The 115,343-nt window shown below is 62.0% G+C and carries 100 protein-coding genes (1 of these 100 running past the window's edge); 54 read left to right on the top strand and 46 right to left on the bottom strand.

The window, feature by feature from the left end; genetic code table 11:
- Together AC1Q80_RS25980 and AC1Q80_RS25975 are read left to right on the top strand one after the other, a co-directional pair.
- On the top strand, positions 1–259 hold the 3' end of the coding sequence (locus AC1Q80_RS25980) for a cytochrome P450 (RefSeq protein ID WP_492362285.1). Its footprint begins 995 nt before the window's first position; only the last 259 of its 1,254 coding nucleotides appear in the window; the start codon falls outside the window, past its left edge; its stop codon occupies positions 257–259.
- A 68-nt stretch (positions 260–327) separates the two neighbouring features.
- A complete protein-coding gene (locus AC1Q80_RS25975; protein ID WP_209790020.1) occupies positions 328–648 on the top strand; it encodes a 2Fe-2S iron-sulfur cluster-binding protein in 321 nt (106 codons plus the stop codon).
- Positions 649–772: 124 nt separating this feature from the next.
- Here the strand turns inward: AC1Q80_RS25975 and AC1Q80_RS25970 are convergent, their stop codons facing one another.
- Positions 773–2,065, bottom strand: a complete 1,293-nt coding sequence (locus tag AC1Q80_RS25970) for an NCS2 family permease (RefSeq protein WP_173423067.1) — start codon at positions 2,063–2,065, stop codon at positions 773–775.
- Positions 2,066–2,498: 433 nt separating this feature from the next.
- Here AC1Q80_RS25970 and AC1Q80_RS25965 point away from each other — a divergent pair, with 433 nt between their 5' ends.
- From AC1Q80_RS25965 to AC1Q80_RS25920, 10 genes are all read left to right on the top strand, one after another.
- Positions 2,499–2,696 (top strand): heavy-metal-associated domain-containing protein, encoded by a 198-nt coding sequence (locus AC1Q80_RS25965; protein WP_173423068.1) that lies wholly within the window; start codon positions 2,499–2,501, stop codon positions 2,694–2,696.
- 198 nt (positions 2,697–2,894) lie between these two features.
- Positions 2,895–5,417, top strand: coding sequence for a heavy metal translocating P-type ATPase (locus AC1Q80_RS25960; RefSeq protein ID WP_492362284.1), 2,523 nt, complete (start codon positions 2,895–2,897; stop codon positions 5,415–5,417).
- Between the two features lie 105 nt (positions 5,418–5,522).
- Positions 5,523–5,993: a Cu(I)-responsive transcriptional regulator gene (gene cueR / locus AC1Q80_RS25955; RefSeq protein WP_173423070.1), complete on the top strand. Its 471-nt coding sequence runs from the start codon at positions 5,523–5,525 to the stop codon at positions 5,991–5,993.
- Between the two features lie 86 nt (positions 5,994–6,079).
- The gene (locus tag AC1Q80_RS25950; protein ID WP_173423071.1) at positions 6,080–6,484 is read left to right on the top strand and encodes a hypothetical protein; all 405 of its coding nucleotides are present in this window, start codon (positions 6,080–6,082) and stop codon (positions 6,482–6,484) included.
- 98 nt (positions 6,485–6,582) lie between these two features.
- Positions 6,583–6,813: a hypothetical protein gene (locus tag AC1Q80_RS25945; RefSeq protein ID WP_492362283.1), complete on the top strand. Its 231-nt coding sequence runs from the start codon at positions 6,583–6,585 to the stop codon at positions 6,811–6,813.
- Positions 6,810–8,234, top strand: coding sequence for a TolC family protein (locus AC1Q80_RS25940; protein ID WP_492362282.1), 1,425 nt, complete (start codon positions 6,810–6,812; stop codon positions 8,232–8,234). Before AC1Q80_RS25945 ends, AC1Q80_RS25940 begins: the two co-directional genes overlap by 4 nt.
- A 14-nt stretch (positions 8,235–8,248) precedes the next feature.
- Positions 8,249–9,598, top strand: coding sequence for a multicopper oxidase family protein (locus AC1Q80_RS25935; protein WP_492362281.1), 1,350 nt, complete (start codon positions 8,249–8,251; stop codon positions 9,596–9,598).
- A 38-nt stretch (positions 9,599–9,636) separates the two neighbouring features.
- Complete coding sequence (locus AC1Q80_RS25930) at positions 9,637–10,122, top strand: cupredoxin domain-containing protein (protein ID WP_209790027.1); 486 nt, start codon at positions 9,637–9,639, stop codon at positions 10,120–10,122.
- Positions 10,123–10,148: 26 nt separating this feature from the next.
- Entirely contained in the window at positions 10,149–10,421 is a 273-nt protein-coding gene (locus AC1Q80_RS25925) for a copper-binding protein (RefSeq protein WP_173423076.1), read from the top strand.
- A 76-nt stretch (positions 10,422–10,497) separates the two neighbouring features.
- Entirely contained in the window at positions 10,498–10,965 is a 468-nt protein-coding gene (locus AC1Q80_RS25920) for a DUF411 domain-containing protein (protein WP_173423077.1), read from the top strand.
- A gap of 28 nt (positions 10,966–10,993) precedes the next feature.
- Here the strand turns inward: AC1Q80_RS25920 and AC1Q80_RS25915 are convergent, their stop codons facing one another.
- The gene (locus AC1Q80_RS25915; protein WP_492362280.1) at positions 10,994–11,674 is read right to left on the bottom strand and encodes a phosphoribosyltransferase; all 681 of its coding nucleotides are present in this window, start codon (positions 11,672–11,674) and stop codon (positions 10,994–10,996) included.
- A gap of 193 nt (positions 11,675–11,867) precedes the next feature.
- Between AC1Q80_RS25915 and AC1Q80_RS25910 the strand changes: the two genes are divergently transcribed.
- A complete protein-coding gene (locus AC1Q80_RS25910) occupies positions 11,868–13,049 on the top strand; it encodes a M20 aminoacylase family protein (RefSeq protein ID WP_492362279.1) in 1,182 nt (393 codons plus the stop codon).
- A 255-nt stretch (positions 13,050–13,304) separates the two neighbouring features.
- On the opposite strand, the gene AC1Q80_RS25905 is transcribed toward AC1Q80_RS25910, so the two are convergent.
- The 7 genes from AC1Q80_RS25905 to AC1Q80_RS25875 all read right to left on the bottom strand — a co-directional run bounded on the left by AC1Q80_RS25905 (position 13,305) and on the right by AC1Q80_RS25875 (position 20,865).
- The gene (locus AC1Q80_RS25905) at positions 13,305–15,065 is read right to left on the bottom strand and encodes an adenine deaminase (protein WP_492362369.1); all 1,761 of its coding nucleotides are present in this window, start codon (positions 15,063–15,065) and stop codon (positions 13,305–13,307) included.
- Between the two features lie 17 nt (positions 15,066–15,082).
- Positions 15,083–16,006 carry a nucleoside hydrolase gene (locus AC1Q80_RS25900; protein WP_492362278.1) on the bottom strand — a complete coding sequence of 308 codons (924 nt, stop codon included), beginning with the start codon at positions 16,004–16,006 and terminating at the stop codon, positions 15,083–15,085.
- 6 nt (positions 16,007–16,012) lie between these two features.
- Positions 16,013–17,041 carry an ABC transporter ATP-binding protein gene (locus tag AC1Q80_RS25895; protein ID WP_492362277.1) on the bottom strand — a complete coding sequence of 343 codons (1,029 nt, stop codon included), beginning with the start codon at positions 17,039–17,041 and terminating at the stop codon, positions 16,013–16,015.
- A complete protein-coding gene (locus tag AC1Q80_RS25890) occupies positions 17,034–17,813 on the bottom strand; it encodes an ABC transporter permease (RefSeq protein ID WP_209790034.1) in 780 nt (259 codons plus the stop codon). Before AC1Q80_RS25890 ends, AC1Q80_RS25895 begins: the two co-directional genes overlap by 8 nt.
- Complete coding sequence (locus AC1Q80_RS25885) at positions 17,810–18,637, bottom strand: ABC transporter permease (RefSeq protein WP_492362276.1); 828 nt, start codon at positions 18,635–18,637, stop codon at positions 17,810–17,812. Before AC1Q80_RS25885 ends, AC1Q80_RS25890 begins: the two co-directional genes overlap by 4 nt.
- A gap of 108 nt (positions 18,638–18,745) precedes the next feature.
- Entirely contained in the window at positions 18,746–19,768 is a 1,023-nt protein-coding gene (locus AC1Q80_RS25880) for an ABC transporter substrate-binding protein (protein WP_492362275.1), read from the bottom strand.
- Positions 19,765–20,865, bottom strand: coding sequence for a LacI family DNA-binding transcriptional regulator (locus AC1Q80_RS25875; protein WP_492362274.1), 1,101 nt, complete (start codon positions 20,863–20,865; stop codon positions 19,765–19,767). The genes AC1Q80_RS25880 and AC1Q80_RS25875 overlap by 4 nt, the downstream gene beginning before the upstream one ends.
- Positions 20,866–21,085: 220 nt before the next feature.
- On the opposite strand from AC1Q80_RS25875, the gene AC1Q80_RS25870 reads away from it, so the two are divergent.
- The 7 genes from AC1Q80_RS25870 (at position 21,086) to AC1Q80_RS25840 (ending at position 28,198) form a co-directional block, all read left to right on the top strand.
- Complete coding sequence (locus tag AC1Q80_RS25870) at positions 21,086–21,766, top strand: YoaK family protein (RefSeq protein WP_492362273.1); 681 nt, start codon at positions 21,086–21,088, stop codon at positions 21,764–21,766.
- 294 nt (positions 21,767–22,060) lie between these two features.
- Positions 22,061–23,518 (top strand): ABC transporter substrate-binding protein, encoded by a 1,458-nt coding sequence (locus tag AC1Q80_RS25865; RefSeq protein WP_492362368.1) that lies wholly within the window; start codon positions 22,061–22,063, stop codon positions 23,516–23,518.
- Between the two features lie 433 nt (positions 23,519–23,951).
- Positions 23,952–24,905, top strand: coding sequence for an ABC transporter permease (locus AC1Q80_RS25860; protein WP_345791092.1), 954 nt, complete (start codon positions 23,952–23,954; stop codon positions 24,903–24,905).
- Positions 24,902–25,753, top strand: coding sequence for an ABC transporter permease (locus AC1Q80_RS25855; RefSeq protein WP_492362272.1), 852 nt, complete (start codon positions 24,902–24,904; stop codon positions 25,751–25,753). The genes AC1Q80_RS25860 and AC1Q80_RS25855 overlap by 4 nt, the downstream gene beginning before the upstream one ends.
- Entirely contained in the window at positions 25,750–26,562 is an 813-nt protein-coding gene (locus AC1Q80_RS25850) for an ATP-binding cassette domain-containing protein (protein ID WP_173423090.1), read from the top strand. The genes AC1Q80_RS25855 and AC1Q80_RS25850 overlap by 4 nt, the downstream gene beginning before the upstream one ends.
- The gene (locus AC1Q80_RS25845) at positions 26,556–27,302 is read left to right on the top strand and encodes an ABC transporter ATP-binding protein (protein ID WP_492362367.1); all 747 of its coding nucleotides are present in this window, start codon (positions 26,556–26,558) and stop codon (positions 27,300–27,302) included. Before AC1Q80_RS25850 ends, AC1Q80_RS25845 begins: the two co-directional genes overlap by 7 nt.
- A gap of 191 nt (positions 27,303–27,493) precedes the next feature.
- Positions 27,494–28,198: an OmpW/AlkL family protein gene (locus AC1Q80_RS25840; RefSeq protein ID WP_492362271.1), complete on the top strand. Its 705-nt coding sequence runs from the start codon at positions 27,494–27,496 to the stop codon at positions 28,196–28,198.
- A 110-nt stretch (positions 28,199–28,308) separates the two neighbouring features.
- Here the strand turns inward: AC1Q80_RS25840 and AC1Q80_RS25835 are convergent, their stop codons facing one another.
- The 4 genes from AC1Q80_RS25835 to AC1Q80_RS25820 all read right to left on the bottom strand — a co-directional run bounded on the left by AC1Q80_RS25835 (position 28,309) and on the right by AC1Q80_RS25820 (position 33,038).
- Entirely contained in the window at positions 28,309–28,728 is a 420-nt protein-coding gene (locus AC1Q80_RS25835; RefSeq protein ID WP_492362270.1) for a CBS domain-containing protein, read from the bottom strand.
- Positions 28,729–28,917: 189 nt separating this feature from the next.
- Positions 28,918–29,679 (bottom strand): FkbM family methyltransferase, encoded by a 762-nt coding sequence (locus tag AC1Q80_RS25830; RefSeq protein WP_492362269.1) that lies wholly within the window; start codon positions 29,677–29,679, stop codon positions 28,918–28,920.
- Positions 29,680–29,778: 99 nt separating this feature from the next.
- Positions 29,779–30,243, bottom strand: a complete 465-nt coding sequence (locus AC1Q80_RS25825) for a cyclic nucleotide-binding domain-containing protein (RefSeq protein ID WP_077501973.1) — start codon at positions 30,241–30,243, stop codon at positions 29,779–29,781.
- A 92-nt stretch (positions 30,244–30,335) separates the two neighbouring features.
- Entirely contained in the window at positions 30,336–33,038 is a 2,703-nt protein-coding gene (locus tag AC1Q80_RS25820; RefSeq protein WP_492362268.1) for an ABC transporter transmembrane domain-containing protein, read from the bottom strand.
- A gap of 318 nt (positions 33,039–33,356) precedes the next feature.
- Between AC1Q80_RS25820 and AC1Q80_RS25815 the strand changes: the two genes are divergently transcribed.
- Positions 33,357–34,031, top strand: a complete 675-nt coding sequence (locus AC1Q80_RS25815; RefSeq protein ID WP_173423434.1) for a class I SAM-dependent methyltransferase — start codon at positions 33,357–33,359, stop codon at positions 34,029–34,031.
- Here AC1Q80_RS25815 and AC1Q80_RS25810 read toward each other — a convergent pair.
- From AC1Q80_RS25810 to AC1Q80_RS25770, 9 genes are all read right to left on the bottom strand, one after another.
- Positions 34,009–35,175 carry a glycosyltransferase family protein gene (locus tag AC1Q80_RS25810; protein ID WP_492362267.1) on the bottom strand — a complete coding sequence of 389 codons (1,167 nt, stop codon included), beginning with the start codon at positions 35,173–35,175 and terminating at the stop codon, positions 34,009–34,011. The genes AC1Q80_RS25815 and AC1Q80_RS25810 overlap by 23 nt on opposite strands.
- A complete protein-coding gene (locus AC1Q80_RS25805) occupies positions 35,172–36,416 on the bottom strand; it encodes a glycosyltransferase (protein WP_492362266.1) in 1,245 nt (414 codons plus the stop codon). The genes AC1Q80_RS25810 and AC1Q80_RS25805 overlap by 4 nt, the downstream gene beginning before the upstream one ends.
- 4 nt (positions 36,417–36,420) lie before the next feature.
- Entirely contained in the window at positions 36,421–37,638 is a 1,218-nt protein-coding gene (locus tag AC1Q80_RS25800) for a glycosyltransferase family protein (protein WP_173423097.1), read from the bottom strand.
- 75 nt (positions 37,639–37,713) lie between these two features.
- A complete protein-coding gene (locus AC1Q80_RS25795) occupies positions 37,714–38,889 on the bottom strand; it encodes an ABC transporter permease subunit (protein WP_173423098.1) in 1,176 nt (391 codons plus the stop codon).
- Entirely contained in the window at positions 38,886–39,884 is a 999-nt protein-coding gene (locus AC1Q80_RS25790) for an ABC transporter permease (RefSeq protein WP_492362265.1), read from the bottom strand. The genes AC1Q80_RS25795 and AC1Q80_RS25790 overlap by 4 nt, the downstream gene beginning before the upstream one ends.
- A gap of 1 nt (position 39,885) precedes the next feature.
- Entirely contained in the window at positions 39,886–41,787 is a 1,902-nt protein-coding gene (locus AC1Q80_RS25785; RefSeq protein ID WP_492362264.1) for an ABC transporter substrate-binding protein, read from the bottom strand.
- Positions 41,784–43,676 (bottom strand): ABC transporter ATP-binding protein, encoded by a 1,893-nt coding sequence (locus tag AC1Q80_RS25780; RefSeq protein WP_492362263.1) that lies wholly within the window; start codon positions 43,674–43,676, stop codon positions 41,784–41,786. The genes AC1Q80_RS25785 and AC1Q80_RS25780 overlap by 4 nt, the downstream gene beginning before the upstream one ends.
- A gap of 122 nt (positions 43,677–43,798) precedes the next feature.
- Positions 43,799–44,749: a polysaccharide lyase family 20 protein gene (locus AC1Q80_RS25775; protein ID WP_492362262.1), complete on the bottom strand. Its 951-nt coding sequence runs from the start codon at positions 44,747–44,749 to the stop codon at positions 43,799–43,801.
- Between the two features lie 8 nt (positions 44,750–44,757).
- A complete protein-coding gene (locus tag AC1Q80_RS25770; protein ID WP_173423103.1) occupies positions 44,758–46,107 on the bottom strand; it encodes an adenylate/guanylate cyclase domain-containing protein in 1,350 nt (449 codons plus the stop codon).
- A gap of 386 nt (positions 46,108–46,493) precedes the next feature.
- On the opposite strand from AC1Q80_RS25770, the gene AC1Q80_RS25765 reads away from it, so the two are divergent.
- A complete protein-coding gene (locus AC1Q80_RS25765) occupies positions 46,494–47,831 on the top strand; it encodes a nucleotide sugar dehydrogenase (RefSeq protein ID WP_492362261.1) in 1,338 nt (445 codons plus the stop codon).
- Here the strand turns inward: AC1Q80_RS25765 and AC1Q80_RS25760 are convergent.
- Positions 47,821–48,981 carry a DUF3095 domain-containing protein gene (locus tag AC1Q80_RS25760; RefSeq protein WP_173423435.1) on the bottom strand — a complete coding sequence of 387 codons (1,161 nt, stop codon included), beginning with the start codon at positions 48,979–48,981 and terminating at the stop codon, positions 47,821–47,823. The two genes, AC1Q80_RS25765 and AC1Q80_RS25760, sit on opposite strands and share 11 nt — an antisense overlap.
- Positions 48,982–49,310: 329 nt before the next feature.
- On the opposite strand from AC1Q80_RS25760, the gene AC1Q80_RS25755 reads away from it, so the two are divergent.
- Positions 49,311–50,141 (top strand): MBL fold metallo-hydrolase, encoded by an 831-nt coding sequence (locus AC1Q80_RS25755; RefSeq protein ID WP_173423105.1) that lies wholly within the window; start codon positions 49,311–49,313, stop codon positions 50,139–50,141.
- Here the strand turns inward: AC1Q80_RS25755 and AC1Q80_RS25750 are convergent.
- From AC1Q80_RS25750 to AC1Q80_RS25725, 6 genes are all read right to left on the bottom strand, one after another.
- Positions 50,128–50,898: a polysaccharide deacetylase family protein gene (locus tag AC1Q80_RS25750; protein WP_492362260.1), complete on the bottom strand. Its 771-nt coding sequence runs from the start codon at positions 50,896–50,898 to the stop codon at positions 50,128–50,130. The two genes, AC1Q80_RS25755 and AC1Q80_RS25750, sit on opposite strands and share 14 nt — an antisense overlap.
- Entirely contained in the window at positions 50,895–51,992 is a 1,098-nt protein-coding gene (locus AC1Q80_RS25745) for a glycosyltransferase family 4 protein (RefSeq protein WP_492362259.1), read from the bottom strand. The genes AC1Q80_RS25750 and AC1Q80_RS25745 overlap by 4 nt, the downstream gene beginning before the upstream one ends.
- 74 nt (positions 51,993–52,066) lie before the next feature.
- Positions 52,067–52,351: a hypothetical protein gene (locus AC1Q80_RS25740; protein WP_492362366.1), complete on the bottom strand. Its 285-nt coding sequence runs from the start codon at positions 52,349–52,351 to the stop codon at positions 52,067–52,069.
- A gap of 335 nt (positions 52,352–52,686) precedes the next feature.
- Positions 52,687–54,141 (bottom strand): MltF family protein, encoded by a 1,455-nt coding sequence (locus AC1Q80_RS25735; RefSeq protein WP_492362258.1) that lies wholly within the window; start codon positions 54,139–54,141, stop codon positions 52,687–52,689.
- Positions 54,142–54,166: 25 nt separating this feature from the next.
- Complete coding sequence (locus AC1Q80_RS25730; protein WP_492362257.1) at positions 54,167–56,311, bottom strand: mechanosensitive ion channel family protein; 2,145 nt, start codon at positions 56,309–56,311, stop codon at positions 54,167–54,169.
- A gap of 118 nt (positions 56,312–56,429) precedes the next feature.
- Positions 56,430–59,027 carry an SH3 domain-containing protein gene (locus AC1Q80_RS25725; RefSeq protein ID WP_492362256.1) on the bottom strand — a complete coding sequence of 866 codons (2,598 nt, stop codon included), beginning with the start codon at positions 59,025–59,027 and terminating at the stop codon, positions 56,430–56,432.
- A 266-nt stretch (positions 59,028–59,293) separates the two neighbouring features.
- On the opposite strand from AC1Q80_RS25725, the gene AC1Q80_RS25720 reads away from it, so the two are divergent.
- The 6 genes from AC1Q80_RS25720 to AC1Q80_RS25695 all read left to right on the top strand — a co-directional run bounded on the left by AC1Q80_RS25720 (position 59,294) and on the right by AC1Q80_RS25695 (position 64,368).
- Positions 59,294–59,752, top strand: a complete 459-nt coding sequence (locus AC1Q80_RS25720) for a helix-turn-helix domain-containing protein (RefSeq protein ID WP_173423110.1) — start codon at positions 59,294–59,296, stop codon at positions 59,750–59,752.
- A 29-nt stretch (positions 59,753–59,781) separates the two neighbouring features.
- Positions 59,782–61,653 (top strand): AfsR/SARP family transcriptional regulator, encoded by a 1,872-nt coding sequence (locus tag AC1Q80_RS25715; RefSeq protein WP_492362255.1) that lies wholly within the window; start codon positions 59,782–59,784, stop codon positions 61,651–61,653.
- A gap of 136 nt (positions 61,654–61,789) precedes the next feature.
- Positions 61,790–62,020: a hypothetical protein gene (locus tag AC1Q80_RS25710; RefSeq protein WP_492362254.1), complete on the top strand. Its 231-nt coding sequence runs from the start codon at positions 61,790–61,792 to the stop codon at positions 62,018–62,020.
- Positions 62,021–62,038: 18 nt separating this feature from the next.
- Positions 62,039–63,289, top strand: a complete 1,251-nt coding sequence (locus AC1Q80_RS25705) for a YcaO-like family protein (RefSeq protein ID WP_492362253.1) — start codon at positions 62,039–62,041, stop codon at positions 63,287–63,289.
- Positions 63,286–64,011: a TfuA-like protein gene (locus AC1Q80_RS25700; RefSeq protein WP_209790059.1), complete on the top strand. Its 726-nt coding sequence runs from the start codon at positions 63,286–63,288 to the stop codon at positions 64,009–64,011. Before AC1Q80_RS25705 ends, AC1Q80_RS25700 begins: the two co-directional genes overlap by 4 nt.
- A gap of 120 nt (positions 64,012–64,131) precedes the next feature.
- Positions 64,132–64,368: a hypothetical protein gene (locus AC1Q80_RS25695; RefSeq protein ID WP_025428511.1), complete on the top strand. Its 237-nt coding sequence runs from the start codon at positions 64,132–64,134 to the stop codon at positions 64,366–64,368.
- Positions 64,369–64,553: 185 nt separating this feature from the next.
- On the opposite strand, the gene AC1Q80_RS25690 is transcribed toward AC1Q80_RS25695, so the two are convergent.
- The 9 genes from AC1Q80_RS25690 to AC1Q80_RS25650 form a co-directional block, all read right to left on the bottom strand.
- Positions 64,554–66,131: an ABC transporter substrate-binding protein gene (locus tag AC1Q80_RS25690; protein ID WP_492362252.1), complete on the bottom strand. Its 1,578-nt coding sequence runs from the start codon at positions 66,129–66,131 to the stop codon at positions 64,554–64,556.
- 48 nt (positions 66,132–66,179) lie between these two features.
- Entirely contained in the window at positions 66,180–67,274 is a 1,095-nt protein-coding gene (locus tag AC1Q80_RS25685; protein WP_209790060.1) for an S-methyl thiohydantoin desulfurase family protein, read from the bottom strand.
- Positions 67,271–68,401: an S-methyl thiohydantoin desulfurase family protein gene (locus tag AC1Q80_RS25680; RefSeq protein ID WP_173423116.1), complete on the bottom strand. Its 1,131-nt coding sequence runs from the start codon at positions 68,399–68,401 to the stop codon at positions 67,271–67,273. The genes AC1Q80_RS25685 and AC1Q80_RS25680 overlap by 4 nt, the downstream gene beginning before the upstream one ends.
- Entirely contained in the window at positions 68,394–69,953 is a 1,560-nt protein-coding gene (locus tag AC1Q80_RS25675) for a hydantoinase/oxoprolinase N-terminal domain-containing protein (RefSeq protein WP_492362251.1), read from the bottom strand. The genes AC1Q80_RS25680 and AC1Q80_RS25675 overlap by 8 nt, the downstream gene beginning before the upstream one ends.
- A gap of 50 nt (positions 69,954–70,003) precedes the next feature.
- Complete coding sequence (locus AC1Q80_RS25670; RefSeq protein WP_492362250.1) at positions 70,004–71,671, bottom strand: ATP-binding cassette domain-containing protein; 1,668 nt, start codon at positions 71,669–71,671, stop codon at positions 70,004–70,006.
- A 4-nt stretch (positions 71,672–71,675) separates the two neighbouring features.
- Positions 71,676–72,536, bottom strand: coding sequence for an ABC transporter permease (locus AC1Q80_RS25665; RefSeq protein WP_173423119.1), 861 nt, complete (start codon positions 72,534–72,536; stop codon positions 71,676–71,678).
- Positions 72,536–73,564: an ABC transporter permease gene (locus tag AC1Q80_RS25660; protein ID WP_176355876.1), complete on the bottom strand. Its 1,029-nt coding sequence runs from the start codon at positions 73,562–73,564 to the stop codon at positions 72,536–72,538. Before AC1Q80_RS25660 ends, AC1Q80_RS25665 begins: the two co-directional genes overlap by 1 nt.
- A gap of 186 nt (positions 73,565–73,750) precedes the next feature.
- Positions 73,751–76,117 (bottom strand): helix-turn-helix transcriptional regulator, encoded by a 2,367-nt coding sequence (locus AC1Q80_RS25655; protein ID WP_492362249.1) that lies wholly within the window; start codon positions 76,115–76,117, stop codon positions 73,751–73,753.
- 119 nt (positions 76,118–76,236) lie between these two features.
- On the bottom strand, positions 76,237–77,136 hold the full coding sequence (locus AC1Q80_RS25650) for a LysR family transcriptional regulator (protein ID WP_492362248.1): 900 nt from the start codon (positions 77,134–77,136) through the stop codon (positions 76,237–76,239).
- Between the two features lie 109 nt (positions 77,137–77,245).
- On the opposite strand from AC1Q80_RS25650, the gene AC1Q80_RS25645 reads away from it, so the two are divergent.
- The 4 genes from AC1Q80_RS25645 to curA all read left to right on the top strand — a co-directional run bounded on the left by AC1Q80_RS25645 (position 77,246) and on the right by curA (position 82,077).
- Positions 77,246–77,956 carry an SDR family oxidoreductase gene (locus AC1Q80_RS25645; RefSeq protein WP_492362247.1) on the top strand — a complete coding sequence of 237 codons (711 nt, stop codon included), beginning with the start codon at positions 77,246–77,248 and terminating at the stop codon, positions 77,954–77,956.
- Positions 77,957–78,381: 425 nt separating this feature from the next.
- Positions 78,382–79,419, top strand: coding sequence for an isopenicillin N synthase family dioxygenase (locus tag AC1Q80_RS25640; protein WP_492362246.1), 1,038 nt, complete (start codon positions 78,382–78,384; stop codon positions 79,417–79,419).
- 42 nt (positions 79,420–79,461) lie between these two features.
- Positions 79,462–80,823, top strand: a complete 1,362-nt coding sequence (locus AC1Q80_RS25635) for an O-acetylhomoserine aminocarboxypropyltransferase/cysteine synthase family protein (protein ID WP_492362245.1) — start codon at positions 79,462–79,464, stop codon at positions 80,821–80,823.
- 225 nt (positions 80,824–81,048) lie between these two features.
- Complete coding sequence (gene curA, locus AC1Q80_RS25630; RefSeq protein ID WP_492362244.1) at positions 81,049–82,077, top strand: NADPH-dependent curcumin/dihydrocurcumin reductase; 1,029 nt, start codon at positions 81,049–81,051, stop codon at positions 82,075–82,077.
- A 38-nt stretch (positions 82,078–82,115) separates the two neighbouring features.
- Here curA and AC1Q80_RS25625 read toward each other — a convergent pair whose 3' ends face one another.
- Positions 82,116–83,888 carry a tetratricopeptide repeat protein gene (locus AC1Q80_RS25625; protein WP_492362243.1) on the bottom strand — a complete coding sequence of 591 codons (1,773 nt, stop codon included), beginning with the start codon at positions 83,886–83,888 and terminating at the stop codon, positions 82,116–82,118.
- 219 nt (positions 83,889–84,107) lie between these two features.
- On the bottom strand, positions 84,108–84,383 hold the full coding sequence (locus AC1Q80_RS25620) for a hypothetical protein (protein ID WP_173423127.1): 276 nt from the start codon (positions 84,381–84,383) through the stop codon (positions 84,108–84,110).
- Between the two features lie 669 nt (positions 84,384–85,052).
- On the opposite strand from AC1Q80_RS25620, the gene AC1Q80_RS25615 reads away from it, so the two are divergent.
- Positions 85,053–85,658 (top strand): PQ-loop repeat-containing protein, encoded by a 606-nt coding sequence (locus tag AC1Q80_RS25615; protein ID WP_492362242.1) that lies wholly within the window; start codon positions 85,053–85,055, stop codon positions 85,656–85,658.
- A 60-nt stretch (positions 85,659–85,718) separates the two neighbouring features.
- On the opposite strand, the gene AC1Q80_RS25610 is transcribed toward AC1Q80_RS25615, so the two are convergent.
- Positions 85,719–86,681, bottom strand: a complete 963-nt coding sequence (locus tag AC1Q80_RS25610) for an HAD family hydrolase (protein WP_492362365.1) — start codon at positions 86,679–86,681, stop codon at positions 85,719–85,721.
- A 147-nt stretch (positions 86,682–86,828) separates the two neighbouring features.
- The gene (locus AC1Q80_RS25605; RefSeq protein WP_492362241.1) at positions 86,829–87,758 is read right to left on the bottom strand and encodes a formylglycine-generating enzyme family protein; all 930 of its coding nucleotides are present in this window, start codon (positions 87,756–87,758) and stop codon (positions 86,829–86,831) included.
- A gap of 295 nt (positions 87,759–88,053) precedes the next feature.
- Between AC1Q80_RS25605 and AC1Q80_RS25600 the strand changes: the two genes are divergently transcribed.
- The 10 genes from AC1Q80_RS25600 to AC1Q80_RS25555 all read left to right on the top strand — a co-directional run bounded on the left by AC1Q80_RS25600 (position 88,054) and on the right by AC1Q80_RS25555 (position 100,947).
- Positions 88,054–89,025: an AAA family ATPase gene (locus AC1Q80_RS25600; protein ID WP_173423130.1), complete on the top strand. Its 972-nt coding sequence runs from the start codon at positions 88,054–88,056 to the stop codon at positions 89,023–89,025.
- A gap of 17 nt (positions 89,026–89,042) precedes the next feature.
- Complete coding sequence (locus tag AC1Q80_RS25595; RefSeq protein ID WP_492362240.1) at positions 89,043–90,038, top strand: DUF58 domain-containing protein; 996 nt, start codon at positions 89,043–89,045, stop codon at positions 90,036–90,038.
- 2 nt (positions 90,039–90,040) lie between these two features.
- Positions 90,041–90,568 carry a DUF4381 domain-containing protein gene (locus AC1Q80_RS25590; RefSeq protein WP_173423132.1) on the top strand — a complete coding sequence of 176 codons (528 nt, stop codon included), beginning with the start codon at positions 90,041–90,043 and terminating at the stop codon, positions 90,566–90,568.
- A complete protein-coding gene (locus AC1Q80_RS25585; RefSeq protein ID WP_209790074.1) occupies positions 90,555–91,559 on the top strand; it encodes a vWA domain-containing protein in 1,005 nt (334 codons plus the stop codon). Before AC1Q80_RS25590 ends, AC1Q80_RS25585 begins: the two co-directional genes overlap by 14 nt.
- Entirely contained in the window at positions 91,556–93,127 is a 1,572-nt protein-coding gene (locus tag AC1Q80_RS25580; protein WP_492362239.1) for a VWA domain-containing protein, read from the top strand. Before AC1Q80_RS25585 ends, AC1Q80_RS25580 begins: the two co-directional genes overlap by 4 nt.
- The gene (locus AC1Q80_RS25575; RefSeq protein ID WP_492362238.1) at positions 93,124–94,485 is read left to right on the top strand and encodes a BatD family protein; all 1,362 of its coding nucleotides are present in this window, start codon (positions 93,124–93,126) and stop codon (positions 94,483–94,485) included. Before AC1Q80_RS25580 ends, AC1Q80_RS25575 begins: the two co-directional genes overlap by 4 nt.
- Positions 94,486–94,739: 254 nt before the next feature.
- A complete protein-coding gene (locus AC1Q80_RS25570; RefSeq protein WP_234903128.1) occupies positions 94,740–96,287 on the top strand; it encodes an arylsulfatase in 1,548 nt (515 codons plus the stop codon).
- 138 nt (positions 96,288–96,425) lie between these two features.
- Entirely contained in the window at positions 96,426–98,921 is a 2,496-nt protein-coding gene (locus AC1Q80_RS25565) for a spermidine synthase (protein WP_492362237.1), read from the top strand.
- Positions 98,922–99,154: 233 nt separating this feature from the next.
- A complete protein-coding gene (locus tag AC1Q80_RS25560; RefSeq protein ID WP_492362236.1) occupies positions 99,155–99,691 on the top strand; it encodes an L-2-amino-thiazoline-4-carboxylic acid hydrolase in 537 nt (178 codons plus the stop codon).
- Positions 99,688–100,947: a M20 family metallo-hydrolase gene (locus tag AC1Q80_RS25555; RefSeq protein ID WP_492362235.1), complete on the top strand. Its 1,260-nt coding sequence runs from the start codon at positions 99,688–99,690 to the stop codon at positions 100,945–100,947. The genes AC1Q80_RS25560 and AC1Q80_RS25555 overlap by 4 nt, the downstream gene beginning before the upstream one ends.
- Positions 100,948–101,176: 229 nt before the next feature.
- Here the strand turns inward: AC1Q80_RS25555 and AC1Q80_RS25550 are convergent, their stop codons facing one another.
- The 3 genes from AC1Q80_RS25550 to AC1Q80_RS25540 form a co-directional block, all read right to left on the bottom strand.
- On the bottom strand, positions 101,177–101,857 hold the full coding sequence (locus tag AC1Q80_RS25550; RefSeq protein WP_492362234.1) for an isochorismatase family protein: 681 nt from the start codon (positions 101,855–101,857) through the stop codon (positions 101,177–101,179).
- A 27-nt stretch (positions 101,858–101,884) separates the two neighbouring features.
- On the bottom strand, positions 101,885–102,511 hold the full coding sequence (gene ycaC / locus AC1Q80_RS25545; protein WP_492362233.1) for an isochorismate family cysteine hydrolase YcaC: 627 nt from the start codon (positions 102,509–102,511) through the stop codon (positions 101,885–101,887).
- A gap of 93 nt (positions 102,512–102,604) precedes the next feature.
- Positions 102,605–103,480: a pirin family protein gene (locus AC1Q80_RS25540; RefSeq protein WP_492362232.1), complete on the bottom strand. Its 876-nt coding sequence runs from the start codon at positions 103,478–103,480 to the stop codon at positions 102,605–102,607.
- A 125-nt stretch (positions 103,481–103,605) separates the two neighbouring features.
- Between AC1Q80_RS25540 and AC1Q80_RS25535 the strand changes: the two genes are divergently transcribed.
- Positions 103,606–104,526: a LysR family transcriptional regulator gene (locus AC1Q80_RS25535; RefSeq protein ID WP_173423143.1), complete on the top strand. Its 921-nt coding sequence runs from the start codon at positions 103,606–103,608 to the stop codon at positions 104,524–104,526.
- Positions 104,527–104,544: 18 nt separating this feature from the next.
- Here the strand turns inward: AC1Q80_RS25535 and AC1Q80_RS25530 are convergent, their stop codons facing one another.
- On the bottom strand, positions 104,545–105,774 hold the full coding sequence (locus AC1Q80_RS25530; protein ID WP_492362231.1) for an ROK family protein: 1,230 nt from the start codon (positions 105,772–105,774) through the stop codon (positions 104,545–104,547).
- 231 nt (positions 105,775–106,005) lie between these two features.
- Between AC1Q80_RS25530 and AC1Q80_RS25525 the strand changes: the two genes are divergently transcribed.
- From AC1Q80_RS25525 to AC1Q80_RS25485, 9 genes are all read left to right on the top strand, one after another.
- Positions 106,006–107,244, top strand: coding sequence for an extracellular solute-binding protein (locus tag AC1Q80_RS25525; protein ID WP_492362230.1), 1,239 nt, complete (start codon positions 106,006–106,008; stop codon positions 107,242–107,244).
- Between the two features lie 107 nt (positions 107,245–107,351).
- On the top strand, positions 107,352–108,233 hold the full coding sequence (locus AC1Q80_RS25520; protein WP_492362229.1) for a carbohydrate ABC transporter permease: 882 nt from the start codon (positions 107,352–107,354) through the stop codon (positions 108,231–108,233).
- Complete coding sequence (locus AC1Q80_RS25515; RefSeq protein ID WP_492362228.1) at positions 108,233–109,078, top strand: carbohydrate ABC transporter permease; 846 nt, start codon at positions 108,233–108,235, stop codon at positions 109,076–109,078. The genes AC1Q80_RS25520 and AC1Q80_RS25515 overlap by 1 nt, the downstream gene beginning before the upstream one ends.
- Positions 109,075–110,100: an SIS domain-containing protein gene (locus AC1Q80_RS25510; protein WP_173423148.1), complete on the top strand. Its 1,026-nt coding sequence runs from the start codon at positions 109,075–109,077 to the stop codon at positions 110,098–110,100. The genes AC1Q80_RS25515 and AC1Q80_RS25510 overlap by 4 nt, the downstream gene beginning before the upstream one ends.
- 3 nt (positions 110,101–110,103) lie before the next feature.
- Positions 110,104–111,039 (top strand): PfkB family carbohydrate kinase, encoded by a 936-nt coding sequence (locus AC1Q80_RS25505; RefSeq protein WP_492362227.1) that lies wholly within the window; start codon positions 110,104–110,106, stop codon positions 111,037–111,039.
- Positions 111,036–112,121, top strand: a complete 1,086-nt coding sequence (locus AC1Q80_RS25500) for an ABC transporter ATP-binding protein (RefSeq protein ID WP_492362226.1) — start codon at positions 111,036–111,038, stop codon at positions 112,119–112,121. Before AC1Q80_RS25505 ends, AC1Q80_RS25500 begins: the two co-directional genes overlap by 4 nt.
- Positions 112,122–112,197: 76 nt before the next feature.
- Entirely contained in the window at positions 112,198–112,557 is a 360-nt protein-coding gene (locus AC1Q80_RS25495) for an antibiotic biosynthesis monooxygenase (RefSeq protein ID WP_492362225.1), read from the top strand.
- A 296-nt stretch (positions 112,558–112,853) separates the two neighbouring features.
- On the top strand, positions 112,854–113,912 hold the full coding sequence (locus AC1Q80_RS25490) for a D-TA family PLP-dependent enzyme (protein ID WP_492362224.1): 1,059 nt from the start codon (positions 112,854–112,856) through the stop codon (positions 113,910–113,912).
- A gap of 307 nt (positions 113,913–114,219) precedes the next feature.
- Positions 114,220–115,257, top strand: a complete 1,038-nt coding sequence (locus tag AC1Q80_RS25485) for a sulfate ABC transporter substrate-binding protein (RefSeq protein WP_412728350.1) — start codon at positions 114,220–114,222, stop codon at positions 115,255–115,257.
- Positions 115,258–115,343: the final 86 nt, after the last annotated feature.

The following is a 115,343-nucleotide window of genomic DNA, read 5'->3' as shown; positions in this document are numbered from 1 at the left end:
AGCCAACCGCGACCCCAGACAGTTCGACAATGCCGACAGCTTCGACATCGGCCGCAGCCCCAACAGGCATCTCGCCTTCGGAGGCGGCGTGCACTTCTGTCTCGGCAACCATCTCGCCCGGCTGGATATGGACATCATCTTCAGCACACTGCTGCGACGCTTTCCGCAGATCGAGCTTGTCGACGAGAGGCCCGAATACAAGCGCGGCCTCTCGGTGCGCGGCCCGAAGCGGCTGCAGATCGCCATCAAACCGGCTTGAACGCCAGCGATCGCGCCTTGTCGCACAAGATACGTCGAACGAATTCAGATTTGAGTGGAGACTATGGAATGCCAAGGATTGTTTTTGTGGATGCCGAGGGGAAGTCGACCGAGGTTGAGGCCGAAATCGGCCAGTCGGTGATGTCCGCGGCCGTTCAAAACGGCATCGACGCCATTGCGGCCGAATGCGGCGGATCCTGCGCGTGCGGTACATGCCACTGTTACATCGACGCGGGATGGAGCGAAAAGCTGCCCGCGCCCGACTACCAGGAGCAGGACATGATCGAGTGCGTCGTCAATCCGGATGAACGCAGCCGGCTCAGCTGTCAGATCACTGTTTCCGCCGCGCTCGACGGGCTCGTCGTGCATCTGCCGGCCGGGCAATACTGACCGGGGCTAACGCTCCGTCGTATGTAAAAAGACCGGAGCCGCAAGAGGTCTGCGGTCCGGCCAGCCTTCTCGGGGGAAGTTCTGAGATTACGGTACCGGGGCATTGTCTGCCCCGGTCTTTGTCTTATTCGGCGAAGAAGGCAAAGCGCACGATGAAGAGCGCCGCAACCAACTGCGTTGCCGGGTGGATGACGCTCCACTTGCCGGTGAACACCTTGAGCACGACATAGCTCACGAAGCCGAAGGCAAGGCCGTTGGCGATCGAATAGGTGAAGGGCATGGCGAGTGCTGTGAGTGCTGCCGGTGCCGCTTCCGTCAGGTCGTCCCAGTCGACTTCCGTCAGTTCGCGCATCATAAGGCCCGCGACATAGAGCAGGGCCGGAGCCGTCGCATAGGATGGGACGGCGGCCGCCAGCGGCGAGAAGAACAGCGCCGCCAGGAAGAGCACGCAGACGGTGAGCGCGGTCAGGCCCGTGCGCCCGCCAGCCTGGACGCCGGAGGCGCTTTCGACATAGGCCGTGGTGCTGCTGGTACCGATCAGCGAACCGGCAACGATGGCGGTGCTGTCGGCGAGAAGCGCCCGGCCGAGACGGCTTGGCTTTCCTTCTTCCACCAGCTTGGCGCGCTTGGCCACCCCGATCAGCGTTCCCGTGGCATCGAAGACTTCGACGAGCACGAAGACGAGGATCACGTGGACCAGACCGCCATGGAGCGCGCCCATGATATCGAGCTGCATGAAGGTCGGTGCGATACTCGGCGGCGCAGAGACGATACCCTTGAATTCGCTGACACCCAGCAGCATCGACAGAATGGTGACGACGAGGATGCCGATCAGGATCGAGCCGCGCACTTTAAGCGAATCGAGCACCGCAATGACGAAGAAGCCGAGGATCGCCAGCAGCGGACCGGTCTGCTTCAGGTCGCCGAGGCCGACCAGCGTTGCCGGATTGTCGACGACGATGCCGGCATTCTTCAGCGCGATGATGCCGAGGAACAGGCCGATACCGGTGGCAATCGCACTTCTGAGTGAATGCGGGATGCCGGCGATCAGCCAGCTTCGCACCCCGGTTACAGTCAGGATCAGAAAGATCACGCCGGAGATGAACACGGCGCCCAGCGCCTGCTGCCAGGTGAAGCCGAGAGCTGCAACCACGGTAAAGGCGAAGAAGGCGTTGAGGCCCATGCCCGGCGCCATGCCGATCGGCCAGTTGGCGACGAGCGCCATGACGGCCGAGCCGAGTGCGGCGGCAATACAGGTCGCGACGAAGACGGCATCCCTATCCATGCCCGTGGTCGACAGAATGTCGGGATTGACGAAGATGATGTAGGACATCGTCAGGAATGTCGTGACGCCGGCAATCACCTCGGTGCGCACGGACGTCCCATGCTCATTTAACTTGAATAGTCGTTCAAACATATTTCCTCCCTTGGCGGCGTCGCCACGACGCAGCCGAACGACAGAGATCGGGACACAGTCTCCTCCAGTCCCCGACCAGTGCATTTCGATCGTCGCCGAATGACCCGGCGCAACCGCATAACGGACCGCTTGCGGCCCGTACCGGGCGGGCGATCGTCCGCCCTCCTTGAGACGACGCGAATGCCCTTGTGCACAGCCTTCGGATTGTGCGTCTTCCCGCGGCCGACCGCTAGCCGTCCATTCCAGGGTTCGGCGATGAAAGACTTTCAAATTTTTCGGAGCAGTTGCGGCCGATATGACGGCCATTTCTCGGCTTTTTGCCGGCGGATTCGGCGGCCGAAGCACGCGGGGAAAATATCTCCGACCGGCCTCTTGACCTTCCAACGATGGGAAGCCCCATCTTTGTCTCACATCGAAAACAAGGAGACAAGCGATGCAGAACTACAAGATCGACAACATGACCTGCGGACACTGTGCCGGCAACGTTCAGAAGGCGATCCTGAGCGTCGATCCGCAGGCATCGGTCAAGGTCGATCTCGGCGCGCGTGAGATCAGCGTGGAGACCGTCGCCGCAGCCGTCTCGATTACGGAAGCGCTGAAGGCGGCAGGCTACGACAGTCGCCAACTCTGAACTGGAAGCTCGACGGTGCCTCCCGGTCACCGGTTGACGCCTCGGCTCCGCGCCGGGGCGTTTGCCGTTTGACGGCGGCGGACCGAAGCAGAAGATCGTGGTGCGCATTGTGAGAAAAAATCTTTGAAACCGCCCTTGACCTTCCCATCGTTGGAAGCCCCATCTTCCGATAAAAGAACAGGATAAAGGAGCACGATCATGGGATCTGTGACCACCATCGAAGCCAAGTACGCGACGGCAATTCGCGGTGCTGCGCTCACCGCCAGCATACCGGTCGAAGGCATGACCTGCGCATCCTGCGTGGCGCGCGTCGAAAAAGCCATCCGCGCGGTCCCAGGTGTGACATCCGCCTCCGTCAACCTTGCAACGGAACGAGCCGACGTCCGGTTCGATGGTACGACCAAGACCGCCGACATCGTCAAGGCGATCGAAAACAGCGGTTATGGCGCCGCTGAAGAATCGATTGAGCTGGCAATCGAAGGCATGACGTGCGCCTCCTGCGTCGCTCGCATCGAGAAGGCGCTGAAGGCGGTGCCCGGTGTGACACAAGCCAGCGTCAACCTTGCGACCGAGCGCGCCTCCGTGCGGCTCACCAAGGGCATTGCGACGTCTGCCAGCCTCGAACAGGCCGTGCGCGCGGCCGGCTACGACGCCAGGCGCATCACCGGCGACGAGAGCACCGACGAGGAAGCAGAAAAGCGCGAGCGCGAAGCGAGGCGCCTCAGCCGATCACTGCTGATCGCCGCGGCTCTGACGCTGCCGATCTTCGTCCTGGAGATGGGGTCGCATTTCATCCCGGCCGTGCACGACTTTGTCATGATCAACATCGGCATGCAGGAGAGCTGGTACCTGCAATTTGTGCTGACGACGCTGGTACTCTTCGGTCCGGGCCTGCGCTTCTACCAGAAGGGCATCCCGGCGCTCCTGCGTCTCGCGCCGGACATGAATTCGCTGGTCGCCATCGGCACCGCTGCCGCCTGGGGTTATTCGGTCGTCGCCACCTTTGCATCCGGGCTGCTGCCAGAGGGTACTGCCAACGTCTATTATGAAGCCGCCGCCGTCATCGTCACGCTGATCCTGCTCGGCCGGGTGCTGGAAGCCCGCGCCAAGGGCCGCACCTCCGAGGCGATCAAGCATTTGATGGGCCTGCAGGCAAAGACGGCCCGTGTCGTTCGCGACGGCGAGACGATCGAGATCGCGCTTGCCGACGTTCATGCCGGCGACACCGTGCTGGTGCGACCCGGCGACCGCGTGCCGGTCGACGGTACCGTCGTCGAGGGCAATTCCTATGTCGACGAATCGATGATCACCGGCGAGCCGGTTCCCGTCGAGAAAATCGCCGGTGCCGACGTGGTCGGCGGCACGATCAACAAGACCGGCTCCTTCACCTTCCGCGCCACCAAGGTCGGTGCCGACACGGTGCTGGCGCAGATCATCCGCATGGTCGAACAGGCCCAGGGCGCCAAGCTGCCGATCCAGTCGCTGGTCGACAAGGTGACAGCCTGGTTCGTTCCGGCCGTCATCGCCATCGCCGCCATTACCTTCGCGATCTGGCTGATCTTCGGTCCGGATCCGGCGCTGAGCTTTGCGCTCGTCAACGGCGTCGCCGTGCTGATCATTGCCTGCCCCTGCGCCATGGGTCTTGCGACCCCCACCTCGATCATGGTCGGGACCGGCAGGGCGGCCGAAATGGGCGTGCTGTTCCGCAAGGGCGAAGCCTTGCAGACCCTGCGCAACGCCCAGATCATTGCTGTCGACAAGACCGGCACGCTCACCAAGGGCCGGCCGGAGCTGACCGACCTCGACACCGCCCCCGGATTTGAACGTGGCGACGTGCTAGCATTCGTGGCTGCCGTCGAAACCCGGTCGGAACATCCGATCGCCGAGGCGATTGTCGAGGCCGCGAAGGCGGAAGGCATCGCTATTGCAGCGCCTGCCAACTTCGAAGCCGTGCCCGGCTTCGGCGCCAGCGCCACCGTCAACGGACGCAGCGTCCATGTCGGCGCCGACCGGCTGATGGCCAAGCTCGATCTCGACGTCTCGATGTTTGCCGACCAGGCAGCCCGCCTCGGCGCGGAAGGCAAGAGCCCGCTCTATGCCGCAATCGACGGCAGGCTTGCGGCCATCATCGCCGTTGCCGACCCGATCAAGGAAACGACGCCGCAGGCGATCCGCATGCTGCACGATCTCGGCCTCAAGGTGGCGATGATCACCGGCGACAACCGTCGAACCGCAGAAGCGATCGCCGCCAAGCTCGGCATCGACGAAGTCATCGCCGAGGTGCTGCCCGACGGCAAGGTTGCCGCCCTGAAGCGGCTGAAAGCCGGCGGCCGTGCCGTCGCCTTCGTCGGTGACGGCATCAACGATGCGCCAGCGCTTGCCGAGGCCGATGTCGGGTTGGCAATCGGTACCGGCACGGATGTCGCGATCGAAAGCGCCGATGTGGTGCTGATGTCCGGAGATCTCCTGGGCGTGCCGAACGCGATCGCCCTGTCGAAGGCAACGATCCGCAACATCAAGGAAAACCTGTTCTGGGCCTTCGCCTACAACGCGGTCCTCATCCCGGTTGCTGCGGGCGCTCTCTACCCCGCCTATGGCCTGTTGCTGTCACCGATCTTCGCCGCCGGTGCGATGGCGCTGTCGAGCGTCTTCGTGCTCGGCAATGCGCTTCGCCTGAGGAGTTTCCGCGGCGTCGTCGCGCAAACGCCCGCGACGCGATAACAGCACACCTCTCCCCGGCGGCTCGCCCACATGGTGCCTGCCGGGGAGAGTTCCTATATTCGATACGAATACAAGCGCTCCGCGCACCGCTCGAAAGGTGAAGTCATGAACATCGGCGAAGTCGCACGCGCCTCCGGCGTTTCGACGAAGATGATCCGCTACTACGAAACGATCGGCCTCATTCCGCCGGCCGACCGCAGCGAGGCCGGCTATCGCAACTACGGTGACAACGACGTCCACACCCTGCGCTTCATCCGCCGATCCCGCGATCTCGGTTTCACCGTCGAGCAGATGGCCGATCTGTTGACGCTGTGGCGCGACCGCTCGCGCGCCAGCAGCGAGGTCAAGAAGATCGCGCTCGAGCACGTCGAAATCCTCGAGCGCAAAGCCGAGGAATTGAAGGCGATGAGCCGTACGCTGAAGCACCTGGCCGCCAATTGCCACGGCGACGGCCGGCCGGATTGCCCGATCCTCGACGATCTCGCCGCCATGGCGACCGAACCGGGCAAAGCTCCCGAGCCGGCACGCTTCGGTCCGGCCGGCCTCGAGCCGGTCCGCAACCGCCGACGGGCCTAAGAACTTGGGCCAAGGCTCACGCATTCGTGAGCCTGAGCTACGCCGGTAGCATTGACAGGAATCGAGAGCGTTTCTACGGATTGATGATGGAAAAGGCACGACATGCATATCAGCGTCTGCTGACGATGCTCAAGTTGGTGACGATGCTGTCGCTGGCCGTGTTGCCCTTTTCCACGGCTGCCGGCATGACCCACGTTGCCTCGCATGCGGCGATGCAAATGCACGCAGCAACGCAGCCGGATGCCTCGGTCGATACAGCGACCCTAAGCGAGCATTGCCCGAGCGCCGACAGCAACAAGACGAAACCGATCAGCGACAGCGGCAAGGCCGACAAGAAGGACTGCTGCAAGACGTTCTGTGCGTCCGTCGCCGTTCTTGCCGATGCCGGCGAAACCCGCTTCGGCCTGCCACGCTCCACATTGAACGCCGGGCTGCAGTCGCATCTGAGCCCCGGCGACCGTGCCGGTCTGCACCGCCCTCCAAGAACCTGATTTCGTGAACAGCTGACCGCATCTGCGGTCAAGGTCTTGGCCTGCCCGGCTTTGCCGGTCGGACGCCGATATCCGTCATTCACATTTCAGGTCGTACCATGAAACGTCTGTTTCCCATGGCGCTCCTGCCCATTCTTCTGGGCGGATGCGCAACCACGATGCCTGCCGAGGTCACAAGCCTCGCCGATCCCGCGGAAAGCTCCGCGAATATTAATAACCAGACCTACAGAAGCCCTGTCGCCGGTTACGTCCACCGTGAGCCGGTCGGCCCGAAGCGCTGGGTTCCGCTCAACGACGCGCAATCTCCCGTCAAGGGAGACGCCTCATGACCATGCGGAAGTTCAAGCTTGCAGCGACCATCGGCCTGCCGCTGGTCCTTGCCGGCTGCGCCACAAACGCCGAATATTCGGCTGGGGATGCCGGGTTCACGGCCGTCGAGGCCAAGGTCGGCGCCGGAACGGCGAAGCGCAGCGTCTGGATTCAGAACCGCGAACAGGCCGCAATGGCCGAAGCGCAGGTGAAGGCACTGCTTGCGCGCAAATCGGTGGATGCCGATACCGCTATCCAGATCGCACTGCTCAACAACAAGGGCCTGCAGGCGGCCTATGCGGATCTCGGCGAAGCCTCGGCAGATGCCTGGCAGGCAACCATGCTGCTCAACCCGACGATCTCGATCGGCACCACCGGGATCGGAGCGCCGGAGCTTCAAGCTTACCGCGCCATCGAAGGGCTGATCACGACCAATATCCTGGCGCTGATGACGCGGGAGAAGACCATCGCTGTTGCCGACGCCCGCTTTCGCCAGGCACAGCTCGCCTCAGCCCTGCAGACGCTTGCGCTTGCCGGCGAAACCCGGCGCGCCTGGGTTGAGACGGTCTCGGCGTGGGAAACTGTGGCACAGCTCAACCGGGCGCAGGCAGCCGCCGACGCAGCTTCCGAACTCGCAGCCAAGCTCGGCGAGACCGGCGCCATGGGCAAGGCCGACCAGGCCCGCGAGCATGTGTTCAATGCGGAACTCGCCGGCCAGGTGGCAGAGGCGCGTCTCGCCGCCCGCCTTGCGAAGGAAAACCTCACTCGGAAGATGGGACTTTGGGGAGCGAATGCCGACTACCAGGTACCCAACCGGCTGCCCGACCTGCCGAAGGCGCTTTCCCGCCGGGACAGCATCGAGGCTGAAGCGCTCAAGCGCCGTGTCGATTTGCAGATGGCGCGCCTGGATCTCGAGGCGGTAGCAAAGTCCTATCGGCTGACCGAGGCGACACGCTTCGTCAGCGATCTGACGCTCGTTGCCGGTGCGGAAGCCGAACGCGAGCGCGAAGACGGCGACACAAAGTTCGAGACAACAGGCCAGGTGGAGCTGGAGTTCACCATCCCGATCTTCGACACAGGCAAGGCCAGTCTGCGCAAGGCGGAGCTGGCGCACATGCGCGCAGCAAACCAACTTGCCGAGAAGGCGGTCAACATCCGGTCTGAAGCGCGGTCTGCCTACCAGGCCTATCGATCGCGCTACGACATCGCCCGACACTATCGCAACACCGTCGTACCGTTGCGCACGAAGATCGAGGAGGAAGCCACTCTCAGCTACAACGGTATGATCACCAGCACCTTCGAACTGCTCGCCGACAACAGGTCTAAGGTGGACTCAGTGATCCTCACCATCAATGCCAAACGCGATTTCTGGCTCGCCGACGCCGATCTGATGACGGCCATTCATGGCGGCGGCGCAGCGGCCGACGCAGGCGCGGATTGAAAGGGACGATGACCATGTTCAACAGACGACAAATCCTTGGCGCAGGCGCGGCACTCGTTTCCACCACAGCCTGGGCACAGACCTCGAACTCCGGATTGCCGGAAGCGGAAGGCATGGACAATGCCGCCACGCAGAAGCCGCTCGTGCCGACGAGTGGGCCGGACTACAATCCGGTCGTCACGCTCAACAGCTGGACCTTACCGCACCGGATGAACAATGGTGTCAAGGAATTCCACCTCGTCGCCGAACCGGTGGAACGCGAGATGGCCGAAGGCATGACCGCCTATCTCTGGGGCTACAACGGCCAGTCCCCCGGCCCGACCATCGAGGCGGTCGAGGGTGACCGGGTGCGCATCTTCGTCACCAACAAGCTGCCGGAGCACACCACGATCCATTGGCACGGCATGATCCTGCCGTCCGGCATGGATGGCGTCGGCGGGCTGTCGCAACCGCATATCCCGGCAGGCAAGACGTTCGTCTACGAGTTCGATCTCGTGAAATCCGGAACCTTCATGTACCACCCGCATGCCGACGAGATGGTGCAGATGGCCATGGGCATGATGGGCTTCTTCGTCATCCATCCGAAGGACCCGGCCTTCATGCGGGTCGACCGCGACTTCGTCTTCCTGCTCAACGCCTATGACATCGACCCCGGCACCTATGTCCCGCGCATCATGGAGATGACGGACTTCAACATGTGGTGCTGGAACAGCCGCATCTTTCCGGACATCGATCCGCTGGTCGTTGCCAAGAACGACCGGGTGCGGGTGCGCGTCGGCAACCTGACGATGACCAACCATCCGGTCCACATGCATGGATACGATTTCGAGGTGACCTGCACCGATGGCGGCTGGGTTCGACCCGAGGCCCGCTGGCCGGAGGTCTCGATCGACATTCCGGTCGGTGCCATGCGCGCCTACGAGTTCGACGCCAAGTATGAGGGCGACTGGGCGATCCATTGCCACAAGTCGCACCACACGATGAATGCGATGGGCCACGATGTCCCGACCTTCATCGGCGCCGACAAGACTGCGGTCGCGGCGAAAATCCGCAAGATCAAGCCCGACTACATGCCCATGGGGACGGCTGGCATGGCCGACATGGGCGAAATGGAAATGCCGCTTCCCGACAACACGATCCCGATGATGACCGGATGGGGTCCGCACGGCGCGTTGGAGATGGGCGGCATGTTCTCGGTGGTGAAGGTACGCGAAGGCATCTCCGCCGGGGATTACAGCGACCCCGGCTGGTACGAAAACCCACCGGGAACACAGGCCTGGGAATGGACCGGCGCGCTGCCGGAAACAACCCGCGCCACCGATGCCAAGACCGTGATCACGCCGCCTCCCGCAAAGAAGGGCTGACCGCAATGACCTCTTCCAATGCAAACAAGGAAACCAAGATGAAGACGACACTTTTCGCACTGGCGTTCATCGCCGCTTCCTCGCTCGCCTCGCCGATGCTGGCCAGCGGTTCGCACGCCGGCGGACATGACGCCATGTCGATCGGAGAGCCCGGCGACGCCAAGAAGGCGACCCAGACCGTGCGCGTGACGATGAAGGAAACTGACGACGGCAAGATGATCTTCACACCGGCAACCATCAAGGTCCGCCAGGGGCAGACCGTGCGTTTCGCGATCAAGAATGTCGGCGAACTCGAACATGAATTCGTCCTCGACGACAAGGCGCAGATCCAGGAGCACAAGGTGGCGATGGAGAAGTTCCCGGACATGGAACACGCCGATGCGAATGCCATTCGGCTTGAGCCGGGCAAATCCGGCGAGATCGTCTGGACCTTCACCAACACCGGCACCTTCGAATTCGCCTGCCTGGTGCCCGGCCACTATGACGCCGGCATGCACGGGCCGCTCGAAGTCGTGAAGAAGTGACTGTAACCAGTTGAAAGGATGATACTATGAAAACGCTTATCACATTGTTTGCAGTCCTCGCGCTCGCCGCGTCTGCCCAGGCAGCCGAGTTCACCAAGGGAACTGTCAAGAAACTGGATGCCTCCGCCAAGAAGGTGACGATCGCCCACGAGGACCTGAAGAACCTCGACATGCCGGCCATGACCATGGTGTTTCGTGTCAAGGATGAGGCCATCCTGGCAAAGCTCAAGGAAGGGGCCGCAATCGAATTCGTCGCCGACCGCGTCGATGGCAAGCTGACAGTGACCGAGATCAAGTAATCAGACGCCCAAGGCCCGGTATAAGGAATTCCGGGCCTTGGGCGACCAGGCAGAACAGACAGGAAAGGAGCGTTCGATGTTGAACCTCAAACGCAGACATTTCATCGCCGGTACGATCATGAGCATGTCGATGCTGATATCAGGCATGGCGATCGCAGCCGGACCGATGACGGTCTACAAGGATCCGCAATGCGGCTGCTGCGAACAATGGGCCGAAGCGATGGAAGCGGCCGGCTTCAAGGTCGACATCCGCGACGAAGCCGACATGACGCCGATCAAGACCCGGTTTGGCGTTCCGGCCGACATGGAGGGCTGCCACACTGCCGTCATCGACGGTTATGTCGTCGAAGGGCATGTGCCGCTGGAGGCCGTGCAGAAGCTTCTGACCGAAAAGCCGGATGTGGCAGGCATTGCCGTGCCGGGCATGCCGGCAGGCTCGCTCGGCATGGGCGACGACCCCAAAGCGTCCTATGACGTCTACACTATCGCCAAGACCTCGGGCGCAGCCGCGACCGTCTATTACAAGGTGCGACCGGCGCAATAGCGCCGGTTTGACTGGGCAGATTGAACCGTCAGGCGGCGCGCCAGGCGCCGTCTTCCTCTTTGGTCAGCAACGGCGTGCGGAACACACCGACGACGCGGTCCGGCCAATGCGGCGCGAGGTCGGCCAGGGGCTGTCGCCACCGCTCGGTCTGCAGCATGGCGGCGCCGATCGCGACCGGCTCGACGCCACAGGCCTGCATTAGAGTCAAACCCGCCACGATCGACGTGCCGCTGGAGATGACGTCGTCGACGAGCACGACGCGCTTACCCTCCAGTAGCGGCAGCATGCGCGGATCAACATAGAGCCGCTTCTTCTGGTCGGGCGTGGTGATCGACGACAGCGACACGGAGAGATCGTCGACGTACCAGAATTTGCGCGACGTGCCGAGCGGCACGTAGCGGGCATGGCCGAGCTTGCGGGCGACGGCAGCCGCGAGCGTCAGCCCCAGCGTCGGCAGGCCGGCTATCACATCCGGATTGAACGGCGCCAGCCTTAGAGCAAGTTCCGTTGCCAGCGTCTCCTCGACGGCAAAACTCGCCTGGTTGACGATCAGCGAAGCCAGCGCGTGCCTGCCATCGGAGAGCTGCCGGATCGGCAACTGGATCTGGCGACCGTCATCAAGCGTTGCCGGGAAGAAATCCCGATAACCGCTTCCAGTCTCGAAACTTTTCGGCGGAAACACATCCTGCCAAAATTCATGCGGCTGCATCGATACGGTCCTCTTCTGCGCCACAAAGGCATCGAACGAAAGGCGATGAAAACGCCGGCGCACTGTTCTGGTTCCGGCGGTTTTCGTCTATACCGTTTACCACTTCGATCAAACCGAAAGGGCGCCCCGGCCGACGCAAATCTGGGGAATTCGACGGCCCTTCTCCGACAGACATGCAAGGAACTGCCTGACAATGCGCGTGCCAGATGGGATCATCAACGACCTGCCCTTCCTCACCGAATTCCGCCGTGATCTGCACGCCCATCCCGAACTTGGCTTCGAGGAAGTCCGCACCAGCGATCTGGTGGCCAAAATACTTGAAGAGGCAGGACTTAAAGTCCACCGTGGGCTCGGAAAAACCGGCGTCGTCGGCACGCTGCAGATCGGCAACGGCACGCGCTCGATCGGCCTGCGCGCCGATATGGATGCACTGGCCATGCCGGAGATAGCCGACCGGCCCTACAAATCCAAGGAAGCCGGCAAGATGCATGCCTGCGGCCATGACGGTCACACGGCCATGCTTCTGGGTGCCGCCCGCCATCTCGCCAAGACGCGCAGTTTTTCCGGCACGGTCCATTTCATCTTCCAGCCGGCCGAGGAAGGGCGTGGCGGTGCCAGGCGCATGGTCGAGGACGGCCTCTTCCAGCTTTTCCCCTGTGATGCCGTTTACGGCCTTCACAACATGCCCGGTCTCGACCCGGACGAAATGGCCGTCGTGGCAGGACCGCAGCTCGCCTCGTCCGACAGCTGGCGGCTGACCTTCCGCGGTGTCGGTACCCATGGCGCCAAGCCGCATCTGGGCCGCGACCCGGTAACGGCGGCCGGCACCTTCCTCGCCTCGCTGCAATCGATTGTCGGTCGCGTCGTCGATCCGCTGCAGCCGGCCGTTGTCAGCGCCTGCTCGGTGCGCGCCGGCGACCCGAAGGCGCTAAACGTCATTCCCGATACGGTCGAGATCGGTGGCACCGCGCGCGCCTATGCCTCTCACGTTCGCGATCAGCTCGAGGAGGAGATCGGTCGTCTGGCCCGCGGCACTGCCGAGATGTATGGCATCAAGGTCGACTACGCATTCGAGCGTCGTATCCCGCCGGTCGTCAACGATGCAGATGCGAGCGAACGGGCGCTGTCGGCAGCCCGCGCCGTCTTCGGAGAAAAGACGCGGACACAGTTTCCGCCATCAACCGCCGGCGACGATTTTGCCTTCTTCGGCCTGGAAGCCCCCGGCTGCTACGTCTGGCTTGGCAACGGCCCAGCCGTCGACGGCGCGCTTCACCACAACACCGCCTATGATTTCAACGACGACGCGATCGGTCCCGGTGTCACCTTCTGGACGACATTGGTGGAACAGGAATTGAGCGCTTCGGCGGATCTCTAAACTTCGAACGCAACCCGCTCAGCGCGTATCCGCACGCGTGATTGCTCTGAGCGGATTGCGCCCCGGGAAAAGGCTATGCCAGAAACGGTGGCTGCCGGCCTGCCGCACCGCCGAAAGGTTTTGGCCGCCGGCACTGACAAAGACTGTCGGACTGTTGGACTGGGCACACGGGATTTCGCCAATGCGGCGAACGGATAAATTGCCGTGATCAATTGTGTGCGTGGCAGGGCGACAAACGTCGCCCCGCTTGATGCCTCAAAGAACTTCGAGAACCGGGCTTTCGAGAAGCTTTCCCGTCAGTACATCGGCTATGCCGCGATCGGTCTGGTGCGGGCCGGCGTTGCAGGCAAGCGTCGCTCCGAAACAGGCCTTGAAGACGAGATAGGGCGGCTGCCAATCGACGATCCGCCCGACAGCGTCGCGCAGGCGCGCAAAGCCGGACGATACTTCGGCCAGCGGCGCATCGGAAACCAGGCCGCACAGCGGCAGCGGCAGGATCGCATCGACCTTGCCGGCAGATGCCACGGCCATGCCGCCGCCGGCGGCAATGACGGCATTGGCAGCCACCATCATGTCGTGGGCGTTGCCGCCGAAGACCGTCAGGTTGTGGCTGTCGTGGGAGACAGTCGTTGCAAAGGCGCCGCGCCATTCTCCCCAGCCGGTGAGCAACCCGACACGCGGCCTGCTGTCGCCGCGGCCGTGGCGGTGGGCAACGGCAATCAGCGTCGCGCCTTGCGGCGGAACGACGAAGCCGCTCTCGACATCGGCCACGACCTCGCCCCATTGGGTAAAGCGCGGGCGATCGATCGTGGCGACACGGACCTTCTCGCCCGTTGCCGGAATAGCGAAGTCGGCCTCGCACAACGGCTCGATCTTCATCGTATCGGCAAGCGCCTGAACATCTGCCTTCGGCGCAGCGTCGATCATCCGCCCTTCAACGGCAACCTGCTTGCCGCCGGCAATCACCGCGCGGGCGCGTAACTCCTGTAGATCGTCGAAGATCGCGATATCCGCCCGCCGTCCCGGCGCAACGAGACCTAGGTCATTACGCCCGAGGCGCTGAGCGGCGTTCAGTGTGGCGGCGCGCAACGCCCATTCCGGCTTGAGCCCGTAGCGCACCAGCCGCCGCACCACATCGTCAAGACCGCCGAAACGATCGAGATCATCGGGGAAGACATCGTCGGTGCAAAGCGTCACGGTCTGCGGCAGGTGGCCGAGCGCGTTCAGCGCCTCGACGAATTCTGGCAGAAGATGATCGTGAGAGCCGCGCAATTCGATCGTGAGTCCGGCGCGGAGCTTCGCCGTCAGATCGTCGGCGGAAACCAGTTCGTGGTCCGAACTGACGCCCGCGGTCACGAAGGCCTGCAGGTCGGAGCCGGCAAGGCCGCGCGCATGGCCGTTGACCGGCTTGGCCGCTACCAGTCCCGCCTGGACGATCGCGCGCATGCGGGGATCGCCTTCGATCACGCCGCGCATGTTCATCATCTCGGCGATGCCGCCGATCTCGGGCCAGGCGAGCATGGTGGCGATGGCATCGGCGTCGAAATCTGCGCCTGCCAGTTCAAGGCCAGGCGCGGACGGCACGCTCGACGGTGCGAGCAGCACACAGCGCAGCGGCAGGTCAGCGATCGCATCCGCAGCCCAGCGGACGCCAGCGATGCCGCTGACATTGCCGAACTCGTGCGGATCCCAGACAACAGTCGTGACACCGCGCGGCAGCACCGCGTCAGCGTAAGTGGCGGGAGTCACCATCGAGCTTTCGACATGCATGTGCGTGTCGATGAGTCCCGGCGACAGGAAGGCGCCTGAGGCATCGACGATATCTGCAGCATCGCTGCGGCTACCCGGCGCATGCACGCTGGCAATCACCGAACCGACAATGCCGACGTCAGCTGCGCGCCGCTCGCCGGTGACCATGTCGACCACGACGCCACCGGTGATGAGCAGGTCAAATGCGGCTGCCCCTCGCGCGGCGGCAACGGCGCGCGCGCGCAACGTCGCATCCATCAGGTCCATCGGCTCCTGCGGGCGCGTCACTTCGCGGCTTCCTTCATCAGGGCGCCAAGGATCTGCGCACGCGCCGTTTCCGCATGTACGTCGGTTGCGTACTCGGCATTGAAGGCAGCGTGGCTCTCACGGGTCTCGACCACGGTGCGCCCGCGGGTGAGCGCGCCGGCAAGCTCCGCGTCTATGCGCGCCTTGCGGAAGGAAATCGCGCCCGGATTAACGAATGCGACGGCGGCGCAAGGGTCGTAGATCGCCATGCCCGGCCGCCCGCGGCTGGTGCCGATCGACACGTAGCCAGACAGGAGATCGGCGATCAGCGCGGCGTTGACGCCACCGGCGGCACGAATGGGCGCGATATCATCGGGATAGGCGAAGACCTTGCGGCATAGGTCGAGGTCGACCATGCGCAGCGGCAGGTCGTGCGCCAGCACGATCGCCAGTGCTTCCGGGTCGGCAAAAGCGTTGAATTCAGCGGATGCCGTGTGGTTGCCACTGGTGACGCCACCGCCCATCCAGGTCAGATCGGTGATCTTCGCGGCCAGATCCGGGCGGGCGAGACACAATGCGGCAAGGTTGGTCAGCGGACCGAGCGCCAGGATCCGGCGGGGTCCGTTGCCCTCCTCCAGCCAGCGGCAAAGCGCGTCAAAGGCATCGCTCGCGGGAAGCGGCTCGGCCGTCGGCAACGACAGGCCGGCGGTCGGCATGCCGCTCTCGCCCAGAATCCGTTCCGCCGTTTCGAGCTTGCCGAGAACCGGCAAGGCGCGGCCCTCATGAATGGGAAACGTCCAGCCGAATGCCATCGCCGCACTGGCAGCGTTGCGTCGCACCTGCTCCATCGGCGTATTGCCGAAGACGAGCGAGATGCCGTCAATCACCTCATTGGCGTGGAGAACGACGAGCACCGCAGCGATGTCGTCGAAACCCATGTCGGTATCGATCCAGATTCCCATTGCCGGTTACCCGAACCGCTCAAGCCGCGCCGCCCTGGCAACCGGCAGGTCGAAGGTGAGCTCGGTGCCCGGCTGATGCGCGGCAAGGCCCGCATCCTCCTCGGCCTTGATCGCGCCGAGCGGCGTGTCGAGCAGATATTCGCGGGTGCTTCCGGAGAAAGAAGCTCCGCGCACAGTGCCTTGGAAAGGACCTGAACCAAGGGTCACCATGCGCGGACGCCACGCAAGCCCTGCCGTGTCAGGCGGCAGGGATTCGGAAAGGGAAATCGCGCCATTTGCGGCTTTGAGCTTGCCGCCTTCGACGGCAAAGATGTTCTCGAAGCCGACGAAATCGGCAACGAAGCGGGAAACCGGCCGATTGTAGATGTCTTCCGGCGTGCCGATCTGCTCGATCGCGCCGTTCAGCATCACCACGATCCGGTCAGCAAGCGACAGCGCCTCGCCCTGATCGTGGGTGACGAAGATCATCGTCACGCCGGTTTCCTTCTGCACGCGCTGCAGCTCGGTGCGCATCTCCAGTCGAAGGCGGGCATCGAGGTTCGACAGCGGCTCGTCGAGCAGCAGGACCTTCGGCTCCATCACCATCGAGCGGGCAAGAGCCACGCGCTGTTGCTGGCCACCCGAAAGCTCGGCCGGCTTACGCGAAGCGAACTTGGACAGGCCAACGGATTTGAGGCCGGCGGTGACGCGCGCCTCGATGTCGCTTGCCGGCAGCTTCTTCAGGCGCAGGCCAAACGCAACGTTTTCGAACACCGTGAGATGCGGAAACAGTGCGTAGGACTGGAAGACCAGGCCGACCGACCGCTTGTTGGCAGAGACACGGGTGATGTCGACGCCGTCGAGGCTGATGCGGCCAGATGCCGGCGTCAGCAGCCCGGCGATCGAGCGCATCGTCGTCGTCTTGCCGCAGCCGGACGGACCGAGGAATGCCATCAGTTCGCCCTTGCGGATCGACAGGTCGAGGTCCTTCACCGCAACGGTATCGCCATAGGCAAGCGTCAGTTTTTCGAGGCTGAGGAAGGAAGCGTCAGACATAGCGGGAAAATCCTAGGAAGCGTTCGGCAAGGAAGACGATGCCGATGGACATGAAGGCGAGCAGCGCAGACAGGGCCGCAACCGACGGGTCATAGGTGATCTCCATGTAGGAGAGCATATCGATCGGCAGCGTGCGCACGCCGGGCCCGGACAGGAACAGCGAGACCGGCACCTGGTTGAAGCTCGTCACGAAGCCGAGAATGAAGGCGGCAAGGATGCCGCTGCGGATGTTCGGCATCACCACCCGGAAGAAGGCGCCAGCGCGCGAGGAGCCAAGCAGCACCGCCGCTTCCTCGATATCGGAGCGCAGGTTGTTGAGGCTGGCCGAGACGACGCGCACGGCATAGGGCAGCACCAGCGCCGTATGCGCGAGGAACAGCGCCAGCGTGATGTTGAAACCGAAGGGCACGACGATGTAGCGCAGCAGCGCCAGGCCGACGATGATGCCCGGTACGATGATCGGCAGCGACACGATCGTGCGGATGGTCTCGCCGAAGGGCAGCTTGTAGCGCGACAGCGCGTAGGACGCGGGAATGCCGAGCACCAGAGCCATGGCGGTGCCGCCAATGGCGAGGAGCATCGACACGGCGAAGCTCTCGCGGAAGCTTTCGACCGTGAAGACCTTGGCGACCCACTTCAGCGAAAAACCCTGCGGTGGAAAGGCCAGGGTCTCGCCACCCGACAGCGATGCCGCGACAATGATGAAGAACGGCCCGATCAGGAAGGCGACAACCAGAAACAGGACAAGGGGCGAAAAGATGCGGGGGGTCATCGCTTGTTCCTCGCGGTGGCGAGCCGTTTCAGAAGGAGATTGGCAGCAAAGCTCATGACGATCAGGATGAAGGCAATGACACTTGCCGAGACGAAATCATTGGCAACGGTGACGCGCTGGTAAAGCAGCGTCTCGAGCATCAGCACCTTGGAGCCGCCGAGGATCGCAGGCGTGATGTAGGCCGTCAGCGAACCGGTGAAGACCAGCGTCCCGCCGATGACGAGACCTTCCTTGGTCAAGGGAAGGATGACCTTCCAGAACACCTGGAACCAGTTGGCGCCGAGCACGCGCGCCGCCGGGATGGCGTCCTTCGGCATGTTCTCGAGGGCGCTGATCAAGGACAGGATCATCAGCGGCAGGAACAGCTGCAACAGGCCGATGAACACGGCCGTTTCGGTAAAGAGAAAGCGGATCGGCTCATCGGAAAGACCGATGAGCTGCAGCGCCTGGTTGACGATGCCGGTGCGGCCGAGAATGACGATCCAGGCATAGGTTCGCGCGACTGACGAGATCATCAGCGGCAGCACGACGAGGCCGATCATCTGCCCTTTGCTGCGCGGCGAAAGATTGACGATCGCAAAAGCTGCGGCATAGCCGATCACGGCGGAAACGACTGTGACCATCAGCCCGAGCCGGAACGTGCGCAGGAAGACGGTGCGGTTCAGCGGATTGGTGAAGAAGTCGACATAGGCGGACAGCGACCAGCTGTCGGCGCTGCGAAAGCCTTCGGCGAGCAGAATGACGACGGGCGCCAGAAAGACGATCGCCGCAAACACCGCCGCCGGCAATGCGAGCGCCAATGCCTCGGCGCGGTTCTGAAACATCCCTCGTCTTCCTTTCGTGACGTTCATGCGTCGCGGGTTCGGCTCGGTTGGTCGAGGGCCCCGCGGGATCGCCCCCACCCTTGGGGATGGGGGCATTTCTGGATTGTGTTACTGGCCGACCTGGGCGTTCCACTCGGAGAGCCAGGCTTCGCGATTGTCGAGCGCGACATCGGACGGAATGAGCTTGAGGCTCTTCACGGTTTCCTCGCCATAGGTGAGGTTTTCTGCGATCTCGGGCGCAACCTTCACCTCCTTGTTGGAGGGGCTGTCGACCAGCTTTTCGGCAAGCGCCGTCTGGATTTCCGTCGAGAGCCAGAAGTCCATGAATTCCAGCGCCAGGTCCTGGTTCTTGCCGCCCTTGGTCAGGACCATCACGTTCATGCCGCCGGTCTGGCCTTCCTTGGGGGTTGCCCACTTGATCGGCAGACCAAGCTTGGTGAAGCCTTCCCAGGAGAAGCGGCCGATCGGAGCGGCCCAGATTTCTTCCTGCTGCATCAGCTGCACGAGCTGCGAAGACTTGACGTAGAAGGTGACGATCTCGTCCTTCTTGGCGCCGACGGCAGCGATCGCTTCCTTCAGGTCCGGCGTGTTCTTGCCGATCGCCTCACCGACCATGTAGAGCGCCGGCGGGCCCTGGTTGGTGGTGACGTTCGGGAAGGCGACGTGGCTGGCGTTCTTCTCGTCGAGCAGGTCTGCCCAGGAGTTCACTTCCATCTTGTCGGAACGATAGACGATCGAGGTGGCGTAGAAGGTGTAGCCGACGCTCATGCCGTCGCCGTTCGGGTCCTTGGCGATGTCATAGAGCTTGTTGAAGTTTGTGAGTTTGCTGTTGTCGATTTTCTCGATCAGGCCGGCACGCGAGGCCGAGAGCGCGTCAGCCATGGAGACGACAGCCATGTCGACGACAGGGCTTGCCTTGTTGGCTTCCATCTTTGCCAGGCGCTCGACGCTGTTGCCGGTCTCGACCACCAGCTTGCAGCCACACTTGGCTTCGAAGGGGGTGTAGACCAGCTCCTTGAAGGCGTCCTGGGCGAAACCATAGACGGAAATGGTCAGCGTCTTTTCCTGGGCGGAAGCGGCATTGGCGCCGATGAGCAAAAGCGCGCTGGAAGCGAGCAGGATCTTCTTCATGACTGGTGTTCTCCTTCTGGGGCGGTGGTTCTGGCTGGGGCCGTGGTTCCGGCGTTGGCAATCGTCTGAGGCTGAAACTGTGTGGTCGGCGGCGCGGCGCTCGATTGCCGCACGACCAGCTGCATAGGCACTTCGGCGTTTTCGGCGGTCACCGGCGCACCGATGCCGGCGTCGGCCGGATCACGCTCGCCGATCGCCTTCACCAGCGCCTCGACGGCAATCGCGGCAATTCGCGTCATGTCCATGCGCGCCGTCGTCAGCGCCGGCGTTACCACCGGCGACCAGATGAGATCGTCGAAGCCGGTAACGCTTGCCTTTTCCGGCACGTTGATGCCGGCACGCTGCAATTCGGTCAGCGCCCTCAGTGCATGAAGATCGGAGACGCAGGCAAACGCGGTGAAACCTTCGGCCACCTTCTCGGCAAGACCGAGCGGACAGCCCTTGCCCGCTTCGCGCTCGAGCGGTTCAATCCAGAGGATTTCGACGAAGGCGGCCTCACCAAAGGCCGAGCGAATGCCGCCGATACGGTCGTTCTGCACGTTGGAAGCCGGATTGTTGCCGATGACAAGAACGCGCCGGTGCCCGAGCGCCTTCAGATGCTCGGCGATCTGCCGGCCACCGCCCCAGTGATCGGCGGCAACCGTGTTGCCCGGCGTCGATGGAGTATCGATGACAGCGACGGGACAGCCGACATCGGCGATGCGCGTGCCGCGCCGGGGCACGATCACCATGCCGTCGACGTCGCGGTCGATCAGCCGTTCGATGGCCTTGGTCTGGGTGGCGACGTCGCCGCGGGAGTCGGCGATCAGAACACCATAGCCGGCCGAAGACGCGGCAAGCTCGATCGCCTGTGCGATCTGTGGGAAGAGCGGATTGGCGATATCGGGAAGGACGAGACCGAGGACGGCGGTGCGGCCAGTGCGAAGCGCCCTGCCCGCCAGGCTCGGCACATAACCGAGCTCTGCGGCAGTTGCGCGGATCTTCTCGGCGAGTTCGGCGGAGACGCGGCCCTTACCGGAAAGCGCGTTGGAGACCGTCGCCGCGGAGACGCCCAGTGTTCTGGCAATCCTCGTCAGTTTTGGTCCGGAACGCGCCAAGGCCGTGGTTTCCGCTATCGGTGATTAAACGATTAATCATGCGATATATCAGAATCTCGTCACTGTCGAATCCTTTTGCCGGCTGTCGAATAATTTGTGCTTCTTGTCGCGCCCGATCTGTGGACAGACGACGCAACTCGCCCTCATTGTCGCTGGGCCCCGACCCCTTCCATTCGCGCGGGCAGCCGATTAAGTCTGAGGAAAACGGCGGGGCAGCATCATGACCTTTCAACGACGGCGTCGGATCATCAAGCGCCAGCGAACCGGCACAGCGCTTCTCGTGGTGGCGCTCATTTCCTTTCTGGCCGGAATGACTGATGCGATCGGCCTTTTGACAGTGGGCGACTTCGTCTCCTTCATGAGCGGCAACACCACGCGTGCCGCGACAGCCGTCGCCGACGGCAACATCCTGCGGTCGCTCATCCTTCTCGGCTCGCTCGCGGTCTTCGTCGTCGGCAATGCCATGGGAACGATCGTCGCAAGCCGGCTTCGCGCCGTCGGTGTTCTGTGCAGCGTTACCGTCATCCTCGCCGTGGCCGCAGCCGGTGGCGACCATCTGCCGAATGTGCTGCGCTTCTATCTCATCGTCCTTGCCATGGGCGTCGTGAACGCCTCCGTCGAGCACATCGAGGGACTGCCTATCGGCTTGACCTATGTGACCGGCGCCCTCTCCCGTTTCGGCCGCGGCCTGGGCCGATGGATCATGGGGACGGGCAACATACAATGGACGATCCAGATCGTCCCCTGGATCGGTATGCTTGGCGGGGCCATCGTCGGCGCCGTATTGGAACATCGATTCGGGCAACTCTCGCTTTGGGCGCCCGCGATCCTGGCCGGGCTGCTGTGCATTCTGGTCCTGACGATTCCGGCGCGCTGGTCGAAGCGATACGCGCAACGATAATCCCGTCGATGCATCCTCCATGGGAGGAACACCCTTCGCCTGCCGGCGCCAGCCGCAGGTGCAAATTTCAACTTTGCGCGACAAAACGAACCAAAATTCCCACTAAATTACTAGGGAATTTGTATGATGCACCGCAACCGCCCGATGTGTACATTCGGATGGCAAGCGCGATAGCGCGTGATGAGCATTTATGCAGGAGTTAGGGAAATGACTGGCAACACGATCGATTTGGGTGGACTTTCAGGGAATGGCCGGAAAGGCGGGCGCTCGATCCTTGCCTCTGCAGCCTTGGCCATGGTTCTGTCGACGAGCACGGCAGCGCTCGCGCAGGACGCAGGCTTCAACCCGGATGCCTCCATCGTCGTCGGTTCGCTCTATGAGCCGCAGAACCTGGACAACACTGCAGGCGCCGGCCAGGGCATCAACGAAGCCTTCAACGGCAATGTCTACGAAGCGCTGTTCACGCTGACCGACGCGGGCGACGTCGCGCCCGGTCTCGCGGCCGAACAGACGATCAGCGAAGACGGCCTGACCTACACCTTCAAGCTCCGGCCGAACGTAACCTTCCATTCCGGCGACCCGCTGACGGCCAAGGATGTGAAGCACAGCATCGAGCGCGTTGTCGCGCCGGACTCCAAGAGTTCGCGCAAGAAGAGCCTGGCAACCATCAGCGAGATCCAGACGCCCGACGACCAGACTGTCGTGGTCAAGCTTTCCGCCCGCTCGATCTCGCTTCCCTACAATCTCAGCTACGTCTGGATCGTCAATGACGCGGCCAAGGAACTGAATGCCAGCGAAGACGGCACAGGCCCCTACCGCCTGGACGAATGGCGCCGCGGCTCCTCGCTGGCGCTGACGCGCAACGACAAGTACTGGGGCACGGCGCCCACCAATGGCGAAGTCGTCTTCCAGTACTTCACCGATGCGACCGCGCTCAACAATGCGCTGCTGACCGGCGCAGTCGATGTCATCACCAGCGTCCAGAGCCCGGATTCAATCGCGCAGTTCAAGGACAACCCTGATTTCACCGTAACTGCCGGCCAGTCGACCACCAAGGAACTGCTGGCGTTCAACGACCGGGTCGAACCCTTCAACAACGTCAAGGTTCGCAAGGCCATCGCCCGCGCGATCGACGATAAGAAGCTGCTGGAGTCGATCTGGGGCGAGTACGGCACGTTGATCGGTTCTTTCGTACCGCCGACCGATCCCTGGTATGTCGACCTCACTGCCGTCGACGCCTATGACGTCGAAAGCGCCAAGGCGCTCTTGAAGGAAGCTGGCTTTGCCGACGGCTTCTCGTTCAAGCTCGACACACCGAATTATGACCCGCATCCGATCGTTGCCCAGTTCCTGCAGAGCGAACTGGCGAAGGTCGGCATCAAGGTCGAGATCAACGTCATCACCGCCAATGAGTGGTACACCAAGGTCTACAAGGCGCATGACTTCCAGGCGACGCTGCAGGAGCATGTCAACCATCGCGACATCGTCTTCTACGGCAACCCCGACTTCTACTGGGGATACAACAATCCGAAGGTTGTCGACCTGATCAAGGAATCCGAAGCCGCCGCAAACACCGACGAACAGACGGCAAAACTGACCGAGGCGAACCGCATCATTGCCGAGGACGCAGCCAGCAACTGGCTCTACCTCTATCCGCAGATCGTGGTCTCGAGCTCGGCCGTTACCGGCTATCCCGTCAACGGCCTGAACTCGCAGTTCTTCGCCTACAACATCAAGAAAAGCGGGAACTGATCCCTCGTTTTCCAGAGCATTTCCAGGAAAAGTGCGAAGCGGTTTTCCGTCAGGAGATGCGTAAAAGCAAAAGACAGAGCGCTTCCGCTTAAGTCGGAAGCGCTCTGAGTTCTCCGTTGTAACGACGCGCTGATGAAGGAGCCCCAAGCGATTTGGGGCTCCTTTGCGTTGCACGTCAGTCCGCTTCACTGCGCCGACAACAGCAACGCAAGGTCAGATCATTTTCGCCCGCATTTGCGACTGCTCCCCGCGCCGGCTCGGATGCCCGAAGTGCAGTGCAGCGTTTGAAACCCGCCGGATCATTTCCGCGGAAATCGATGCTCATTTCGGGGACAATGCAGTAGCGTCACGGTTGTTTTTGTGCAAAAGCCAGCACTGCCGGCCTCGGGCGTCACGCCTGTCGGACGAAAGGAATCCTGCCATTCTCGCCTATATCCTGCGCCGATTCGCCATCTTGATCCTGTCGCTGCTGATTGCTGCGGTGGTGCTGTTTGTGTTGCTGCGTCTGCTGCCGGGCGACCCTGCGAACGCCCTGCTCTCCGTCGGTGCCGATCAGCAACAGATCGAGGCGGCGCGCGAACAGGTCGGTTCCAACCTGCCGCTCTGGGAGCAGTTCCTGCGCTTCGTCGGAAGCCTCGCCCGCTTCGATCTCGGAGCTTCCTTTGTCAGCGGCAAGCCCGTTGTCGAGGAAATTGCCACGCGCCTGACCGTGACGGTGCCGCTGGCGCTGCTCGGTTTCGCGCTCGCGATCGCCATCGCCGTTCCGCTTGGCATCCTCTCGGCCGTCAAAGCCAATCGCTGGTATGGTGCGGCCATTTCGACCGTGTCTCAGCTTGGCATAGCCATACCGGTCTTCTGGGTCGGCATCCTGCTGGTGACCGTCTTTGCCGTCAATCTCCGGCTCTTTCCCTCCGGCGGCTACCCTCGGCGCGGTTGGCAGAACGAGGGCCAGGTTCTTTACGCGCTCGCGCTGCCGGTTTTAACGATAGGGCTCGTCATGGCAGCCTCCCTCATCCGCTACATTCGATCTGCGACGCAGGACGTTTTGGGTAGCGACTATCTGCGAACCGCCCGAGCGCTCGGCGCCAGCTTCTCGCAAGCCTTGATCCGGCATGGCATTCGTAACGGCGCCGTGCCGATCGTCTCGATCCTTGGCATCGAACTTGCAACAACCCTGCTCGGCGCCGTCGTGGTCGAGCGGGTGTTCGCCCTGCCCGGCCTCGGCTCGATGCTGCTGCTTGCAATCGAGCAGCGCGACTACCCGAACGTCCAGGGCGTGTTGTTCATCTCGACCCTGCTGGTGCTGCTGATCGGCTTCGCCGCTGACCTGCTCCAGCGTGTCATCGATCCCCGTCTGCGCGAACGGGCGACGGGAGCTGCAACATGACCGCATTGGACCTTTCATCGGATCGCCCCGCCCGCAGACATTCGCTGGCGCTCTCGATCGGGCTTGCCCTCGTCGGCCTCAATGTCGCGGTCGCGATCCTCACCCTGTTCTGGACGCCCTACGATCCGCTCAATGCCTCCGGCGGTCGTCTCGAAGCGCCGTCGTTGCTCCATTGGGTCGGCACGGACCGGCTCGGCCGCGACTACCTGACGCAAATCATGATCGGCGCCAGAACGGCCTTGATCGTCGGCACCGGTGCGGTTGCGATCGGCGCCTCGATCGGCGTGACGCTCGGCATTCTCGCTGCTTTCGCCACGCGCCTGCTTGACGATGTCATGGCCGCCACGCTCGATATCCTGATCGCGTTTCCGACGCTGCTGCTGGCGATGCTGGTCGTTGCCGCGAGCGACAGTGCCAGCCTATGGTCGGCGATCCTGGCGCTCGGCCTGGCGATTTCGGCGATCGTCGCCCGTTTGACCCGCATCCTCGCAAAGCGCGTGCTGCGTCAGGACTACATCATCGCGTCGCGGACCTCTGGCACCTCCTGGCCGGGCGTCGTCGTGCGCCATGTGCTGCCCAACATCTGGCCGACACTCTCGGTCAACTTCGCTCTGCAATTCGGCCTGGCAGTGATCGCGGAAGCGTCGCTTTCCTATCTCGGCCTTGGCGCACCGCCACCCAACGCCTCCTGGGGCAGGCTGCTGCAGGAAGCTCAAGGCACAGTCTATACCGCCCCCGTCGGCGCAATCGCGCCGGGCATTGCCCTTGTCGCACTGGTCATCGGCATGAACCTCCTTGCCGATGGCCTACGGGATGTCGGCGACCCGACACGCGGGAGATCACGATGAGCGCCTTGCTTTCTGTTCAGGGCCTGACCGTAAGTACCGGTGGCAAGACACTGGTTTCGGACGTGTCCTTCTCCATCGGCTCCGGCGAACGCATGGGATTGATCGGCGAATCCGGTTCGGGCAAGTCGATGACCGCGATGGCCATTACCGGGCTTTTGCCGGCGAACATCTCCGTCACTGGCTCGATCATGCTTGATGGCCAGGAGGTGGTCGGCACGGATGACAAGCATCTGAACCGGCTTCGTGGGGTTGCAACCGCAGTCGTCTTCCAGGAGCCGCTGACAGCGCTCGACCCCCTGATGAAGATCGGCAAGCAGATTGCCGAACCCGTCCGCCGCCGGCTCGCGCGCGAGCAGGGACGCGTGACGCGACTAGCGGTCGACCGCGAAGTGCTCGACCTGCTCGACAAGGTCGCGCTGCCGCAGCCGGAGCGCATTGCCAACGCCTATCCGCACGAAGTGTCGGGCGGCCAGCGCCAGCGTGTGGCGATTGCCATGGCGCTCGCCTGCCGTCCAAAACTTCTGATCGCCGATGAACCGACAACGGCGCTCGACGTGACCACGCAGGCCGAAATCCTCAAGCTGCTCGATGGGCTGGTTCGCGAAACCGGAATGGCGCTTCTCTTCATCAGCCATGACCTGCCAGTCGTGGCCGAAGTGGTGGAACGGGTGATGGTGCTTCGCGACGGGATCGCGGTTGAAGAGGGCGCCGTTGCCGACGTCTTCGGCAATCCGTCTCATGATTATACACAGACGCTCGTCGACGCCGCACGTGTGTTCGACGAGGCCCTTGGACGGACGGGATCCTGATGCTCGACCTGCGGAATGTGAATTTCGGCTACTCCCGCCACCGCAAGGTTTTGACCGATGTGTCGTTCAGCGTGCGTGCCGGCGCCAGTGTCGGCCTGGTTGGCGAGTCCGGCTCCGGCAAGACAACACTGCTGCGGTTGCTGCTTGGGCTCGGGCGGCCCACCAGCGGCACCATTCGCTTCGGTGACGATGCGCTCGATCCGGCCGATGGCGCATTCATGCGCAGCTACCGGCGCGCGGTGCAACCGGTCTTCCAGGATCCTTACTCCTCGCTTGATCCGCGCCAGAAGGTGCTCGACATCATCGCCGAGCCGCTGCAATCGCTGCGCATCCCCGGACCGCACAAGGACGCGGTGGCGCAGGCGCTGGAGGCCGTCGGCCTGCCGCTCGACGCCATTCAGCGCTATCCGCACGAATTTTCCGGCGGCCAGCGCCAGCGCATCGCAATTGCACGCGCCATCGTCGCACGCCCGCAGATCATTCTTGCAGACGAAGCGGTCAGCGCGCTTGATCTGTCGACCCGCATCCGCATCGTCGATCTGTTCAAGACCCTTTCCGCAACGCTGACGCTGGTGTTTGTGTCGCACGACCTCGGTGTCGTCGCAGCACTTTGCGAGGAGATGGTCATCCTCGAAAAGGGACAGGTGGTCGAGAGCGGTAAGACGCGCGATATCCTGGCAGCACCGCAGCATCCCTATACACAGCGGCTGCTATCCAGCATCCCGCGGATGCCCGCATGAGCCTTTCGCCTCGATAGCCTTTCGTCAGGTCACGAATCTGCCGGCAACGACCATATCGTCAACAAACAGAATACCTTGATCTAGAACAACCCCTCTTCGAGCGGAGTTGCCCATAGTGCCCGCGGCCGCAGATTCCCTGCAGCCGCCTGCCCTAAATGGCAAATTTGAAACTCTTCTGGGGGTCCGGAATCATGTCTACTCGCTCCATCCTGCCAACCGCCGCCGCACTTCTTCTGCTGGCGGTCTCGGTCACTGCGGCGCCCGCCGCGGACCTGACTGCACCGAGCGAACCTGCCCCTGAATTGCCGGCCATCAGCGAGCAGAGCCCATGGATGATCCGCGCTCGCGCCCTTGCCGTCCTGCCGGAGGACAGGGCCTCGCTGCAGTTGAACGGCACGTCGCTCGACGGCGAAAAGGTCGGCGTCAGCAATTCGGTCGTGCCCGAGCTCGATATTACCTACTTCTTCACCGACAATATTGCGGCGGAACTGATCCTTGGCACGACCCCGCACACGGCCCGGGGCAGCGGCTCGATCGCCGGCCTGGGCGAGATCGGCAAGGCTTGGTTGTTGCCGCCGACGCTGACGCTGCAGTACCACGTCAATCTGACCGACACGATCAAGCCCTATGTCGGCGCCGGCGTGAACTACACCATCTTCTACAACGAAAAGGCCAAGGGCGACTTCTCCAGCTTCAACCTCAAGAACACCTTCGGCGTCGCCCTGCAGGCCGGCGTCGACATCAAGCTCGATGATCACTGGGGGATCAATTTCGACGTGAAGAAACTGTTCCTGGAGACGGACGTCAGCGCGACCCTACCGGGCGCCGGTGCTGTGACCGGAAAGGTGAAGCTCGATCCCTGGCTGATCGGAACGGGCATCAGCTACCGCTTCTGACGTTCATCGCCAGTACGAAGCAGGGCTACATCAAGACCGATGCAGCCGAACGACTATGCGCCTTCGTCACCGTTCAGCGGCGAAGGCGCATCCAGTCCTTCAGTCGCATGTCATGCGTGATGTGCGGTTACGGCCTTGACCAATCCGGTCGTCAGTTCGCGGCTGGTCGCGTGCGAGATATCGCCGAGCGACAACATGCCGACCATGCGCTTTTCGTCATCGATGACCGGCAGGCGCCGCACCTTGTTTGCCTCCATAAGACGGACGGCCTCTTCGATACTCTCACTGGTGCGGCAGTAGACGATGTTCTTCGTCATGACGTCGCGCGCGGTCAACGACGCAGCGTCGTGCCCATTCGCCCAGGCCCGAACTGCAATGTCCCTGTCTGTCACCATGCCGATGAGGCGATCGTTTTCGCCAACCGGCAGGGCGCCGATATCCTCATCGCGCATGATCCTTGCCACTGTGCGCAAATCCGTTTCAGGGGCTATCCAGCGCGCGCCGGGGTGCATGGCTTCCCAAGTTCTCATGGCGTCCTCCTACGGTTTGGAGGAGTGAGGATAGACGAAGATCGTGGCCAATCATTGATCCGCGCAGCCGGCATGGTCAGCGAACGTGGCTATTCCAACTCCAGCAGGAAGTCGGTCGTCCGGCCACACGGCCAGTGTCGGCTGCCGTGCGCAAGAAGAGCGAGAAGCTTTGATCTGGGAAGAGCGAGGTTACCGGCCGTCGCCCTTGGCAACGAAGAGAAGATCGAAACCGCGGAATTCACGCCGGGCGGCGGACTTCTTGAGGGCAGTCCATATCGCCGAGGGATTGTCGAGGCGGAAGCCGTTGAAGCTTCGGACCAGGCCGAAGGTCGCCATGATGGTGCGAAACGCCCTGACGATGACAGGGCCACTCAGCGAGGCGAACAGGATCTGCGGGTGCACGGCAAGCAGGACGCCCGCTGTCCGCGCCCGATCGATATCCCCGAACTGAGCCAGCGACCTGTACTCATAGCCCTCGATATCGATCTTGAAACACAGCTTGTCGGTTCGCGCCATCGACTGCAATTCGGCGATTTTGATCGTTTTCGCCTTGATGGCCTGCCCGGTCTCGTCCGCGATCAACGCCGAGGTTTCCGAACTGCCAAAACCGCCGCCGACCGAGTTCAGCACCAGCACCTCGTCCTCGGAGAGCGCGGCATTGATCAATGTGACATCGCCCTCATTCTGCGGCTCCATTTCCTTCAGTATGCCGAAGCAGACGGGGTCGGGTTCAACAGTAATGACATTGTCGGCGATCTGAGCCGCCCAATAGGGCGTCACGCCGATCCAGCCGCCGATATCGACAAAGGTCGTGTTGCCGTCGACGAGGCGTTCGATGTTCTGGAAAGTGCAAGGCTCCCACTCGCCGCTTTGAAGGCGCGTAAAGAAACGCTTCTTCTCAGGCTTGTCGGGGAAATGGACTGTCTTACAGAAGTAGGTGATCGCACGCATGGCGCTTCTCTAACCCATATCCCGGCGAAGCGGAATCGTTTTTGCGAAGATCTTCCATGCGGCCAGGACATGTCAAAGGCAGGCGCCGCCGAGATGGTTTCACGCTTCCATGCGCTCGTTGCGGCTGCGCGCTTCCGTCAGTTCAGCGGTCGTCTGGCTCAAGCGGTCGGCCAGCACGCGCATGATCTCCACCGCCATTTCCGGGAAGTCGGCCAGGAGCTTCAGGAAGTCGTCCTTGCGGATGCGCAGGGCCTCGAGCGGGGTCGTGGTGCGCACGGTTGCCGTTCGCGGGGTATTACAGAGAATGGCGATTTCGCCGACGATCGAGTTCTGCTCTACCTCCGCCAGCTTCAGCGGCCCGCCTGCGGTCGTCACCAGCACGTCGGCCTTGCCGGAGAGGATGACATAGGCGGCGTCGCCGATATCACCCTGGTAGAAAAGGGCCTCCCCGGCGCTATACATGACCCGATCGGAGGTAAAGGCAAGAAGCTTCAATTTTGCAGGCGGCAATCCCGAAAACAGGGTTATCCGGCGCAGCATTTCCACTTCGTCCTTGAGCAACATCACAATCCGTTTCTCCCAGTATCCGGTCGAGGGCAACCCGTGTCCCGCTTCGCCGCGGGACCTTATGCTCGTGCCCTGACATTAATATTACATCAAGATGCCATTTCCTTATAGTCGGGTCCTTCGTTAGCCCCCACTTCCGTATCATCGTCGCGAAGCAGACGGCCATTCTCGAAAACTGCGACGCGGTCAAACAGTTCCATCACCGCCGGATTGGCAACGACCCAGACGATTGCCGGGTTGCGACCATCCTGGCGCAGTAGCGCAAAGACGTTGCGGATCACCTGTTCCTGAACGCGTTGGTCGAGTGCCAGCAGCGGCTGGTTGAAGATGTAGAAATCGCAGATGCGGATGAGCGCGCGAGCCAGATCCAGCTTCTGCCGCTGACCCGCCGTCAGTCGCTTCCCCCCAGCGCCGACGTTGAAATCGAAGCCGAAGGCGAGCACATCGTTGTAGAGACCGACAGCCTCGAAAAGATCGCGCACGATCGCCCGGATCTTCTCCGATCCGTCGGCGTGCTTGTGGCCAATGCGCCCGAAAAGCACGTTATCGATGATGCTGCCGGAAGCGATGTAGCGGTTCGGACGATAGTGCTCGATCATGCCTGCGAGGTCCGCCGGCAGCCCTTCGTCGAACTCGCGTCGTGCTGCGACGATCCTTGCCATGAGCTCGTCGGTCAGCAGACCGAAACGGTGACGAGGTTCGATGTAACCGAAACAAAGCCGAATGATCTTGATCTGATCGTCCTCGGCAACATCGGCGCGCGCGCGGCCGCGAACCTTTTGCAACAACGCCTCATAAACGGGGATATCTTCAGCCGTCATGAAGGTCAGCTGCTGGAAGAACGGGTGATCCGGCGGCAAGTCGCGGAACAGTTCGACAACGTTCTCGGCAATCTCCAGACCCATCTCATAGAAGACATCACGCAGGCCGACCCGCTGCAGCACTGTCTTGAAGAATGGATGCCCATCGAGCGCACCGTCCCACATTACCTGGTCGGTGATCGTACCGAAGAGCAGGTTTTCGCCGATGGTCGCTTCGATGTTGTACGAGCCGGGCTCGAAGAACACCACGAGATCGCTGAGCTTTTCCTTTTCGAGGCGCTGCCGCAGCGCACCACGCATCTCGACGATACCGGCGGCAAAAGCCGCATTGCGGTTCGGATCGATGGTAGAGCGGACCGCGAGCGCCATCACGTCGTTGGTGAGAAGAACGGCATCGAGGACCGGCCTGATCTTGACCAACAGATCCTCGGGCCCGGTTGCGCCAGCAGCCCGATAGTCGATCCAATCGCTATTGACGTCAAAGTGTGGGTTCCCGGCGAGCTTGGCTTCGACCAGCTCCCACTTGCGATGGACCGCACCTTCACCTTCATAGTGCACTTCCGTCAACGGCGCGTGCTTCAACCCGTAGAGCAGGTTGTCACCAAGGCTGCCCTGGAACACGTAGACATCCGAGGAAGCGTAGGAGATGCGTCTGCCGGTAACCGATTCCGGCATCTCCAGAATATCCTGGCTGCCGATGAGAATTCGACCGCTCGCCGGCCAGATCAGTCGGGCGAAAGCTTCGGCCAGCACTTCGCCGCCGGGCTTGAGTGCGACCGCCTCGCCTGGCTGCACCTGCAGCGAAACGTGATCGAGAAGCGTCGCGCCGCCATCATCGGTCACAGTCAGGTTGACCGCGGCGAGCGCGCCGCTCAAAGGCTCGGCACTTGTCGCGGCGATCGCGTGAACCTTGGGATCGAGCAGCGGATTGACGCTGAATTGCTCGACGACCTGCGCATATTTGACCTGCACGTCCTGGCGCGCCTGATCCCAGTCGATCAGTTCCTTCAGAGGTCCCGGCAGATCCTTGTAGGCGCCGATGACGGCAACAAGCTGGCCTATGTCAAGCCGGCCCTGAAGCGCGAAATAGCCCCCGATCGAATAGAACAGGAAGGGCGTCACCTGGGCGAGGAAGTTGTTGATGAACTTGACCAGAAACTTCCACTGGTAAAGGTCGTAACGGATCTTGAAGATCCGGGCGAGTCGCGATGCGATGTCGGCGCGCTCGAAATTGGAGGTGTCGTATCCCCGGATGGTGCCGATGCCGTCGACGATCTCGCTCACCCGGCCGGACAATTCTCGCGCGGTCAGCTGGCGCTCCCGCCCAAGGACGAGCAGCCGCTTGCGCATGCGTGGAATGATGATCGCCTGCACGGCGACGATGACCGTGGCGATGAGACCGAGCCAGAAGCTCTGCAGCAGAATGAAGATCAAGGCCGTCAATGCCTGGCCACCAAGCAGCGCCGGCGACACGAAGGCATCGCCAGTGAAACCGCCCAGCGGCTCCACTTCATCCTTGATCATCGTCGAGATCTCGGCCGGCTTCACCCTCTTGAAATGCGTCGGTGGAAACCGCAGCACCCGATCGACGAGTTCGAAGCGGATGCGTCGCAAGAGACGCTCGCCGAGCCGTCCCTTGAAGGTGTTGATGTAGAACTTGAAAAGGCCGTTCACCACCACAAGCAGCAGGAAGACGAGGCTCAGTGCCAGAAGCATACCTTCGCGGCCGAGCTGGAAGCCGTCGAACAGATTGATCGTCCCCAGATAGGGCAGGTCAAAAGAGATCGCCAGGAACGCCTGCGTCGCTTCCGGACTGTCAAAGCCGTCACCTTGAATAGGTCCGTTGACGATCTGCTTGGGCAGATCGAAGGACAGGAAATACGGGATCATGGAAAACGCGACGACCACCAGAATCCAGAGCTGGTCCTTGCGCGTATGGGTCCAAATGTAGCGGGAGAGGCGTGATTCCATGTTTCTGGCAACGGGACCTTATTGAACACTACGATGTGTGCGGCGAGGGCTGCCACCATACCCGGCCACGATATGCTTGCTTACCGCGCATCTCGACTGAATTGGCACAGGCCTTTGGCCGCGAACGCGTTTCGGCGAAATCCGATCCGGTTTCGAATCCGGTTTATTAGATTATGCAGGTGCAAGAGAAATCCGCAATGGACACCTGCCTTCGCCTTTGAGACCCTCGATCGAATTCCATGACAAGAGGTGGAACTCGTACGAAGGGAGAAGAGCGCCCTTGTTGCACTCGATTGCCCGCCAGCTTACAACGGCAGCATGAAACACGCCAGCCACCACCCTACTCCCGCGAGCGACTGGTACGAAAATGCTTTCGACCTGACGCGCGGAATTGCCGCTTACACCAGAAGTCCGTTGATCGACGGTATCGCCAAGGTGATCGCCAAACACCCCGACGCCGATATCGCCAACGCCTTCAACCACAAGCAGGTCGCCTGCAAGATCTGGGCGCGCGACACGCTGCTGGAAGCAGCAGGAAAATCCTATCAGCGGATCGTGGTTCTGGGCGGTTGGTACGGGATCCTTCCGGCAATGTTGCTGGAGGACCGCCGCTTCGAGATTGCCGCAGCTGAAAGCTATGACATCGACCCCTCGGTCGAGACTGTGGCACGCACGCTCAACGCGACCCATGCCGACCGTTTTCGCGCGGTCACCGCCGATATGTATGCGATCGACTACCCTCGTCTCGGCGCCGACCTGATCGTCAACACGAGCTGCGAACACATCGCCGATCTTCGCAGCTGGCTTGAGCTGATACCGGCGGGCACACGTGTCCTCCTGCAGTCCAACGATTATTTCAGCGAACCGACACACATCAACTGCGTTGCGTCCGTCGAAGCGTTCGCCGACCAGGCGAAACTTGCGACGCTCGATTTCGCCGGCGCCTTGCCGACGAAGAAATACACACGGTTCATGCTGATCGGGACGGTCTGACGGGCGCCTTCGAAAGCCACGCACGCAGGATCGCCGCCGTCTGGGCGGCGCCTTCGAGGTCAAGCGGCGGCATTGCCGGCTTCGCACGAGCAAGCTGCGTTTCGACATCGCGCGCCAGGCGAGCAGGCGATACGTCGTGCTCGGGCAGGACGCCGGCGAGCCCGAGCTTTTCCAGTCGCGCTGCCCGCGTCGATTGTTCCGTTTCGCCGCCGGCCGTGAACGGGATCAGCAGAGATGCGCAACCCGCTCGAATGATGTCGCAGACCGTATTGTAACCGGCCTGTGAGACGGAAAGCCGCGCACCGGAAAGCAGGCTGGCGAAATCCCGGCGAAACCGGAACAGTTTCACATTCCCCGGAGCGGCGGATTCGAATGCGTCGTAGTCGACCTGCGGCAGATTGGGCCCGGTCACCAGGCACCAACTAAGCTCCGGCGGCAGAAGTTTCGCGGCCTCCAGGCCGGCGCCGATCAGCTCCTTACCGACCGCGCCGCCGCCGGCCGAAACGACCACATCGAACCGCTCCAGCGGCAGCGCAGGCGCGCTGCCCGCGACGAGGCCGGTATAGGCGACTTTGTCGGCGATCTCCCGCGCGTATGGAAACGTCTCTTCAAGCCGGGCAAAGGCGGGATCGCCATGCACGAGCACGAGGTCGAAATGCGCCTGCACCAGCTCCAGCATTTCCTCCGCCCGGCCCGGCTTGTTCCGCTCCTGCAGGATATCGCGCAGCGATGTAGCCACCAGCGGGCGCGGGGTTGACGCCTCGATCAGGTCGAGCAACGGCATCAGCTCGAACCGCATCTGGCGCCGCCCGAACGGAAAGGCCTCGAAGATCACGACATCCGGATCACATGTGCGGAATGCGTCCAGCAGCATGTTCCGCCGACGTTCCCTGAAATCATCATCGACGGGCTTTCCGGTTTCGTCGGCGAGGCCCGAAAACCCCTTGTCGCCGGCAACGACCGGTGGAAGCGCGACGTGCTTCAATTCGGACGCTGGAAAGCCGGGAACCGGTGTACCGCCAGTGACCACCGTGACGTCGAAACCATCGACAGCGAGCGCACTGCAAACGCGGCTTGCCCTTGCCAGATGGCCGATCCCCAGCAGATGCTGGACATAAAAGAAGACCCGCAGCTGCCGTGTCATGCCGATTTCCACTCGTGTGCAAACAGGTTCGTCAGCTGCTCGATGCTGGAGTGATGGTCAAACTGCGTCCTCACCCGCCGTTCGGCAGCAGCGCCCAGCTGGCTGCGGCGCGCAGGGTTGCGGATCAGCTCTTCCAGGGCGAGCGACAGCGCTTGCGGATCTTCCGAAGGAACGACTCGGCCGTTTTCACCGTCAATCAGGAGCTCGGGCACGCCTGATATTGCCGTAGACACGCAAGCAAGCCGCTGGCTCGACGCTTCGACGAGCACATTCGGCAGGCCATCGCGATCACCGTCGGCCGTCACGCGGCAGGCGAGCGCAAAGATATCACTGGTTCGATAGTGCGCGAGCACGTCCGTCTGGTCGAGTGCACCCTTCCAGGCAATTCTGCCGGAAATGCCGAGTTCGTCACCCAAAACCTTGAGCTTCCCCGTCAATTCTCCGGCGCCGATGTGCTCGAAGCGCCAATGCAGCTCGGGCGGCAACAGGGCGAGCGCCTTCAGGAGGACATCGTACCCCTTCTTGCCCACCGCCCTGCCGACGCTGACGATGCGGACCGGTTCCGCCCTATCGGAGCCATCGCGGATCGAATGTTTGCCGTCGAAATGCGGGAAGCGCTGAAGGTCGAGACCATGATAGCTCAGGTTCACCCTTGCCTTCTGCGATGTCAGGCTCCGCAGGTGCTCATATCCGGTGCGCGTGCACGTCACCGTCCAGCGCGCGCGACCGAGCTTTTCGGAAAGCTCCCAGTCGGGCGATGTCCAGATATCCTTGGCATGCGCCGAACAGGTCCATGGCGTGCTCGCGATCACGCTTGCATATGCCGTGACCGAAGCGGGCGTATGGATGAAGTGCGCATGCAGCCAGCCTGGATCACCCGGCCACTCCGATGCAAGCACCAGCGCTTGTCCGAAACGACGGAAGCGATTGCGGGTCGGGTCCCGTGCAAGGTCCTTCGAGAATTGCCCAAGCGCCTGCCAGAAACCCGGTTTCGGCAGTGAACGCACCAGCGCCTTAAGAACCCGCAGCGGCTCCTCGTGCAGATACTCCGGCAGATAGTGCACATCCGCGCGGATCTCGTCATGCACCGGATGGCGCTTGCCATCGGTCGGACGTCTCAGCGCGATCAGGACGAGATCATGCCCGGCCTTCTCAAGCCCGAGCAATTCCTGCGCAATAAAGGTTTCCGAAAGGCGCGGGTATCCTTTCAGAACGACGGCAATCTTGCGGTCTGTTGGCAATGCTTCAGCTCGATTTCTTGACGATGCTCAGATGCTCGCCCGACTGCTCGCCGAGCCACCCACCGACGATTTCCGAGATATGGACGAGCCCCTCGAGCCGTAGCCCGTTGGCACAGCTTTTGGATGGCGGTGCACGTTGCGGCAGCGCTTTCAACGCAGCAGCGAAACGCAAGGGGTTCTCGGCCTCCTCGGGCAGCAACATGTCGATGAGACCCAACTCGGAGGCGCGGCGTGCGCGGATCAGCTGCTCTTCACGCGGCTGGATACGGGGCACGATCAGCGCCGGCTTGTCGAAAGACAGGATCTCGCAATAGGTGTTGTAACCGCCCATCGCGACGACGCCCTTGGCTCCCGCGATCAGCTCTTCCATGCGGTTGTCGAATTCGATGATCTTGATGTAGGGGATCTTGCTTCCCTTCTTGATCAGCTTTTCGCGTTTTTTCACCGGCATGTAGGGGCCGAGGACCACCAGCGCCTTATGGGTCAGCTCCGGATCCTGCTGGTAGGCATGAATGAAATCGTGGATCAGCTCGGCACCATCGCCACCGCCACCGGTCGTGACGAGAATGTAATCGCCTTCCGGCTTATGGCCGGGCAATTCCTCGCGCGGCACGCTCCTCTGCAGGAAGCCGACGAAGTTCATGCGCTCGCGCACCGCAGGTGGCACTTCGAGTTCCGTGAGCGGATCGTAAAAATCCGGCGGGCCATAGACCCAGATCGTATCGTAATACTGCTCGATCTTGCGCATGGTGTCGCGGCGCTTCCATTCCGCTTCGAGCAGATGCGGCGCATCCATCACCTCGCGCAGGCCCAGCACAAGCGTGGTACCATGCGCCTTGAGGTAGGTCAGCGTCTCCTCGACCTCGCCGCGCAACCCCATCGGCTCCTTGTCGACGATGAAGATGTCCGGCTTGAAGGTTTCTGCCGTGTGCCGGATGATCGACTGGCGCATCTTCAAAGTCTCGTCTAGCTCGATATGGCGATCGAGGGACGTGTATTCGCCGTTATGCAGCTTGATGACGCTCGGTATCTTCACGAAATCGACGCGTGCGCGATAATCGAACGCACCGGCAATCGTTGCGCCCGAAATGATCAGGATGTTCAAACCCCGATAGTCTTCCACCAGCGAATGCGCAATCGTACGGCATCGGCGCAGGTGGCCGAGCCCGAAAGTGTCGTGGCTGTACATGAGAATTCGGGCATCTTCTAAGCGCCGCATCATGCCAGAAACCTTTCGCTCAGGAAAAAACGTACCAAAAGACGCGACGCCGGCTTGCGGCCGGCGTCGAAACGAACCTCATTTGTAGGGATCGGCGGCATCGCGCAAGCCATCTCCCAAGAAGTTGAACGCCAAAATCACAAAAATGACCGGGATCGTTGGGAATAGCAGCCAGGGGTAGAAAGCAATGACGCTCACGCTTTTCGCCTCCGTCAGCAGGATACCCCAGCTGGTGATCGGGGGACGCAGCCCCAAGCCAAGGAAGCTCAGCGCCGTTTCGCCGAGGATCATGCCGGGGATGGAGATCGTCGCGGTGGCGATCAAGTGAGACATGAAGCCTGGCACCAGGTGGCGGCCGATGATGCGGCCGCTCTTGGCGCCCATCAATTGCGCGGCAAGAACGTAGTCCTCCTCGCGCAACGCCAGCAATTTCGAACGCACCGCTCGGGCAAGCCCGGTCCAGTCGAGAAGCCCGAGGATGATCGTGATGCCCAGATAAATCAGGATCGGGCTCCAGGTCGCCGGCATGATTGCGGCCAGCGACAGCCACAGCGGAATGCTCGGGATCGACTGCAGCACTTCGATGACGCGCTGGACGATCAGGTCGAAAACACCGCCGTGATAGCCGGCAAGACCACCGATAACGATGCCGAGAACGAAGCTGACGGTAATGCCGAGGAGACCGATCGTCAGCGAAATGCGGGCGCCATAGATGATACGCGACAGCACATCACGGCCAAGCCTGTCGGTACCGAGCAGGAAGAGCTGCCCATCCTTTGCCGGGCACACGAGGTGCAAGTTGCTTTCAAAAAGCCCCCAGAACTTGTAGCCGTCCCCGCGGCAGAAGAAACGGATCCGTTCGATTTGCTCCGGGTTGTCGGTGTAGGTGCGTCTCAACGTCTCCATGTCGAGTTCCATCGTCCGTCCGTAGACGAACGGCCCGATGAACTGGCCCTCGTGAAACAGCCGTACGGACTGCGGAGGCGCATAGATGAAGTCCACATTGCGTGTGTGCAGATTGTAGGGCGCCAGGAACTCGCAGATGAGGATCATCAGGTAGAGCGCGACCAGGAAGATGCCGGAGATCAGCGCCAGCTTGTGCCGACGGAATTTCCACCACATAAGCCGCAGTTGCGACGCCTGGTTAACCCGCACCTGCTCTTCCGTCATCGCTTCGACGGAATAGGGATCGAATGGTGCGGTCGATACGTAATGCGGCAACGGTTCGCCGGGCGCCGGAAGGAATAACGTCACTTGGTGCTCCTGCCTTGCAGCCGTATCCGGGGATCAAGAATGGCGAGTGCGAGATCGGAAATCAGCACGCCGATGACGGTCAGAAATGCGAGGAACATCAGGAAGGATCCCGCCAGATACATATCCTGGCTCTGCAACGCCTTGATCAACATCGGGCCGGTGGTTTCGAGCGAAAGCACAATCGCCGTGATTTCCGCACCGGAAATGATTGCGGGCAGGATGGAACCGATATCCGAGATGAAGAAGTTCAGCGCCATGCGCAGCGGATACTTGACGAGCGTGCGCATGGGCGAAAGCCCTTTTGCGCGTGCCGTCACGACATACTGCTTTTGCAATTCATCGAGCAAATTGGCACGCAGACGCCGGATCATGCCGGCGGTCCCTGCCGCACCGACGATGATGACCGGAATCCAGATATGTTCGAGGATCGATTTCGCCTTCGCCCAACTCATGGGTTCGGCCATGTATTTCTGATCCATGAGGTGACCGATCGAAATACCGAACCAGATATTGGCGAAGTACATCATGATCAGCGCCAGCATGAAGTTGGGGATGGCGATACCAATCAGCCCCATCAGCGACAGGCCGTAATCACCCCAGCTGTATTGATGCGTAGCCGAGTAAATGCCGATCGGGAAGGCGATCAGCCAAGTGAAGATGATCGTCAGGAAGGAGACGAGGATCGTCAACCACAACCTGTCGCCGACGACATCGCTGACTGGCAACTCATATTCGAACGAATAACCGAAATCGCCCTGCAGCATGCCCCCGAGCCAGTGGACATATCTCAGCAGCGGCGGCTGATCGAAGCCATATTCCTTCCGGAGCGCCTCGATCTGCTCCATGTTGACGCCTTCGCCCTGCGCCCTGATCTCGGCGACGTAGCTCTCGAAGTAGTCGCCGGGCGGCAATTCGATGATGGTGAAGACAAGCGCCGAAATGATGAGCAAGGTCGGAACCATCGCTGCGATACGCCAGAGAATATATCGCAGCATGTCAGCCTTCCTGCTCGATCCAGAACGTGTCGGGTTTGTAGACGCCGAAGTAACTCGTCGGATCGAAGCCGTAGAGCGCGGATTCCGGGACGTTCTTTATCTTGTTGGCGACGAGGATTGGTTGCAGCGAGGAGTTTACGAGGCCGATCGAGAAGACCTGATCGGTGTAGATCGATAGCATCCGCCCCCAGATTTCCGCGCGCTCCGCATCCTCGGCCGAGCGCCGCCAGCGCTCCAGCAGCTCCGTCAGTTCAATGGCGGCCGGCAGATCGGGCGCCTGCCCCATCTCCCCATGCGAGAGATAGTTGAGCCCCCAGACCGGCCATTGCAGCTGATCGTCGGCGGTCGGCGCCAACTGTCCGGGGTTCATGTCCGCCGTCGGCACGCCATTGTCGAGCCCGAACCACATGGACATGGTGATCTCGCCACCGACAGCGCGGCTACGGAACGTGTCGCGTTGCGACGTGCGGATGAACAGGGAAATGCCGACTTTCTGCCAGTAGTCGGTGATCAGTTGCAAGACATCGGTCTCAAGCGTGCTTTCGCCCGCGGTCTCGACCACGATCTGCGCGGCGCGGCCGTCCGAGAGAATACGAATACCATCGCTGCCGCGGTCCGTCAGGCCGGCTTCATCCAACAGCGCGTTGGCCTGCACCGGATCGTGGGCGATCCAGGCGGAGGCGTATTCCGGCCGGAACAGCGGGCTCTCGGGTAGAACCGTGTCGGCACTTTCCTTGGTCAGCCCGTAGAAGACGGCCTTATTGATCTCTGAACGGTCGATGGCCAGCGACAACGCTCGCCGGACACGCACATCCCGCAGCAGCGGACGCCAGACCGGATCGGAGCAGTTGAGGTTGGGAAGCAGCGCAAGCCGTGAGCCTTGCGTCTTCTTCCACAACTTGACCGTGACGGGATAGCGCTTCTCCGCGTCCTTCAGGAAGGTGTAATCGATGAAATCGATATTCGCCGCTTGCAGGTCGCTTTCACCGGTGCCCGCTTTCGCGGGGATCAGCGCCGGCGAACTGACATTGAGGACAAACTTATCGATGTAAGGCAGTTGCAGACCGTTCTCGTCAACCCGGTGATAATAGGCATTACGCTCGAAAACGAATTGTTCGGCCGGCATCGGTGTCGTGTTGCGCCAGGGGTCAAGCGTCGGCAGATCGGGATTTTCCGGGCGATAGGAACGGGCCATGCGCATATGCAGCTGGCTCCATTTCTTGACCCTTTGTTCCTTCATGATCGCCTTGAGCTTGTCCTCTTCCTGGTATTTTTCGTGGAACTGCTTGAGGTAGGCGGCGGGCATTGCCAGCACCAAGGGCTGCGGCGCTGCGAGCTTCTGCAGGAAATCTGGATTGGGTGTGGACCAGGAATAGCGCACGGTCCGCTCGTCGATGAGCTCGAATTTCCCGGCTTCGCCATCCATCACCAGCGCAGTCGACAAGCCTGCCGGACTGAGCTTCTCATTGAGCAGCACATCTTCCCAACAGTAGCGGAAGTCTTCCGTCGTCAGCGGACTGCCGTCTGACCACTTGTGACCCTCGCGCAAATGGAATGTGAAGATCCGATCCTCGACTGTCTCGTAGCTTTCCAGCACATCTGCGTGCATCTCGAGTTTTTCGTCGTAGCCGACGAGGCGCGAATAGCCATAGACGGTCATCAACCGTATGTCCTTCGCGCTGCCGATCAGGCTTTGAACGGTGCCACCATGCTTGCCCGGCTGGCGGCCCATGCCGGCAACATTGATGACGCGCGGGGTCTTCGGCACCCGCTCATTGACGGGCGGCAGCTTTCCCTCGGCGACAAGCGCCTCGAAAAACGTCGGCTCGCTGGCCGCCGCAAGGAGATATTTGGGAAACGCCACTGTAGCGAGCAGGGCGAGCGCAGTTCGGCGAGTGATCATGGCCGTAACTCCCTTGCATCCACTGACTTGCGCGCCAGCACGAAGTGGTCGCCGCCGAGATCAGCAGGAAAAAGCGAACCTTCCTCACCGCCGTCACTGAACTGCGGCCCCCACCGTCGCATGTCCGATCCCTCAACTGCCTTGAGCAGATCGAAATCCAGCGGACGATCGAGATCCGGATACGGAACGGCAGCGAGCAGCGATTTCGTATAGGGATGCACTGGCTTGCGCATCAGAACCTCGCGCGGGGCGAGTTCGACGATGCGCCCTGCACACATCACCGCAATCCGATCGGCCATGTAGTCGACCACCGCGAGGTTGTGCGAGATGAACAGGCATGTCAGCCCGAGTTCCTTCTGCAGATCCTTGAGCAGATTGAGAATCTGGGCCTGGACAGAAACGTCGAGCGCCGACACCGGTTCGTCGCAGATCAACAGTTGCGGCACCAGCGCAAGCGCCCTGGCGATACCGATGCGCTGGCGCTGGCCACCGGAAAAACTGTGCGGATAGCGGTTGATGAACCGCTGATCGAGGCCAACGGCCTGCAGCAGCAGGCGAACGGTCTCTACGCGCGACTTTGCCGTACCACGGCCGTGGATCTCAAGCGGTTCGCTCAGGATATTCTTGACGGTCATGCGGGGAGAAAGCGACGACACCGGATCTTGAAAGACCATCTGGATCTTCGAGCGCAGCGTCTTCAGCTCGTCACCTTCGGCCTTGAGGACATCAATCGGCCCTTCGCCGTCGTCGAAGTTGACACTGCCGCCGTCAGGCGTGATGGCACGCATCAGGATCTTGCTGACCGTGGTCTTACCGCAGCCGCTTTCGCCGACCAGGCCCAGACATTCGCCGCGACGGATATCGAAGCTGACATCGTCCACCGCGCGATGCCGGGACAGGTCCTTCTTGCCGAACCAGGAGGTTTTGCGCGTACCATAGGTCTTGGAAAGGTTGCGCACCGACAGAAGGACGTCGGGGCCAGCCGCCTTGTCGGAATCCTTGGCTCCGAGCAAAGTCCCTGCTTTGACCGGCACTTCGCGAAGCGCCTTCAGCCGCTCGCCCGGTTTCATGTCGAAATGCGGAACGGCGGCCATCAGGCCCTTGAGATAGGGGTGCTGCGGATTGCGGAAGATCGCATCGACCGGGCCCGCCTCGACGATCTGGCCGTGGTAGATCACCACGACTTCGTCAGCCATGTTGGCGACCACGCCAAGGTCGTGGGTGATCAGCAGCATCGCCATGTTGAGCTTGACCTGCAATTCCCGCAGCAGCTGCAGGATCTGCGCCTGCACCGTCACGTCGAGCGCCGTCGTCGGCTCGTCGGCGATCAACAATGCCGGCCGGCAGATCAGCGCCATGGCAATCATCGCGCGCTGGCGCATGCCGCCGGACAGCTCGAAAGGATACATGTCATAGGCCCGCTTCGGGTTGGCGAACCCAACCAGACCAAGCAGTTCTTCCGTGCGGGCGCGCCGTTCCGGCTTTTCCGCATCCGTATGAATCTTCAGAACTTCGGAGATCTGGTTGCCGATCGTATGGAGCGGCGACAGCGATGTCATCGGCTCCTGGAAGATCTTGCTGATGCGTGTGCCGCGCAAGGCACGGATTTCCTCGCCTTCCCGTTCCAGCGAAAGCAGATCGATCGGCTTGCCCTTGGTATCGGGATCGTCGAACAGGATCTGTCCACCGACACGCGCAACATTCGGAAGAATGCCCATGACAGCCTGGCTGATGGCCGACTTTCCGGAACCGGATTCGCCGACGAGGGCGGTCACCTTTCCTGGCAAAACTCTGAAATTCGCTTCCTTGACGGCTTCAACTTTGCCGCCGAGCACCGAGAATGTGATCCGCAGACCTTCAACTCGAAGCAGGTCCGCCCCTGATGTCATCGCAGCACGCTTCCCTCATTGCCCGTGTATCCGTCGCCACTAAAAAAGACTATCGCAGCTTCAGGAGGCTGTCCAGCTTAGGCCTTGCAACCACAGCATAGTTCACGGTCGTGTCGCAATCGTCAGGGAAAGGGGCAAGCCTCCTTGGCCAGCACGTCGGCGCAGTTCGGCGAGCGACGGAAATCGTCGTAATAGAGCGTCCAGTCCGTCACGTCGGCCGCACGATACGGACCGAACTTGAAATACTGGTTATGGCCGAGCCCCTTGTCGTCATGCCCGACATGGCCCTTGACGGTGATGATCGGCTTACCATTGGCATAGAGTTCAATATGGCCGGCGCCATCGGCGCCGGGCTTCGTGTAGATCGCGAAATCGATCCAGCCCGATTTCGGATCCGGCAGCGGATTGCCGTGGTTCGTCACGGCGATGGCGTCGGTGCAGGCATTGAACAGATTGCCGTCGTCCGACCTCCACGCAGGATCTGTCGCCACGAGCATGCGCATCTGGTTGATGCCCGGGCGCCCCCAGACCGGCACTTGACCCGGTCTGCAGGCGGCTGCAACGCCGTCCGGCCCCGAAGATGCCGGCGCGATGTAGTTGGTCTCTACCGTCGCGAACAACTTTCCGAAATTCATGCGCAATGCCAGGAACGGACTGAAATCGCCTTCCGCCCCCGGTTCGATTTCGCGCTTCCATTGCGCCACGAGGTAGCGGTGGTCGCCGGATGGGATCGGGTCGGCGAACTTCACCGAGAAGCCGTACCAGATACCCTGGTCATAGGGCACCCGAAGCTCCGTCTTCTCCCAGATCTCCGCTCTCTCGCTGCAGCCATCAAGTGAATCCGGGCAGACCGGCACGACACTCAGCTTGAGACCGCCATTGCCGCTGCGTTTGACGGCGCTCTGAAACTCGACCGTGCCCGCGCTCTGTTCGAAATTTTCCCGGTAGTAAAGCCCGCCATCCGGCGAGAACTCCTTTCCCTCGAAACCGTCGTAAAGTTTGGTTTCCCACGGTTGCGCAGCCGCAACGCCAGTGATGAAGAAGCTCGCGATGATAAGGGCTGTTCGGAACATTGCGGTCCTTACTGAAGCATCTTGTCGATGAGGCCGCGCGGCGGCTGCAACGGACGGGTGTTGCGATGAAGCAGCATGACATGTTCGGCCTCCGAAAGTCCATCCTGCAAAACATCGTCGAGGCGCTCGTCCGTCTTCGGCAGAAGTGCTGCCTCGTTCGGGTAGAGAATGGTGAACTTCTGGCGCACACCCCGCAGTTTTTCCTGGCCCAGCGCCGTCCAGTCGCCGCCGCAATAATTGACGAAGGCCTCACTGGCGACGATGCTATGGGCGTATTTCTTCGTGAGGTTCTGCAACCGCTGCACCTCGTTGACCGCCGAACCGAAGGCCGAGAACGTCAACCGGTCGCGAAGACCGACATTACCGAACATCACATTGCCGACATGCAGGCCGACGCCGTAACCGATCGGATCGCGCCCCTGCTTGCGCCGCTCGGAGTTGAGCAGTTCCATACGGGCCGTTGCGGCGCGCACCGCGCCAAACGCTTCGCGGGCCGCAAACTCGGACGGTTCCTTGTGCCGTCCACAGGGATACACCGCAAGGAAACCGTCACCGACAAAGCTCAGAATGTGGCCACCATTGCGGTTGAACGGTGCGGCAATCGCATCGAAGTAGCCGTTCAGCGTTTCGATATAGGACTGGCGCCCCTCCTTTTCCGCAAGCATGGTTGAGCGGCGCATGTCGGCCATGACAAGGATGGCGCGCACCGTCTCGCCGTCGCCGCGCCGGACCTGCCCGCTCATCACCCGACGGCCGGCACTCGACCCGAGATAGGTTGTCAACATGTTGTCGGCGAGCTTGCCGAGAACGGCCATCTTGGCCGCAACCGCCAGATGGTTCTGCAGTCGCAGCAACGCTCCGATCACATCATCGGTGAAGCCGCCATGCTGGTCCGTCGTCCAGGAGCCGACCATCCCGTGGCCGGAATCAGCACCGAGCGACTGCATGAAGGCGATATAGTCGGTCGCCCCCTGCTCCTTCAGTTCGTCGAAGATCGGGAACTCGGACGGCGTATCCTTGTAGAGGCGCCGCCGCACATGCTCGAGATTGTTGTTGAGCAGGTAATAGTAGGGGCTGCGCAGGAACCGCTCGGGGTTGAGCGCAAGCTCCTCATGTCGAAGACCGCTGACCTCGACGCCCTTGCCCCGCACCCAGGTGAAACCGAGCGCGTCGTAAAGCGGATGCAGCATCGAAAATGACAGGTGAACGCGCATCAAGGGCAGGCCGGCCGCAGCCAGCCGCTCGCAAAAGCCCTTGACGATCGTCTCCAGCGACTCGTCGCTGAGCGACGTTCGCATGAGCCAGTCCGCGACCTTGTCGATCAGAATTTCGGATACGTTGTCGTTTACCGGGCCCATTTCGCGTCCTCACCGTGACAGACAGTCCAGCACCATCCCTTTGCGATGGACGAACGGCCCGACAATGTGTCGGCGTTCGCTCGCGGCGGGTGATGATGATACGTGCCCGTTAAGAAAATGCTCCAACCGATTCCAGCGTCGATGACGTGCAGGCACCCGGAATGCGGCCGTTATATGCTGCAGATATTGATGGCCCTCTGCAATTTCCAGAGGTGTGACAAGTTTTATTCGTTCATCCGGCCACACGAAGATTTGATGGCTGGCTCACCAGGCGCGGTCACAGCCGGGAAGAGGTGCCGCGCTTGACTTGCAGCCTGTTTCTATCCAACAAACCACGGCATGTCGCCGAGTTGGCGCTTCCCATTCACGAGAGCTGGAACCGAACTTTGACCTCATCCCATAACGAAAGGCTGCTGGCGTCGATTTCGGCCCGCGCCGCCCATGTCGGCGTCATCGGACTTGGTTATGTCGGCTTGCCGCTGGCGATCGCAGCGGCGCGCGCGGGCTTTTCCGTCACCGGATTCGACATCGACCCGGCAAAGATCACGACACTTGATGCGCACAAGTCCTATATCGCAGCCGTACCGGACACGGTCCTTGCCGAGCAAGCGACCGCCGGACGGTTTCGCTCGACAACGGATTTCGCGAGGCTTGGCGGCTGCGATGTCATTGTCATCTGCGTGCCGACGCCGCTGACGAAACACCGCGACCCCGACCTTTCCTTCGTCGAAAAGACGGCGCGCGCGATCGCTGCAACGCTGAGGACCGGTCAACTCGTCGTGCTCGAGTCGACGACCTATCCAGGAACGACCGATGGCGTTGTGCGCACCATTCTCGAAGAAACGGGGCTGAAATCCGGCGTCGACTTCTTTGTCGGCTTTTCGCCCGAGCGCGAAGACCCGGGCAATCCGGTTTACGAGACGACGAGCATCCCGAAGGTCGTCGCCGGCGACGGACCGCTCGCTGCAAGCCTGATGGAGGCGTTCTATGGGGCCGTCGTCAAGATGGTCGTTCCGGTATCGTCCAATGCCACCGCCGAAGCGGTCAAGTTGACGGAGAACATCTTCCGCTCGGTCAACATCGCCCTCGTCAACGAATTGAAGATCGTCTACGAGGCCATGGGCATCGATGTATGGGAAGTGATCGAGGCGGCCAAGACCAAGCCGTTCGGCTACATGCCCTTCTATCCGGGGCCCGGCCTGGGAGGCCACTGCATCCCGATCGATCCGTTCTACCTCACCTGGAAGTCGCGCGAATACGAGTTGCCCACCCGGTTCATAGAACTGGCCGGCGAGATCAATTCGGCCATGCCCCGGCACGTGGTCAGCCGGCTCGCCGAGGCGCTCGATCGCCATCTGGGCAAGGCGCTCAGCCGCTCGACAGTCCTCGTCATCGGCCTCGCCTACAAGAAGAACGTGCCGGACATTCGCGAAAGCCCGTCATTGAAATTGATCGAACTGATCGAGGAACGCGGTGGCCGTTGCGAGTACCACGATCCCTATGTGGCCGAGATCCCGTCGACGCGCGAATACAGCGCCCTGAAGGGCAGGCGATCGGTAGTACTCGACGAGCAATCGATACGGCGGTTCGATGCCGTGCTAGTGGCAACGGACCACGACCAGGTCGACTACGCCGCGCTTGCTGGCGCCTCGCCGCTGATTGTCGATACCCGCAACGTGTTTCACCGTCAGGGCCTGACTGGCGGGCACATCGTCAAGGCGTAGCGAAGGTCGCCTTCAGCTTACTGGCGGCCACCGCATAACCGCCGGAGGCTCCATCGACGAAATGCATGTGGTCCCGGCTCATAGGCGTGGGGACAATGCAGGTCATCAGCGCGGAATCCTGCTGATGCAGGCCGTAGCGACCGACACCGGCCGCTACGGCCTGCCGCAACCGAGCCTCGATCAGGGCGAGGCGCGCGGCACTGATATCAATGGTCATCTTGAGACCGTCGTCGAACTTGCGAAAATCGGTGTTGTTGGCGAGATCCCGTCTATAGCGGTTCGTATCGAACGTTCCCAGATTCCAGCCCATTCGAAAACAGACGAACAGCACCAATGTCTGGAGCGTGATCCACAGGCGCGCCAGAAGCCGCCCTCCCCGCGGCGACCTCGCGCGCGATTCGGCTTCGATGCCCTGGGTGGAGAAGCGCGGTTCGGGTCCGAGTTCGGGCACCGGGTGTGCGTGTCGCTCCTCCTCGTCGGCAAGCGCGACAATATCGGCGATCAGCGCCTGAAACTCAGGTCCGCTGCCTTTTTCGCCCGGCACCGCGATGATGGAGGCGATCGAACCGTGGCGCGACTGGATCGGGTTCCAACGGCAGGAAAGCCCCGTGAGATCCGGCCGTGTGCCTGGCTGTGCGGCCTCGACCTGGTACCGCCCCGCCTTCATGGCCGCTTCCGCCCAACTCGCACCACCACCGGCAAACATCGCGTAGGAAACATCCTCGCTCGCCTTGAAGCGCGCGACGCGCATGTCGAGGCCGGCGGCCCTGATATCGCTGACCGGAACCAGTGCGGCGCGCAGTTCCAGACCGAGTTCTTCGAGCACCCAGGTCTTGACGGCAGAAAGTGCATCCTTCGCTCGCCCGGACATCGATGACGGCAGGACCGCCAAGGCGCCGTCGCCGCCGAAGACAAACGGCATCGACTTCACGTCGAACGCGTTCATCAGCGCGGAGATGACGCTCGCGCCAGCCATGTTCACGGATTTGTATCGACCTTCGGCGATCGCCCCGGTTGAGTTGACGATATCGGCAAGGGCCAGCACCCAGTCGTCAGGCAATGCGCGATAGTTAGCCTCGTCTGCCACGCCTTCGAAGACGTCGAAGAGCGGCACGCTATCGTAAAATCCCGTTTCATCTACCTGTGCCATGGGTACCCCGACCTGCTGACCGTCGGCTATGTCGATAGATGTTCCACGCGAGACCGCAAGAAAAAGTTTCATACGGCATCTCCGATACGGCACGGCAACACCGGCGGTGAACGGGCTGCGGGATCGCAAGGTAAGGCCAAGTGTGCCGCTTATCGCGACGTTCCACCGTGCCGCTGTTACCTGGGGCACAGCGGCGCATGTGTGAGCATCGATAAGCTTAATGTCTAAACAATAACCCATGGCATTGCAGGGGGGTGGTCATATGTGCTTGTCTATTGGGTAAGCGCAGGCAACCAGGTCTGCGTGGGCAGCGTGAAGCCGAAACAGGAATGCAAGAAGACAACTTTCGAGTGCGGTTCTGGGGCGTAAGAGGGAGTTTGCCGGTCTCCGGCGAGCAGTTCCTGCGCTATGGGGGAAATACATCCTGCATCGAAATACGGTGCGGCAAGGAAGTCTTGCTCTTTGATGCCGGATCCGGATTGCGGGAAGCCGGCGCTTCGCTGATCGCCGAAGGCGTCGACAACTACGACCTGTTCTTCACCCACAGCCATTACGATCACATCATCGGCCTGCCCTATTTCAAGCCGATCTATAAATGCCAGTCGTCGGTACGGTTCTGGTCAGGCCATCTGCACGGCGTGATGACCACCAAGGAAATGATCCGCGACTTCATGCGGCCCCCTTGGTTCCCGGTCGATCCGGACATCTGTCAGGCGAGCCTCGAAGGCATCGATTTCAAGCCGGGTGACGTCCTGACGCCGCGCGAGGGTGTGACGATCCGCACGACGAGCCTCACCCATCCCGGCGGATGTGTCGGCTACCGCGTCGAATGGAACGGCCGCGCCGTTGCGCTCGTCTACGACACGGAGCACGAACCCGGCATCCTCGATCCTGCGGTGCTGGAGTTGATCGCCGGCGCCGATATGATGATCTACGACTGCACCTATCTCGAAAGCGAGATGACGTACTATCGTGGCTTTGGGCATTCGACCGGTGACCACGGCGCTCGCCTTGCCATGGCCGCCGGCGTCAAGCGCCTGGCGATGTTCCATCACGACCCTGCGCGAACGGATGCGCAGCTGGACGCGATGGAAGTGGACGTGCAGTCTCTCTTCGCCGAAGCATTTGCCGCCCGCGATGGCCAGACTATCGATCTGTAAGATCTCTTGTCCGGCGCCAACAGCACGCGGGATGGCCTGATGTGGCGGTGAAGAGTTTTTCAAGAAAATCCCACACGGCTGCATCGTGCACGAGGTGATGGGTCAAAAGCCCGAGCGTGCCGCCCGACTGATCCTCCCTGCCCTCGACGTCGCCGCAGACCTGCCGTATGCGCTCGATGATATCGGCAATGATCAACGTGTGGTCCCTGCATCCGCGCGTGCCGCGCCAATCCATGACGTCGACGTGGGCATTGACGAGCGGGAACGGCGATGGCTTCTCCGGGCCGAAAACCGAAAGCACGGAAAACCCGATCTCGGGCAACCGTGGCGATAGAGCTGCATCGATCCGATTCCATGGCGGCACGAGCATCGGGACGAAGTGTTCGGGAAAAAGCGTCCGCAGGCGCTCGGCGCCGCGTCGCAGTTCATCGAGGATCACCGCCGGAGGGCGATGCGCACCGAGTTCCTGCTTCTTCTCCTCTCTCGGCGCATGGTTCCGGTGCGCCCAGCCATGTGCCGCCACACCGATATCGACACGGCCGGAGAGATGCCGCGCCAGCGCTTCGGTTGCCGGCGCAGGCGGCACGGCAAGTGTCAAGGGTACGGCATGGCTTGCCGCAAGCGACAGAAGTCGATCGAGTGGCGCAGTCGGCTCGACGGCGTCGTCGTCCCTCAACCAGAAGTCGATCTGACGTTCCCGCGCCTGAACGCGATCGAGCTCATCGATGAGCAAGTGCCAATCCGCGTCAACGGTCACGACGTCTTCTCCAGGAATTTGCCGAAAATCTCGTCCAACCGTCTTGCCGCAGCGCAAAAGGACCGCTCGTCGTGGACGAAGCGGCGGGCGCTTTCGCCATACCGTCGACGGGTCTCCGGTTGATCGATCATGTGGCGTATCGCGGCCGCATAGGAATTGACGTCGCCCTCCGGCGTCAGCAATCCGGTCACGCCGTCCCTAACCACCTCCGGCACTCCGGCCGTCCTTTGCGCGATAACCGGGAGTCCCGCCGCCTGCGCCTCGAGGTAGGCCAATCCATAGGCTTCGCCGCAGCCGGGCCAGAGATAAAGCGCACTTTCGCCGAGGATGCCCGGGATCTCGCTCGCGTCTCTTTCGCCGAGCCATGCCAGCCGACCCGCCGGCAACGCGGCAAAAGCTTCGTGGACATCCGGCCGGCATGGCCCATCGCCGACAATGGTCATGGTCCAAGGGCGATCGGCGACCATGGAGAGGGAACGGGCAAGCATCTGATAGCTGTGCATTTTGTCGCCGCCACGCATCATCGCCACGGTGACGAGACGGCAGTCGTCGACGGCACCAGGCGATACCGATCGGAACCGCGTCGTATCGATAAAGGGGGCCAGCATCGCATGCCGACACCGGGGCGCTGCCTCAAGCAGGCCATCGCGATCCCGCTGCGTCAGGCAGATATTGACCGCGGCCTGCTCGATGCCGGCAAGCACATGGTGTTGCGCGACCGCGCGGATGCCTTCGTTTCGGCGCAACGAGTAGGAGGCTTCGGCAGTCAGGTAGGGGATGGAAAACTCGGCCGCAAGCCCCGGCCCGATCAGGTCAGGCGCCTTGTAATAGGGGTGGTAGCAAAACCAGGCATCGGGCGGCGTTCCTGCCAGCCAAAGCTTGCGAAGACGCTCTGTTTCGCCCGCTGCCGCTGCCATCGTCAACGCAAACTGAGTGTCGGAACCATCGGCCATGAAGCTGCGCAGTTCGCTTGCGATCGACACTTCGTGCCCGGCTCGTCCCAGCGCATCGACCAACATGCGCGCCATCAGCCGGTCGCCGGACGGAACAGGGTGGCTGGGCGATTTCAGCGGTGCGTAGAAGGCGATTTTCATGCAGGCTGAGCTATCTCGCCTTCCTGGTACGGTGTCAACGGCGCCAAGGCGTGTAAGTGCAGCCTTTGCCCGGGTCAATTGACCGGGATGTCGAAGTAGTCCCTTCGAACAAGCTTGAGCGATCGGTCGGGCTGGATGATGTAGCTCTCTTTGACGAAGCTGCTTCCGCTCATGAAAGTGTGCGGCACGATGCTGCCGACCGGTGCTTTCGTCAACTTGGTGCGCGGCTGCCCACCATAGGTGATGCTGCCCGGTATCGGCTCCAGATCTGGCGTCGTACAGCCGGCAAGGGCAAGGCACAGCGCAGCGAACAGCACCAATGACTTGCCGGAAGGGGACCCGCGTCCAAATACAACCATCATCAATACCTCCTTAAGCCGGAACGAAACGAAGTCCGAAAGCATGACACGCGAAGAACTGCCGCGTTTTGCGACCACGACATGCGCAAGAACAATAGACTAAAGCGCTGTCAACGAATCTCAAGGACCGCGACTCGCTTTGGCGGTCGGTGGTGGCGCACCGCAAACAGGATGCGCAACGACCGCCGGACATTCCAGACGGACCACATGATGCTTTCCGCCGGTCGCGGTTGAAGCATTATTGCTCAAGACTTCAGCCGCAGCGCGACCGCCCTCACCTTCAGATTGCGGCCGTCGGCGACAACGCTGAAGCGCTCCAACGGACCGGCTGCGAACTACTGTGCGCTGGCGTCGGCCGCAGCCGGCGATTTGGCCGCAGACGCTTCCTTGGCGTGTTCTGCCAGGAGTTCGTAGGCGACATAATACTTGTAGATATTGCTGACATATTGGACCGTCTCGCGCCCGACGATCTCGGCGGCAGCATTCTCGACGTTGCCGAACCACAGGTCAGGATCAAGCCCCATCTCTTTTGCCTTCGCCCGAAACTTGCGCAGGTTTCCCGGTCCGGCGTTATAGGCCGCAAACGCGAAGAGGAGCTGGTTGTGCGGCGTGATCTGCGGGTCGTTGATATAGACATCGACAAGATGTCTTAGATATTTCGATCCTGCCTCGACGTTGCGATCCTGATCCTTGTCGATCCCCTTGATACCGACGGACTTGTCGGCCGCGGTCGATGGCAGCAGTTGCATGACGCCAACGGCGCCGCGCGGGCTTCGCCTGGACTGATCGAGCTGCGACTCCTGATAACCTTGCGCCATCAGCATGAGATAGTCGAAGGAGTATGTGCCGCCATGCTTGCGGAAAATCTCTACCAGCTTCTGGAAGCGCTCCACGTCTGCCGGCGCATAGGCGTGCTTCAGCATCTTGTCGCTCTTGTAGTAGGTGTTCCTCAGGATGTTGCCGAATGTCGTGCCGACGCGGTGCGTCTTGACGAAGGCATCGAGCGTCGCTTTCAGCCTGGGGCTGTCCTTGCGGATCGCCCAGGCGATCTGTCCGTGGTCCGACACCAGGATGTCTTCCCGCGCCTTGATATCCTCAAAGACCGTCGCCCAGATGTCGGCCTTGTACTTATCGACAACCGTCCACGGCAGCAGGCCGGCGTTGACCATCTCGAGCACGTCTTCGTCCTCGAGGTTTTCATCCATGTCCTTGATCGATATCGGCGCTCCGCCGGCTTTGACGAAGGCTTCACTCAAGGCAGCCAGATGTTCATAGTAGCTGCTTGATTTCCGGACGCGGACCTCCTGCCCACTGAGATCATCCAGGCTGGCAATCGCCGGCGCCGATGGCCCCGTTACCAGCACTTCCTTGGCCTCGTTGAACAAGGGGTCGGTGAAATCGACCTTGGCGAGCCTTGCCTCGGTTATCGTGAGGTTACCCATCACGATATCGCCGCGCCCGTCTTCCAGCGCCGTCAGGAGATGCGCTCGCGGTACGGGCACGAAGGCGATGCGAATTTTCTCGATCTCCTTCTTCCGGGCGGCATTGAGCTCCTTCTCCAGTGCCGTCCCGAACTCCACGGCCGTGCCGAACTGCCGGCCGCGATCGATGAAGTAGATGGTCTTGCTGAACGGAACGAGAATGCGAATGAGGCGTCGCTTCTCCATGACATCGAGATCGCCCAGATGCGGGGCGGTGATCGCCTGGAATGTACTTTCGTTCGATTGTGCCCATGAAGGTCCGATCCCCGCCATCGCGAAGAGCAGAACAAGCAATGCCAGCCGTCTCATCTTGGCCTCCCCAGCCCGAGAAAACCTACTCCTGCGGTGCGCCCTCGCCGAGTGCTACCGCGGCATTCTTCTTGGCGATGGCATCGCGCGTTGCCGCCGCTGCGGCCGCATTCTGCTCGTCGCCAGCCACCTGCACCGTCGGCGATGCGAAGGAGATGCCGTTCTCGTCGAACGCTTCCTTGATCATCGCCTGCGCCCGGCGACGGACTTGCGTCTGGTGCCCGGGCTTCGTCGTCATTGCAAAGCTCAAACTGATGCCATAGTCGCCGAAGGCCTCCACACCCTTCATCTTCACGGTCTCTATGATCATCGGACCCAACTCGGGATCCTCGAGAAGTGCGGCACCGATGCCCTTCACCACCTTCTTCACCTTGGCGATATTGGCGTCGTAGGACACGTTGATCAGGAACTTGTCGATGACCCAGTCGCGGCTCATGTTCTGAACGGCTCCGAGGGAGCCGAATGGCACGGTGAAGACCGGTCCGCGGTGATGCCGGAGCCTCACCGAGCGGATGCTGAAGGATTCGACAGTGCCCTTGTAGCTGCCGCTCTGAATGTACTCCCCGATACGGAAGGCGTCATCCGTCATGTAGAAGATGCCGCTGATCACATCCTTGACCAGGGTCTGAGAACCAAAGCCGATGGCGACGCCAAAAACGCCAGCGCCAGCGATGAGCGGACCAATCTGCACGCCAAGGCCCGAAAGGACCATCAACACCGCCACCACCAGGATGAAGGCGGCGAGGAAGTTGCGCAGGATGGGCATCAGCGTCAGCAGACGGGTGTTGCGGGCACGTTGTGCCGGATCCATCGTTTCGCAGGCCGCATGCTTGACACGCAGGCTGATCAGGCTCTTCGTCAACTGCCAGATCAGATCAGCCGCCAGCAGTATGACGATACCGGCAAGGACACCACGGAAAATCCGGTTGAAGGCGTCGTCCTGGATCATCATCGATGCGTTGACGCGGAAGACAAGCGCAAGCCAACCCGCCGCCAGGGCAATGATCACAAGTCTGGCGCCGCGTTCGATCAACACGTTGCGCATCACGCGCATGTCGTCGTCGGCCGACGTGTCCAGCATCGTCTTGGCAAAGGCGCTGGTGAAACGCAGAAGCGGCGGCAGGCCGATGACGTAGAGGCCGATCCAGAACAGAACCCGCATGTCCGCCACCCACAGCAGCCACAACAGCACGAGAAATGCGACCATCATGATATTGCCGACCACACGGCGCGAGCCCGTGGTAGCGCCCGCAGGTCGCCGCAGCACGGTAAGGATCGCAAGCGCAAGCACGACAAGACCGAGAATGGCAGCAATAAAATCGCGAACGTCCGGGGAGACCGAAAGGGCGGTCATGGCGTCGCCGATGCCCCATATGCCGGCCGCAATACAAATTATCGCCGCTGACGAGCGATACCAGAACCGTGCATCCTCAGCCGTCAGCGAAAAATAGCCGGTTCGGCCGGACGGATCCGTCGCGTCGACCGGTCCGCCGGACAGTACGGCGGATGCAATAGTGATCAAAAGGCGGGCCCCGATCCAGGCAACGAGGAGCGGCGCAATGGTTTTTTCAAGCCGCAACGGCCAGTCGGCCACCGCAAGCACTGTGGTCGTGGCAATCGCGAACACGAGCAGCGGCAGCACCTTGACGAGCATCGAACGCGCAGGCCCAGTCAATTGGGCAGAACTCAATGTCCGTCTCAGCAGATAACGCAGGAGATATTCGGCGCCGTAGCCAATCACCAGGATGAAGAAGAAACCTTTGAGGATCGGCGACGAGCCGTGGTTTTCCATTTCTCCCGCCAGGCGCGCGCGCGCCGCGTGGAATTCGGGACCGATGCGCGGAAACGCTTTCGTGATGCCGGTCATGTGGCGACGGAGTTCAGCAGTCCAGCGCGCCGCAAACCCGCTCGCCGGCGCCGCATCGGCTGGCGCCGCCGTCTCCGGCGCTGTAGCGGCGGGCGTCGCTGGCCGTTTGGTGGCCAGCCATTGGCGCACTTCGGGATCATCGAGCAATTCGATCAGTTGCTGCACTTTTGCCGGTTCGGAGGCGGGTGCAGCGCCTTGCGTCTGGGCATGGCCTACGGACAGGAGCCCAAGGAATATCGTCAAAAAAGCGAGCATACGGGGCATCAGCCCCCAAACGCCATGCGACAATCTGATACCGATCATCCTGAACATTCCCCCTGCGATCGGCGGAGTGCCGATCGATTCCTGCCCTCATCCGCACAAACGCTAACACAGTCCCCGACGTTTATGCCAACTTCCGTTTCCGGTGCGCCTTTTCGGATCAACGACGACGGAAACCTCCGCCGCCACCGCCATGAAATCCGCCGCCGCCTCCGTGAAAACCACCACCGCCGGAGAACCCGCCTCCACCAAATCCGCCGCCACCACCGCCGCCAAATCCGCCGCCACCGCCAAATCCGCCCGGGCGATCGAACCCGCCCCCTCCGAAACCGCCACCGGTTGGGGCATTCAGTGGACGCTGGTTGAATGACTGGTACTCGAATGAGCGCTGATTGCCGACCTGGCGCCCGGCGCGGTCGATCGCCAGATGGTCGGGCGCTCGATTGCGGGCCGCAGTTCCGCCGCCAGTGGTGCGGCGATTGTCGATCCGCTTGTTCAGGTTTTGCGCCGCGTCCGGGTGCTGGGTCGCAAACTGCTGCCCGGACTTCTTCGCGCCCTGAATCGATGGCTTTTGAACTGGCTGCCAGCCGTCCTGCGTGTGCTTCTGCCATTGACCATTGTCGCGGCGGTAGACATTGCCGTCGCGCCCGGCATAGACGTCACCGCCCTTGCCCCCCGCGACGAAACCATGATTGCCGTCGGACGTGCGCCAACGGGCGCCAGCGGCTCCTCCAGCGGTCGAACCGCCGCTGATGCGGGCGAAATCCGACCCACGCTTGACCGCGGCCGTCCCCCAGTTGCCGTAAACGTTGCTGCCGCCGCGTGCGATCGCCGCGTTGCCCGTCCGGGGATTGTAGGCCGCGACGAAACCGCGCTCACCCGCAGGACCGTAGGCTGCCGCACCGCGAATGTAGGTGCCAGTCCGCGGGTTGTAGGCGGCACCTGCCACGATGCCGCGATAGGGGCCATAGGCGTAGCCGTAGCGTCCAAAGGTTCCGACAGCCGGATTATAGAAGGCACCTACGCCATAGGTGATGGGCCGCGGATAATAGGGCCAATAGCCGCCCCCGGCCCAGCCATAGTCCCAGTAGTCGTCATAGTACCAGCCGGTTCCATAGACGAATGTGTCCCAGGCGAGATACGCCCCCAGATAGCCCATGGTGTAGCCGAACCAGACCGCGTCCGGCTCGGTTTCATAGATCCGCACATAGGTGGCATTGTAGACCGGCGACGACGGCGGGATCGTGTAGACTTCGTCCGGAACGGCCTTCGCCACTGTGAACGGCCCGGTCGGGGTATCGCCGACAAACCAGACACCATCCTTCAGCACGAAATACTTATCGGCGACCTTGATCACCGTCTCGTTGGTGTTGACGGCGTAAGTGAGCGACGTTCCGTCGATCTTCTCGAATTTCGGGTCGCCGCTATAGGCGACATCAACCGTGACGGAGCCGTCCAGAGAGACGCGCGCTTTCTCGGGGATGCTTGCCTTCAGCCTGGCTTCGGCATTCTCCGAGGTGCCGGGAACCGATGAGCGGACGGTATAATAGGAAGCGTCCTCGGGAATATTCAGGAAATCCTGCGGTAGGTCGGGCGTAGCGAAGGTCCAGGGCCCCTCAAGCGACGCGGCTGCGAACCAGCGGCCCGAGACCAGCACGTACCAGTTCGAATCCGCATCTAGATAGAAGACGTCGCTTTCGGTGTTCGTTGCAACCTTCAGCGCGGTTCCCGGCACCGGTTCGAGCTTCGGTTCACCGTTGAAGACGAGCAACTCCGACGGCTTGTCGGAATAGACGACCTTCGGCGCCGTGGCCTTCCCGGCAACCAGAGGGATCGCCGCCTTCGCATCCTTCCAGTCGTCGCCGTCGGGCAACTTGGCGAAGAGATCGGGCAGCGCGGTTGCCGGCTGCCAGCCATTCGACAGGTCCTTCGACTGAAGCCATGCCTTTTCGTTGCGAAGGTAGTAAGTGCTGTCCGCGTCGAGCTTGAACAGATCCCAATTGGTGTTGACGGCGAAGGAAAGGCCCTCAACACCCTTGACTGGCGCGAACACGGCCTTGCCGTCCGTCTGGACAAGCAGCGCCGGCTCCTTGCTGACATAGATCGGCGGCGGATCGGCTTTCAGTCCCTCGACGTTGCCGAGCCGTTCATAGTCGGCAAGGCTCGCCGTCAGCTTGTCCTCCGACAGCGTTATGGTGCCAACAGGCATCAACTTGCCGACGTCCAGTGCCAGGTCGGCAAGCTCCTGCCGATCGAGCACCGAGAAATTGATCTCGTCGACCTTGATGTCGGAGACGATGACCTCGTTAGAGCCGCTATCCGTCACGGTCTTGCCCGTCACCCCGATGACACCGAAGATCGGCTTGGCATCGTCGGACTGCTTGTACTCGGCAGCAATCAGGGCGTCGAGATCGGTAAAATCCTTCCAGGCGTTCACCTGCGGTTGGTAAAGCGTGATCGTCGCCCCCTTGTCGGTCTTGTAGGCGCGTGGCCATCCGAGGCCTTTCGGGTCTGCATCGCTCAGGTATTTGCCGCTGACGAAGCCATCCTTTCCCTCGAAGCTGACGGCGCACCAGGTGCCGGCATCATCACATTCCTTGACGTCGACCTGCGCGCCCTCATCTATCGCTCCCATGCTGTCAAAGCCCGTGCCCGGACCGGCGCGAAAGTTGACCGACGCCGTCGTCGTGGCGGGGCCTGCCCACGCTGGAGCGGTAGCAATGGCGAGCAGGGTCAGGGTGAAGCTTATTCCGCGCATCTCGCATCTCCGACGTGGTCGAAACTGTCTTATTGCCCGCGGGTTTATGCGCGGGTCGGGCCCACATTCTTCAACCATCGCTCCGGCCAGATCCGGCGCAAGTACGTAACAGTAACAACGGCCGTAATTTCGGGCTTGCCTCGGCGCGCAGCGGCGCCTTCCCGAGCAATTATCCGTGTATTGGCGCCTAGTGATTGCATCGAGTCATTTATTCGAGCAAACTCATATGTATGATTTGGTGACGCCCACATGCGGAGGAAACACACGTGAACACAAAAGCACCCAGCCAGATTGATGTCTTTGTCGGTTCCCGCGTCAGGATGCGTCGGTTGATGGCCGGGTTGAGCCAGGAAAAACTGGCGGACGGACTCGGAATCACCTTCCAGCAGGTCCAGAAATACGAAAAAGGCACGAATCGCATCGGTGCCAGCCGGCTACAGGCCATCGCCGACGTTCTCGGCGTTCACCCAAGCTTCTTCTTCCAGGAAGGCGAAGAGGGCGCAACCCCGCGGGCGGGCCTTGGCGATGTGCGCGAACCCAACGAGATCTCGTCCTTCGTGTCGTCGAAAGAGGGCATTGCGCTCAACCGGGCCTTCCTGAAGATCACCGACCCGGTGCTGCGCAAGAAGATCATCTCGCTGGTCGCGGCCGTCGCACAGACGCCCGAGGCAGAAGCTGTCGCTGCCCATGGCAGTGCGACGCACGCCCCTGACCTCCACGGATAGGCCCGACCGGTTGCCGATGAGATAGCCAGATGAAATTTCGTTTGCAGACCCTCGGACGGTTACGTCTCGTCGATGAAGACGATTGCGACGTCGCCTTCCCCGAAAAGGGTCTGCTCATTCTTGCTCAGGCGATCGCCGGCGGCCATCGCGAGCAATCGCGCAACGACGTCGCCAAGCTCTTGTGGAACGAAGTCGTTCCGAGCCAGGCCTTTGTCAATCTGCGCAAGACGATATCCCGCGTCACCTCGCGGCAGGAGGAACTCGGCCACACGTTCCTCAGCTTTTCGCCATCGACCGTCCGGATGGAGCCGGAAGCGATTGCGAGCGACCTCGACGACATCGTCGGAAACGACGATCAGGATGCGTTATCGCGTTTCCGGTGGGCCGCAGAAAAATTCCGCGACGACTTCCTCAAGGATCTGAAATCGCAGGGCCAGGCGCTGCGCGACTGGATCGCCCAGCAACGCTCCGATCATGCCGCTCTCTTGCGCGAGAGCCTGATCAACGCGGCCGACAATGCGACCGGTCCGGATCGAAGGCTCGTCAGATCGACTGCCGTCAAGCTTCTGGAGAGGAACCCCGAAGACGACGAGGTTCGCAAGATCCTCGATACTGCCCTGGCATTGGAGGGGCGGCAATTCGATGCGCGCCTGCTGCCAAGAGGTGGCCCGCTACCCGTGCCTGCCAAAGCGGCGCCATTGCCAGCCACCGCCATTGAACCGCTGCTGGAGACCATGGGCGAGATGCGCCCGCCGCGCGTAGTGCTGCTGCCGCCAGGCGCCGGCAACGCCGACGCGACGGCAACATTGTTTGCTCATTCCTTGATCGAGGACGTCACCATCGGCCTTTGCGCACTTCGCTCGGTCTCGGTGATCGCACCCTACACTGCCGCCCAGATCAGCCTGCAGGCAGACAAGGCCAGCACTTACGAACAACACGCCATCAGCTACATCCTCGATACCCGCCTGACCAATGAGGGCAGCCGCCAGACGTTGTTTACGCAGCTCATCTTCTTTGCGAACGATGAAGTGATCTGGGCCGACCGCTTCACGCTCGATGACCGCGGGTTGATGAAGTCGCGACAGGAGATCGCGCGACAGATCGCATTCGCCATCGCCAGCCAGGTCGAGCGCAACGAGACGATGCGCAAGACCTACGAAGGCAATGGTGGCTCCTATCGCAGTTACCTGCTTGGCCAGCGCTACCTCAAGCAGCTCAATCTGCCGGAGGTGCGGCGCGCCCGGAAGAGTTTCCGCGAGGCGCTCAACCAGAATGCCGACCTGGCTCCAGCCATGAGCGGGCTTGCGCGCAGTTATTTCGTCGAGTGGCTTTTGACAGCCCGCGGCGACAGCGAACTCCTGGCTCTTGCCGAACAGCACGCCCGAGAGGCGATCGCCATCGACGATACCCTTGCGGCCGGTTACCGCGAACTGGGCGTCGTCAAACTTTACAGCCGACAATTCGACGAGAGCATCGAGTTTCATGAGCGAGCCGAAGCGCTCAGCCCGCAGCACGCCAATGTGATTGCCAGCTACGCCGATACGCTCGTGCAGGCCTCACGGCCGGATGGCGGCCTGCAAAAGATCGAAGCGGCGATCAATCTCAATCCGATCGCTCCGGACGAGTATTTCTGGACCGCCGCCGGCGCCTGCTATTCGCTTGGTCAATACGATCAGGCTCTCGCCTATATCGAGCGAATGCGCGATCCCACGCCCGCCGATCGGCTCGCTGCAGCGAGCTGGGGCATGCTCGGCAATCGCAAAAAGGCAGGCCAGTACGTGCGCAAGACGTTTGAAGTTCATCCGGACTTCAACCTGGAAAAATGGATGGCGATCGTCCCGTTCCGGGAGGAATGGCAGAAAACCCATTACGGCGAAGGCCTGCGCAAGGCTGGCTTCTAAACTGGAGCATTCCGCGTTCAAGTGGCTTCACTCAAGGCGGATAAAATGCTCTAGAATCAAAGCGCACGGGGCGTTCTCCGTGCGTCTTTACGCACGGCGCTCTCGCGCAATCACATGAGGGATAAGGGGAAAATTGATGACGGCACAAGCGACACAGGTAGTTGTATTTGGCGTTGAGGGTGACGATGGCCTGTGGCTTGCAGATCTCGCGGCGGGAACTGTCACACGCATCGTAGATCCGCTCACCGGCGCCTTGGCTTCGGCGAACGAGCACAGAAATGCCGGCGCCACTGTGGTCAAGGGCGTGAACTTCGCCGTCAGGGCCAATTCGGCCGGCTCCGTCTCCGGCGGGTTCATGGACGGCTAAGCCTCGGCGCGCCCGCGCATGACGATAGCCATCAATACGGATCGGGCGAACGAAAATCGCCCGATCTCAGCAAATTCCGACAATGCTGACAGATACTCCGACCGCGTCTGTGCGCCCGAAGAAACCTTCGCGCGCATCGCTTTTCTGTTGCCCGCTTTCGGCATCAGCAGACTGGCACGCCTGACCGGGCTCGACAGCATCGGCATCCCCGTCTGGAACGCGGTCTCTCCCAACGCAAAATCGATCGTCATCAATCAGGGGAAAGGCATCACCGATATCGACGCCAAGGTATCGGCGGCGATGGAAGCTCTGGAGCGGGCAGTCGCGTGCAACCCATCGGCACAAGTGCTAAACGCAACGCGACAGTCCCTTCTGGAAGGCGGAGAAAGGGCGCTCAACCTGCCCGGCCTTGTCGCGGCAGGCGAGAGCGATCTCGGTGATGATGAACCGGCGCCATGGTTGCGCGGTTTCGATCTCATCGGTCAACAGACGACTTTCGTGCCGTTTCATGCCGCACTGCTCGACCGCACGCTCGAGCGGTGCCGCTACTGGCAGTCGTCGGACGGACTTGCCTCCGGCAACACCGAAGACGAAGCAATCCTGCACGGCCTGCTGGAACGGATCGAGCGCGATGCCGAAACGTTGTGGCGGCTGCTGCCTTTAACGGCGCGTCTGCGCACGTGCATCGACGCCGGTTCGTTCAAAGACCCCATTCTCGATGACATGACAGGGCGGATTGCCGAGGCCGGTCTCACGTTCCGCCTCTTCGATATGACCAGCGACATTGGCATCCCGTGCCTGACGGCGGTCATAGCGGATACCGGCATCCTCGAGGCGAAAGAACCGCGCTACCATGACGTGACCATCGGGCATGGCGCCCATCCCGATCCGCGACGCGCCGCCATCCGGGCCGTCACCGAGGCCGCGCAGTCCCGCCTCACCTATATCAGCGGCGCACGTGACGATGTCTTTCCGGAGACTTTCACCCGCAGGCTGCCGCGCGAGACCCAGCAACTGTTTGAGGCATTACCGCGCGCACAAAACCCGGTCGCCGCGGTTGCCGGCAGCACCGCAAACTCGCTGCTCGAATATGTGCTCGAAGCCTTGAAGCGCGCCGGCATCGGCACCGCCGTTGCCGTTCCGCTGCTCGCAGAACCGTTGCCGTTTTCCGTGATCAAGGTTTTTGTGCCGGAACTCGAAAATCCGGATGGAGCACGCAAGCGCCGTTTCGGCGCGCGCGCACTGTCGCGCGCCCTGGAGATCGCATGAAGATCCTCTTTTGCGGCCCCACCTTGCCCGAAGCGCAGGCACTGATTGGCACGGACATCGTGCTGCGCCCGCCAGCCGTGCAAGGCGACATCCTGCGCGCCACGCAGGACGGCGCAACGGTCATCGGACTCGTCGACGGCCATTTCGAACAGGTCGCGCCGGTCTGGCACAAGGAGATCCTGTTTGCGCTTTCTCAAGGGGTACGCGTTTACGGCGCTGCCAGCATGGGCGCACTTCGTGCCGCCGAATGTGCAGCCTTTGGCATGGTCGGCGTTGGCAAGATCTACCAACAATATGCCGCAGGCGAGCTCGAAGACGATGCAGATGTTGCCCTGCTGCATGGGCCGGCGGAGCTGGGCTACATGCCATTGACCCTGCCCTTGGTGAACGTCGTGGCGACGCTTGAGGATTTGTGCGCACGGCAAAAGATAGATCCTGCGCCTGCCGCGCAACTTCGGTTGGCCGCCGCCGAGATCTTCTACAAGCACCGCAGCTGGCGCGCGATCGTGGCGCGTGCCGACCTTCCAACCGGCACGGATCTGAAACGCATCGAAGCGTGCCTGTCGACCGGAACGATAAATCAGAAGCGCCTCGACGCGCTGCAACTGATCGACATCCTGCGCTCTGCCCCCGCCCTAAGGTCGACAGCGCCGGAAGGGTGGACATTCAATTCCACAAGTCTTTGGAAGCGCTTGCTCAATCAACTTGTCGCTTCATCTTAAGCACGCGGTTTTCCCATGCAACGTGTGTCACGCTCGTGTCACGCGCATCAATGAAAAGTCACGCTATGATTTGCCATGTTGAAGCGGATCGGGCTGATCCGCAGGGAACCGGGGAAAATCATGCAATCTTCGATCGCCATGTCCTTTGAACCTGAAGACAAGGAGAAGGAGCTGCTGGCGCTGGCCCGCCTTGTCACCTACGCGCGCGATTCGTCGCGCACACTGAATGTCGAAGGCGTTCAATATTGCCTCGAGCTCGCGCTCGCAGCGCTGCTCAAGGAAGTCGAGGAATGCGGCGACAAGACCGCACTGCTGACCAACGAACTCATGAGCCGCGCCAGCCTCGGAAACTGCTGAGCAGTCGGGGTCGACGTCAATTTCGCTGGTGGCATAGAAAAAAGCCCTGCTTCGCGCTCCCGCAAAGCAGGGCTTTCCATTTTAAAGCGCTTCGCGATCTTTCAGATTCGCTTGACGCGCTTTAAATTCTTGTTTTTGCGCATGTCGTTATCGCAAAACCGCGGCACACTTTTGCGTGACATGCTTTAGTCAGCCTGGCAATCCCACCAGAAACGCGAGAAGTTCAGGTCCCAGCTCTGCATCGGGATATAGGCATAGCCCTGGAGGCATTTGCTTGCGGCGTAGCGCTGCGACTCCACCGTCAGGAACACGTCGGCCTGCGCATCGGTGACCTTGCGCTGTATCTGCTTATAGAGATCGTTCTGCGCGGCCGGATCGAGCGTCTCGCGCGACTTGTCGATCAAGGCGTCGACTTCCGGATCCTGCAACCATTCCATCGAGGCCCAGGTGCCTTTCGCCTTGGAGTGATACTGCACATAGAAGACGCTGTCAGGCGACGGATAGGTCGGGCCATAGAAGACCTGGGTGGTCGCCGGCGTCGTCTCCACCTTGGCAGCCAGTTCGGTGATACGGTTCCAGGGCTCCGGCTTGATGTCGAGCTCGATACCGATCTGCTCGAGATTGGCCTGCATCAACAGCGCGATGTCCTCTTCGAAGGCCAGGCCCGTGACATAGGTATGGCTGAGCTTGATTGGCCCCCTGCCGGCATATTTCGACTTGGCAAGCTCTTCCTTCGCCTTTTCCAGGTTGTATTCCGGGGCAGACAAATCGTTGAGATAGGCATCCTTGAACACGGACGCCAATGGCCCGTTCATAGGTTCGCCGGGATGGATGACATTGCGCACCGTTTCGTAGTCGGTCGCAAGCGCAATCGCGCGCCGGACGTGGATATCGTCGGTCGGCGGGACCTGGGTGTTCATCTTGATGTAGAAGCCGGTCGCCGTCGTGCCGCGCAGGATCTTGTAGCCCGGCATCTTCTCGATTGCCTCGAAGGTCTCGTTTGCCTGGGCGCGCGCCGACATGCCGAGTTCGCCCTTTGCCGCAAGCGCCTTCACCGTCGCTTCGTCATGGGTGATGACAAAACGGATTTCGTCGATCGGCGTCCCCTTGCTCCAGCCGCCGTGATAGCCCTCGAAACGATTGACGACCATCTGCGAGGCACGTTGCCAGGATGACAGCATGTAAGGTCCAGCACCCGCCGGATGATCTGTCAGGTAGTCCGTCCCCCACTCCTCCTTGCTGTTCTCCCGGATCAGTTTTTCGTTGAGAACAAGGATCAGCGGCGTGTTGCTGATGAACGGCGCATAGACCTTCTTCAGACCGATCTCCACGGTCCGATCATCGACGGCCTTCAACTTGGCGGGATCGACGATATCGGTGAAAAGGTAGGACGGACCTTCGTTGATCGCGAGCAGGCGCTTGACCGTGTAGACGACATCTGAAGCCTTGACTGGCGTGCCATCCTGGAATTTGGCGCCGTCCTTCAACTTGAAGGTGTAGGTCTTGTCGTCATCGGAGACGCTCCAGCTTTCGGCGAGTTCCGGCACCACAGAGCCATCGGGGTTGACCGTCGTCAGACCTGAATAGAGGTTCACGGCCGCCATATACTCGGTGTAATCGTTGATCTTGCCGGGATCGATGGTGCCGAACTCCTGCGTCGCGTTGACGACGATCGACACCTTCTCCTGAGCCGCGGCCGGGGCGGTGAGTGCCGTCGTCTGCACCAACCCCAGAAGCAGCCCTGTGATGAGTGTTCTCTTCATGTCTCAGTTCCCTTTTTGTTGATTGTCGTTGTTTCGGTCCGGCCGCCCTCAGGCGGCCGGGTTGAGCGCCTCGACCGGCTCGTAGGCATGGTCGTAACCAAAGTAGCCGGGGCCTGCGAGTTCGAGCCCCTTGGCCGTCCGCCACTGCCGATCACAGGGAAGCCCGGTGAATTCGACCGTCAGGCCATAACGCAACTGCTCCGTCGTGACCGGCAGCCCGCCATCGGCGTCGAGTGCGCAGATGAGATCCGGCGTCGAGGCGATGACCTGTCCGCCATCGCCGCGCGCGACCAGGAACTCGTTCTGGAAGGCGACTTCGAAAGTGCGGCCGGAAAAACCGTCGATGCCCTTGAGCACGGCCCTGCCCCGCGCGAAACCGCCTGTCGTCACCCGGTCGACATCGACGACGCGGCCTGTGAATAGGTGTCGGCCGTCGAACTGCTCGCGAAGCGCGATGCCGGGATGACGCTTCGCCCTGCGCTCGGCGGCAATCGTCTCGCCGATGCCCTTGATGAGACTGAGTGTGCCGCGCAGGATTCCAGCCTTCATCTGGGCCCCGGTCATCGGATAGGCGGCAACAAGGCTGGCACCACCCATCTGGATCGCCTGGACGCGGGCGAGCCGTTCGGTCCACAGGTTCGAGACTGCATTGATGATCGCGCTGTTGCCCTTGTCGTCGGCATGAACCAGTGGCGTTGCGCTGATGTCATGCATGGTGAAGCTCACCATCTGCAGCTCGGGAAAGGCCCGACCCATGCCGTCTCCGTCGATCAGCGGCAGGCCCGTTGCGGCGGCCACGGCAAAGGGGATGGTCGAGTTCAATCCGCCGGCCTCCACGCAGATCAGCGCATCGGCCTTGCGTCCGAGGAACCGTTCGAGCTGGCCCAGCGCCTCCAGCGCTTCGTCGCCACGCGGCAGCTTCTCCACCATCACGGTCGGTGCGCCCATCATGAAGACGGGAACACAGAGCGCGTCATCAGCGACGGTTTCCGGCTGGACCACCCGAACCGGACCGTTCGCCTCGATCGCCGTCCGCGCCATCAGCTTGCCGATATAGGGATCCCCGCCGCCGCCGGTGCCGAGATAGGCACCGCCGATGGCGATCGCCTCCATGTCGGCAGCCGTAATCAGCTGCTCGGTCATGGCTGCATCCCCTCGATCGGCCGGAAGGTCACATCGTCGAAGCCGAAGGCTTTCGGGCCGACAACCTCCAGTGCCGCGGCGGAGCGCAGCAGGGAGTGGCAGGGCAACGCCACGATCGCGACGCGCTGGCCGTAGCGCAGCATTTCGGTGGTGATCGCGTTGCCGCTGTCGACATCGAGCACGATGATCAGGTCCGGGACCGACACTTCGACTTCGCCATTGCGGCTGAAGACGAGGTTTTCGTTCTGGATCATCACCGAGGCGGTGTCGCCGTTGAAGGCATCGATGCCGGCAAGCTTGGCTTCACCGATGACGAAGCCGCCACGCAGGTGACGTTCGAGATCGACGATCTTGCCGGAAAAGACCTGGCGCCCGTTTTCCTGGGCGCAAATGGCCGCAACCGGATCGGCGTGTTCGCGCCGCGCCTTCAGCACAGCCCGTCCGAGCGAGACCGCCTGGGTGTAGGAATGCGGGATCGAGTACTTCTTGAGAAACGCACCCGTCATCGGCGCCGAGGCAAGCGTCGAGGCCCCGCCTTGCGAGACGACGCAGGCGCGCGCCATGCGTTCGTGCCAGAGTTCGGATGCCGCATGCTGGAACAGGACGACGTTGCCGTGCAGGTCGCACATGACGCTCGGGGTCGAGCGATGACCGTAGATCGAGAAGGTGGTCATCTGCATTTCCGGGAAAGCACGCCCCATGCCATCGCAATCGACGACCGGAAGCCCGGCAAAGGCGGCCGCGATCAGAGGCTCCATCGAATTGGCGCCACCGATTTCCTCGCAGACGATGGCGTCGATCGCGATCCCGAGATGCTCTTCAAGCGCGCGAACGCACCGCAGCCCTTCGCGTCCCTCCTTCAGCCGCTCATAGGCAACGACCGGTGCGCCGATGCCACCGAGCGAGATGCAGCGCGCATCGTCGGCCAGCCGGTCGAGCGGCAGGATCGACAGGTTGTAGCCGCTGCGCATCGCCAGCCGCGCCCGCAGCTTGCCGATATAGGGGTTGCCGCCGCCGCCGGTGCCGAGAATGCCGGCGCCGATTTCCAGCGCCTCCAGATCCTCTTCGTCGAGCACCCAGAGATCGGACGGATCGTAGTTCAGAGCCTTCAATGCACGCTCAGCCATGGAAGCCTCCCATTTCGCCGACGACCTTGACGTGGATGCGGGTGGCATTGCCCGGCAGATAGGCAAGCGGCACGTCTTCCCGCTCGATGACCTGGATGGTTTCGGCAATCGCGCCGGCCGAAAGCGCGCGTTCCGTTGCTTCCTGCTCCGCCTGCTTCAGGCAGATTTCGCGCGTCAAACCCTTCTCGAGCGCAAAGACGCGATCAACTTCGCCGCTGATCTGGGCGATGGCGGCGCCGACGGCGTTGGCGACGGCAAAATTCTCCGGGCGGATGACGTCCAGATCCCCAAGCCTGTCTGGCATCAGGATCGAGCCGCCGCCGACGGCGATGACCGGGATCGGGTCGGCCGAAACGCGGCTGCGTTCGACCGAGTTTTCAAGCATCTGCACGATCCGGGCATGGGCCTTTTCGGCGAGCGCCCGATCGAGATGCGCGACCTTGGACGCATGGCCGACATCGGCCTTGCCGAGTGCGACAGCGATGTCCGTCGTCGTCAGCGTCTGGCCACCGAAGACCAAGGCATCCCTGGCGATGCGATAGCCGACGGACTGCGGACCGACAGTCACGTCACCATTGGCGAGTTCGCGCACAAGCGAGCCGCCGCCGAGACCGATCGAAAACACATCGGGCATGCGGAAATTGGTGCGCACGCCGCCGACGTCGACGATGGTCGCCGCCTGGCGGGGAAAGCCGTGATGCAGGGCGCCGACGTCGGAGGTGGTGCCACCGATATCGACGACGATCGCTTCCTTGCGGCCGGTGAGGAAGGCAGCACCACGCATCGAATTGGTCGGGCCCGACGCGAAGGTCAGAACAGGGAAGCTTCTGACTGTCGCAGCGGCCATCAGCGTGCCGTCGTTCTGGGTGATGAAGAACGGGCAGGACAGTCCGGCATCCTTCAGCGCCTTGGCGAAGGCGTCGACCGTCTTGGCGGCCAGCGACAACAGGCTGGCGTTCATGATGGCAGCACTTTCGCGCTCCAGCAGGCCGATGCGGCCGATATCGCCGGAGACGACGATCGGAAGGCCCGGGCAATGCTTCTTGATGACAGCCTTGGCACGCTGTTCCATCTCGGCGTTGATGGGGCTGAAGACGCAGGTGATGGCCGCCGCCTTGACGTTCTTGAGGCGGATATCGGCCGCGATCCGGATCAGCTCTTCTTCATCGAGCGGGGCAATGGCGCGGCCGTCGAATTCGTAGCCGCCGCGCACCAGGTAGGTGTGATGACCGACGGCTTCGGCGAGATCGTTCGGCCAGTCGACCATCGGTGGCAGGCAGGCGGTCGCCGGAAGGCCGAGGCGAATGGCGGCGACATGGTTGATATGCTTGCGCTCGATCACAGCATTGGTGAAATGCGTCGTGCCGATCATCACGGTGCTGATCCTGGACCGGTCGATGCCGGCCTTGGCAATCGCCCCCTCCAGCGCCTCGATGACGCCCGTCGTCACGTCTTCCGTCGTCGACGCCTTGACGCCCGACAGAACGTGCCGCCCCTCCATGATCACGGCGTCGGTGTTCGTACCCCCGACATCTATTCCCAATCGATACACGGACAGTCTCCTTGTTGATGGGCCTTCGGCCCTGTTTCCTCGTTCGGCCTCTAGGCCGTTGATCTCACCAGGAAGCGCGCTCTCTCCTCGACGCTTACCGTTGGTTTCAATGCTTCCTCCTCGTCGCTCATCACCGGGATCGCCGAGATGAGCGCGCGGGTGTAGGGGTGCCGGGGATCGGCAAAGACATCCGCCGTCCTCCCCTCCTCGATGATCTCGCCCTTCAGCATGATGGCGATGCGGCTGCAGAAATTGCGCATCAGCGAAAGGTCGTGGGAGATGAAGAAATAAGTCAGCCCAAGCTCGTCCCTGAGGCGCTGCAGCAAGGCGATGACCTGTTTCTGTACGGAGACGTCGAGGGCCGACGTCGGTTCGTCGAGCACGATGATCTTCGGTTCGGCCGCAAGCGCCCGGGCAATCGCCACGCGCTGCTTCTGCCCGCCCGAAAGCTCGTGCGGATATTTGGAAAGATAGGCGGACGGCAGGTTGACCAGCGCCATCAGCTCTTCCATCCGCAATGTCGCCGCCTTGCCGTGCAGGCCGACATGGCTGAGCGGAACCGCCAGGGTCTGCGTCACCGTGCGCTTGGGGTTCAGCGACGTGCCGGGATTCTGATAGACGATCTGGGTCAGCCGCTGCGACGCACTTGCCTGCGCGGGAGAGCCGACGCGGACCGTGCCGGAACTCGGTGCGATCAGCCCCATCACCATGCGCGCAATCGTCGTCTTGCCGGAGCCGGACTCGCCCGCGAGCCCGAATATCTCGCCCTCAGGCACCGACAGCGTCACCGGCTTGACCGCCTCGTGGCGCTTCATGCGGCCAAGGAAGGGTTTTTCGACATAGACTTTGCCGGCCCCTTCAAGCGTGATGATCGGGGCATTCGAGGAAATCGGCTGGTTGACCACCTTCGGACCGTAAAGCGGCGGGATCGCATCGATCAGATCGATCGTGTAGGGCTGCCGCGGCGTCTGGAAGATCTGGCGCAGATTGCCGCTCTCGACGATCTCGCCGTGACGCATGACGAAGACGCGGTCGGCCGTCTGCCGGACCACGCCAAGATTGTGCGTGATCATCAGCAGGGAAAGTCCCTCGCTGTCGACCAGCCGGTTGATCAGCTTCAGGATCTCGTCCTGGGTGGTCACGTCGAGCGCGGTGCCGGGTTCGTCGGCGATCAGCAGTTGCGGCTGGTGCAGAAGCGCAAGGCCGATCAGCACGCGCTGTCGCATGCCGCCGGAAAGCTGCGATGGATAGGCATCGAAGATGCGCTCCGGATCCTGAAGCTGCACGCGGCGCAGGACATCGAAGATGCGCTGCTTTCGGTCTTTCGCCGAGGTTCTGACATCGTCGCGCCGATCGGCATAGAACATCACGTCGTCGAGGTGCCGGCCGATCCGGAAGACCGGATTGAACGAAGACAACGGGTCCTGCATGATGATCGAGAACGCCGTGCCTTTCAGCGCCTCACGCTCGCGGCCAGGCATATCGAGCACCCGCCTGCCGTCATATTCGATGCTGCCGCTCTCGATGCGGGCGTTGTCGGGAAGCGTGCCGAGGATCGCCTTCGAGGTGACCGATTTGCCCGAGCCGGTCTCGCCGATCAGCGCCACACGCTCGCCCCTGCCGATCTCGAAGGAGACATCCTTCAGGATATGCTGGCGGCGGCCGTAGGTGGTGAAGGCGATATTGAGGTCTTCGACCTTGAGGAGAGGAATGCTCATCGTCTCAGGCCTCCACATCGAACATATCGCGCAGCCCGTCGCCGAGCAGGTTGAAGCCGAGCGTGGCGTAGAAGATGGCAAAGCCGGGTGCCAGAACCTCCCACCACTTCTCCGGCAGGAACTGCCGGCCGTCGGCGACCATCGAGCCGAGGTCGGGTGTCGGCGGCTTCACGCCGAGGCCGAGGAAGGAGAGCGTCGCGCCGAAGAGGATGACGAAGGCGGCATCGAGCGTCGTCTTCACCGAGATGACCGAGATGCAGTTCGGCAGGATTTCCTTGGCGAGAATATGCAGGTGGCTGGCGCCGGCGAGCCGCGCTGCCTCGATATAGTCTTCCGCCGCGATCGATTTTGTCACGCGATAGACGAGGCGCGCATGCCAGGTCCACCAGAGCAGCGTGATCGCCAGCATGGCATTGACCAGATTGGGCTCGAGCACATTACCGATGGCAAGCGCCATCACCAGGGGCGGGATCGCCAGCATGATGTCGGTGAAACCGGTCAGGAGCCGCTCGGTCAGGCCGCCGGCATAACCGGCGATCATGCCCAGCGCCGAGCCGATCGGGACAGCCACGCCAAGCACGCCGATGACAAGCAACAGCGAGACGCGGAAACCGAAGACCGTGCGCGAGAAGATATCACGGCCGGCCTTGTCGGTGCCGAACCAGTTGTCGACATCCGGCGGCATATGGCGGTTGCGGAAGTCGACGACGGCGCCGACATGTTCGGGAAAGCGTGCGATCAACGGCGCGAAGATGGCCATGACGATGACCGAAAGCACGATCAGCGCGCCGATGACGGCGGCCGGGTTCCGGCTGAATCGGTACCAGGTCATGTAGCCGGCGGACAGGCGGGTTGCATCCTGCATCAGCGGGCCTCCTTGAAGCGAAGCCGCGGGTCAAGGATGCTGATGATCAGGTCAATGACGAGATTGGCGGCGATGAAGAAAATGCCCGAGACGAGGACCACGGCCATGACGGCGTTGAGGTCCTTCTGCAGGATGGCGTCGAGGCCGTAGGAGGCGAAGCCGCCCCAGGAGAACACCATTTCGACGACGAAGGCGTTGCCGATCAGCGAGGCGAATTCGAGCCCCATGATCGTCAATGGCGCGATCGAAGACAGCTTCAGCAGATAGCGAAACACGATAACGCGGTCCGGCACACCGAAGGATTTCAGCGTCAACACATGATCGCGGCGCTGATGGTCGATCATTGCCGAGCGGGTGATGCGGGTGATCTGGCCGATGCCGGCCATTGCCAGCGCCAGCGCCGGAAAGACGAGATGCTGAAGGGCGCTCAGAAACACGTCCGGGCGGCCAGCAAGCAGGCTGTCGACCAGCAGGAAACCCGTGGGGCCAGCGGGTGCGCCGAGCTGGAAATCGACCCGGCCGAGCGTCGGCCATGAGGGAAAATGATCCGCCGCGAGGATCTGAAGGGTCACCGCGAAGAGAAAGCTCGGAATGGTGACGCCGATGAGCGAGAAGAAACGGCCGCTATTGTCGATCCAGCTGTTCCTGTAGCGCGCCGTCAACACGCCGAGCGGCACGGCCACCGCGAAAATGATGACGATGGTGACGATCACAAGCTCCAGCGTCGCCGGCAGGAAGGTGGCGATGTCGGCGCTGACCTCCCGATCGGACACGATCGAACGTCCGAGGTCGCCGGTCACCGCATGGCTGACATAGCTGACATACTGGGTGATCAGCGGCTCATCGAGGCCCATGCGCTGGCGAAGCTGGTCGACCTGCGCTTGCGTTGCGCTCGGACCGAGGGCCATGCGTGCCGGGTCGCCCGGAACGATGCGGGCGAGCACGAAAATCATCAGCGACAACACGAACAGCACCATCAGGAAGCCGACCGCGCGCCGCGCAAACAAGGCGACGTAATAATTGCCCATTGGCAACCCTTTCCCCTCAGCCGGTTATCGTCCGGCCTGTCTGCCGCTTTTTGCGGTCGAGGGCAGTTTCAAGCCGAAAGGGTCGTTTGCACAACGGCTAGAAAGGATAGGTTTTTACAAGAAAGGTATAGGTTCTTGTATCGGCCGAACGAGCGAACGGCGTATATCGCGCGGACTGCAACCTGATCAGGAAATGACGCCGAGCGCCTTTGCAGCGATGATCGCTTCCCGTCGGCGGCTGCAACCGAGCTTGCGATAGAGATTGCCGAGGTGGAATTTCACCGTGGCCTCGCTCAAGCCCAGGGCATGGGCGATGAACTTGTTCGACGCCCCCTCAGCAATCATCAGCAGCAGGCGGGTTTCGCGCCGGGTCAGGCCGTTCTTTTCGCCGAGCGGAGTGTTGGGCAGGCCGGTGTCGCGCAGCCGGCGCAGGATCTGCTGGGATGTCGGCGTGGTCTGCAGGAAGTCGCTGATGCGCCGGTCGCCGGTCAGTTCCCGCAGGAATTGTCGCTCTTCCGACAACGGCGCAATGGTGCCAAGCCGCGCCGCATTCTCGAACGTTTTTTGCAGGATGGCGCGCGCGCTCGTGAGGTTGTGCCGGCGCCGGGCGACATAGGCCTGCCAGACCTCGATGCACAATCGCTGACGGCCCGTCAGGTTGAGGTTGCTCGCCAGCGCCGTAAGCTGACGGTCCAGATGCACGCGCCCCGGCATTTCGAAGACGATATGGCGCAGCCAGACGACTGCCAGGGCGATCTCATCGCGGTCCTGCAGGCGGGTCAGTTCGTCGACCGCCGCCTCCACCCAGGTTCTGTTGATCCGCGCCTGCACGGCCGCAAGCTTTTCTGCCGCTTCCTGCCAGCGGTTGCCGTTCTGCAGGATAACGGCGTCGCGGACCTCGATCATCAGGCGGAACTGTCTGTTGTAAACCTGATAGGCGCGCCAGCGATCGAGGAAGCCGCGTGCGGCGATCATCGAAAAATGCTCGCTCAGCGCCTGGCTGCCATATTGCAAGGCGAACTCGATCAGGCTCGGCCAGATTTCGCCATGCGAGAAGTCATCCATTTCAGAGGTCAGGAAGCGCGCCAGTGGCTCCGGCTTACCGTCCTCGTACTCAACGCATGCCTGTAGCAAAGCGAGCAGTCGCGCATCCATCGGGCTTTCGAACGGCACGCGCGACAATTGCTCGGCAGCGTCGACCGCGTTCCTGCGGGCACGCACCGCATCGCCGCTCATCAGGTGCATCATCGCCTGATGCAGGTTGATGTAGAAGCACAGAAGCGGCACGCCCGCGCGCTCGTAATGGAAGAGCGCCCGATCGGCGATGTCCTGCGCGACGGCGAACCGGCGGCGGCGAATGTAGAATTCCAGGATCGAATTGTAGATGCTGCCGCGCTCAAGATCGGCGTCCAGCGGGAACTCCGACAGGAGCGTCGTCGCTTGCTCCAGAAGATCATCGCCGAGCACGACGTCTTCGTAGATCAGCATCACCAGGCGGAAGGAGCGGAATGCGGCTGAGAATGCGGCACGATCACTCAGCACCTTCAGCACATTGTTGGCGCGCGAGCCGTAACAATCAGCTAGCAGCCGCTGTGCGCGCAGCACCTCGCCGCGCTTCAGCGCCTGCATCGCAAGTGCGGTGACGATTCCCTCATTCTGCGCCGCCAACTCGGCCGGGAACCCGGCGAGAACCCGGTCGAACGCTTCCAAGCCGTGGAAGAAGATGTAGTACCGGCCGAAGTTCGCGATGAAGGCGCGAACCGCCAGTTCGTGAAGCCCCGCGCGCTGCAGCACGGCGATCGCCTCTGTCTGCATGCCGTGCGCCGCATAGGCACTTGATATCGCCGGGACACGCGTGCTGTCTTCGAGACGCTCGGCCAGCACCATGTCAACCGCTGTGGCGAGCGAACCGGCAATGCCACTTGCCTGCAGATAGGCCGGCACAGCTTCTTTGGCCTTGGCCGCCGGCTTTGCCGCCTGCTGGGCGAGCCTGAGCTGGACGAGTTCGAAATCGGCCGTTTCACTCAGGACATCGCTTGCCAGAAAGCGGGTGATCGCCCCCTCGTCCCGTGAGGCGCGGGAGAACAGTCCAACCAGAAACGGCCACCCTCCAGTCTCCGCCAGCAGCGGCCCGACCGCCGCCCTGCCACAGGTTGCCTCGAGTTCGCCACGTGAGAAGCAGAGGTCCTGAGCACCAAGGCAGAGTGCCTTGCCGTAGGCAATCGCCCGATCGAGACCGAGGAGCCGGGTATACGGCCGCTTCGCGATCACGACGCGTCGTCCCTCATCGCGCCAGATTGCGGGAATCTCGGCTTCCAGCGTGTCCTGTGGCAGATCCCAGAGCAGCACGCCATCGCAAAAATCGTCCTCGCCGGGAGAACGCGCCGATCGCCATATGCGACATTGAAGATGGGACGCCAGTTGCGACAAAAGCGTCGACTTTCCCATGCCCGCAACGGCGTCCAGAACCACGATCGGTTCTGCCGCCATCACGATGCGTCGCAGAAGACCGTCTCGCCGGATGTCGATCGTTTTGTGGGGCGTATCAGCCATTCATTCTCTGCCCATCGGGCGAAGCGCGGTTGTCGGCGAAACCTAGACAAGGACGCTCGGGTTGGCAAAGGCGGAATAGACTGCCCGGCCAACATCGGCCGCAATTATTCGCTGCGCTGCTAGAAATCGCGAAAACGATCGACCAGGGCGTCGACCGCAACGCGCACGCGCGGGGTCGTGCCGAGCCGATGCGGCCAAAGGGCAAAGATGGGCAGCGGCACGGGCGCAAAGGCCTCGAGAACGGGAACGAGCCGACCGTCTGCGACCGCATCGTTGACAATCCAGGTCGGCAACTGCACGAGCCCATGCCCGCGGCAGGCTGCGTCCGCCATCAAGGCGTGGTCGGCAATGCAAAGCGCGCTGCGAACGTTGATGTGCTTCGTCTGCCCGGATTCAGTAAACCGCCAGGTCTCTGCTGCGCGCCCACGCGATTGCGTCACGCCATGATGCGCAGCAAGCTCCGCGGGGCGCGACGGTGTCCCGTGCCTCGCCAGATAATCCGGCGCACCGCAAAGCGTCAGGCGCTGCACACCGAGTTTTCTGACCATCAGGTCGCCACCGCCGGCAAGTTCGCCGACACGCACGCAGAGGTCGATGTTCTCCTCGACCAGATCAACAAGCCGATTGGTGAAGGCAATATCGAGTTCGAGTTTCGGATGATCCGCGGCCAAGCCGATCAGGCATGGCCCGGCAATGCGCCTGCCGAGCAATTCCGGCAAACTCACCTTGAGGCGGCCGGCAGGCTCATCCATGCGCGAGGCAAGCGCGGACTCGACCGCGGCCAGTTCCGCCACGGCGCGTTCGCAACCCTCGAGGAACACCCTGCCTTCCTCGGTAAGTGCGAGATGGCGTGTGCTGCGCTGAAACAGACGCACGCCCAGCTGGCTCTCAAGCCGGGCAACAGCCTTGCCCACCGTCGATGTGGAAAGGCCAAGCCGCTCGGCAGCTTCGGAAAAACTGGAAGACCGCGAGGCCTGCATGAAGGCTCGGATCGCACTGAGATGATCGCCGGGAAGCATGACACACTCCAGAACCACATTCGCAGTTACTGCGAAAACTGTTCTCATAAGCGATTTTCATTCGCGGATATAGTGCGCCCAGTCATCGACATCCTAGGGATCCGACAGAATGAGAAAGCAGAGAGTAGCAATTATCGGCGGCAGCTCCGGCATCGGCCTGCGCGTTGCCGAGCGCGCGATCGACCTTGGCGCGGACGTGGTTATCGGCGGGCGCGACGCGGAAAAGCTGCAGCGCGCGGCAAGCAAGCTCGGTCCGGCCAGCCGCGCGCTGACGGTCGACAATGTCGATCAGGACTCCTTGCGCCGCTTCTTCGAGCAGGCAGGTCCGATCAACCACCTGTTCACGCCAGGCGCATCCTACTCGCGCGGACGGATCGACAAGGCGTCCGACGAGGTCGCCGAAAGCTCCTTCCGATCGAAGTTCTGGGGGCAGTATTATGCGGTGAAGCATGCGTTGCCGTACCTGGATACCAACGGCTCCATTACCCTGATGGCGGGCGCCTACAGCGTCAGGCCGGCGGCAGAAGGTGCCGCCTATGGCGCCTGCAATGCCGCGATCGAAGGCCTGGGGCGAGCGCTCGCCGTCGAACTGGCGCCGATCCGCGTGAACGTCATTTCGCCCGGCACGATCGACAGCGACCTGTGGCGCCGTCAGCCGGACGCCGTCCGGGAGGCTTCCTTCTCCAGCTATGGCGAGGCTGCGCTGCTCAAGCGGGTCGGCACCACCGATGAGGTGGCGCACACTGTCATCTACCTCATGGAGAACGGCTTCATGAACGGCTCGACGCTTTACCCCGACGGGGGCTTTGCCTTGCGTTGAGCCCAACCGCGGTGATTGACCGCTCCCATCACGTCAACACCATTCCCGTCGTATCGGGAATGGGCAAGGCCGCGGCGCCGTATCGCTCGATCAAGAGCGGCTGCTTTCCGTTGCTTTTGTGGGTCCGAGACACCTGAAGTCAGCCGATCAATGTCTGTCGCCCGCAACGCGTTGCTGTCCAGCGTCGGCGGGAAATCCCTCGGCAAAACCCCAAAGGTTGAAAATTCTCGCAGCTCAATCGTTGTCCGGACGGCTCTTGCGCCAACGTCGCTATATTTAGTCTATAATTTCAATAGATAATATTGAAAGGTCGCCAACAACAGGTAGGCTTCTCGTACCATTTGCGGCCAGTCACAACAGCAGTGTGCAGACACACCCAGATGAAGACGGCAGCGCCGCAGCACAGACAGTGAAGGAGCCTTCCATTGACCAACGCCAACTCATCCCTTCCGATTCTCGATTTGCAACGCTTTGCGGCGGGCCATCCCGAGCGGGCGGCGGCGCTTGACGAACTGCGCAGCGTCGCCCGCTCGGTGGGCTTCTTCTATCTGGAGGGGCACGGGATTGCGCAGGAGCAGATCGATGGCGTTCTCGATCTCTCGCGTCGCTTCTTCGCTCTGCCGGAACAGGACAAGCTGGCGATCGAAATGCGCAAGTCGTCGCATTTTCGCGGCTACAATCGCGCCGGCCTCGAATACACCCGGGGCACGCAGGATTGGCGCGAGCAGGTCGATTTCGGGCCCGAGCGCGAACGCATCGAGCTCAACGCTGGCGATGCGCCGTGGAAACGGTTGGTCGGTCCCAACCAGTTTCCTGACGCCCTGCCCGACCTGAAGCCGGCGATCCTCGCCTGGATCGAGGCAGTCACCCGCCTTGGTATCCGCCTGATCGAGGTTTTCGCCGAGGCGCTCGGTCAGCGCCCCGATGTATTCGAGCCGATCTACCGCGATGGGCCCAATCAGTTGTTGAAGATCATCCGCTATCCTGGCAGAGACAAGACGGAAAGCGACCAGGGGGTCGGCGCCCACAAGGACGGCGGTTTCGTCACCATCCTGCTTCAGGATGAAGTCGGCGGCCTGCAAGTCGACGACGGCAAGGGCGGCTGGATCGATGCGCCGCCGAAGCGCGGCACCTTCGTCATCAATGTCGGCGAGCTTCTGGAGCTGGCATCGAACGGCTACCTGCTTGCCAATGTTCATCGCGTGGTCACGCCGCCCGCCGGTGGTGATCGCCGCTCGGTCGCCTTCTTCCTCGGCGCCAACCTCGCTTCCACCATTCCAGTTCTCGACCTGCCACCCGAGCTTGGCGCAGAAGTTCGCGGTGTGACGCAGGACCCGCTCAACCCTCTGTTCCACGAAGTCGGGCGCAACGTCCTGAAATCACGCCTGAGATCACACCCCGACGTCGCTGCTGCCCACCACGCCGATCTGGTCGAACAGCTGAAGGTGCCGGTGCCAGCCTGAACAATGCAACTGCAACCGCTCAACCGCTGAAGGAAACAATCCATGACGATCCATCAAAAGCCTGAGGAACCTGCAGTCGAAGTCAAGGCGCCGAACGGCCTGCGCGATACGTCGCGGCCGCTTCAGCCCGAAACACTGGCGCTTCATGGCGGCAGCTATCGTTTCGATCCGGTCACCGGCGCGGTCGCGGTGCCGATCTATCAGACGACCTCCTACCAGTTGCCCGGGACAGACGGCGCCGACAAACTGTTCGCCCTCGAGGCCGCCGGCCATCTCTACACCCGTGTCTCCAACCCGACGCAGGACGCATTCGAGCAGCGCCTTGCCGAAATCGAAGGTGGTGCCGCGGCACTGGCGCTCGGGTCCGGTCAAGCGGCATCGGCCTACGCCGTGCTCAACCTTGCCAGATCAGGAGACAACATCGTTAGCGCCGCCGGCCTCTATGGCGGCACCTGGGCGCTCTTCGCCGCGACGCTGCAAAGCTTCGGCATCGAAGTGCGTTTCGTCGACGCGTCCGATCCCGAGGCGTTTGCCACGGCGACCGATGACAAGACGCGGGCCTACTACGCGGAATCCCTTCCCAATCCGAGCCTCGAAGTCTTCCCGATCGGCGAGGTCGCCGAGATCGGCCGCCGGTTCGGTATTCCGCTTGTCATCGATAACACGGCAGCACCGTTGACCATTCGGCCGTTCGATCATGGTGCTGCGATCGTCGTCTATTCCACCACGAAGTATATCGGCGGACACGGCACCTCGATTGGCGGCGCCATCATCGATAGCGGCACCTTTCCCTGGCACGACCATGCCGCGCGCCATCCCAATCTGCACGAACCGGACGCGAGCTATCAGGGAAAGACCTGGCTGGAGAAGGCCGCCACGATCGACTTTCATCCCTATATCCTGCGCGCCCGTGCCGTGCTGCTGCGCGACCTTGGTGCTGCCATCAGCCCGCAGAATGTCTTCCAGTTCATCCAGGGGCTGGAAACCTTGCCGCTACGCATCCGCCAGCACAGCGAAAACGCCATCAAGGTCGCTGACTTCCTGCGCTCGCATCCCAAGGTGGCGCGGGTCATCTTTCCGAAGTTTCAGGAAGGCGTCGCCAAGGCGCGGGGCGAAAGATACCTGCGCAATGGCCACTATGGCGCGTTGGTCGGTTTCGAGCTGAAAGACGGACGCGAGGCTGGCCGTCGCTTTATCGACGGGCTGCAGTTGCTCTACCACGTCGCCAATATCGGTGACGCGCGGTCGCTCGCGATCCATCCGGCAACGACGACCCACTCGCAGCTCTCCGAGGCAGACCAGCTGAGAACCGGCGTCACGCCTGGCTATGTCAGGCTATCGATCGGCATCGAGCATCCCGATGACATCATCGCCGACCTGAAACAGGCCATTGACGCCGCCTGAGCCGGCGACGTCCACAATCTGCTCTTTGGCCCAACCGTCAGCAACGGTTGGGCTTTTGGCATACTCGCTGACCGGCTCAGGACTTGCGCAGATCGAGGATGCGCCCGAGGGTCAGAAGTCGCGGCTTGCCGTCTTGCACAGCGCCCGCGAAGGTAGGCCCGAACAGAAACATCATACCTGCTGCGCTGCCACGGTCGGGCTGCGCCAGTGGTGGAAGGAAACGCCATGACGTTCGAAAATACCCAGGTCCTTCTTGCTTCCCGCCCAGACGGCAAGCCAAAACCGGATGATTTCGAGATCGGCCATTCCGCGATACCGGAACCTGCCGCAGGCCAGATCCTGCTGAAGATCCTCTATCTATCGCTTGACCCCTATATGCGCGGGCGTATGAATGCCGGGAAATCCTACGCAAAGCCCGTCGAGATCGGCAGCGTCATGGAAGGCGGAACGGTGGCCCGCGTCGTACGGTCACGCCATCCGGATTTCGCCGAGGGCGATTTCGTGCTGTCCCATTCCGGTTGGCAAAGCTACGCGCTCTCCGATGGTGTGGGCCTGCGCAAACTCGACCCGCAGGCAGCACCCCTTACAACCGCGCTCGGCGTCTTGGGCATGCCGGGCTTTACCGCCTATTCCGGCCTTTTGACGATCGGCAAGCCGAAGGCGGGCGAAACGGTGGTGGTTGCCGCAGCAAGCGGCGCCGTGGGATCGGCCGTTGGCCAGATTGCCCGCATCAAGGGCGCGCGTGCCGTCGGGATTGCCGGAGGTGCTTCGAAGTGTGCGTTCGTTCGCGACGAACTCGGCTTTGACGCGGTCATCGATCACCGCGCAGCCGATTTCACCGAGCAACTGGCAACAGCCTGCCCCGGCGGCATCGACGTCTATTTCGAGAATGTCGGCGGGCATGTCTGGGATGCGGTTTTTCCGCTGCTCAACGATTTCGCCCGCGTTCCCGTCTGCGGCTTGATCGCGCAGTACAACAGCCGCCCTGGCGAACAGACGGGTGGCGACCGCCTTCCCACCGTCATGCGCGACGTTCTGAGCAAGAGCCTGTCGATACGCGGCTTCATCCAAAGGGAGTTCGTCGACCAGCGCCCCGACTTCTATCGCGAAATGGCCGCATGGATTTCCGCGGGCAAGGTTCGCTATCAGGAAGATATCGTCGACGGTCTCGAAAACGCGCCGACCGCTTTCATCGGCCTGCTGGAAGGCCGCAACTTCGGCAAGCTCGTCATCCGTGTTGCCGACGAGGCGTGAAAGCCGGAGCGGCGGCACGCGGTGCCGCCGCCCGACGCCTAAGGATTTCCGACAATTCCGAGGCTGGCCTTGCCGAGGCCGTCTTCAATAGACGCGGCCAGTTCCGGTGCATAACTCCTCATAGCAGGCTCAGCGGTCAGCGAGATTTGCTGCGGACCTTCCGCCGAACGCATTTCGTCAAGAGCGCTGGTCGCCTCCTGCGTCAATCCGAGCTGACCGGCGACAGCCAGTCGCAGCAGATTGACGGCCCGGTCCGACGAGTTTGCAAGCTGGCGCACGCGAAGCAGGGCCTCTTCGTAACGACGCCCTCGATAGGCATCGAGGGCCAGCGTCAAAGCCGCGTCGTGATGCGTATACTCTCCATTTTCCTCTGCCAGTCGCGCCAGCCTCAGGCCTTCGGACCAATGGCCGGAGATGTACTGCAACAGACCCATTCTGGCTGGGATAGCCTCATCCAGCGGATTGAGTGCGCTGGCGCGCTGTCCCGACAGAAAGGCAGCTTCCCGGTCACCGGCCGCAAAACGCGCCATCATCTGCGCCACGTAGCTCTGGCTCGCCTGGGGAGCAAGCGCGACAGCTCTGTCGGCAAGCTTCAGTGCTCTGTTGCCAACGGTCGGCGAGGCGCCTGCCTCGCCCGTCGCCACCAGGACCATGGCCAGGCTGGCCGATACATCGGGATCATTTGCCTTGTAGGCGAGCGAGCGCTCCAGGCAAGCGAGCGCATTCGCGAAATTTTCAGCATCAGCCCGCGCCAGCGCCAGATCGGCCTGCAACACGCAACCATATCCCAGCGACGGCGCTGCTATCTGGCGTGCGGTCTCCAGACTGGTGACCACACCGTCTTCACCCGCAAGCGCGCGCGCAAGTCGCACCAGAAGGGCTTGCTGGACTTCCTCGACGTTCCCGCCATCTTCGAGCGTCAGTTTCGAGGCGCCGGAGCGCAAGGCCTCGTTGCTCTGCGGGTCTACCACCTGCCAGGCAAGCTCGTGAGCATCGTTTGCCATGTTGTAGCTGATCGACAGTTTATACTCCTTGCTGCCGGCAAGGCGGACAGCGGATCTGGGCGCAACCCAGCCGGTCACCGATGCGACGTCGATGCCCTCAGGCGGCTCCTGCGCCAGCGTCCGCACCGACGAGAACTGCGACAGCGCGTGGACCAGATAGCCCCCGACCCTGCGCCGCTCTTCGCTGCCTTTCAATTTTTGCGGTTCAACATCGACGATGATGGTCGGTTTTTCCGACAGGATCGGTTTCCAGGGAAATTGATCGGCCGTCGAAACATAAAAGGCAAAAGCAAGCGCCAAAACCCCTGCGCCGGCAAGGGCAACGTTCGCCATGGATAGGCGACGACCGACAACAGCCGTCAAAGACAATTGCTCGGGCGGCTCCGGCACATAAGAGGACATCGGCGGCGGAGCGAGCAGAACCTGCGGCGGTTTGCCGTCAGACCGGACAAAGAGCGGCACGTAGTTGCCCTTAGGCAGCTCGATACGCAGCGTGGCTTCATCGCCAAGCGCTTCATAGTATTGTGCCAATGCAGCGCGAAGTCGCGACGCCTCGACCCGAACGATGGGGTCCGTTGCCGGATCGAACGAACTCGGCCGGGCAAAGACGTCGATCGCGATCGTATAGGCCTTCACCGACGCTGACCGCCCGGCGAAGAACTCTTCAACCAGGTATCGCAACAGTTTGCGGTGGCGCTCGGTGCCGTGAAAGCGCGGATCGCTTAGCATGCGATCGAGTTCGGCTCTGGCCGAGCGTTCGGCAACAGGGCAATAAGCCGCTCGGTCCGCGTCTTCTCCTGTTTTCATACCGCGCCCCCATCTACCTACAACCCGAAAGAGAGTGCCAATGCGAGGTGAACTCTAGATCACACACCGGGCAGCGGGAAGTGAAATATTGACCCGTCACAAAACATTTTCAAAGAAACGCCGCAGGTTCAAAATGAAACAGTGTCCGGACTTGAAAACCACTGAGTTCTCAGGGGAAAACCGATAGAACAGGGCGATGCCATACGAATGAATAACTAATCACATTGGATTAGATTTGTTATCTGCATTGGCAAGACAGATGGAAATCACTTCCTCTTCGATCTCCAGGCAGATCAGTTCGTACTCCGACACCATCGAAGTATCCTGCGGATCACGCCGGCGCTGGCGATCAAGCATGGCATCCGCCTCGTCATAGGCCTCGCAAAGACTGGCGAGCGGCATGTTCTTGGCAGTCAGAAGCTGCAACTGGCCGCGCAGCGCCGGAAGCTTGAGCATCAGCTTCAAAAGTCCCCGTTGTTTGGCTTCGTTGGGCATTGTGCTCTACCCGATTGAACGATGATCGATGCTTCATGCCACACCTACGCGCGAAGACCTCCTTCACGCGCATCTTGCACAGATCGAGCGGTGTCACCGCCACTCTGATTGCCAGCGTCTCGTTGAGATTTGCCTATCTGACGGATACAGTCTCGGGACAGGCAGATGACCAACTTCCGCCTGCACCTCTCTCCTGCGCTGCAGATTTGCAGGAACCTGGTCCGTGCGGAAGTACGTAACAGTTACATTGGTGCCGACCGCTTGACGCAGGCTGCATAAAGGCGCGGAACCACGCCGCTGGCACGCATCGGATCATGCATCGCTGACCGGGCCAGAGGATTTTCGCCGCGGCCGCTTTTTCATGAACCGCCAACGCGCGACAGACCGCAGCCGGTGCTGCTTGCCCGGCTTGGGCGATGCGCTACAGTTGTCGTTGCCAGGCGTTACGCTTGGGCTGCTGCGATCTTCGGCCTTCAATCGCTGCCGATTGTAACTGTTACGTACTTCAACGCGGAATGCTGCTTCGCTTAGAATACCTGCGGCGACATCCGGCGACGGACCCTATCGCGTGTTGAGCACAACGGAGAGAATTCCATGCGATCCTTGGACAAGATTTCTCGTGAACGACGTATTGTGACGTCCCTTTCCGCCGGGATTGCCGCGACCGTTATGACGCTGTTGAGCACAGAGCTTGCGGCAAGCGACGACAAACTGAGCGGCCTGCCGTCGCTTGTCCTTGGCGGACAGACGGCGACAGCGCAGACGTTCCAATTCGAGACCCCGTTCAACAATCTCGTCAATGCGGGGCCACTCTCAATTGTGCTCGAAAAGACAACTCTCGACGAGGTCAAGACCGCGTTCGGAGGCAACATTCGCAGCCGCTCTGTGGAGGGACTGTCGATCGGCTGGCTGTGCTACGAGCTTGCGACCGGTAACCTGCCTCGGCGCATCTGGTTCGTCGCAAACGGCCGAGACGCCGCAACGCCCGCCGAAAAGCCGGTGACGTTCATCTCCACCGAAGAAGTGGCCGGCGACACCGATAAATGCGACACCCCAACCGTGGAGCTCGCCCCCCTGCTTCTACCGGTTCCGACCTTGAAGGACGGCACCGAAGCCTTGGAAAAACGCTTCGGCGCAGCGCCGCAGCAAGGGATGGCGCGCTACGCCCACGAACACCAGGATGAACAGAACACCACGGTTATGCAGTCGCTCGTTTACAGACTGAAAGACGGCCATATCGATGGCATCGCCTTCACACAGGTTACATCGAAATAGCAGCCATATCGGCATCACTCGCCGCTATATCGGGGGCGAGTGATGTGGCCGCGACGTTGCCTATTTCTCGAAGGCGTAGATCCTGTTCCAGTCGTCCTTCATGTCGACGAGCAGCCACTTTCGCTGCTCGGCCTCGGTCATCGCCTTGTCGAGCTTGCCGATATGCGACTGGCGATCATAGGCCCATTCGCGCTCGCCGTCGGTGTGATGCACGATCATCCCGAAGCTCGGCCCGGAACCAGATGTAACCCACCGCAGCATTTCGTAGTCGCCGTCGGAATTGCCGGCTGCAAAGATCGGCCGCTTGCCAATGAACTTGTTGATCCCCACCGGCTTGCCGGGACCGTCATCAACGAAGTCCACCTTCGGCTCGCGCATCAGCACGGGTGTGTCGCCCTGCAGTTCGTACTTGGTGGTTATGGTGCTGCCGACGACCTGCTCCGGAGGAATCCCATACATCTGCTCGGTCATCGTGCGCATGAACTCGACGCCGCCGCCGGAGACGATATAGGTCTTGAAGTCGTTCGCCCTGAGATACTCCAGCAACTCGTTCATCGGCAGGAAGGTAATCTCATTGTAGGGCCGGTCGAAGCGCGGGTGCTTCGCGCTCGCAAACCAATCCTTGACGATCTTCGCGAACTCGTCGGTGGTCATGCCCGCATGCGTTGCCATTGCGAGTTCGACCAGGCCCTTTTCGCCCGAGGCAACAACGCCAGCCATATCGCCCTTGAGCAGCGATGCGAACGGCTCCTTGTCCTTCCATTCCGGATGGTCCGGGGCCATGGCCTTGACACGGTCATTGATGAACATGCCCTGGAAGTACATCGGCTGCTCGCTCCAGAGCGTGCCGTCATTGTCGAAGACTGCGATGCGGTCCGCCTTGGCGACGAAATCCGGACCACCTTCGCTTGTCACCCGCGTCACGAAGTCGATGATGGCCGATTTGGCCTCGCCGTCGTTCCAGGAAGGAAGGTCAGCCGGAGGCGCATCGGCGGCCAGGGCAAGCGCAGGCGCCGCCAGCATCAGGGCGAGCGAAGCGGCTGCAGCCATAAAGGTCCGCCGCCGCCAGCCTTTCGCTCGTGAATTCCCTGCAATCGGCGCGCGCCGTCCTGCTATCATGGTCATCGGGTACCCTCCTCAGCTGAAACAAGACTGCCTTGGCAAAGACGCTCAGACCCGCCGGATGCAGCGGAAGCCGATATGGGTCGTTGCCGCATTCTCTTCGTGTGCATGGCGAGCTGCCGGGCGGTAGCGACGGCAATAGTTTGGCGCGCAGAGGTGGGACCCGCCCTTTACCACCCGCCGCGCGATCAGGATTTCCGGCTGCCTCGGATCGAAGCTCGCCTCGAGTCCGCCACCGCGCGGATTGGAGGGGATGCAACAGCTTTTTTGCGCAGGTGCCGGATGATTGGTCGACCAGTAGTCGCTCGTCCATTCCCAGACATTGCCGATCATGTCGTAGAGGCCATAGCCGTTAGGAGGAAAGCTGGCGACCGGAGAGGTACGCTCGAAACCATCAGGACGCAAATTCTCCGTCGGGAACGTGCCGTGCCAGGTGTTGGCCATGAAGTGGCCATCCGGCACGAGTTCATCGCCCCAGGCAAATTCCGCCCCCTCCAGGCCTCCCTTGGCGGCAAATTCCCACTCGGCCTCCGTCGGCAGATCCTTGCCCGCCCACGTGGCATAGGCCATGGCGTCGACATAGGAGATGTGCACGACGGGATGGTCGAGCTTGCCGCGGATATTGCTTTGCCGGCCGTAGGGCCGTCGCCAATCGGCGCCGAACTTGAAGTCCCACCATTGCGAGGAATCCCGGCTGACGACCCGTTTGGGTGGATCGAAAATGACCGAACCCGCCCGCATCATTTCCGGTTTGGCACCTGGATAGTCCTTGGGATCGGGCGCCTTCTCGGCAACCGTGACATAGCCGGTTGCGTCCACGAAGGCCGCGAATTGCCGGTTGGTGACCGGCGTTACATCGATCCAGAAACCGTCGACCTTGACCGGATGGGCCGGCGCCTCTTCGGGGTAATGATTGTCAGATCCCATGATGAAGGTGCCACCCTCGATCCAGACGGGCTCGCGCGCGCTGATCGCCATCGGCGTTTCGTCAGGGACCTGCCTTGCCGATAAGACTTGCATAGGGCCGAATACTCCCTTCGAGGATGTCCCGATTATCCTAGTCGCCCCAAGCCTAAACGCAAATCTTGCGCATCCAAAGTACGTAACAGTTACGACGAAACAGAAAATGTGGGCCGAAGCGTTTCTCCTCGGCCACGCAGGACGCAACGCCGCAATCGTCTCCTTCGTTACTGTTACATTCTTTCCATTGGGCCACATGTAACCTTAATCTGCGTTGGCAGTTCACAGGGGCCGGCGGGAAGGGCTAGATTTCATGGGTACACGTGACGACATCGAACTTCTCGGCAAGCGCATCGGCCAAGCCATTGTCGGCCAGGAGGGCATGATCGAGCGCCTGCTGCTCGGTCTCCTGAGCAATGGCCATCTGCTCGTCGAGGGCCTGCCGGGGCTTGCCAAGACGCGGGCGATCAAGAGCATGGCGAAAAACCTCGACGCGCAACTGTCCCGCATCCAGTTCACGCCGGATCTTCTCCCCTCCGACATCACCGGCTCGGAAGTTTATTTCACCGAAGGCGGCAAGGGCGAATTCCGCTTTCAGCAGGGACCGGTCTTTGCCAACCTCATCCTGGCCGACGAGGTAAACCGCGCGCCGGCGAAAGTGCAGTCCGCCCTGTTGGAGGCGATGGAGGAGCGGCAAGTCACGGTCGGCGGTGCCAGCCACGAACTGCCCGGCCTCTTCATGGTCATGGCGACACAGAACCCGATCGAGCAGGAAGGCACGTATCCCCTGCCTGAGGCGCAGCTCGATCGTTTCCTGATGCACATCCAGGTCGATTATCCCGACGCCAAGTCGGAGGCCGAGATCATGCGGCTGGTGCGATCGGAAGAAACGGCCGTCACCTCGAAAGCGAGGTCGGACGAAAAGCTGGCTCAGGATGCGGTGTTTTCGGCGCGCAAGGAGATCTCAGCGATAACCGTTTCGAGTGCGATCGAGGATTACATCGTCGCTCTCGTCATGGCGACGCGCTACCCGGACAAGCTCGACAAGGATCTCTCCAAATGGATCCAGGTGGGCATCAGCCCGCGTGGCGTCATCGGCCTCGACAAGGTCTCGCGCGCCCATGCATGGCTGAAGGGCCGAGATTTCGTCACGCCGGATGACGTGCAGGCAACCGTGCACGATGTTTTTCGCCATCGCCTTGTCCTTTCCTATGAAGCCCACGCCGGCGGCACGACAGCCAACCAGGTCATCGACCGGATCGTGCAGCAGGTTGCTGTCGCCTGAGAGATGGAGAAGGTCCGATGGCAATATCCCTTTCCGCATTCGCAAGGTCGAAGGGCATCTCCCGTCCCGGGAAGGCGGAGGCATCAGGCGCCTACACCTCCGTCGACGAACTGGTCGCGCTTGAGGCAATCGCCTGCGACCTGACCTTCCTTCGCAAGGCGCCGGTGCGACGATTGATGGCCGGACGTCATGAATCGCGCATGCGTGGCCGTGGGCTATCCTTCGAGGAACTTCGGGAATACTTGCCCGGCGACGACGTTCGCACCATCGACTGGCGGGTGACGGCACGGACAGGAAAGCCGGTCGTGCGGGTCTATGACGAGGAGAAGGATCGACCGGCACTGGTGATCGTCGACCAGCGCATGAACATGTTCTTCGGCAGCCGGCGTGCGATGAAGTCGGTGGCGGCAGCGGAAGTGGCGGCACTCTGCGCCTGGCGCATCACGGCGCTCGGCGACCGGGTCGGCGGCTTCGTGTTCGGTGACGAGAGCGTCGATGAGGTCCGCCCCCACCGCAGCCGCGAAGCCGTCATCCGTTTTGCCGACGTCATCGTGCGCCACAACACCGCACTTACCGCCGCCTCCCAGGTTGCAAGGGGCGACGAGCAATTGGATCTGGTGCTTTCAACCGTCGCCAATATTGCCAAACACGATCATCTGATCATCGTCATCAGCGATTTCGACGGGCACGACCTGGAAACGCGCGACATGCTGCTGAAGCTGTCTGCTCATAACGACGTGATCGCCATCCTGATCTACGATCCCTTCATGCTCGAGTTGCCGCGCAAGGGCGACATCGTCGTCAGCGGCGGTGCTCAGCAGGCCGAACTTCAGTTCGGCCGTGGAAACGTCCGCGAAGCGATCGACAGCTTTGCCCGCAAGCGCGGAAGGGCGCTGAAGGCATGGCAGGAGGATTTGGGCCTGCCGATGCTGCCCATCTCCTCGGCGGAAGAGATTGCACCGCAATTGCGCACCATGCTCGGCCAGCTCGCCTGGCGTCAGCGGAGGCGGTAGCGATGGAGGGCACCACGCCAGCGGTCGATCCCGGGCTTGCTGCCGCGCTCCGCGGCCTCGCCGACATCGCCTTGCCGCCTGATGTCTCGATGCTGCCGCAGACCTGGGCGTGGGCCGTACTAGCCGTTCTCGCTCTCTTGGCGATCGCCTTTGCGCTCTGGCGCTGGTACCGCTACCGTCAGCTCAATCGTTACCGTCGCGAGGCGCTTGGCGCGCTGCGCGAGATCGAAGGGCGTATCGGCGCTGCTCAAACACGGGGACATGCGCTCGCTGCACTGCCCGCCCTTCTCAAGCGCACGGCGCTCGCCGTCTGGCCGCGTGAGACGGTTGCCAATCTGAGCGGCAGCGGCTGGATCGGCTTCCTCGACGCCCATTCCGGTGGCCCGGTCTTTCCGGCAGCGGCAGCGCATTTCTTCGAAGAGGCGGAGTACCGCGGGCCGGCAGCGTTGGCATCTGTCCCGGAAGCCGAAGCGAAGGCCCACATCGCGGCGGCACGCCATTGGATCGAGGCGCATCATGTACGTCCTTGATCATCCGTGGCTGCTCGTGCTGCTACCGCTTCCCGTCGTCATCTGGTGGCTGCTGCCTGCCTATCGCGAACAATCGTCGGCGATCCGCTTTCCCTTCTTCAAGGACATCACCGCGGCAGCCGGCATCGGGGCGACCGAAGGCTCGGTGGTGCCGAAAACCAATCTCGGGCAAAAGCTGATTGCGCCGACCTGCTGGATCCTGGTCGTCCTGGCGCTGGCCCGGCCGCAATACATCGAGCCGCCGATCGAAAAGACAGAACCGCAGCGCGACCTGATGCTGGCGATCGACCTCTCGCAATCGATGGACACCCGCGACTTTCACGATCCAGCCGGCAATCTCCAGGCCCGCGTCGACGCCGTACACAAGGTCGTTGCCGATTTCATCGACAAGCGCCCGGAGGACCGCCTCGGCCTCATCGCCTTTGGCGATGCGCCCTACCCCCTCGTGCCGTTTACACTCGACCACAAGACGGTCCAGGCGATGCTTGCCGATAGCCTGCCGGGCATGGCCGGCCCGCGCACGGCGATCGGCGATGCGATCGGCCTCGCCATCAAGATGTTCGACCAGAGCACGGCGCCGGATAAGGTCATGATCCTTCTGACCGACGGCAACGACACGGCAAGCAAGATGCCGCCTGACAAGGCCGCCGGCATCGCTGCCGATAAGCATATCGTCATCCACACGGTGGGTATCGGCGATCCCAATGCACAAGGAGAGCAGAAACTCGACACGTCGGTGCTGCAGCAGATCGCAACAGCGACGAACGGTCGATATTTCTTCGGCCAGGATCAGGCGTCGCTCGAGAAGATCTACGTGCTTCTCGACCAGCTGACGCCGGCCAACCAGAAGACCCTGTCCTGGCGTCCGCGTATCGAACTGTTCCACTATCCACTCGGTGCGGCGCTGATCGTCCTCCTCCTCTATCACTCCGCGATGTGGCTCCTCTCGGCGCGGACGGCCCGGCAGCGCGAGCGGGAGGCGGACGCATGATCGTCGATTTCCATTTCCTGCGCCCCCTCTGGTTGTTGGCACTGCTGGCCGCGCCCCTGCTCGTCGTCCTGATCGGCCGGCGCACCGACGTGCGTTCGCAATGGAAGGGCATGATCGCGCCGCATCTTCTCGACCATCTGCTGATCGAGAAGGGTGGGAAGCACCGGTTCCACCCCGTCCACTTGACTGCAGCCCTGATCGCGATTGCAGCGATCGCTGCCGCCGGGCCGACATGGCAGCGTGAGAAACCGCCCTTTGTCGAAGACACCGCACCGCTGGCGATCGCCATCGATCTCACCGAAACGATGAACGCCACCGATATCTCGCCAACCCGGCTTGAGCGCGCCAAGCTCAAGGTGCAGGACATCCTTTCAATGCGAAAGGGCGCACACACCGCGCTCTTTGCCTATGCCGGCACGGCCCACATGGTCTTGCCGCTCACCGACGATGCCAATCTGATCCGGACTTATCTCGCCGCCCTGTCGCCCGGCATCATGCCGGTTTCCGGCCGGGACACCGGTAAGGCGCTGCAAGTGATGGAAGCCGCGCTTTCCAGCGAGACCGTTCCAGGCACGATCCTGTTCATGACGGATGGCGTCGAGCGCACGGCGTTCGACGCCTTTGCGCAGTACAAAGGGCGCAATGACCTGATGGTGCTCGGCATCGGCACCGCCGACGGCGGCCCGGTGAAGACGGCCGGCGGCCAGTTTCTGACGGATGCGACGGGCGCGCGGGTTCGCGCCAAACTCGACGTCGATGCGCTGAAAGCCTTGCAATCGGCTTCGAAGACGCAGGTGGCAACCGTCACGCCCGACGATAGCGACGTACGCTGGATCGTCAGGCGGATCCAGACCAGCTTTGCACAGAAGACGGCGGAGGGTCTGACACGCTGGTACGATGCCGGCTGGTGGCTGACCATTCCAATCACGTTCCTGGCCGCGCTCTGGTTCCGTCGCGGTTGGACGGTGCGCTGGGCGGTCTATCTGGTTGCCATCGGCACGGTGCTTTCGGGAGCAAAAGCCGAAGCGGCCGATCGCAGCTTTGTCGATCTCTGGTTCACCCCGGATCAGCAGGGACAACGCGCCATCGCGCGCGGCGATTTCCAGGGTGCAGCCGGCGATTTTGCCGATCCGGCCTGGCAGGGCGTGGCGCTCTACCGCACCGGTCGTTACCAGGACGCCATCGATGCCTTCGCGCAAGCCGATACGGCCGAAAGCTACTACAATCAGGGCAACGCCCTGATGCACCTCGACAAGGCCGAAGAGGCGATTGCCGCCTACCAGCAGGCGCTGAAACGCCGCCCGGACTGGGCCGAAGCCAAACAGAATCTGACGGTCGCCGAAAAACGCAAGGCCGACAAGGACAAGCAGGATCAGGACGCCCAACAGGAGGCCGCCGGCCTCGACCCGGACCAGGTCCAGTTCGACGACAAGGGCAAGAAGGGCAAGGAAGGAACCGTCGCGGGCGCGCCACAGACCGCCGAGATGTGGATGCGCAACATCCAGGTTTCGCCAGCCGACCTGCTCGCGCGGAAATTCGCGATCGAAGCGAAGGATGCGCAACCATGACCCTTTGCATCTGGCGCCCGCTTCTCTGGCTCGGCGCCCTCTGGCTATCACTCGCCAACGTCGCCCTGGCCGCCGACCCCTTCGCGCGTGCCACGCTCGCCACCAAGGGAACGATCTATACCGGCCAGCAAATCGAAGTCGACGTCGACGTCTTCGCTCCCAATTACTTTCTGTCGCCGCCGCAGTTTCCGCTGTTCGACCTGCCGGGCACTGTTGTCACGATGCCCGACGATCGAGGCCTGAACCAAAACGAGACCATCAACGGCGTTGCCTTTTCCGGGATCCGCAAAACCTACATAATTACCCCGCAGGCAGCCGGCGACTATGTATTGCCGCCGGTCGATATCCCATTCGGCTACGCCGCCGTTCCGGGCGAAACAGCACAAGGCCAGGTGAAAATGCCGATGCTGCGGTTCACCGTCACGGCCGTACCCGGAGGCGCTGACGGTCGGTCGACTGTCACCTCCGCCAAGGTGACCATGACCCAGACCTTCGATCGCGACCCGGCAAGCCTCAACGCCGGTGATGCCCTGGTCCGCACCATCATCGTCAACGCGCAAGGGCTCGCAGCGATGATGATCCCGGAGCCGTCCTTCGATGCGCCTGAAGGCGCGCAGGTCTATGTCCACGATCCCGTTCTTTCCGAGGACAGATCCGACCGGGGCGAGTTCCGCGGTGGCATTCGCAAGGACACGGCCACCTATGTTTTTGCGAAAGCTGGTGAGTACACGATCCCTGCCATCCCCTTGCAGTGGTTCGATCCGGCACTCGGCAAAGCCCAATCGGTCGACGCGCCTGCGGCCAAGGTGTCGGTTGCGGCAGCACCTGCCAACGCGACGGGCCTTGCTCCACCATCCCCATCGCCGGACGAAGCGCCCTTCGACTGGTTGTGGTGGATTGCCGCTGGCCTTGCCGTTGCGACATTTGCGCTCGTGATCCAAATTGCCGCCGTTTTGGCCGGTCGCGTCCAGGCATGGTTAGACGAAGTCCAGGCGGACCGAGCGCAGTCCGAACCCACGGCCTTCCGCCGCGTCGACGAGGGATGCCGTAGCGGCGACGCCCAACGTCTTGAAGCGGCGATCGACGCATGGTCACGCAAGACGGGGAATGTGCCGTTGACGGAGTGGCTCGAACGCTTCGCCGACCCCGGGACGAACGCAGCCTTCGCCGACCACCAGCAGTCGCTTTATCGCTCCACGCAAGCGGCTCAGAAGCCCGATCTCCTGCCACTCAGAGCCGGTCTCACCAAGGCGAGGCGTCGCTGGCTCGAGCAAACCTCCGACATCGAGCCGGCGTCAGACAATGGCCTGCCCGATCTCAATCCGGTGTTCGAAACAGACGTGCTGAACACGCGCTAACGCTTGGCCACCGGGACGTTACGGCCCGATGCAGGCTTTCGTAACCGTTACGTACTTGCCGGTTGCACGCCGTTCAACCCACAGTTCAGCGGTACGATCCAAGACTTTGCCTGCCAGACCCAACGCAATCCGTCGTGGCCTCAGGGAGACATGAGATGCCCATTGATTTGAAGAGTGCCTTCGGCCTGCTGGCTGCTTCGGCGGTCCACAGGTCCATCAAGCCGAAAGCGCTTGCGCTTGCCGGCACCGTGCTGATGACGACGATCTCGGCGTCGTCCCTGCCGGCCTTCGCCCAGGATACAGCCAAGCCCAATATTCTCGTTATTTTCGGGGACGACATCGGCCAGACCAACATCAGCGCCTATTCCTTCGGCGTGATGGGCTACAAGACCCCGAACATCGACCGCCTCGCTAGCGAAGGCGTGCTGTTCACCGACTATTACGCCGAGAACAGCTGCACGGCGGGCCGCTCCACCTTCATCACCGGCCAGTCGGTACTGCGCACCGGCATGTCAAAGGTCGGTGTTCCCGGCGCGCCCGTCGGAATTCAGGATCGCGATGTCACGATTGCCCAGGCGTTGAAGCCACTTGGCTACGCGACCGGACAGTTCGGCAAGAACCACCTTGGCGACAAGGACGAGTACCTGCCGACCGCCCACGGCTTCGACGAATTCTTCGGTAATCTTTACCATCTGAACGCGGAGGAAGAGCCGGAGCGGCCCTATTGGCCGAAGGATCCGAACGATCCCTTCGTCAAGGCGGCCACTCCGCGCGGTGTGCTGCATTCATTTGCCGATGGTAAGATCGAAGACACCGGTGCGCTCAACACGAAGCGCATGGAAACGATCGACGACGAAACCACGGCGGCGGCCATTGGCTTCATGGAAAAGCAGGTCAAGGAAGGCAAACCCTTCTTCACCTGGATGAACACGACACGCATGCACCTGTTTACGCACATACGGCCTGAATACCAGGGTCAGAGCGGCATGCCCGGCAACGACTATGCGGACGGCATGGTCGAACATGACAACGACGTCGGCAAACTCCTGAAAGCCATCGACGACCTGAAGATCGCCGACAACACCATCGTCGTCTACGCCACGGACAACGGCCCCAATCAGTTCTCGTGGCCGGACGCGGCAACCACGCCGTTCCGCAGTGAGAAAGATACCAACTGGGAAGGCGCTTTCCGCGTTCCCGCCATGATCCGCTGGCCGGGCAAGATCAAGCCTGGCGTCTCCAATGAGATGGTCTCCGGCCTCGACTGGTTCCCGACGCTGCTCGCAGCTGCCGGCGACAAAGACATCAAGGACCGGTTGCTGAAAGGCACGAAGCTCGGCGACAAGGACTTCAAGGTCCATCTCGACGGCTACAACCAGCTGCCCTACCTCACCGGCGAGCAACCGAAGGGATCCCGCAACGAGTTCTACTACTTCAATGACGACGCTAAGCTTGTTGCGATGCGCTTTGACAACTGGAAAGCCGTCTTCTGCGAAATGCGCAAGCCTGGCGGCTTCGATGTCTGGCAAGATCCCTTCACCTGCTTGCGCGTGCCGAAGATATTCAACCTGCGCATGGATCCCTACGAGCGCGCAGACATCGTCTCCGATCAATACAACGACTGGAGGACAAAGAACGTTTATCTTGCCGGGATTGCGACCATGAAGGCAGCTACTTTCCTGGAGACCTTCATCGAGTATCCGCCGAGCCAGAAGCCGGCAAGCTTCTCGGTCGATCAGGTCGAGGAGGGCGTGCATGCCAAAATCGACGAGATCATGAAAAAGGTCCCAGCGGCCCAGTAAGCTGATAAGGGCGGCGCGTCTCGGACGCGCCGCCTATTCCTTTTCCGCATTCAGCATCTATGGTGAGCCGGATTGACCGTAAAGAGTTCCGCACCCGTGTGCCCGGTCGATGTCGACGGGTCCAACGAGAGACAGAGTATGCAGCACCGGGCCTATGCCTTCAGCCCCGCCATGGCCGGCTTCATGCTCTTTTTGTCCGGTGCGGCCGCACTGATCTTTCAGGTTCTCTGGATCAAGCAGCTCTCGCTCGTCACCGGTGTCGACATCCATGCGGTGAGCGCCGGCGTCAGCGCCTTCTTTCTCGGCCTTGCCCTTGGCAGCTTTGTTCTCGGACGTTTCGGTGATCGCGCCACCCGTCCCTTGCGCGTCTATGCCCTGCTTGAGATCGGCGTCGCCCTGCTCGGCGTTGGGGTTACTTTTGGGCTTTCGCGGATCGCCCCACTCTTCGTCTCGATCGAGACGAACCTGCCCGTTGTCGCGTGGACAATGCTGATCCTGATTGTTGCCGCACCGGCCTTTCTGATGGGCGGAACGCTTCCCGTCCTCCTGCGCGCCCTCGAAACAGCGCCCGGCGGTGTTGGAGCCAAGGGTGGGCGGCTCTACGCTGCCAATACGCTTGGCGCCATCACTGGCTGCCTTGCGGTCTCCTTTGTCATCGTTCCAGTGCTCGGGGTGCAGGCAACCGGCCTTGCCGCGGCCGCTCTAGGGCTTTCTGCCGCAGCGCTCGCGCTCTCTCGCAGCGCTGCGTCCACAATCACTGCACCGCAGGCATTGCCGGCATCCTCCACTGGTGAGGGCGGCTCCCACCTGGCCCTTGCTCTTTACGCGCTCGCCGGCGGCGTGGCGCTCGGCTACGAGGTCGCCTGGTCGCAGGCAATCGTGCAATTCATCTCGACCCGCTCCTTCGCCTTCTCGGTCGTGCTTGCCACCTATCTGGCCGGCCTTGCACTCGGTGCAGCGCTGTTTGCACGCCGAACCGATCGGCTTGCCGATCCCTGGACCACATTCGGCCTGCTCATTACCGCGGCGGGCCTCGTCGCACTTTTTGAGTTGGCCGTGCTCGGCACGTGGCTCACAGTTTGGCAGACAAACGCCGAAGCGGCGGTTGCAGCCGTCACAGGCAGCATATTTGCCGGCATGAGCGTCCGCTTCGTCGTGGCCGCACTTGCCATCGTTTTCGTGCCGACACTGATCCTCGGCGCCGCTTTTCCGGTGGCGTTGCGCCTTTCCGTCAACCCTGCCCATATCGGGCGCGATACCGGCCGCGTGCTCGCCTTCAATACGCTCGGCGGTATCGCCGGAACGCTTGCCTCCGGTTTTCTGCTGATCCCGACGCTCGGTATCATCCGCAGCTTTGCCATCCTGGCGGTCATTGCCGCGGCGATCGGCCTTGTTGCGATTAGCAGAGGTAAGAGCAGCCTGCGTGCCGGCCCTCGACTTGCCGTGCCGGTGCTCGGTGCCCTCACTCTCTTGCTCGCCATCTTCGTGCCGCCGGACAGGCTCGCTGCTCTGCTGACGAAATCACGCAGCGACGGCACGATCGTTTCCTACGAAGAAGGCCTCGGCGCCACCGTCGCGGTCATCGAGCAGGGGCAAGCCGACCGCCGCTTCCGGCGGCTCTATATCCAGGGTGTCTCCAATACCGGCGATGCCATGCCGTCGCTGCGCTACATGCGGCTACAGGCCTTGTTGCCGCTCCTGATCCACAAGGGCGAACCGAAGTCGGCGCTGGTAATCGGTCTTGGAACCGGCATCACCGCCGGGTCGCTGCTGGCCTATCCCGGGCTGGAACGCCGCGTGGCAGCGGAACTCTTGCCTTCGGTCGCCCGCGCGTCTGCTCTGTTTGCGGGCAACCTTGGCGCTGCCGGAGATACGCGGCTGGAGATCCGCCTGCGCGACGGACGGCGCGAACTGCTGCGCAGCGAGGAGCGCTACGACCTCATCACTTTGGAGCCGCCGCCGCCGTCCGCAGCCGGCGTCGTCAATCTCTATTCGTCCGACTTCTACCGTCTGGCGCGCGCGCGTCTGGCCGAGAACGGCATGGTGGCGCAATGGCTACCTATCGCCACCCAGAATGACGAGGACACCCGCTCCCTCGTCAGAAGCTTCCTCGACACTTTCCCTGAAGTCACGCTCTGGTCGACCGAGCTGCACGAGATGCTGCTGGTCGGGTCGCTCCAGCCGCAGGAACTCGATGCCACGCGAATTGCCGACCGGATGAAGGAGCGCCCGATTGCGGCGGCACTTGGCGAGGTCGGCATTTCCAGCCCGGCCGATCTGCTGGCGACCTGGATGATGGATCGCTCGGGATTGGAACGCTACGCAGGCAGCGCACTTCCGGTGACGGACGATCAGCCGCGCATCGAATACGCAAGCTGGGTGCGGCCCGACGAGTTGCAGCGCACGCTTCCGTCGCTGCTCTCTCTCAGGACCGAGCTTCCGCTCCTTGCGGCCGAGCCCGCAACGAAAACGGCGATTGCCGAAGCGCACAACAGGCTTCTGCTTTTCTATCAGGCCTCTCTCAATGCCTATGCCGGCTACCGCGCGGAATGGGCGCGCGACATGGAGGTGCTGATGCGGGTCGAACCGGCCAACCCGTATTACAGGTGGTTCGTTCCAAGCAGTCCGCGGTAACGGAGTTGATTGCTGTCGTTGACGTCCCGCTCAGTCTTCCGAGCGGCCTGCTCAAGCCGCGCGGACAACCGCAGCCGACCAAGAATAATTCCGCCGTAAAGGCAGCCTGGCGCGAAATATTTGCGCAACGGCCCTTATGAATGGCACCTGATTGCAACCCGGCATCCACGATCACGGTGTATCCTGTCGCCATTCAATCCAACCATCTGTTGGGCAGGGAGGCAGGAAATCTCATGACGGACCAGGACAATTCAGCAGCCGCCGCGACATCGCGGGCGGCGATGGAAGGTGAGCTGGGCATTCTCGCGCGGCGGCGCATAGAGGCCGGCATCATTGCACCGATCTATGAGGCGATGCGCGAGGAGATCGGCGAGGAACGCGCCCAGGCGATCCTCGACAAGGCTGTCAGCCGCGCCGCCATCGAGGCCGGCAAGGCGTTTGCGGCCAAGACCCCCGGCGGCACCAATCTACGGACGTTCCAGGAGCTGCAGGATCTCTGGACGCAGGACGATGCCCTGACGATCGAGGTGACGAAGGCGACGGACGACGAGTTCCACTACAACGTCAAGCGCTGTCGATACGCCGAGACCTATCGCGAGATGGGGCTCGGCCATATCGGACACTTGCTTTCCTGCAACCGTGACGGCGTTTTTTGCACCGGCTACGATCCGCGCATCACGCTGGAGCGCACGCAGACAGTGATGCAAGGCGCGTCCCATTGCGACTTCCGCTACCGCCTGAATGCTGAAGCGGCGGGAGAAGAGAAATGACCGCCACGGGGCAAGCGCGCAAACCCCTGGCTACCGGCACCAACATGCCTGCGATCAACGGCGACCGGCTATGGGCCGATATCGTTGCCACGGCGGGCTTCGGCGGCACCGACAAGGGCGGCGTGACCCGACTGACACTGACGGAGGAAGACCGGCAAGTCCGCGACTGGTTCATCGCCGAATGCCGCTCGCTTGGCTGCACGATCGAAGTCGACCGGATCGGCAATATCTTCGCTACCTATCCCGGCGAAGACCCGTCACTGCCGCCGATCGCGGTCGGAAGTCACCTTGACACCCAGCCGCAGGGCGGCAGGTTCGACGGGATCCTCGGCGTGCTCGCGGGGGTGGAACTGATCCGCACGCTGAAGGAGACAGCGACTGTGCTGCGGCACGGCCTGACCGTCGTCAACTGGACGAACGAGGAAGGCTCGCGCTTCTCGCCGGCGATGATGGGTTCCGGCGTCTTTTCCGGCGCATCGCGCCTGGAAGCAATCGAGGCTTTGATCGACCGCGATGGAAAGACGGTTTTGGCGGCGCTCGAAACCATCGGCTATCGCGGCGAAACCGCTGTCGGTCATGTCGGCTTTGCCGCCTATGTCGAGCTCCACATCGAGCAAGGCCCGCTTCTGGAAGCGGCGGCGACCGAGATCGGTATCGTCACCGGCGTCCAGGGCGTGCGCTGGTTCGATGTGACGATCACCGGGACGGAAGCCCATGCCGGCAGCACCCCGATGGCGCAGCGTGACGACGCGCTGGTCGCAGCCTCCGAGATCGTGCTTGCCGTGCGCGATATCGCGCGCCGTCACGCACCCGGCGTCGGCACCACAGGGTTTGCCGCAGTCGGCCCCAATTCGCGCAATGTCGTGCCGGGCTCGGTGCAGTTGCAGATCGACATGCGCCACCCCTCCGAAGCAGGGCTAGACCTGATGCAGGCCGCGCTTGAGCAGGCGATCGGGGCGATCGACGCCAGGGTCGCCCTCAGTCACATCTGGTCGAAGCAGCCGGTCGTGTTCGATCCCGGCATTGTCGATGCCGTGCGTGCCAGCACCGCCGCACTCGGCTATTCCGCAACCGAGGTCGTCTCCGGCGCCGGTCACGATGCCGCCCATATCGCCGGCAGGTGCCCGACGGCCATGATCTTCGTGCCTTCGAAGGACGGGCTGTCGCACAACGAAGCGGAGTATTCCTCGCCAGAGGAATGCGCCCGCGGTGCCGACGTGCTGCTGCAGACGGTGCTACAGATCGATCTGAAATAACGAAAAGCGTCGCCGGCGGTATGTTCCGCCGGCGACGTTGGTTTCAATGCTCGTTTCCGCGCTCTCAGCGCTTGGTGTTACGCAGGCCGCTAGAGCGTTTCCGATTTAGACGGAAACACAGAAACGCTCTATGTCTCTGTTCTTACGCATTTCCTGACGGAAAACCGCTCCGCACTTTTCCTGGAAATGCTTTATCCCATAGCCACCACGCCTTGCGCCACATGCCGGCTCAGCCGCGGGCCGAGTCCAGTTGCTCGTTATCCTTCTCGACTTGCTGCGCCTTCAGATAGCTTTCGATCAGCAGCTGATATTCCGGGAAGATCTTGGTGTAGATCTCGGCCCATTGCTGCGCGTCGTCGCGGTGCCAGGTGCGCTGCAGTTCGGAGGCGACGGCGGCAGTGTCCATCGGGATAACACCCGCCTGGACGACGCGGGCAAGGGTGATCTCCTGTGCCATCTTCGAATAGGTGCCCGACGCATCGACGACGGCGAAAACCTTGTAGCCCTCGTGCGCGGCACTGATCGCCGGGAACGCCATGCAGACGCTGGTGATCGTGCCGGCAATGATCAGCGTCTTGCGGCCCGTGGCCTTGACGGCCGCAACGAAGTCCGGGTTGTCCCAGGCGTTGATCTCGCCGCGACGGCCGACATATTTCGCATGCGGCGCGTTCGCGTGGATTTCCGGGATCAGCGGGCCGTTCGGGCCTTGCGGCACCGACGCCGTGGTGATCACAGGCATTTTCGCCAGCGTCGCCATGCTGGCGAGCGCTGCCGCGTGAGCGCGAAGCTTCGGCATCGGCATGTCGTTGACGGTCTGGAACAGGCCGCTCTGATGGTCGATCAGAAGCATGACCGCATCGTCCGGGTCGATGACCGGGCGGGCGCCGTTGAAGTTTGCGACGTTCGTCATGGGCTTTTCTCCTAGGGTGGCCCGCGGTTAGCGGGAAGCCTTGGTGGTGGTGTAGCTGTTGATCAGGTTGCGGTAGTCGGGGATATGGTTCGAGAACAGCGTTCCAAGCCCCTCGACGTCGTTGCGCCAATCGCGGTGCAGTTCGCAGGCGACACCGAACCAGGTCATCAGCTGGGCGCCGGCCTGCGACATGCGATCCCAGGCAGAATGGCGGGTGATGTCGTTGAACGTGCCGGAGGCATCGGTCACGACGAAGACATCGAAGCCTTCCTCGATGGCGGACAGCGCCGGGAATGCGACGCAAACCTCGGTGACGACGCCGGCAATGATCAGTTGCTTCTTGCCAGTGGCCCTGATCGCCTTGACGAAGTCTTCATTGTCCCAGGCATTGATTTGGCCGGGGCGCGGAATGAAGGGAGCATCGGGAAACATTTCCTTCAGCTCCGGCACGATCGGACCGTTCGGCCCGTCCTCGAAACTGGTCGTCAGAATCGTCGGCAGCTTGAAGTATTTCGCGAGATCGGCGAGCGCCAGAACATTGTTCTTGAACTTGTCCGGGTCGATATCCCTGACCAGCGAGAGCAGGCCCGCCTGGTGGTCAACAAGCAGGACCGCAGCCTGATCCTTGTCGAGACGCTCGTATGTTTTTGCCATGGTGAAGGCTCCTTCATCTTTCGTCATGTCCGCGTGCTCGGGCCGTCGATCGGCCGTCATGCGCTCGGCGCGGGGTTCCGAGCACCCGAGAGCTCAAAGTGCCGGTTCGGGGACGGCGCCGAAGCGGCCGTTCTGGAAGTCGGCGAAGGCCTGGCGGATTTCGTCGGCGGTGTTCATCACGAACGGCCCATGCATGACCACCGGCTCGTCGATCGGCTCACCACTCAGGACAAGCACCGTCGCATCGGAGCTCGCGTCGAGTGTGATGGCGCCGCCTTCACGGCTCATGAGGCCGAACTGGGCTTCGCCGATCAGGTCGCTGCCGTTGACGAGCACGGTTCCGCGCAACACCGCCAGCCCGACCGAATGACCTTGAGGCAGCTCAAGGGCCCGCGAACCGCCCTCATTGAGGCGAAGATCCCAGAGATTGATCGGCGTAAACGTCTGCGCCGGTCCGTTGCGACCGTCGAACGTACCGGCGATCACCCTGAGCGTGCCGGCACCTTCCGGCAGCGTCACTGCGGGTATGTCAGCGTTGAGCAGGGTTTGGTATCGCGGCCTTGCGGACTTGGCCCGCGCCGGGAGGTTGACCCAGAGCTGAACCATTTCCAGCGTGCCGCCCTGCCTGGTGAAAGCGTCGGAGTGGTATTCTTCATGCATGATACCGCCAGCTGCTGTCATCCATTGCACGTCGCCCGGGCCGATATGGCCACCATTGCCGGCAGAGTCGCGGTGATCCACTTCGCCACGGTAGACGACGGTCACCGTTTCGAAGCCTCGATGCGGGTGCACGCCGACACCGCGACGGTACGTTGCCGGCGCAAACTCCGCCGGGCCTGCATAGTCAAGCAGCAGGAACGGGCTTGCATGCTCGCCGACGCTGTCATGGGACAAAAGCGAGCGCACCGGAAAGCCATCGCCGGCCCAGTGCGATCGGGCGTTTCCGAAGATGCCGAGTATCTTGCGCATGTCTGTTTCTCCTTGTGCATCGCGTGACAAGCGATGACGTTGGGAGGAACATATTCTTGTGACAAATCTGGCGGTAGGCAGCCAAAACAGGCTACAGTGTCCTATCCATAGGACAATAATTCACCATGCAGGACTTGAACGATCTTAAACTTTTCGTCGATGTCGTCGAGCAGAACGGCTTTGCGGCGGCAGCCCGCAAGCTCGATATGCCGCGCTCGCGGCTCAGCCGTCGCATCGGACTGCTGGAAGAGCGGCTCGGCGTCCGTCTCGTCCAGCGCTCGACGCGCCACTTCGTCGTTACGGATATCGGCAAGGAATATTACCGCCATTGCGTCGCCATGCTGGTGGAAGCCGAAGCGGCGCAAGAGGTGATCGACCGCACGCGTTCCGAGCCCCAGGGCGTCGTGCATGTCAGTTGCCCCTCCTCAGTGCTCTATTTCCAGGTCGGCGAGATGATCGCCCGCTTCATGGCCGGCTGCCCGAAGGTCGAGGTGGTGCTGGAGAGCACCAACAGGCAGGTGGATGTGCTGCGGGAAGGCATAGACATTGCCATCCGCGTCCGCTTCCCGCCGCTGGAAGAGAGCGATCTGGTGATCAAGCGACTGGCCGAGAGCGCGCAGCGCCTGGTCGCCAGCCCCCGGCTGCTCCGTCCCGACGCACGGCCCTTGACGCCCGCCGATCTCGCCACCCTTCCGAGCCTGGCATGGAATTCAAACCGGCAGGAGCATGAGTGGTGCCTGGACGGACCAGATGGCGCCAGCGCCATCGTGCGCCACAACCCGCGGCTCGTCACCGAAGACATGGTGGCCCTGCGGCTCGCCGCACTGAAAGGCGTCGGTGTCACACAATTGCCGACCATGGTCGTCAGGCAGGATCTGAAGGATGGAACGCTGGTCGACGTGCTGCCGCAGTGGGCGCCCCGGGCCGGCATCATTCATGCCGCCTTTCCGTCCCGGCGTGGGCTGCTCCCCTCGGTCAGGGCCCTGCTCGACTTTCTTGCCGTCGAATATGCCGAGCTTGCGCGTCTGGACGAACCCAGAACGTGATGCCGCCGCAGTCCTGTATCACGAAGCCTCTACCGTGCGCGTCTTCAGGATCGCCGAAAAGCGCGGATCAAAGGTACGGCTGATCGGCTCGGCGGCAGCGCCGATGGCGACTGCCCAGGGATCGGTGAATCCGACTTGCAGCCGTGGCAGTCGGCGGTCGCGACGATCGGCGAGCGAGGGAAGAAGTGGTTGCATCGCATTGGTGATCAACTGCGCCAAGCCCGGCGGCAGCCCGCCGCACAGGATCACGGTCTGTGGATCGAAGATGGTTTCCAGCGCCTGCACCGCCGCGCGCAATTCGTAGACGGCCGCATCCAGCCAACCTGGCAACCGGATATCCCCGCCTACGACGGCCGCATCGATGCGGGCATAGAGCTCCGGGTCGGCGGGATCGAACTCGAGCAGCTTGCAGAGAGACGCAATCGAGGCGCGGTATTCGAGCGGTGTGCGCTCATGCTCGGCAGCCCCCCGCGGCCGGCTGAGGATCATGCCGATCTCGCCGCCGTTGCCGTTGGCGCCCCGATAAAGCTCGCCGTTGAGGATCAGCCCGGCGCCAAGACCGTAGCCGAGATAGATACAGATGGCGTGATCGACACCGTGCGCTGCGCCGACCAGACGCTCGGCCGTGGCGGCCGCCGCCGAATCGTTCTGCAAGGCAACATCGAGGCCGGTGCCGGCGGCAAGCGTTTCAAGCAGCGGGTAATTCTGCCAGGCCGCCATCATCCAAGGATCGTCGCCGTCCGCCTCAACCCCGAACGGACCCGGCATCGCCGCACCAAGTCCGACAAGGCGTTGCTCCGATTGCGGCGCGACCGACGCCAGATCACGCCGGGTCTTTTCGATGAGATCGAGAATGGTCTTGACACCGGTCGCCGGCCCGCCCGCCGGAAGGTTGGCCTCTGCGCGCGCCAGAACGGTACCCTCGAGATCCACCGCGATGGTGCGCGTGACGTGCCGGTCGATCTGCAGGCCGATGGCAAAGGCGCCCTCGGCAACCAGGCGATAGGGCGTCGACGGCTGTCCCCGGCCATTGCGGACCGCTGTCAGCGACTGGACCAGCCCGTCGCATTCCAGATCCTCGATGATGTTGGAAACCGTCTGCTTCGTCAGCGCGGTCGCACGGGCAAGGTCGGCGCGGGACAGTTGCCCGTTCAGCCGCAATGCGTCGATCATGACGCGCCGGTTGTGGGCGCTCGTCCCTTCCTGGTTGGTGCCGCTCTTTGCCCGGATCGGCCGCAAATCATTCATCCCGAAAACCCCACTTGACACCGTTAGAATATTGAACAAGAAATAAGTCAAGACAATTGACTTAATTGGGAGCCGCAAAGAGCTCCGGGGGAACGAAGGCTACGACCAGAGGTCGTCACCAGCGCTCCGATAGATATGTCGACGGCCGCCCGCAAGCGGGCGGATTTCTCATATCCGGCTCACCGGAAAGGTGTGCCGGCAAACTGAAACGCTCAGTTATTGGAGGCAGGAATGTTGAAATCCATTAAAACCACATTGCTCAGCGCAACCTTGCTCGGCTTGTCCTTTGCCGGCCACGCCTATGCCGAAACCACGCTCAATGCACTGTTCATGGCGCAGGCGGCCTATAGCGAAGCCGACGTGCGCGCCATGACCGAGGCCTTCACCAAGGCCAATCCGGATGTGAAGGTCAATCTTGAATTCGCCCCCTACGAGGGCCTGCACGACAAGACCGTGCTGGCGCAGGGCTCTGGCGGCGGCTATGACGTCGTGCTCTTCGACGTAATCTGGCCGGCCGAATACGCCTCCAACAAGGTGCTGGTCGATGTCTCCGACCGCATCACCGACGAGATGAAATCCGGCGTCCTGCCGGGCGCCTGGACGACGGTCGAATATGACGCCAAGCGCTACGGCATGCCGTGGATCCTCGACACCAAATACCTGTTCTACAACAAGGAAATCCTTGAGAAGGCCGGCATCAAGGCGCCGCCGAAGACCTGGGACGAACTGACCGAACAGGCCAAGATCATCAAGGACAAGGGACTGGCCGCAACGCCGATCGCTTGGAGCTGGTCGCAGGCCGAGGCAGCGATCTGCGACTACACCACGCTCGTCAGCGCCTATGGCGGCAAGTTCATCGACGGCGGCAAACCTGCCTTCACGTCGGGCGGCGGTCTCGACGCGCTCAACTACATGGTAACGAGCTATTCTTCGGGGCTCACCAATCCGAACTCGAAGGAGTTCCTGGAAGAAGACGTTCGCAAGGTCTTCCAGAACGGTGAAGCCGCCTTCGCGCTCAACTGGACCTACATGTACAACCTCGCCAACGACCCCAAGGAAAGCAAGGTCGCCGGCAAGGTCGGCGTCGTGCCGGCACCGGGTGTCGCGGGCAAGAGCGAGGTTTCGGCCGTCAACGGCTCGATGGGCCTTGGCATCACCTCGACCAGCAAGCATCCGGACGAAGCGTGGAAGTACATCGTCCATATGACCTCGCAGCCGACGCAGAATGCCTATGCCAAGCTGAGCCTGCCGATCTGGGCGTCCTCCTATGAAGACGCCAACGTCACCAAGGGCCAGGAAGAGCTGATCGCCGCTGCGAAGCTCGGCCTTGCCGCCATGTATCCGCGCCCGGCGACGCCGAAGTACCAGGAGCTTTCGACAGCCCTGCAACAGGCGATCCAGGAAGCGCTGCTTGGCCAGGCCTCCGCCGAGGATGCGCTGAAGACCGCCGCCGAAAACAGCGGCCTCTGACCCCTTCGGTCCTCGACTTCCCGGGTGGCTCTGCCGCCCGGGACTTGCCGGGACGATTTGTTCGGCAATAGCATCATGGCCAAGATGGCCGAAAAGGTTTCCAACCCATGTCCGGTACCTGGATAACGACGCGCGCGTGGCTTTTGATGCTGCCGCTGCTCATAGTCATGATCGCTGTCATCGGCTGGCCGCTGCTCGACACTGTCAGGCTTTCGTTCACCGATGCGAAGCTCGTCGGCACCGAAGGCACATTCGTCGGCATCGACAACTATGCCAAGGTGCTCGGCGGCTCAAATTTCCAGCGCGCCCTGGTCACCACAACCTGGTTCGCGGTGATCTCGGTAACGGCCGAAATGGTGATCGGCGTGCTGGCGGCTCTCTTGCTCAATCAGCAATTTCGCGGCCGCACGGCGCTGCGCGCCTTGATGATCCTGCCCTGGGCGCTGCCGACCGTCGTCAATGCCACTCTGTGGCGGCTGATCTACAATCCGGAATATGGTGCATTGAACGCCGCCCTGACCCAGATCGGACTGATCGACAGCTATCGTTCCTGGCTCGGCGAGCCCGGGTCGGCGCTGGCCGCGCTCATCGTCGCCGACTGCTGGAAGAACTTTCCGCTTGTCGCCCTGATCGCGCTTGCCGCCCTTCAGGCCGTGCCGCGCGACATCACGGCCGCCTCGCTCGTCGATGGCGCCGGGCCGATAAACCGCTTCCGTTATGTCATCATGCCCTATCTCGCGGGCCCGCTGCTAGTGGCACTGGTGCTGCGCACGATCGAGGCCTTCAAGGTGTTCGACCTTGTCTGGGTGATGACGCGCGGCGGTCCGGCCAATAGCACGCGCACGCTGTCGATCCTCGTCTATCAGGAAGCCTTCTCGTTTCAGCGCGCGGGATCTGGCGCCTCTCTAGCACTGATCGTCACCCTCCTGGTCACGGTGCTCGCGGTCGCTTATGCCGCCCTCGTGCGCAAAGCTGCAGGAGCCACCTGATGGAACGCCAGAGCCCGCTCTTTACCGCCTTCATCTACGCCTCGGCCCTGTTGCTGGCGGCCGTCATCCTTGCGCCCGTCCTGTGGCTCTTCATCATGAGTATATCGTCCGCCGCCGACCTCTCAGCAAAGCCGCTCAACTGGTGGCCCGATGAGATCGACCTGTCGCGCTACGGCGTGCTGCTGAGCACGCTCGAAAACAGCGCGGGTGCGGCCTTCGTCGCCTCGCTCCTCAACAGCCTGAAGGTTGCCGGCATGGCGACGCTTGCCGCCATTGCCGTTGCCATTCCCTCGGCCTGGGCCGTGTCGCGGACGCCTGCGGTCTCCTGGTCGCTCTACGCGGTGATTGCCACCTACATGCTGCCGCCGGTGGCGCTGGCCGTGCCGCTCTATATGGGGCTTGCCACTCTCGGCCTTTTGAACTCGGTCTTCGGTCTGGCGCTCGTCTATCTCACCATCCTTGCACCGTTTACCACCTGGCTGCTGAAATCCGGCTTCGATGCCATCCCGAAGGAAATCGAGAGCGCTGCGATGATCGACGGCGCACGGCTCGACCAGATCCTGAGGATCATCACCCTGCCGCTCGCAGCCCCCGTCATGGCAACATCGGCGCTCTTTGCCTTCCTGCTTGCCTGGGACGAATTCTTCTACGCGCTGCTGTTCACATCGGACCTGCGCGCCAAGACGCTCACGGTCGCCATCGCCGATCTCGCCGGCGGCCGTGTTTCCGACTACGGACTGATCGCAACAGCCGGCGTGCTTGCCGCCCTGCCCCCGGTGCTGATCGGTCTCGTCATGCAGAAAGCCTTGATCTCAGGGCTCACCAGCGGCGGCGTCAAGGGATGACCATGAGCGATACAACCAACCGCCCAGCCGGGCTCATTGCAATCGATCTTGAAATGGCACGCCAGGCCGCTGACGCGGTCGCATCGTTCCATGCCGCCGAGGCGCTTGCCGGCAGGATCGCCGCATCGCTCAAATCGACCGGCAAGCTGTTGTTGCTCGGCATGGGCGGCTCGCATGCCGTCGGCCGCGCGCTCGAACCGCTCTACCGTGCGCACGGCATTGATGCGATCGCACTGCCGTTGTCCGAGCAATTGGGACAACCGCTGGCGATTGAGGGCAAGACGATCCTCGTCACCTCGCAGTCGGGGGAAAGTGCGGAGGTATTGCGCTGGTTTGCGGAAACGAACGGAGCCACGAGCGACACCTTCGGCCTGACCCTTGAAGGCAGCTCGTTCCTGGCCCGCAGCGCGCCCTCCCTGGTCGGCGTCGGCGGCACGGAAAAGGCATTCGCTGCGACACGCAGTCTGACGATCAGCTTTGCTTTGCACCTTTCAGTCCTGGCCGCCCTCGGCGACGACGCTGCCGCAGCCTTGCAGGCAATCGAAGCGCCGCAAGCGCCCGACGCGGCAGCGGCGCTCGCAGCCCTTGCCGGCGTCCGCGCCGTCGTGACGTCAGGCCGCCAACTTCAGGGATTGGCCGAAGCAATCGGCCTCGGCCTGACCGAGTTGTCGCGACTGCCCTGCTTCTCGCTCGAAGGCGGGCAACTGCGGCACGGGCCGATGGAGATGCTCGGCCCGTCAGTCGGCGTCGTCCTGTTTCGCGCCGCGGATGCAACTGCCGGCCTCGTCAGCGCCATGGCGGTTTCGGCAGCAGAAGCCGGCGCGCCGGTCATCGTCTTCGATGCCTCCGGCGAGACACCGATCCCCGGCGTGACCACGCTTTCCTTCGAAAAGGCCGCCGGCATGGCAGCGATCTTTGCGATGCTGCCGGTGGCGCAATCCTTCATGATCGCCTTTGCGCAGGCACGCGTCACTGACGCCGGAACGCCGGTGCGGTCGACCAAGATTACCCGGAGTGAATGAAGCATGCGTCCTCTTGTCGTCATCGGCAACGTCAACGTCGATCTCATCCTCGGGCCGGCCGCTCCCTGGCCGAAGGCGGGTACAGAAATCATCGTCGACCATGACGAACTGCGCGTCGGCGGCTGTGCCGGCAACAGCGCGCTTGCTTGGGATTCGCTCGGCGTCGACTATGCGATTGCCGCAAACATCGGCAACGACCAGTTCGGCACCTGGCTAAAGGACGCCTTTGCCGAGCGCGCCAGCGGCTGGCCGGTCGAAAACGTCGGCACGACCCTGTCGGTCGGCATCACCCATCCGGACGGCGAACGCACCTTTTTCACCACCCGCGGGCACCTGCCGCTCTTCAGTTTCGACGAAGTCCGCGCCATGCTCGATGGCGAGCGCCTGCGTGGCGGCCTTGCGCTGCTTGCCGGTTCGTTCCTGACCGATGCGCTGACCGCTGCCTATGACGATGTCTTCGACTGGGCCGAGGCGCACGATATCGCCGTCGCGCTCGACACCGGCTGGCCGCTCGACGGCTGGACGGACACAAACTGTGCCGCGACGATCGGCTGGCTGAAACGCTGCCGGCTTGCGCTCTTCAACGAGGTCGAGACGACGACGCTGACCGGCCTTGCCGATCCAGCGGACGCCGCCCGCGCACTGAAGACACATATGCCCGAAGACGCGATCGTCGTCGTCAAGCGCGGGCCAAACGGGGCATTGGCCCTTGGCTCGACCGGAGACATCGTCTCCGTCGCCGCGCCCTCGGTCAAAGTGATCGACACGATCGGCGCGGGCGACGTGTTCAACGCCGGCTTTCTCGCAGCCCTTGCCGCCGGCATGCCGCTCAAGGACTGCCTTCGAACCGGCGTCACCATAGCATCCGAGGCGATCTCGACGCTTCCCCGCGCTTATGGAAACCCCTTATCCGCCTTTCTTCAGGAGACGACCGCATGAGCGCGCTTGAGATCCGCAACATTCACAAGCGCTACGGCGAAGTCGAGACGCTGAAAGGCATCGACATCGCGCTGGAAAGCGGCGAATTCCTGGTGCTGCTCGGCTCGTCGGGCTGCGGCAAGTCGACCCTGCTCAACATCATCGCCGGCCTTGCCGAACCGACCGGTGGCGACATTAGTATCGGCACCCGCTCTATCGTCGGGGTACACCCCAAGGATCGCGATATTGCCATGGTGTTCCAATCCTACGCGCTCTACCCGAACATGAGCGTCGCCCGCAACATCGGCTTCGGCCTCGAAATGCGCAAGGTTCCGGCGCCCGAGCGCGAAAAGGCGGTTATCGAAACGGCAAGGCTGCTACAGATCGAAAACCTGCTTCAGCGCAAGCCGGCCCAGCTTTCCGGCGGCCAGCGCCAACGCGTCGCCATCGGTCGGGCGCTGGTGCGCAATCCGCAGGTGTTCCTTTTCGACGAACCGCTGTCTAACCTCGACGCCAAGCTGCGCATGGAAATGCGCACGGAGTTGAAGCGGCTGCACCAGTTGCTGAAGACGACCGTGGTCTATGTCACCCACGACCAGATCGAGGCGATGACGCTCGCTACCCGCATCGCCGTCATGCGCGACGGCCGCATCGAACAGCTCGGTACGCCGGAAGAGATCTACGACCGCCCGGCAACGCTCTATGTCGCCGGCTTCGTCGGCTCACCGCCGATGAACATTTTCGAGGCCGCGGTCTCTGACGGCGGCTTGCGGGTGCAGGGCGGCGACGAGCCGATCGTCCTGCCGGCACGCTTTCACGGCAGAGTGCAGAATGGCCAACGGGTCAAGGTCGGCATTCGCCCGGAAGCACTGCGGCTGGCAACCGACGAGGCAAATGCGCTGCGGCTGACCGCCCGCGTGGACGTGGTCGAATTGACCGGCCCGGAACTGGTTGTCACGGCGCGTATCGGCGGCGAGCGGATCACCGCTTGCCTGCCGCCGCGCACGCAGCTTGCAATCGATACCGAGCGGTCCTTTGCCTTCGACGAAGGCGCCTTGCATCTGTTCGACCCGGAAACCGGTCGATCGCTGCTCGCCTCGTGACGCCGAGAGCAACCGTTGCGTGCGGCTGTGACCTGTGCATAGTCCAAGGTCCTGACGTTATGGTGCGAGGATTGCGATGAAGCCGCTGAGCCATTTCTTTTCTGTTATCGACTACACCGCGTCCAGCGTGGACGACCAACCCGCGATCGCGGCCGAATTCGCCCGCATCCAAAAGGACTGGGTTGCATCCTATCCCGGCTTCATCTCCGCGCGCTTTCTTGCAAACACTGACGGCAGCTCCGTCTGCGCCATCGTCGAATGGGCAAGCGAGGCGGATTTTCACAATTTCGAACGCGTTTCCGATACCAAGGGGCGGATTGCAGCATTGGAGGCTGCATTTGAACGCCTGTCGACCAAAGGCGCACGTCGAACCTTCCGGGCGATCGGCGAAGTCGGGCCAACGCCGGCGGCCTCATCTGCCAGGACCGGCGCTTAGCAAAGGGCCGTGGTTGCTCTTCGCCGACACGCCCACCGGTTCATGAAGATCAGCCGGGAGGAAATCTCTTGGCGTAAACCATCTCGTGCGTGGCAAGCAGCACACTCTCGCCGTCCTCCGCCAGCCCCCTGATCACCTGCATCTCGCCATTTTTTGCCCTCCACTTATATTCCATTATAATAGATTTAAATCCTGAGTAATGGATTGACGCCCGGAAAGCCGACGGTCATAACTTGTCAAGGGCGAATGATGTAGCTTCGTCTTATGCAGCGCCCGACAGAAGGATTTAATGAGCGATGCCCGTGCCGATCGAAACCCCCGCCGTGCTGGTGGATATCGAGATTGCCAAGCGGAACATCCGCACGTTCCAGGCCTATGCGGATGCGCACGGCATCCGCGTCCGCCCGCATATCAAGACGCACAAGTTGCCACAGATGGCCGAGCTGCAGCTGGACGCCGGCGCTGTTGGCATCACCTGCCAGAAGGTGACCGAGGCCGAGGCGATGGTGGATGGCAGTGAGCGGATCACCGACGTGCTCATTACCTACAACATCCTGGGCGAGCCCAAGCTCAATCGCCTCGAAGGCCTGAACAACCGCATTGCGCTTGCCGTCGTCGCCGACAACGAAACCGTCATCGATGGTCTGTCCTCGCATTTTTCGGCCAAGGACAAGCCGCTCCGGGTGTTTGTCGAATGCAACACCGGCGCTGACCGGTGCGGGGTGCCATCACCGGCCGAGGCCGCCCGTCTGGCAAAGCGGATCAACGATGCCAAGGGCGTAGACTTCGCCGGATTGATGACCTATCCGCCGATTGCGGGCGAAGCGAAAGTCCAGGCCTTCATGAGCGAGGCCAAGCGCCTGATCGAGGCCGACGGCATCGCTGTGCCCTCAATCACATCAGGCGGCACTCCCAGCATGATGCATGCTGCCGGCGCGCCGGTCGCGACCGAATACCGTCCCGGCACCTACATCTACAACGACCGCTCCCTCGTTTCGCGCGGGGTCGCCACCTGGGACGACTGTGCCCTCACCGTGCTCGCCACCGTCGTCTCGGTGCCCTCGGAACACCGCGCGATCATCGATGCCGGCAGCAAGGTGCTGACCGCCGACCTCCTGGGCCTGACGGGCTATGGCCATGTGCTTGGCCGCGACGACATCCGTATCGACCAGCTTTCTGAAGAACACGGCCGGCTGGTAAGCGACGGGCCGATCCGGCTCGCGGTCGGAGAGCAGTTGCGGATCGTCCCGAACCATGCCTGCGTCGTCACCAACATGGTCGACGCCGTGCATATTGTCGAAGGCGACGAGCCCAAGGCCGTCTGGCCGATCGTCGCACGCGGCCACGTACTCTAACCGCCTCGCATCAACCGGCGCGCAAACACCGCCCGAATGACATCAGCAACGCTCAAGTCGCGACTTCCGGACCATGTTCGAGCCAGTCGCGTCTTCGAAGCCGCAATTTTGATGCACGCCTGAGAAAACGCCATGCTATCCTCCCGCCGGCTCTCCAAACAGGGAAGATTGGCGGGTCGGATGGGCGCCGGGCAAACTGTTCCTAAAAAATGCTAAATAACGATAGGACATTTCCCCATAGCCACTTCCAGCATCATCAGTTTGCGTTGTTGCAGTCGATTAAATTGATAGTTTTATCTGGTAACCGATGGAGGTCGAGATGGGCTTTGGACGAATTACCGGAATTGTGGGACTGGCAATTGTAGTCGGAGGCCTGCAGCTTGGTGCTGCAAGTGTGGCTTTTGCCGACACGACGATCCTGAACGTGTCCTATGACCCGACACGTGAACTTTATAAGGACTTCAACGTCGCTTTCGCTGAAAAGTGGAAGGCGGACACCGGTGAAACGGTGACGATCCAGACGTCGCATGGCGGTTCGGGCAAACAGGCTCGCTCCGTGATCGACGGTCTGCAGGCCGATGTCGTGACCCTCGCACTTGAGGCCGATATCGACGCGATCGCCAAGGAAACCGGAAAGATCCCGGCGGACTGGAAGACCAAGTTCGAAAACAACAGCGCACCCTATACGTCGACGATCGTCTTCCTGGTGCGCAAGGGCAACCCGAAAGGCATCAAGGACTGGGGCGATCTGGTCAAGCCTGACATCCAGGTGATCACGCCGAACCCGAAGACCTCGGGCGGCGCCCGCTGGAACTTCCTGGCGGCCTGGGCCTATGCCCGCGCTGCAAATGGCGGCGACGATGGCAAGGCACAGGAGTTCGTCACCGAACTGTTCAAGCATGTGCCGGTGCTCGACACCGGTGCGCGTGGCTCGACCACGACATTCGTGCAGCGTGGCCTTGGCGACGTTCTGCTCGCCTGGGAAAACGAAGCCTATCTTTCGCTGGAAGAGCTGGGCCCGGATAATTTCGATATCGTCACGCCGTCGATCTCGATCAAGGCCGAGCCGCCGGTGGCACTTGTCGACGGTAACGTCGATGCCAAGGGCACGCGCAAGGTCGCCGAGGCCTATCTCGGTTACCTCTACAGCGATGCCGGCCAGAAGATCGCAGCCAAGCACTACTACCGTCCGTTCAAGCCGGCTGCTGCCGACCCCAAGGACGTCGCGCGGTTCGGTGATCTCAAGCTCGTGACGATCGAGGACTTTGGTGGCTGGAAGGAAGCGCAACCGAAGTACTTCGGCGACGGTGGCGTGTTCGACCAGATCTACAAGCCGGGCCAATAATCGACCCTGTTGAAGCAATGATGCAATCGGCCGGGCCATCCGATCCGGCCGATTGTTTTGTCAGGCCCGCATAGGGATTGCGGTTA

Source organism: Ensifer sp. GW823-FHT05D09, assembly GCF_058795755.1.
The sequence above is the reverse complement of the archived record's forward strand: the minus strand, read 5'-3'. Positions and strand labels throughout refer to the sequence as shown.

What these genes read in the sequence shown, in the direction of transcription:
- AC1Q80_RS25975 (WP_209790020.1), top strand. Translation starts at nt 328, where the DNA reads ATGCCAAGGATTGTTTTTGTGGATGCCGAGGGGAAGTCGACCGAGGTT.
- AC1Q80_RS25970 (WP_173423067.1), bottom strand. Translation starts at nt 2,065, where the DNA reads ATGTTTGAACGACTATTCAAGTTAAATGAGCATGGGACGTCCGTGCGC.
- AC1Q80_RS25965 (WP_173423068.1), top strand. Translation starts at nt 2,499, where the DNA reads ATGCAGAACTACAAGATCGACAACATGACCTGCGGACACTGTGCCGGC.
- AC1Q80_RS25960 (WP_492362284.1), top strand. Translation starts at nt 2,895, where the DNA reads ATGGGATCTGTGACCACCATCGAAGCCAAGTACGCGACGGCAATTCGC.
- cueR (WP_173423070.1), top strand. Translation starts at nt 5,523, where the DNA reads ATGAACATCGGCGAAGTCGCACGCGCCTCCGGCGTTTCGACGAAGATG.
- AC1Q80_RS25950 (WP_173423071.1), top strand. Translation starts at nt 6,080, where the DNA reads ATGGAAAAGGCACGACATGCATATCAGCGTCTGCTGACGATGCTCAAG.
- AC1Q80_RS25945 (WP_492362283.1), top strand. Translation starts at nt 6,583, where the DNA reads ATGAAACGTCTGTTTCCCATGGCGCTCCTGCCCATTCTTCTGGGCGGA.
- AC1Q80_RS25940 (WP_492362282.1), top strand. Translation starts at nt 6,810, where the DNA reads ATGACCATGCGGAAGTTCAAGCTTGCAGCGACCATCGGCCTGCCGCTG.
- AC1Q80_RS25935 (WP_492362281.1), top strand. Translation starts at nt 8,249, where the DNA reads ATGTTCAACAGACGACAAATCCTTGGCGCAGGCGCGGCACTCGTTTCC.
- AC1Q80_RS25930 (WP_209790027.1), top strand. Translation starts at nt 9,637, where the DNA reads ATGAAGACGACACTTTTCGCACTGGCGTTCATCGCCGCTTCCTCGCTC.
- AC1Q80_RS25925 (WP_173423076.1), top strand. Translation starts at nt 10,149, where the DNA reads ATGAAAACGCTTATCACATTGTTTGCAGTCCTCGCGCTCGCCGCGTCT.
- AC1Q80_RS25920 (WP_173423077.1), top strand. Translation starts at nt 10,498, where the DNA reads ATGTTGAACCTCAAACGCAGACATTTCATCGCCGGTACGATCATGAGC.
- AC1Q80_RS25915 (WP_492362280.1), bottom strand. Translation starts at nt 11,674, where the DNA reads ATGCAGCCGCATGAATTTTGGCAGGATGTGTTTCCGCCGAAAAGTTTC.
- AC1Q80_RS25910 (WP_492362279.1), top strand. Translation starts at nt 11,868, where the DNA reads ATGCGCGTGCCAGATGGGATCATCAACGACCTGCCCTTCCTCACCGAA.
- AC1Q80_RS25905 (WP_492362369.1), bottom strand. Translation starts at nt 15,065, where the DNA reads ATGGACCTGATGGATGCGACGTTGCGCGCGCGCGCCGTTGCCGCCGCG.
- AC1Q80_RS25900 (WP_492362278.1), bottom strand. Translation starts at nt 16,006, where the DNA reads ATGGGAATCTGGATCGATACCGACATGGGTTTCGACGACATCGCTGCG.
- AC1Q80_RS25895 (WP_492362277.1), bottom strand. Translation starts at nt 17,041, where the DNA reads ATGTCTGACGCTTCCTTCCTCAGCCTCGAAAAACTGACGCTTGCCTAT.
- AC1Q80_RS25890 (WP_209790034.1), bottom strand. Translation starts at nt 17,813, where the DNA reads ATGACCCCCCGCATCTTTTCGCCCCTTGTCCTGTTTCTGGTTGTCGCC.
- AC1Q80_RS25885 (WP_492362276.1), bottom strand. Translation starts at nt 18,637, where the DNA reads ATGTTTCAGAACCGCGCCGAGGCATTGGCGCTCGCATTGCCGGCGGCG.
- AC1Q80_RS25880 (WP_492362275.1), bottom strand. Translation starts at nt 19,768, where the DNA reads ATGAAGAAGATCCTGCTCGCTTCCAGCGCGCTTTTGCTCATCGGCGCC.
- AC1Q80_RS25870 (WP_492362273.1), top strand. Translation starts at nt 21,086, where the DNA reads ATGACCTTTCAACGACGGCGTCGGATCATCAAGCGCCAGCGAACCGGC.
- AC1Q80_RS25865 (WP_492362368.1), top strand. Translation starts at nt 22,061, where the DNA reads ATGGTTCTGTCGACGAGCACGGCAGCGCTCGCGCAGGACGCAGGCTTC.
- AC1Q80_RS25855 (WP_492362272.1), top strand. Translation starts at nt 24,902, where the DNA reads ATGACCGCATTGGACCTTTCATCGGATCGCCCCGCCCGCAGACATTCG.
- AC1Q80_RS25850 (WP_173423090.1), top strand. Translation starts at nt 25,750, where the DNA reads ATGAGCGCCTTGCTTTCTGTTCAGGGCCTGACCGTAAGTACCGGTGGC.
- AC1Q80_RS25840 (WP_492362271.1), top strand. Translation starts at nt 27,494, where the DNA reads ATGTCTACTCGCTCCATCCTGCCAACCGCCGCCGCACTTCTTCTGCTG.
- AC1Q80_RS25835 (WP_492362270.1), bottom strand. Translation starts at nt 28,728, where the DNA reads ATGAGAACTTGGGAAGCCATGCACCCCGGCGCGCGCTGGATAGCCCCT.
- AC1Q80_RS25830 (WP_492362269.1), bottom strand. Translation starts at nt 29,679, where the DNA reads ATGCGTGCGATCACCTACTTCTGTAAGACAGTCCATTTCCCCGACAAG.
- AC1Q80_RS25825 (WP_077501973.1), bottom strand. Translation starts at nt 30,243, where the DNA reads ATGTTGCTCAAGGACGAAGTGGAAATGCTGCGCCGGATAACCCTGTTT.
- AC1Q80_RS25820 (WP_492362268.1), bottom strand. Translation starts at nt 33,038, where the DNA reads ATGGAATCACGCCTCTCCCGCTACATTTGGACCCATACGCGCAAGGAC.
- AC1Q80_RS25815 (WP_173423434.1), top strand. Translation starts at nt 33,357, where the DNA reads ATGAAACACGCCAGCCACCACCCTACTCCCGCGAGCGACTGGTACGAA.
- AC1Q80_RS25810 (WP_492362267.1), bottom strand. Translation starts at nt 35,175, where the DNA reads ATGACACGGCAGCTGCGGGTCTTCTTTTATGTCCAGCATCTGCTGGGG.
- AC1Q80_RS25800 (WP_173423097.1), bottom strand. Translation starts at nt 37,638, where the DNA reads ATGATGCGGCGCTTAGAAGATGCCCGAATTCTCATGTACAGCCACGAC.
- AC1Q80_RS25790 (WP_492362265.1), bottom strand. Translation starts at nt 39,884, where the DNA reads ATGCTGCGATATATTCTCTGGCGTATCGCAGCGATGGTTCCGACCTTG.
- AC1Q80_RS25785 (WP_492362264.1), bottom strand. Translation starts at nt 41,787, where the DNA reads ATGATCACTCGCCGAACTGCGCTCGCCCTGCTCGCTACAGTGGCGTTT.
- AC1Q80_RS25780 (WP_492362263.1), bottom strand. Translation starts at nt 43,676, where the DNA reads ATGACATCAGGGGCGGACCTGCTTCGAGTTGAAGGTCTGCGGATCACA.
- AC1Q80_RS25775 (WP_492362262.1), bottom strand. Translation starts at nt 44,749, where the DNA reads ATGTTCCGAACAGCCCTTATCATCGCGAGCTTCTTCATCACTGGCGTT.
- AC1Q80_RS25770 (WP_173423103.1), bottom strand. Translation starts at nt 46,107, where the DNA reads ATGGGCCCGGTAAACGACAACGTATCCGAAATTCTGATCGACAAGGTC.
- AC1Q80_RS25760 (WP_173423435.1), bottom strand. Translation starts at nt 48,981, where the DNA reads ATGGCACAGGTAGATGAAACGGGATTTTACGATAGCGTGCCGCTCTTC.
- AC1Q80_RS25755 (WP_173423105.1), top strand. Translation starts at nt 49,311, where the DNA reads ATGCAAGAAGACAACTTTCGAGTGCGGTTCTGGGGCGTAAGAGGGAGT.
- AC1Q80_RS25745 (WP_492362259.1), bottom strand. Translation starts at nt 51,992, where the DNA reads ATGAAAATCGCCTTCTACGCACCGCTGAAATCGCCCAGCCACCCTGTT.
- AC1Q80_RS25740 (WP_492362366.1), bottom strand. Translation starts at nt 52,351, where the DNA reads ATGGTTGTATTTGGACGCGGGTCCCCTTCCGGCAAGTCATTGGTGCTG.
- AC1Q80_RS25735 (WP_492362258.1), bottom strand. Translation starts at nt 54,141, where the DNA reads ATGAGACGGCTGGCATTGCTTGTTCTGCTCTTCGCGATGGCGGGGATC.
- AC1Q80_RS25730 (WP_492362257.1), bottom strand. Translation starts at nt 56,311, where the DNA reads ATGATCGGTATCAGATTGTCGCATGGCGTTTGGGGGCTGATGCCCCGT.
- AC1Q80_RS25725 (WP_492362256.1), bottom strand. Translation starts at nt 59,027, where the DNA reads ATGCGCGGAATAAGCTTCACCCTGACCCTGCTCGCCATTGCTACCGCT.
- AC1Q80_RS25715 (WP_492362255.1), top strand. Translation starts at nt 59,782, where the DNA reads ATGAAATTTCGTTTGCAGACCCTCGGACGGTTACGTCTCGTCGATGAA.
- AC1Q80_RS25710 (WP_492362254.1), top strand. Translation starts at nt 61,790, where the DNA reads ATGACGGCACAAGCGACACAGGTAGTTGTATTTGGCGTTGAGGGTGAC.
- AC1Q80_RS25705 (WP_492362253.1), top strand. Translation starts at nt 62,039, where the DNA reads ATGACGATAGCCATCAATACGGATCGGGCGAACGAAAATCGCCCGATC.
- AC1Q80_RS25700 (WP_209790059.1), top strand. Translation starts at nt 63,286, where the DNA reads ATGAAGATCCTCTTTTGCGGCCCCACCTTGCCCGAAGCGCAGGCACTG.
- AC1Q80_RS25695 (WP_025428511.1), top strand. Translation starts at nt 64,132, where the DNA reads ATGCAATCTTCGATCGCCATGTCCTTTGAACCTGAAGACAAGGAGAAG.
- AC1Q80_RS25690 (WP_492362252.1), bottom strand. Translation starts at nt 66,131, where the DNA reads ATGAAGAGAACACTCATCACAGGGCTGCTTCTGGGGTTGGTGCAGACG.
- AC1Q80_RS25685 (WP_209790060.1), bottom strand. Translation starts at nt 67,274, where the DNA reads ATGACCGAGCAGCTGATTACGGCTGCCGACATGGAGGCGATCGCCATC.
- AC1Q80_RS25680 (WP_173423116.1), bottom strand. Translation starts at nt 68,401, where the DNA reads ATGGCTGAGCGTGCATTGAAGGCTCTGAACTACGATCCGTCCGATCTC.
- AC1Q80_RS25670 (WP_492362250.1), bottom strand. Translation starts at nt 71,671, where the DNA reads ATGAGCATTCCTCTCCTCAAGGTCGAAGACCTCAATATCGCCTTCACC.
- AC1Q80_RS25665 (WP_173423119.1), bottom strand. Translation starts at nt 72,536, where the DNA reads ATGCAGGATGCAACCCGCCTGTCCGCCGGCTACATGACCTGGTACCGA.
- AC1Q80_RS25660 (WP_176355876.1), bottom strand. Translation starts at nt 73,564, where the DNA reads ATGGGCAATTATTACGTCGCCTTGTTTGCGCGGCGCGCGGTCGGCTTC.
- AC1Q80_RS25655 (WP_492362249.1), bottom strand. Translation starts at nt 76,117, where the DNA reads ATGGCTGATACGCCCCACAAAACGATCGACATCCGGCGAGACGGTCTT.
- AC1Q80_RS25650 (WP_492362248.1), bottom strand. Translation starts at nt 77,136, where the DNA reads ATGCTTCCCGGCGATCATCTCAGTGCGATCCGAGCCTTCATGCAGGCC.
- AC1Q80_RS25645 (WP_492362247.1), top strand. Translation starts at nt 77,246, where the DNA reads ATGAGAAAGCAGAGAGTAGCAATTATCGGCGGCAGCTCCGGCATCGGC.
- AC1Q80_RS25635 (WP_492362245.1), top strand. Translation starts at nt 79,462, where the DNA reads ATGACGATCCATCAAAAGCCTGAGGAACCTGCAGTCGAAGTCAAGGCG.
- curA (WP_492362244.1), top strand. Translation starts at nt 81,049, where the DNA reads ATGACGTTCGAAAATACCCAGGTCCTTCTTGCTTCCCGCCCAGACGGC.
- AC1Q80_RS25625 (WP_492362243.1), bottom strand. Translation starts at nt 83,888, where the DNA reads ATGAAAACAGGAGAAGACGCGGACCGAGCGGCTTATTGCCCTGTTGCC.
- AC1Q80_RS25620 (WP_173423127.1), bottom strand. Translation starts at nt 84,383, where the DNA reads ATGCCCAACGAAGCCAAACAACGGGGACTTTTGAAGCTGATGCTCAAG.
- AC1Q80_RS25615 (WP_492362242.1), top strand. Translation starts at nt 85,053, where the DNA reads ATGACGCTGTTGAGCACAGAGCTTGCGGCAAGCGACGACAAACTGAGC.
- AC1Q80_RS25610 (WP_492362365.1), bottom strand. Translation starts at nt 86,681, where the DNA reads ATGCTGGCGGCGCCTGCGCTTGCCCTGGCCGCCGATGCGCCTCCGGCT.
- AC1Q80_RS25605 (WP_492362241.1), bottom strand. Translation starts at nt 87,758, where the DNA reads ATGGCGATCAGCGCGCGCGAGCCCGTCTGGATCGAGGGTGGCACCTTC.
- AC1Q80_RS25600 (WP_173423130.1), top strand. Translation starts at nt 88,054, where the DNA reads ATGGGTACACGTGACGACATCGAACTTCTCGGCAAGCGCATCGGCCAA.
- AC1Q80_RS25595 (WP_492362240.1), top strand. Translation starts at nt 89,043, where the DNA reads ATGGCAATATCCCTTTCCGCATTCGCAAGGTCGAAGGGCATCTCCCGT.
- AC1Q80_RS25590 (WP_173423132.1), top strand. Translation starts at nt 90,041, where the DNA reads ATGGAGGGCACCACGCCAGCGGTCGATCCCGGGCTTGCTGCCGCGCTC.
- AC1Q80_RS25585 (WP_209790074.1), top strand. Translation starts at nt 90,555, where the DNA reads ATGTACGTCCTTGATCATCCGTGGCTGCTCGTGCTGCTACCGCTTCCC.
- AC1Q80_RS25580 (WP_492362239.1), top strand. Translation starts at nt 91,556, where the DNA reads ATGATCGTCGATTTCCATTTCCTGCGCCCCCTCTGGTTGTTGGCACTG.
- AC1Q80_RS25575 (WP_492362238.1), top strand. Translation starts at nt 93,124, where the DNA reads ATGACCCTTTGCATCTGGCGCCCGCTTCTCTGGCTCGGCGCCCTCTGG.
- AC1Q80_RS25570 (WP_234903128.1), top strand. Translation starts at nt 94,740, where the DNA reads ATGACGACGATCTCGGCGTCGTCCCTGCCGGCCTTCGCCCAGGATACA.
- AC1Q80_RS25565 (WP_492362237.1), top strand. Translation starts at nt 96,426, where the DNA reads ATGCAGCACCGGGCCTATGCCTTCAGCCCCGCCATGGCCGGCTTCATG.
- AC1Q80_RS25560 (WP_492362236.1), top strand. Translation starts at nt 99,155, where the DNA reads ATGACGGACCAGGACAATTCAGCAGCCGCCGCGACATCGCGGGCGGCG.
- AC1Q80_RS25555 (WP_492362235.1), top strand. Translation starts at nt 99,688, where the DNA reads ATGACCGCCACGGGGCAAGCGCGCAAACCCCTGGCTACCGGCACCAAC.
- AC1Q80_RS25550 (WP_492362234.1), bottom strand. Translation starts at nt 101,857, where the DNA reads ATGACGAACGTCGCAAACTTCAACGGCGCCCGCCCGGTCATCGACCCG.
- ycaC (WP_492362233.1), bottom strand. Translation starts at nt 102,511, where the DNA reads ATGGCAAAAACATACGAGCGTCTCGACAAGGATCAGGCTGCGGTCCTG.
- AC1Q80_RS25540 (WP_492362232.1), bottom strand. Translation starts at nt 103,480, where the DNA reads ATGCGCAAGATACTCGGCATCTTCGGAAACGCCCGATCGCACTGGGCC.
- AC1Q80_RS25535 (WP_173423143.1), top strand. Translation starts at nt 103,606, where the DNA reads ATGCAGGACTTGAACGATCTTAAACTTTTCGTCGATGTCGTCGAGCAG.
- AC1Q80_RS25530 (WP_492362231.1), bottom strand. Translation starts at nt 105,774, where the DNA reads ATGAATGATTTGCGGCCGATCCGGGCAAAGAGCGGCACCAACCAGGAA.
- AC1Q80_RS25525 (WP_492362230.1), top strand. Translation starts at nt 106,006, where the DNA reads ATGTTGAAATCCATTAAAACCACATTGCTCAGCGCAACCTTGCTCGGC.
- AC1Q80_RS25520 (WP_492362229.1), top strand. Translation starts at nt 107,352, where the DNA reads ATGTCCGGTACCTGGATAACGACGCGCGCGTGGCTTTTGATGCTGCCG.
- AC1Q80_RS25515 (WP_492362228.1), top strand. Translation starts at nt 108,233, where the DNA reads ATGGAACGCCAGAGCCCGCTCTTTACCGCCTTCATCTACGCCTCGGCC.
- AC1Q80_RS25510 (WP_173423148.1), top strand. Translation starts at nt 109,075, where the DNA reads ATGACCATGAGCGATACAACCAACCGCCCAGCCGGGCTCATTGCAATC.
- AC1Q80_RS25505 (WP_492362227.1), top strand. Translation starts at nt 110,104, where the DNA reads ATGCGTCCTCTTGTCGTCATCGGCAACGTCAACGTCGATCTCATCCTC.
- AC1Q80_RS25500 (WP_492362226.1), top strand. Translation starts at nt 111,036, where the DNA reads ATGAGCGCGCTTGAGATCCGCAACATTCACAAGCGCTACGGCGAAGTC.
- AC1Q80_RS25495 (WP_492362225.1), top strand. Translation starts at nt 112,198, where the DNA reads ATGAAGCCGCTGAGCCATTTCTTTTCTGTTATCGACTACACCGCGTCC.
- AC1Q80_RS25490 (WP_492362224.1), top strand. Translation starts at nt 112,854, where the DNA reads ATGCCCGTGCCGATCGAAACCCCCGCCGTGCTGGTGGATATCGAGATT.
- AC1Q80_RS25485 (WP_412728350.1), top strand. Translation starts at nt 114,220, where the DNA reads ATGGAGGTCGAGATGGGCTTTGGACGAATTACCGGAATTGTGGGACTG.